Source organism: Thermoflavifilum thermophilum (assembly GCF_900116565.1).
Classification (GTDB): Bacteria; Bacteroidota; Bacteroidia; order Chitinophagales; family Chitinophagaceae; genus Thermoflavifilum; species Thermoflavifilum thermophilum.
This window is the reverse complement of record NZ_FPCJ01000001.1, coordinates 574,639-689,981: the sequence shown is the minus strand read 5'-3', so window position 1 is coordinate 689,981 and position 115,343 is coordinate 574,639. Positions and strand designations below refer to the sequence as shown.

The 115,343-nt window shown below is 46.4% G+C and carries 94 protein-coding genes and 2 tRNA genes (2 of these 96 only partly in view); 57 read left to right on the top strand and 39 right to left on the bottom strand.

Annotation, left to right across the window (positions count from 1 at the left end; translation table 11 throughout):
• A protein-coding gene (gene htpG, locus BM367_RS02975; protein ID WP_092457497.1) for a molecular chaperone HtpG crosses the window boundary here: on the top strand, positions 1–78 show its final stretch. It extends 1,773 nt beyond the left edge of the window; only the last 78 of its 1,851 coding nucleotides appear in the window; its start codon lies off the left edge, out of view; it ends in the stop codon at positions 76–78.
• Positions 79–91: 13 nt separating this feature from the next.
• Here htpG and BM367_RS02970 read toward each other — a convergent pair whose 3' ends face one another.
• The 4 genes from BM367_RS02970 to BM367_RS02955 form a co-directional block, all read right to left on the bottom strand.
• Positions 92–1,366 carry an ABC transporter permease gene (locus tag BM367_RS02970; protein WP_092457494.1) on the bottom strand — a complete coding sequence of 425 codons (1,275 nt, stop codon included), beginning with the start codon at positions 1,364–1,366 and terminating at the stop codon, positions 92–94.
• A 173-nt stretch (positions 1,367–1,539) separates the two neighbouring features.
• Positions 1,540–3,354, bottom strand: a complete 1,815-nt coding sequence (locus tag BM367_RS02965; RefSeq protein ID WP_092457491.1) for a tetratricopeptide repeat protein — start codon at positions 3,352–3,354, stop codon at positions 1,540–1,542.
• Positions 3,355–3,390: 36 nt separating this feature from the next.
• On the bottom strand, positions 3,391–4,302 hold the full coding sequence (locus tag BM367_RS02960) for a PstS family phosphate ABC transporter substrate-binding protein (protein WP_092457488.1): 912 nt from the start codon (positions 4,300–4,302) through the stop codon (positions 3,391–3,393).
• A 21-nt stretch (positions 4,303–4,323) separates the two neighbouring features.
• Positions 4,324–4,557: a hypothetical protein gene (locus tag BM367_RS02955; RefSeq protein ID WP_092457485.1), complete on the bottom strand. Its 234-nt coding sequence runs from the start codon at positions 4,555–4,557 to the stop codon at positions 4,324–4,326.
• 191 nt (positions 4,558–4,748) lie between these two features.
• On the opposite strand from BM367_RS02955, the gene BM367_RS02950 reads away from it, so the two are divergent.
• Together BM367_RS02950 and hisS are read left to right on the top strand one after the other, a co-directional pair.
• Positions 4,749–5,258, top strand: coding sequence for a low molecular weight protein-tyrosine-phosphatase (locus BM367_RS02950; protein ID WP_245759875.1), 510 nt, complete (start codon positions 4,749–4,751; stop codon positions 5,256–5,258).
• Positions 5,251–6,621 (top strand): histidine--tRNA ligase, encoded by a 1,371-nt coding sequence (hisS, locus tag BM367_RS02945; protein WP_092457482.1) that lies wholly within the window; start codon positions 5,251–5,253, stop codon positions 6,619–6,621. The genes BM367_RS02950 and hisS overlap by 8 nt, the downstream gene beginning before the upstream one ends.
• Here the strand turns inward: hisS and BM367_RS02940 are convergent.
• From BM367_RS02940 to BM367_RS02925, 4 genes are all read right to left on the bottom strand, one after another.
• On the bottom strand, positions 6,603–8,675 hold the full coding sequence (locus tag BM367_RS02940) for a protein-disulfide reductase DsbD family protein (RefSeq protein ID WP_092457479.1): 2,073 nt from the start codon (positions 8,673–8,675) through the stop codon (positions 6,603–6,605). The two genes, hisS and BM367_RS02940, sit on opposite strands and share 19 nt — an antisense overlap.
• A 125-nt stretch (positions 8,676–8,800) precedes the next feature.
• Positions 8,801–9,520 (bottom strand): phosphoribosylformylglycinamidine synthase subunit PurQ, encoded by a 720-nt coding sequence (purQ, locus tag BM367_RS02935; protein WP_092460885.1) that lies wholly within the window; start codon positions 9,518–9,520, stop codon positions 8,801–8,803.
• A gap of 82 nt (positions 9,521–9,602) precedes the next feature.
• The gene (locus BM367_RS02930) at positions 9,603–10,637 is read right to left on the bottom strand and encodes a hypothetical protein (protein ID WP_092457476.1); all 1,035 of its coding nucleotides are present in this window, start codon (positions 10,635–10,637) and stop codon (positions 9,603–9,605) included.
• Between the two features lies 1 nt (position 10,638).
• On the bottom strand, positions 10,639–12,174 hold the full coding sequence (locus BM367_RS02925; protein WP_143103932.1) for a hypothetical protein: 1,536 nt from the start codon (positions 12,172–12,174) through the stop codon (positions 10,639–10,641).
• Between the two features lie 215 nt (positions 12,175–12,389).
• Between BM367_RS02925 and BM367_RS02920 the strand changes: the two genes are divergently transcribed.
• Positions 12,390–13,301 (top strand): TIGR01777 family oxidoreductase, encoded by a 912-nt coding sequence (locus tag BM367_RS02920; protein WP_092457470.1) that lies wholly within the window; start codon positions 12,390–12,392, stop codon positions 13,299–13,301.
• A 39-nt stretch (positions 13,302–13,340) separates the two neighbouring features.
• The gene (locus tag BM367_RS02915; protein ID WP_092457468.1) at positions 13,341–13,793 is read left to right on the top strand and encodes a GNAT family N-acetyltransferase; all 453 of its coding nucleotides are present in this window, start codon (positions 13,341–13,343) and stop codon (positions 13,791–13,793) included.
• A gap of 3 nt (positions 13,794–13,796) precedes the next feature.
• Here BM367_RS02915 and fabD read toward each other — a convergent pair whose 3' ends face one another.
• The 3 genes from fabD to BM367_RS02900 form a co-directional block, all read right to left on the bottom strand.
• The gene (fabD, locus tag BM367_RS02910) at positions 13,797–14,681 is read right to left on the bottom strand and encodes an ACP S-malonyltransferase (protein WP_092457465.1); all 885 of its coding nucleotides are present in this window, start codon (positions 14,679–14,681) and stop codon (positions 13,797–13,799) included.
• 84 nt (positions 14,682–14,765) lie between these two features.
• Positions 14,766–15,368, bottom strand: a complete 603-nt coding sequence (gene folE, locus BM367_RS02905) for a GTP cyclohydrolase I FolE (protein WP_092457462.1) — start codon at positions 15,366–15,368, stop codon at positions 14,766–14,768.
• 31 nt (positions 15,369–15,399) lie between these two features.
• Positions 15,400–15,807 (bottom strand): 6-pyruvoyl trahydropterin synthase family protein, encoded by a 408-nt coding sequence (locus BM367_RS02900; RefSeq protein WP_092457459.1) that lies wholly within the window; start codon positions 15,805–15,807, stop codon positions 15,400–15,402.
• A gap of 103 nt (positions 15,808–15,910) precedes the next feature.
• Between BM367_RS02900 and mqnB the strand changes: the two genes are divergently transcribed.
• Together mqnB and BM367_RS02890 are read left to right on the top strand one after the other, a co-directional pair.
• Positions 15,911–16,606, top strand: coding sequence for a futalosine hydrolase (gene mqnB, locus BM367_RS02895; protein WP_092457456.1), 696 nt, complete (start codon positions 15,911–15,913; stop codon positions 16,604–16,606).
• A gap of 29 nt (positions 16,607–16,635) precedes the next feature.
• On the top strand, positions 16,636–17,469 hold the full coding sequence (locus tag BM367_RS02890) for a 1,4-dihydroxy-6-naphtoate synthase (protein WP_092457453.1): 834 nt from the start codon (positions 16,636–16,638) through the stop codon (positions 17,467–17,469).
• Position 17,470: 1 nt separating this feature from the next.
• Here the strand turns inward: BM367_RS02890 and BM367_RS02885 are convergent, their stop codons facing one another.
• The 7 genes from BM367_RS02885 to BM367_RS02855 are packed head-to-tail and all read right to left on the bottom strand — an operon-like array spanning position 17,471 to position 23,384.
• Positions 17,471–18,793: a cryptochrome/photolyase family protein gene (locus BM367_RS02885; RefSeq protein WP_092457450.1), complete on the bottom strand. Its 1,323-nt coding sequence runs from the start codon at positions 18,791–18,793 to the stop codon at positions 17,471–17,473.
• A gap of 16 nt (positions 18,794–18,809) precedes the next feature.
• Complete coding sequence (locus tag BM367_RS02880; RefSeq protein ID WP_092457446.1) at positions 18,810–19,652, bottom strand: aminotransferase class IV; 843 nt, start codon at positions 19,650–19,652, stop codon at positions 18,810–18,812.
• A 3-nt stretch (positions 19,653–19,655) separates the two neighbouring features.
• Positions 19,656–20,063, bottom strand: a complete 408-nt coding sequence (locus BM367_RS02875) for a DUF4296 domain-containing protein (RefSeq protein WP_092457443.1) — start codon at positions 20,061–20,063, stop codon at positions 19,656–19,658.
• Positions 20,064–20,065: 2 nt separating this feature from the next.
• Positions 20,066–20,977 carry a type IX secretion system protein PorD gene (gene porD / locus BM367_RS02870; protein ID WP_245759874.1) on the bottom strand — a complete coding sequence of 304 codons (912 nt, stop codon included), beginning with the start codon at positions 20,975–20,977 and terminating at the stop codon, positions 20,066–20,068.
• A 28-nt stretch (positions 20,978–21,005) separates the two neighbouring features.
• Positions 21,006–22,211 (bottom strand): bifunctional phosphopantothenoylcysteine decarboxylase/phosphopantothenate--cysteine ligase CoaBC, encoded by a 1,206-nt coding sequence (gene coaBC / locus BM367_RS02865; RefSeq protein ID WP_092457437.1) that lies wholly within the window; start codon positions 22,209–22,211, stop codon positions 21,006–21,008.
• Between the two features lie 20 nt (positions 22,212–22,231).
• Positions 22,232–22,576, bottom strand: coding sequence for a DNA-directed RNA polymerase subunit omega (locus BM367_RS02860; protein ID WP_092457434.1), 345 nt, complete (start codon positions 22,574–22,576; stop codon positions 22,232–22,234).
• The gene (locus BM367_RS02855; RefSeq protein ID WP_092457431.1) at positions 22,569–23,384 is read right to left on the bottom strand and encodes an outer membrane protein assembly factor BamD; all 816 of its coding nucleotides are present in this window, start codon (positions 23,382–23,384) and stop codon (positions 22,569–22,571) included. Before BM367_RS02855 ends, BM367_RS02860 begins: the two co-directional genes overlap by 8 nt.
• Positions 23,385–23,674: 290 nt before the next feature.
• On the opposite strand from BM367_RS02855, the gene mraZ reads away from it, so the two are divergent.
• From mraZ to BM367_RS02785, 14 genes are all read left to right on the top strand, one after another.
• Positions 23,675–24,130, top strand: a complete 456-nt coding sequence (mraZ, locus tag BM367_RS02850; protein ID WP_092457429.1) for a division/cell wall cluster transcriptional repressor MraZ — start codon at positions 23,675–23,677, stop codon at positions 24,128–24,130.
• Positions 24,127–25,038 (top strand): 16S rRNA (cytosine(1402)-N(4))-methyltransferase RsmH, encoded by a 912-nt coding sequence (rsmH, locus tag BM367_RS02845; protein WP_092457427.1) that lies wholly within the window; start codon positions 24,127–24,129, stop codon positions 25,036–25,038. Before mraZ ends, rsmH begins: the two co-directional genes overlap by 4 nt.
• A 52-nt stretch (positions 25,039–25,090) precedes the next feature.
• The gene (locus tag BM367_RS02840) at positions 25,091–25,465 is read left to right on the top strand and encodes an FtsL-like putative cell division protein (RefSeq protein WP_092457425.1); all 375 of its coding nucleotides are present in this window, start codon (positions 25,091–25,093) and stop codon (positions 25,463–25,465) included.
• 3 nt (positions 25,466–25,468) lie between these two features.
• Positions 25,469–27,541 carry a penicillin-binding protein gene (locus tag BM367_RS02835; RefSeq protein ID WP_092457422.1) on the top strand — a complete coding sequence of 691 codons (2,073 nt, stop codon included), beginning with the start codon at positions 25,469–25,471 and terminating at the stop codon, positions 27,539–27,541.
• 2 nt (positions 27,542–27,543) lie between these two features.
• On the top strand, positions 27,544–29,010 hold the full coding sequence (locus tag BM367_RS02830) for a UDP-N-acetylmuramoyl-L-alanyl-D-glutamate--2,6-diaminopimelate ligase (protein ID WP_092457419.1): 1,467 nt from the start codon (positions 27,544–27,546) through the stop codon (positions 29,008–29,010).
• Between the two features lie 6 nt (positions 29,011–29,016).
• Positions 29,017–30,273, top strand: a complete 1,257-nt coding sequence (mraY, locus tag BM367_RS02825) for a phospho-N-acetylmuramoyl-pentapeptide-transferase (RefSeq protein WP_092457416.1) — start codon at positions 29,017–29,019, stop codon at positions 30,271–30,273.
• Between the two features lie 7 nt (positions 30,274–30,280).
• On the top strand, positions 30,281–31,615 hold the full coding sequence (murD, locus tag BM367_RS02820) for a UDP-N-acetylmuramoyl-L-alanine--D-glutamate ligase (protein ID WP_092457413.1): 1,335 nt from the start codon (positions 30,281–30,283) through the stop codon (positions 31,613–31,615).
• A 17-nt stretch (positions 31,616–31,632) separates the two neighbouring features.
• Complete coding sequence (locus BM367_RS02815; RefSeq protein WP_092457411.1) at positions 31,633–32,952, top strand: FtsW/RodA/SpoVE family cell cycle protein; 1,320 nt, start codon at positions 31,633–31,635, stop codon at positions 32,950–32,952.
• 36 nt (positions 32,953–32,988) lie between these two features.
• On the top strand, positions 32,989–34,191 hold the full coding sequence (gene murG, locus BM367_RS02810; protein ID WP_092460884.1) for an undecaprenyldiphospho-muramoylpentapeptide beta-N-acetylglucosaminyltransferase: 1,203 nt from the start codon (positions 32,989–32,991) through the stop codon (positions 34,189–34,191).
• Positions 34,188–35,564 (top strand): UDP-N-acetylmuramate--L-alanine ligase, encoded by a 1,377-nt coding sequence (gene murC / locus BM367_RS02805; protein ID WP_092457408.1) that lies wholly within the window; start codon positions 34,188–34,190, stop codon positions 35,562–35,564. Before murG ends, murC begins: the two co-directional genes overlap by 4 nt.
• Complete coding sequence (locus tag BM367_RS02800) at positions 35,554–36,459, top strand: cell division protein FtsQ/DivIB (RefSeq protein ID WP_092457405.1); 906 nt, start codon at positions 35,554–35,556, stop codon at positions 36,457–36,459. The genes murC and BM367_RS02800 overlap by 11 nt, the downstream gene beginning before the upstream one ends.
• Complete coding sequence (gene ftsA, locus BM367_RS02795) at positions 36,456–37,829, top strand: cell division protein FtsA (protein ID WP_092457402.1); 1,374 nt, start codon at positions 36,456–36,458, stop codon at positions 37,827–37,829. The genes BM367_RS02800 and ftsA overlap by 4 nt, the downstream gene beginning before the upstream one ends.
• 63 nt (positions 37,830–37,892) lie before the next feature.
• Positions 37,893–39,560 (top strand): cell division protein FtsZ, encoded by a 1,668-nt coding sequence (gene ftsZ / locus BM367_RS02790; protein ID WP_092457399.1) that lies wholly within the window; start codon positions 37,893–37,895, stop codon positions 39,558–39,560.
• Positions 39,561–39,677: 117 nt separating this feature from the next.
• On the top strand, positions 39,678–41,633 hold the full coding sequence (locus BM367_RS02785) for a KUP/HAK/KT family potassium transporter (protein WP_092457396.1): 1,956 nt from the start codon (positions 39,678–39,680) through the stop codon (positions 41,631–41,633).
• A 24-nt stretch (positions 41,634–41,657) separates the two neighbouring features.
• Here BM367_RS02785 and BM367_RS02780 read toward each other — a convergent pair whose 3' ends face one another.
• The 4 genes from BM367_RS02780 to BM367_RS02765 all read right to left on the bottom strand — a co-directional run bounded on the left by BM367_RS02780 (position 41,658) and on the right by BM367_RS02765 (position 47,229).
• Positions 41,658–42,845 (bottom strand): chorismate-binding protein, encoded by a 1,188-nt coding sequence (locus BM367_RS02780; RefSeq protein WP_177224087.1) that lies wholly within the window; start codon positions 42,843–42,845, stop codon positions 41,658–41,660.
• A gap of 106 nt (positions 42,846–42,951) precedes the next feature.
• A complete protein-coding gene (locus BM367_RS02775) occupies positions 42,952–43,389 on the bottom strand; it encodes a hypothetical protein (protein WP_092457391.1) in 438 nt (145 codons plus the stop codon).
• Positions 43,390–43,643: 254 nt separating this feature from the next.
• On the bottom strand, positions 43,644–44,924 hold the full coding sequence (locus tag BM367_RS02770) for an adenylosuccinate synthase (protein WP_092457388.1): 1,281 nt from the start codon (positions 44,922–44,924) through the stop codon (positions 43,644–43,646).
• A 67-nt stretch (positions 44,925–44,991) separates the two neighbouring features.
• Entirely contained in the window at positions 44,992–47,229 is a 2,238-nt protein-coding gene (locus tag BM367_RS02765) for a RelA/SpoT family protein (protein WP_245759873.1), read from the bottom strand.
• Between the two features lie 110 nt (positions 47,230–47,339).
• Here BM367_RS02765 and BM367_RS02760 point away from each other — a divergent pair.
• The 5 genes from BM367_RS02760 to clpX all read left to right on the top strand — a co-directional run bounded on the left by BM367_RS02760 (position 47,340) and on the right by clpX (position 51,581).
• Positions 47,340–47,421 (top strand) — tRNA-Leu (locus BM367_RS02760).
• Positions 47,422–47,522: 101 nt separating this feature from the next.
• Positions 47,523–48,935 carry a trigger factor gene (locus tag BM367_RS02755; protein ID WP_092457382.1) on the top strand — a complete coding sequence of 471 codons (1,413 nt, stop codon included), beginning with the start codon at positions 47,523–47,525 and terminating at the stop codon, positions 48,933–48,935.
• Positions 48,916–49,671: an ATP-dependent Clp endopeptidase proteolytic subunit ClpP gene (clpP, locus tag BM367_RS02750; RefSeq protein ID WP_222842560.1), complete on the top strand. Its 756-nt coding sequence runs from the start codon at positions 48,916–48,918 to the stop codon at positions 49,669–49,671. Before BM367_RS02755 ends, clpP begins: the two co-directional genes overlap by 20 nt.
• A 12-nt stretch (positions 49,672–49,683) precedes the next feature.
• On the top strand, positions 49,684–50,316 hold the full coding sequence (locus BM367_RS02745; RefSeq protein WP_222842559.1) for a ClpP family protease: 633 nt from the start codon (positions 49,684–49,686) through the stop codon (positions 50,314–50,316).
• 5 nt (positions 50,317–50,321) lie between these two features.
• Complete coding sequence (gene clpX, locus BM367_RS02740) at positions 50,322–51,581, top strand: ATP-dependent Clp protease ATP-binding subunit ClpX (protein WP_092457376.1); 1,260 nt, start codon at positions 50,322–50,324, stop codon at positions 51,579–51,581.
• A 116-nt stretch (positions 51,582–51,697) separates the two neighbouring features.
• Here the strand turns inward: clpX and BM367_RS02735 are convergent, their stop codons facing one another.
• On the bottom strand, positions 51,698–52,918 hold the full coding sequence (locus BM367_RS02735; RefSeq protein WP_177224086.1) for a trans-sulfuration enzyme family protein: 1,221 nt from the start codon (positions 52,916–52,918) through the stop codon (positions 51,698–51,700).
• A 201-nt stretch (positions 52,919–53,119) separates the two neighbouring features.
• Between BM367_RS02735 and BM367_RS02725 the strand changes: the two genes are divergently transcribed.
• Genes BM367_RS02725 through BM367_RS02700 form a run of 6 tightly spaced genes read left to right on the top strand, consistent with a single transcriptional unit; the run spans position 53,120 to position 60,727 of the window.
• On the top strand, positions 53,120–54,268 hold the full coding sequence (locus BM367_RS02725) for a lipase family protein (protein ID WP_092457368.1): 1,149 nt from the start codon (positions 53,120–53,122) through the stop codon (positions 54,266–54,268).
• A gap of 18 nt (positions 54,269–54,286) precedes the next feature.
• Positions 54,287–54,547 (top strand): SemiSWEET transporter, encoded by a 261-nt coding sequence (locus BM367_RS02720; RefSeq protein WP_092457365.1) that lies wholly within the window; start codon positions 54,287–54,289, stop codon positions 54,545–54,547.
• Positions 54,548–54,599: 52 nt separating this feature from the next.
• Entirely contained in the window at positions 54,600–56,072 is a 1,473-nt protein-coding gene (gene guaB, locus BM367_RS02715; protein WP_092457362.1) for an IMP dehydrogenase, read from the top strand.
• A 24-nt stretch (positions 56,073–56,096) separates the two neighbouring features.
• Positions 56,097–57,314 carry an Lnb N-terminal periplasmic domain-containing protein gene (locus tag BM367_RS02710; protein WP_092457359.1) on the top strand — a complete coding sequence of 406 codons (1,218 nt, stop codon included), beginning with the start codon at positions 56,097–56,099 and terminating at the stop codon, positions 57,312–57,314.
• A 10-nt stretch (positions 57,315–57,324) separates the two neighbouring features.
• On the top strand, positions 57,325–58,140 hold the full coding sequence (locus BM367_RS02705; RefSeq protein ID WP_092457356.1) for an alpha/beta fold hydrolase: 816 nt from the start codon (positions 57,325–57,327) through the stop codon (positions 58,138–58,140).
• Positions 58,141–58,144: 4 nt separating this feature from the next.
• On the top strand, positions 58,145–60,727 hold the full coding sequence (locus BM367_RS02700; protein WP_092457353.1) for a PKD domain-containing protein: 2,583 nt from the start codon (positions 58,145–58,147) through the stop codon (positions 60,725–60,727).
• Here BM367_RS02700 and BM367_RS02695 read toward each other — a convergent pair.
• A complete protein-coding gene (locus BM367_RS02695) occupies positions 60,695–61,378 on the bottom strand; it encodes a helix-turn-helix transcriptional regulator (protein WP_177224085.1) in 684 nt (227 codons plus the stop codon). The two genes, BM367_RS02700 and BM367_RS02695, sit on opposite strands and share 33 nt — an antisense overlap.
• Before the next feature lie 125 nt (positions 61,379–61,503).
• Here BM367_RS02695 and BM367_RS02690 point away from each other — a divergent pair, with 125 nt between their 5' ends.
• On the top strand, positions 61,504–63,834 hold the full coding sequence (locus BM367_RS02690; protein ID WP_092457347.1) for a TonB-dependent receptor: 2,331 nt from the start codon (positions 61,504–61,506) through the stop codon (positions 63,832–63,834).
• Here the strand turns inward: BM367_RS02690 and BM367_RS02685 are convergent.
• The gene (locus BM367_RS02685; RefSeq protein WP_222842558.1) at positions 63,824–64,474 is read right to left on the bottom strand and encodes a class I SAM-dependent methyltransferase; all 651 of its coding nucleotides are present in this window, start codon (positions 64,472–64,474) and stop codon (positions 63,824–63,826) included. The two genes, BM367_RS02690 and BM367_RS02685, sit on opposite strands and share 11 nt — an antisense overlap.
• Before the next feature lie 87 nt (positions 64,475–64,561).
• Here BM367_RS02685 and BM367_RS02680 point away from each other — a divergent pair, with 87 nt between their 5' ends.
• Complete coding sequence (locus BM367_RS02680) at positions 64,562–65,323, top strand: SDR family NAD(P)-dependent oxidoreductase (protein WP_177224084.1); 762 nt, start codon at positions 64,562–64,564, stop codon at positions 65,321–65,323.
• A gap of 2 nt (positions 65,324–65,325) precedes the next feature.
• Here BM367_RS02680 and sov read toward each other — a convergent pair whose 3' ends face one another.
• Together sov and ruvA are read right to left on the bottom strand one after the other, a co-directional pair.
• Positions 65,326–72,498 (bottom strand): T9SS outer membrane translocon Sov/SprA, encoded by a 7,173-nt coding sequence (sov, locus tag BM367_RS02675; RefSeq protein ID WP_092457341.1) that lies wholly within the window; start codon positions 72,496–72,498, stop codon positions 65,326–65,328.
• Positions 72,499–72,663: 165 nt separating this feature from the next.
• Entirely contained in the window at positions 72,664–73,284 is a 621-nt protein-coding gene (ruvA, locus tag BM367_RS02670) for a Holliday junction branch migration protein RuvA (protein ID WP_092457339.1), read from the bottom strand.
• A 181-nt stretch (positions 73,285–73,465) separates the two neighbouring features.
• Between ruvA and BM367_RS02665 the strand changes: the two genes are divergently transcribed.
• A complete protein-coding gene (locus BM367_RS02665; protein ID WP_092457336.1) occupies positions 73,466–74,464 on the top strand; it encodes a beta-ketoacyl-ACP synthase III in 999 nt (332 codons plus the stop codon).
• 11 nt (positions 74,465–74,475) lie between these two features.
• On the opposite strand, the gene dprA is transcribed toward BM367_RS02665, so the two are convergent.
• Entirely contained in the window at positions 74,476–75,582 is a 1,107-nt protein-coding gene (dprA, locus tag BM367_RS02660) for a DNA-processing protein DprA (protein ID WP_177224083.1), read from the bottom strand.
• A 161-nt stretch (positions 75,583–75,743) separates the two neighbouring features.
• Between dprA and BM367_RS02655 the strand changes: the two genes are divergently transcribed.
• The 14 genes from BM367_RS02655 to BM367_RS02595 all read left to right on the top strand — a co-directional run bounded on the left by BM367_RS02655 (position 75,744) and on the right by BM367_RS02595 (position 97,319).
• Positions 75,744–76,694, top strand: a complete 951-nt coding sequence (locus BM367_RS02655; protein WP_092457330.1) for a ribose-phosphate pyrophosphokinase — start codon at positions 75,744–75,746, stop codon at positions 76,692–76,694.
• Positions 76,695–76,718: 24 nt separating this feature from the next.
• Positions 76,719–77,309, top strand: a complete 591-nt coding sequence (locus tag BM367_RS02650) for a 50S ribosomal protein L25 (RefSeq protein WP_092457327.1) — start codon at positions 76,719–76,721, stop codon at positions 77,307–77,309.
• Positions 77,310–77,382: 73 nt separating this feature from the next.
• Positions 77,383–78,783, top strand: coding sequence for an APC family permease (locus BM367_RS02645; protein ID WP_092460881.1), 1,401 nt, complete (start codon positions 77,383–77,385; stop codon positions 78,781–78,783).
• 149 nt (positions 78,784–78,932) lie between these two features.
• Positions 78,933–79,526, top strand: a complete 594-nt coding sequence (gene pth / locus BM367_RS02640; RefSeq protein WP_092457324.1) for an aminoacyl-tRNA hydrolase — start codon at positions 78,933–78,935, stop codon at positions 79,524–79,526.
• Between the two features lie 44 nt (positions 79,527–79,570).
• Entirely contained in the window at positions 79,571–80,182 is a 612-nt protein-coding gene (locus BM367_RS02635; RefSeq protein WP_092457321.1) for a fumarylacetoacetate hydrolase family protein, read from the top strand.
• Positions 80,183–80,229: 47 nt separating this feature from the next.
• A tRNA-Met gene (locus BM367_RS02630) sits at positions 80,230–80,303 on the top strand.
• A gap of 301 nt (positions 80,304–80,604) precedes the next feature.
• Complete coding sequence (locus BM367_RS02625; RefSeq protein ID WP_092460880.1) at positions 80,605–82,947, top strand: glycoside hydrolase family 2 TIM barrel-domain containing protein; 2,343 nt, start codon at positions 80,605–80,607, stop codon at positions 82,945–82,947.
• Between the two features lie 215 nt (positions 82,948–83,162).
• Positions 83,163–83,318 carry a hypothetical protein gene (locus BM367_RS12150; protein ID WP_177224082.1) on the top strand — a complete coding sequence of 52 codons (156 nt, stop codon included), beginning with the start codon at positions 83,163–83,165 and terminating at the stop codon, positions 83,316–83,318.
• Between the two features lie 359 nt (positions 83,319–83,677).
• A complete protein-coding gene (locus BM367_RS02620; protein WP_092457318.1) occupies positions 83,678–86,647 on the top strand; it encodes a SusC/RagA family TonB-linked outer membrane protein in 2,970 nt (989 codons plus the stop codon).
• Between the two features lie 18 nt (positions 86,648–86,665).
• Positions 86,666–88,258, top strand: a complete 1,593-nt coding sequence (locus BM367_RS02615) for a RagB/SusD family nutrient uptake outer membrane protein (RefSeq protein WP_092457315.1) — start codon at positions 86,666–86,668, stop codon at positions 88,256–88,258.
• 71 nt (positions 88,259–88,329) lie between these two features.
• The gene (locus BM367_RS02610) at positions 88,330–90,777 is read left to right on the top strand and encodes a glycoside hydrolase family 127 protein (RefSeq protein ID WP_092457312.1); all 2,448 of its coding nucleotides are present in this window, start codon (positions 88,330–88,332) and stop codon (positions 90,775–90,777) included.
• Positions 90,778–90,963: 186 nt separating this feature from the next.
• The gene (locus tag BM367_RS02605) at positions 90,964–92,592 is read left to right on the top strand and encodes a DUF885 family protein (protein WP_092460879.1); all 1,629 of its coding nucleotides are present in this window, start codon (positions 90,964–90,966) and stop codon (positions 92,590–92,592) included.
• A gap of 26 nt (positions 92,593–92,618) precedes the next feature.
• Positions 92,619–94,997, top strand: coding sequence for a glycoside hydrolase family 127 protein (locus BM367_RS02600; protein ID WP_092457309.1), 2,379 nt, complete (start codon positions 92,619–92,621; stop codon positions 94,995–94,997).
• 42 nt (positions 94,998–95,039) lie between these two features.
• Positions 95,040–97,319 (top strand): S9 family peptidase, encoded by a 2,280-nt coding sequence (locus BM367_RS02595; RefSeq protein ID WP_092457305.1) that lies wholly within the window; start codon positions 95,040–95,042, stop codon positions 97,317–97,319.
• Between the two features lie 14 nt (positions 97,320–97,333).
• Here the strand turns inward: BM367_RS02595 and BM367_RS02590 are convergent, their stop codons facing one another.
• The 4 genes from BM367_RS02590 to BM367_RS02575 form a co-directional block, all read right to left on the bottom strand.
• Positions 97,334–98,596 carry an NAD(P)/FAD-dependent oxidoreductase gene (locus BM367_RS02590; protein WP_092457302.1) on the bottom strand — a complete coding sequence of 421 codons (1,263 nt, stop codon included), beginning with the start codon at positions 98,594–98,596 and terminating at the stop codon, positions 97,334–97,336.
• A 23-nt stretch (positions 98,597–98,619) separates the two neighbouring features.
• Positions 98,620–99,621: a 4-hydroxyproline epimerase gene (locus BM367_RS02585; protein ID WP_092457299.1), complete on the bottom strand. Its 1,002-nt coding sequence runs from the start codon at positions 99,619–99,621 to the stop codon at positions 98,620–98,622.
• Between the two features lie 13 nt (positions 99,622–99,634).
• Positions 99,635–101,122: an aldehyde dehydrogenase (NADP(+)) gene (locus tag BM367_RS02580; protein WP_092460878.1), complete on the bottom strand. Its 1,488-nt coding sequence runs from the start codon at positions 101,120–101,122 to the stop codon at positions 99,635–99,637.
• Between the two features lie 86 nt (positions 101,123–101,208).
• On the bottom strand, positions 101,209–102,153 hold the full coding sequence (locus BM367_RS02575) for a dihydrodipicolinate synthase family protein (protein ID WP_092460877.1): 945 nt from the start codon (positions 102,151–102,153) through the stop codon (positions 101,209–101,211).
• Between the two features lie 159 nt (positions 102,154–102,312).
• Between BM367_RS02575 and BM367_RS02570 the strand changes: the two genes are divergently transcribed.
• Complete coding sequence (locus BM367_RS02570) at positions 102,313–103,182, top strand: AraC family transcriptional regulator (protein WP_177224081.1); 870 nt, start codon at positions 102,313–102,315, stop codon at positions 103,180–103,182.
• Positions 103,183–103,184: 2 nt separating this feature from the next.
• Here BM367_RS02570 and BM367_RS02565 read toward each other — a convergent pair whose 3' ends face one another.
• From BM367_RS02565 to BM367_RS02550, 4 genes are all read right to left on the bottom strand, one after another.
• The gene (locus BM367_RS02565; RefSeq protein ID WP_211277195.1) at positions 103,185–103,895 is read right to left on the bottom strand and encodes an NUDIX hydrolase; all 711 of its coding nucleotides are present in this window, start codon (positions 103,893–103,895) and stop codon (positions 103,185–103,187) included.
• A gap of 59 nt (positions 103,896–103,954) precedes the next feature.
• Positions 103,955–104,839, bottom strand: a complete 885-nt coding sequence (gene cysM, locus BM367_RS02560; RefSeq protein ID WP_092457293.1) for a cysteine synthase CysM — start codon at positions 104,837–104,839, stop codon at positions 103,955–103,957.
• A gap of 26 nt (positions 104,840–104,865) precedes the next feature.
• Positions 104,866–105,678 carry a serine O-acetyltransferase EpsC gene (epsC, locus tag BM367_RS02555; RefSeq protein WP_092460875.1) on the bottom strand — a complete coding sequence of 271 codons (813 nt, stop codon included), beginning with the start codon at positions 105,676–105,678 and terminating at the stop codon, positions 104,866–104,868.
• Positions 105,679–105,790: 112 nt separating this feature from the next.
• Positions 105,791–106,702, bottom strand: a complete 912-nt coding sequence (locus tag BM367_RS02550) for a sugar phosphate isomerase/epimerase family protein (protein WP_092457290.1) — start codon at positions 106,700–106,702, stop codon at positions 105,791–105,793.
• A gap of 48 nt (positions 106,703–106,750) precedes the next feature.
• Here BM367_RS02550 and BM367_RS02545 point away from each other — a divergent pair, with 48 nt between their 5' ends.
• The 3 genes from BM367_RS02545 to BM367_RS02535 all read left to right on the top strand — a co-directional run bounded on the left by BM367_RS02545 (position 106,751) and on the right by BM367_RS02535 (position 109,526).
• Complete coding sequence (locus BM367_RS02545; RefSeq protein WP_092457288.1) at positions 106,751–108,040, top strand: oligosaccharide flippase family protein; 1,290 nt, start codon at positions 106,751–106,753, stop codon at positions 108,038–108,040.
• 2 nt (positions 108,041–108,042) lie between these two features.
• Positions 108,043–109,230: a glycosyltransferase gene (locus tag BM367_RS02540; RefSeq protein WP_092457285.1), complete on the top strand. Its 1,188-nt coding sequence runs from the start codon at positions 108,043–108,045 to the stop codon at positions 109,228–109,230.
• A gap of 65 nt (positions 109,231–109,295) precedes the next feature.
• A complete protein-coding gene (locus tag BM367_RS02535; protein WP_143103930.1) occupies positions 109,296–109,526 on the top strand; it encodes a hypothetical protein in 231 nt (76 codons plus the stop codon).
• 10 nt (positions 109,527–109,536) lie between these two features.
• Here BM367_RS02535 and BM367_RS02530 read toward each other — a convergent pair whose 3' ends face one another.
• The 3 genes from BM367_RS02530 to BM367_RS02520 are packed head-to-tail and all read right to left on the bottom strand — an operon-like array spanning position 109,537 to position 111,071.
• Positions 109,537–110,007: an acyl-CoA thioesterase gene (locus tag BM367_RS02530; RefSeq protein ID WP_092457279.1), complete on the bottom strand. Its 471-nt coding sequence runs from the start codon at positions 110,005–110,007 to the stop codon at positions 109,537–109,539.
• Positions 110,004–110,603, bottom strand: coding sequence for an RdgB/HAM1 family non-canonical purine NTP pyrophosphatase (gene rdgB, locus BM367_RS02525; protein ID WP_092457276.1), 600 nt, complete (start codon positions 110,601–110,603; stop codon positions 110,004–110,006). Before rdgB ends, BM367_RS02530 begins: the two co-directional genes overlap by 4 nt.
• A 6-nt stretch (positions 110,604–110,609) precedes the next feature.
• Complete coding sequence (locus BM367_RS02520) at positions 110,610–111,071, bottom strand: hypothetical protein (protein ID WP_092457273.1); 462 nt, start codon at positions 111,069–111,071, stop codon at positions 110,610–110,612.
• Between the two features lie 83 nt (positions 111,072–111,154).
• Here BM367_RS02520 and BM367_RS02515 point away from each other — a divergent pair, with 83 nt between their 5' ends.
• The 4 genes from BM367_RS02515 to fusA form a co-directional block, all read left to right on the top strand.
• Entirely contained in the window at positions 111,155–112,228 is a 1,074-nt protein-coding gene (locus BM367_RS02515) for a branched-chain amino acid aminotransferase (protein WP_092457270.1), read from the top strand.
• A gap of 163 nt (positions 112,229–112,391) precedes the next feature.
• Positions 112,392–112,772: a 30S ribosomal protein S12 gene (rpsL, locus tag BM367_RS02510; protein WP_092457267.1), complete on the top strand. Its 381-nt coding sequence runs from the start codon at positions 112,392–112,394 to the stop codon at positions 112,770–112,772.
• A 31-nt stretch (positions 112,773–112,803) separates the two neighbouring features.
• Complete coding sequence (rpsG, locus tag BM367_RS02505; RefSeq protein ID WP_092457264.1) at positions 112,804–113,271, top strand: 30S ribosomal protein S7; 468 nt, start codon at positions 112,804–112,806, stop codon at positions 113,269–113,271.
• A 63-nt stretch (positions 113,272–113,334) separates the two neighbouring features.
• Positions 113,335–115,343, top strand: partial view of an elongation factor G gene (fusA, locus tag BM367_RS02500; protein ID WP_092457261.1) — the 5' portion only. Its footprint extends 139 nt past the window's final position; 2,009 of the gene's 2,148 nt are visible here — the first part of the coding sequence; the start codon lies at positions 113,335–113,337; its stop codon lies beyond the right edge, outside the window.

The following is a 115,343-nucleotide window of genomic DNA, read 5'->3' as shown; positions in this document are numbered from 1 at the left end:
GCTTTAAATCAATTCATTCAACGCAGTATCGAGTTGATGAGTGGCATAAAAAAATCATCCATCATTTTGCCTTCCTGAGCAGGATTGATATTTATTCATAACGCAGGGCCACAATGGGATCCAGGCGGGCTGCCTTCATAGCCGGATAAACACCAGCTACCAGGCCCACTGCTGCGCATAAGGCTATGGCTCCACCAATCCAGAGCCATGGCACGATGAAGCCAGCGTGCAACAACAACGATACCAGGTTGCCAATGGCAATACCTAATACAATGCCGAGCCCGCCTCCTAAAAGACTGATGAGAATCGATTCGTACAAAAATTGATTGCGAACCGTAATCGCTGTAGCCCCAATGGCTTTATTTACACCGATCTCCCGTGTACGTTCGGCTACGGCCACCAGCATGATATTCATCAGTCCAATGATGGAGCCCAGCAACGTAATCAATCCTACGCCGAATGTGAGAAAACGCACTTTTTTCAAACTGCCAAACAGCATATCGGCAAGTGTATCGCTGCGCGTGATATAGAAATTATCAGCTTCATTCAAAGCCAGATGCCTGACGAGGCGGAAGGTACCCGTAGCTTCATCAATAGCTGTATTCAGCAGGGCAATTTGCGGCACCATCACGCCAATCTGAAAAGAACTGTTGCTGCTGATTGGGTACACGCGGCGCACATTGTTGAGCGGAAGAATTACCAGATTGTCTGCACTGAAAATACCTGTATTCCCTACTGATTTCATGACGCCCACGACCCGATATTTTACCATGCCGATGCGGATATCTTTTCCGATCGCTTCCGAAGGTCTTGTGCCAAATAATTTCTGAGCGATATCATGCCCGATGATCGCCACATTTGAGCCGCTCTGCAATTCATCGGGATTCAGATTCCGGCCTGCATCAAAATCAAATCCGTTGATCTTGACATAATTTTCATCGGCACCCATGACCGTTACGTTGGGATTGGTTTTTTTATCTTCAAAATATACCGTAGCGGTGCCTGATGCCCGGTAGGAAATGCTTACAACAGCCGGAAAGCGAAAACGTTGCTTAAAAGCCATAGCCTGTTCGTAGGTGATGGGTTGGTTGCGGTTGGATGTTTTTACTTTTTGCTTGGTAGAGCCTTTCTGGACCTGCTGGCTTCCCCCGAAAAAAATGCGCATTTCCCAGCTGCGAATTACAAAGCCGTTGGCACCCATCCTTGCAAAATTGTTGTAAATGGATGTGCGGATACTTTCAATGGCTGTGATAATGCCCACTAAGGCAGTTATACCCAGGGCAATGATGGCAATGGTAAGTCCGGTACGCAGCCGGTTGCCTTTTACAGAACGAAACGCTAAGAACAGGTTATCTGAAAATTGCATAGGCTATGCGGCATTCACGTGAATAAAGTTAGGCAAAAATGCTTGAGTTAAAGACTGAAAAGATTTGAATGGTCAAACGCCTTGCTCAACGGCAATTCAGGCTGATGAATAAAAACAAACCCCTTCTTCGTAGCGAAGAAGGGGTTTGAATCTATATCGTGAGAATCAACCTGCTATCCGCCGCTTTGTTTTTTCTTTTTCTCGTATTCCCGCATTTTGGCATTGTATTCATCCAGCTGTTTGTAATAATCCAAAATTTGCTGGGAGGTGGAATCACCAGGGTTAATTTTCAGGGCTTTTTGGGCAAAGCTGGTAGCGCCTTCGCGGTTTTTGGCGTGGAGATAATTAACCGCAATCTGGGTATAAATCTGAGAAGCCAGCTGAGGATTGTAAGTAGCCAGTTTATCGGCATACGAACTGGCTTTATCGTAATCGTTTTTGGTGAGGTAGGAAGCAGCCAGATAGTAGTATACGCGTGTAACCTGGCTCTGATTTTCTGCATTCACAGTATCAACCAGGCTCAGGTATTTTTGCAAAGGCTCAATGGCCAGTCCCACAGGTCCGGTTGAAGCCGTATCTTTCATCATCAGGGCTTGCCCCCAGTAATAATAAGCGGTACGTTGATTCGGCTTTTCGGGGAATTTTTTCGCCATTTCCTGGAACACGGCCACTGCGCTGTCAGGCTCATCGCTGTACATGAGGGAAAATCCATACCAGAAATAATCCGCAACCTGTGCCTGACCGTCGGCAAGATTCAGAATTTTTTTGTAGTACAAGGCTGCTCCCCGGAAATTATCCTGTTTACGCAGGTCTTCTGCTATACCCCGCAGGGCATTCAGGTCGCGTGTGGTATCAGCGTCAATGGCTTTGGCAAAATACACATTGGCGAGTGAATCCTGATTGAGTTTCATCAGGATCTGGCCATAAGTCTGATAGTCAAATTTGGCATACCTGGGGTCTGGATGCCGGGAAAAATAGATATCCATATTCTTTTTGGCATCCAGGGAATCACCCAGCGCCAGGTCGCTGACGGCAATGAGTTTGTACAGACGGGTTTGGGTGACATCATTCACCTGATTCATGATTTCATTTGCCTTTTCGATAGCCTGGCGGTATTTGGATGTATCGTGCTGCAGCAGACCCTGGGTATAGAGCAGATCCACAAGGTTTACTTGTGCATTTACTTTATCATCGGCCAACCCCATGTATTGGTTCAGATATTGTTCGGCTGAATCCAGGTTGCGCAGCCGGTAGTATTCATACAGATGCAGATAGGCAGGGGGGTAGTTAGGATTGGCTTCAATAGCCTTATGATAATATTCAAGGGCATTGTCAAAGGCACGGGCGCTCATCAGCACTTCGGCATATTTATCGTAGGCCTGTGCGTCTTTGGGATCGGCATAGAATGCGTTCTGATAATTGGTTGCTGCATCGCCTGCACCGCCTGGCAGTTGCAGCTGGGCATCGGCCAGCGCAATGTAATCATCGGCCGTGAAATTGTACTTTTTGTTTTTGCGATCGTTTTTCATTTGCAGCAGCAGGTCAATCGCATAGCGGTTATCGGCATTGGGAGATAGAGCCGTAGCTTCCAGGATGGCCCGCATCACTTCAAAATCACGTCCTTTGGAGGCATCATAAGCCTGCTGGATTTTTGCTTTGGCGTCATCGTATTTACCGTTGAGAATATCGAGGCGAGCCATGCCCACCGTATTCAGGGGTGAATTAGGATCGACCTGCAGCCCCTGCTGAAAGTCCATTCGGGCAGAGTCGGCCAGATCCAGCCCCAGATCGGCAAGGCCCAGGTAATAATAAGCCCGGTCATCTTTGGGATGAGTGGATAGGTATTGTTGCAAGATCTGCTTGGCTGTCCGGAATTTCTGATACTTCAGATTCTGAATGGCATCATCTACACTTTGTGCATGAACAGCCGCACCTGTGGCCAGACAGGCCAGCACCATGACAAACTTCTTGATAAAGCGCATCTTCATTGTGTATTCATTTTTTAATGGACAATAATATACAATTTATTGAATGGTAGCATCCCGGAATACAATATTCATCAAAGCCGGAAACAGGCGGTATTTTGCAATAATCAGCTGTCCCTTATCACTGGCCAGAAAATTGACAAAACCCGTACCTAATCCGTAATAGGGTTCCCGCAAAATAAAATAAAATGCACGAGTCAATGGATAACTTTTTAAGGCAATGTAGTATTGATAGGGCTTAAAGTATCGGGTTTCGCTTGCAGTCTTTAATCCAACCACGCGCACCTTTTTCAGAAATGATAGCGCCAGGGTATCATACGGATCTGATACCCAGCTTACACCTATCAATCCAATAGCATTGGGTGTGGAAGCTACATAATCAACCACCTGAGAAGGCCCATTGGCTGCCATTGCGTAGCTGGGTAAGGGTTTCCCGTGATTGATGGAATCAATGATGAATCGCACCGTGCTGGAGTTTTCCTCATCAAAGACCAGTTGCACAGGCTTGCCGTGATACTCGCCGGTGGTAATCTTTGCCAGCTCATCTACCGTCATGTTGGTATCCGGATTGGAAGGATTCACAATCACGGCAATGGCATCCCAGGCCAGGATTTTGCTTACTATGGGTTCTTTGATGCTTTTGAAATAAGCCTGTTCTTGTTCATTCAAATCACGGGTAACGATAATCAGGCGGGCACTGTCGTTGAGCAAATCTTTAAAACAATCGGCTTCCGGCTTGTAGGAAGCAATGATATGTGCCTGCGGATGCTGGGTTTCAAAAACCTTGATTTCCGAATCCATCAGAGGCTCATAGGAAATATCCACGCTGATATGAATAGTGCCAGATGTGGTGGTATCTGTGGGATGTTTTGCCTGCTGATTGCAGGAAGTCCAGGAAAAACATGCCAGCCAGAGGCCCAAAAATCCGGTTATGAGTCTTTGTGTTTTCATCCCAAAATAATTAACAGTATCTTAACGGTCCTGACCTGAATAAGAAAAATATGATTTCCAGCTTTTGATGACTCTGTACATTCCGTAAATCAGCAAAATGGCACCGAACACGTAAGTAAAGGTGTTGTCCAGCGAAAACTGCAAATGCAATTGCTTATGGAAAAACAGCACCAGTCCCACACACACATAGCATACTCCTATCAATCCGCTGACCATGGCGCTTAACTTTTTGCTTTTTTGTCGATATGGTTCCATACAGAAGCTGGCAATTATACAAAAAGATTTTCACTCATCTGCCTGGCCTCTCGTTGAAAAGATGAGCAGGCAATATTTTTTCCACAGCCTGTTTTTCAAGCCTTATGACGGGAAAGAATGTAATTTTGCCGCCTGGAATGCATTTTTAGCGTGAGAAGATAAGTATCTGCAAATTTTTAACAAACTGTTGCATGCATAGGTTGCCTACGCGGGTGTTGATGGTCTGTTTGGGAAATATCTGCCGTTCGCCGATGGCAGAAGGTATTTTCCGGAAATTGGCTGAAGATTATGGTTTGGCTGTTGAGGTAGACTCAGCGGGAACCAGCGATTGGCATGCCGGTGAAAAACCTGATCGCAGGGCCATTGCTACGGCAAAGCGCCACGGAATTGACATCAGCCAGCATCGCGCAAGGCCATTTGGCAGGGCAGACTTTGACAGGTTTGATTATATTTTTGTGATGGATAGAGATAACCTGCATCAGGTGATGCAGCAGGCGCGCCATGAGGATGACCGCAAAAAAGTGTTTATGCTGACGGAAGCCCTTTCACCGCAGCATCCGGTATCTGTTCCCGATCCCTGGTTTGATGATGCGTTGTTTGAACCTGTCTTTCAGCAGATAAAAGCTGCCAGTGAAGCCTGGCTGACGAAATGGATTGCTCATCCTGAAATGAAGAATACGAATCGCTATCAACATGATTAAACCTGCTTTACCCAAAGGCACGCGCGATTTTGCTCCTGATGCGGTGCGCAAAAGGCAATATTTGTTTCAAACCATCCGGACCTGTTTTGAATTATTTGGCTTTGAGCCTATTGAAACGCCGGCCATGGAAAACCTCAGCACCTTGCTGGGCAAATATGGCGAAGAGGGCGATAAACTCATATTTCGCATTCTGAATAATGGCAATATTCTTCCTCTTGCGCAGCAGGCAAAGGATAATCGGGAGCTGGCCAATTTGCTTTGCGAAAAAGCGCTTCGCTATGATCTCACCATTCCTTTCGCCCGCTATGTGGTGATGAATCAGCATCAGGTGGTGTTTCCCTTTCGGCGGTATCAGATACAACCCGTCTGGCGGGCCGACAGGCCGCAAAAAGGGCGCTATCGGGAATTTTTTCAGTGTGATGCAGATATTGTTGGCAGTCATTCCCTGCTGAATGAGGTTGAACTCATCAGGCTTTACCAGCTTGTATTTTCCCGCCTATCACTTCGGGTAAGCATTCGCATCAATCACCGTAAGTTTTTGCAGGCTCTGGCCGAATGTTGTGGGAATCCATCCTGGATGCCTGTGATTACCACAGCCCTTGATAAGCTGGACAAAACTTCCATGCAACAGGTGGAAGCCGAATTGCAGGAGAAAGGCCTGCCGGAACATGCGTTGCATCTGATCCGGGAGTACATGGACCTTTCCACTCAACCGGCGGATAACCGGCTTCAGTCCGTGCTGGAGTTGCTGAAACATCATCCGGCTGCCGCGGAGGCGGTGAAGGATGTATCATTTGTCATCGAACAACTAAAAAATACACCTTCGGCCTGGGCATCCGTGGACGTGGATTTTACCCTTGCCCGGGGGCTGGATTATTACACAGGCCTGATTCTGGAAGTAAAATCGCTGGAAGCAGAGATGGGTAGCCTGGGTGGTGGAGGGCGGTATGATAACCTTACGGGGTTGTTTGGCCTGCCCGGTGTCCCCGGAGTGGGCATTTCCTTTGGTGTGGAGCGCATTTACGATGTGATGGAAAGCCTGCAGCGTTTCCCTGCATCAACGGGTATGGCAACCCAGGTGCTCTGGCTCCGGATGGATGATGCCCTGCTAACTCAGGTGCTGCAATACGCTATGGAATTGAGGCAGGAAGGTATTGCCACAGAAGTATATCCCGATGCGGTGAAAATGGATAAACAGCTGAAATATGCCGACAAAAAGGGTATTCCGCTGGTGCTGATGTTGGGCTCAAGAGAATATGCCCGGCAAATGGTTGCCATGAAAGACCTTCGCAGTGGTGTGCAAACAGAAGTGCCTCTGGATCGGCTGAAAGAGACTATCCAGCTTCAGCTTGCGGTGCGCTGATGAAACTTATCCAATGCTTTTTGAAGGAATTGCAAAAAATGGGCTGGATCCGGATCGTAGCCATAGCCCTGATCCGAAAGTAGATTGCCCTGAGGATCCAGGATCACATAATAAGGCTGGGCATTTCTGTTAAATCTGGCTGCTTCAAAATCTGCATTTTTCTGCCCCAGGGTTTTAATCTTAGTACCATCCACCCGAGAAATATATTGCAGGCTATCGGGCAGCGGCGTACGATCGTCCACGTACAGGGAAAGCAAAATAAAATGCTGGTTAATCATCTGCCGTACAGCAGGATCTGTCCACACGGCATTTTCCATTTTCCGGCAGTTGACACACGACCAGCCGGTGAAATCTACCATCACGGGTTTGTGTTGTTCCCGGGCCACCTGCAAGGCTTCGTCGTAATCGTAATATGCTGTATATCCCGGCGGCGTTGATTTGGCAAAGATGTCTGCATATTTTCTGGGTTGGGCAGAAGCAAGCGAAGGGCCTGTGGCTACATATTGTGCCTGCGAGGGGAAATACATCCCCGAGTAATTGGGTAGAAATCCGCTTACGATGCCACGAAGCTCGGCACCAAACAATCCTGGAATCAGGTAAATGGTAAAGGCCAGAAACATCATGGCAAAAAACAATCTTGGGATGGAAAGGGCCTGAGGCGGGGCATCACCAGCCAGGCGGAGCTTTCCCAGCAAGTACAGTCCCGTTAGCCCGAAGATGACAATCCAGATAGCCAGGAAAACTTCTTTATTCAGAATGTTCCAATGATAGGCCATATCCACGTTGGAAAGAAATTTGAAGGCCAATGCCAGCTCCACAAAGCCCAGTGTAACTTTCACGGCATTGAGCCAGCCGCCGGGCCGAGCTACTTTCTGCAGCCATTGCGGAAAAATGGCAAACACGGAGAACGGAATGGCCAGTGCCAATGAAAATCCGAACATGCCTACCAGCGGGCCACTCACGCCTCCATGCACGGCCAGCACCAACAGATTGCCAATGATGGGAGCCGTACAGGAAAAGGAAACAATAGCCAGCGTAAGCGCCATGAAAAAAATTCCCGCCAGATTCCCTATTCCTGCCCTTGCATCTGTTTGGGTAGCCAGAGCGCCAGGTAATCGGATTTCAAAGGCACCCAAAAAAGATAGAGCAAACAAAACAAACAACACGAAGAAAATCAGATTCACCCAGATGTTGCTGGCCAGGGTGTTTAAAGCTCCTACACCCAGCAGACGCGTGATGATAAATCCCAGCCCGGTATAAATCACGATGATGGAAAGGGAATACACAGCTGCATGCCGGATGGCTTTGCTTCGGGATGCACTTCGTTTGATAAAAAAGCTTACGGTAAGGGGTATCATGGAAAATACACAGGGGGTTATCAACGCCAGAAAACCTCCGCCCAGGCTGGCCCAGAATATCCACCAGAGCGATTTACCGGGAGCTTCATCTGATTGACTTACAGCAACCACGGGGTTTGGTTCCTGATTATCGGTTTTTGAAACCTGGTGTGCATCAGCCTGGCCAGACGGCAGATTCATCAAACCAGAATCCGCACCAGCAGGGGAAGCTATTTGCCGGGATGCATGGCCTATGAGCTGAAATGAAAAAGGGACTTCTTTGGGAGGCAGGCAATTTTTATCATTGCAAACCATGTATTCCAGGCTACCTTCAATTTTTCCGCTTCCAGGTCCAGCCTGTTTAACCGTTTGCACAAAATCAACCTCACGTTCAAAATATTTCAGCACGGTACCAAAGGCTCCGTCGAAATGGGAGATTTTTTTACCATGTTCCTGCACAGGTCCGACCAATCTCCAGCCCTGTAGCTGCTGAAAGTGAAAGGATGTGGGAATAGGCCCTTCACCGGCATCCTGCGCATAAATGTGCCATCCGGGGTCAATGCTTGCCCGGAAATGCAGCTCATAGGTCGAATCGTTGATTTTTTGGGTAGAAAAATTCCAGCGAACCGGGTTTAACAATTGAGCATGGACACCCGTAAAACACAATAAAAACGCGAGTATCCATCCGTACGAAGCATTCATTTTCTTGTGCATCATGATCTGTTCGAATCTAAAAGTTTACGCAAAAATGCGGATCAGGCAACGTGATAGCTGAAACCAAGGCAACAAAAACCACGAATTTAACACTCCATTAGTCTTTCGTCATGCGGATTCCTGACAGTTTATGACACAGCCGAATGAAGCTGGTGGGAAGAGGAGTAGGAAAGGATGGATTCGAAGATCGGCCGTCCATCTGTATTTCCCAGTTCAGCCAGCACAGCTCGTTCCGGATGAGGCATCATGCCAAATACGTTTTTTTCCCGATTGCAGATTCCTGCAATATGATGCAGGGAACCATTGGGATTGCTGGTTGCAGATACTTCCCCGTGCTCATTACAATACTGAAATATGACCTGGCCGTTGGCAAACAGGTTTTCGATGGTATCTTCATCTGCATAGTATCTGCCTTCTGCATGGGCAATGGGCACCAGCAGCGGGCGATGAGCTGCCTTGCGTGTGAGCAGGGTGTGTGGCTGCCTGCTGATGATATAGGTGTTTCGACAGATGAAATTACGCCCGGCATTGGGCAGCAAAACCCCCGGCAGCAAATGGGCTTCACAAAGAATTTGAAATCCGTTGCACACACCCAGCACTTTTCCACCCTGGCGAGCAAAAGCAATAATCGAAGACATGATAGGGCTGAAGCGAGCCAGGGCACCGCAACGCAGGTAATCCCCGTATGAAAATCCACCCGGGAGGATAATCATATCGTCAGTGGAAAAAGCCGAAAGATCTGTGTCTTTATGCCATAAACGGATGACCTGTTGCCCCATGGCATGCAGGGCATCTATCATGTCCTGATCGCAATTGGAACCGGGAAATGTGACAACGCCAAATTTCATGCTGTCTGGCATTTTATCGGAATAAGCGCACAAAGCTTATGTGCAAACATCTACAAAGGTACTATTCCTGTTGAAAATGCCATTAGAAATGCCTGTTCCAGGGGAAAAGGTTGATCTGGGGTTGATGAACAGGTAGGTAAATAACAGCCCATGCAAGCAAAATCAGGAAAACATGCAGCAGATTGATGCTCCATTTCAGGCGATGTACAGGCACATACCACCACAGATTGCTGGAAAACGCTGAAATGACGATTACCAGCGGAAGCCAATAAGCCATGGAAGAAAACCCATCCCACAACACAAGAGCAGTTGCAAGGATTCCAAAACAAAGCAACAAGATCCAGCTTTTCCGCACCTGAATCGTCATTCCTGACATATGATGCCAAACCAATCCCAATCCGATTACAAACATCAATCCTAACACAACCAAACTCACCGTTACCCATTGATTGAGCCAATCCGTATGCCATTGCCAGTTTATGGTAAACTTCCAGATTTGCCAGGAGAAATGATTAAGCAAAAAACTGCCTACTGCATAAAAATAAATCGGAGTAAGCCATCCCATCATTACCAGTAACCATTCGGCTATCCGAAAAGGTCTATTGACCATCATTACCAAACACAGCAATATCAAAAAGATGCTGAAAGAAACAGATATCAAACTGGCTATACCAAGCATAAGCCCTGCATTGTAAATCTGTGCACGCCCGATGGATGGCTGATCGGGATGAAAAACAATACCAAGCGACGGTAGCAAAAAGCAACAGGCCACCAAAGAAGCAGACATTTGATTCCATGCCGGATGAAAAGTGCTGAGCAACAAAAAACTCATGGCAGGATAGTAATTTCTTCCCGGCAGAAGATGATAGCGAATCAACAGCTGATTGAGCTCCAATGCCAGAATAAAAAGCAACAATATTGCAATCCATTGGAAATGTCCATTTCCCCACTGCAAATCATGATGCAAAGCCGAGACCAGATAATTGTATAGAAAGCCCGCATGTGGATCGGGCATAACCGGTAAAGGGTGAATCAGAAAAATAATTTTCACTCCCAATGCATACAGCATCAGCCATATCAGTGTGGATGGATTGCCCGACCGAAACAAATGCGTCACGTCAGAATTGAATTTTTGCAAAGCAAACGAAATTCCGGTATATGCAGGGAATCACGGTTTCATTTGCACTGATTTGTTTCCCATAACGAGGCATAAACACATATCCCCGGTCAAGGCTGCGCATGGTGGGTTGCATGTTTAATTTCCCGTCAGGCGTAATGGTTACATCCCGAAGAATATAGGAACGTCTGTAAGGCTCATTATACAGAAAATGCAACGCCAGCCCGGTGTTCATCAACTGATAGGAAAGAAAGTCATCGGTTTGGTCATCATACTGATCTTTTCTTACAAAATTGCTCCACTCCAGCTTGCCTGTTCCGTCATATGATAGGACTGCAATATCGTTGTAATGAAATCGGCTGTAGCCCATGCTCCGGTAAAAAGGACTGTAAAACCACGGCGAAAAGGGCGTGTAATAAAAATCATAATATGGATACAATGTGTAAGGGCCATAGAGATAATCCCATCGATTCCATGGATTATAGCCTGAGCTTGAATAAAATGATTCAGCAGTGATTAGAAATCCTCCATCACTTTTCAGTATCAATTGCCGTAAAAAATATTCATCAAATGCATCATCGCGGGCAGCACCATTGCGTGCAGCTGCTTTCAGATTATCATCAAACGGTATAAACCGCACAATGTCCACGCTATCATCCAGATAACGATAACGCACATAACAAAGTCCAGTTACATCATTTTTTCGGCCATCATAATAAAATGAAACAGCGTAACCCAGGTGATGATCGTTATCCAGTTTCAGTTTAAACTCATCAACATATCGGCGGTTTAAAGAAATGGGTGCAGTGTAAAACGTATCCTCATACGCCGGCTTGCACACCATCCATGCATCTGACGCGAGGTCTTTGTTATTGGCTTTGCCTACCTTTACAAATACAAAATTGCCTTCATTATCCAGGTTAAAGCCGGTTAAATAATCTTTTCTGTTTTCCATAGGAAGCGAAACACGGCTGTTGTTGAGCAACTGCAGCTGATCGTTTAGTAAAAAGGTATAAAAAATATTGGTGAGCTCCTTGTTTTGATTGATTTTGTAAACCAGGATGCGTTGTTTATCATCACTGTATGTAACGGAATATAATTTATGTTTCAAGTTGCCAAAACCTACGTCTGTAGAATCAATCAGTACGGGCTGACCCTTGATGCTGGCATTTTCATCCATGATCATACCATAACAATACACATAACGGCGATATTGATATTGGTAGATGAGTATGAATTGGTTCGGATAATTGATAAAATCAACATTCAGCAGGTTATACCTGAACCTTAACGGAACCCGGTTTACAGGATTCATTTCATCATCATAAATGGAGATAGCTTCATCACCATTATTGTCTTTGTAAACCAGAATGTGCTGGCCTACTTTCCCGATAATTTCAAATGCGGTGTTGCGGGAATCATCCCGTTCAGGCTGGGAGTAAAATATTTTTTGTGCATAGCTGTTGATATGCAGCAGCAATATTGCGGCCAGACAGCCCTTCAGCAGGATATTGATACCATTGAATCTGCCAGACATATGCGTTTTATTTTTACAGATTATGTGTGGAATTGGGTAAACAAACATAATTCATCTGGTAGATTTTCCTTGCAAAAATTAAACTGATTTTTATGGTTGAGGAAATTTTTTTCCGGATTTTAAATCTCTCTTAACGATGCAGGTGATGCACGGGTTGTCTGTTGCGTTGTTAAACGTTTGTTTCGGTTTTTGCGTATAAATCCTAATTTGGTGGTATGCCAACTGTTTTAATGACCGGTGGTACCGGATTAATTGGGCAATCGCTGGTGAACATCCTGCAGCAGAGGGGATATCATATCAAGTTGCTCACCCGCAGCATGCGCGGGGATAAGCCCGGTGTCCAATACCTGTTGTGGAATCCTCAGCGTGGAGAGTTGCCGGTGAATGATTTGCTGGATGCGGATTACCTGATTCATCTGGCCGGGGCGAATGTTGCAGAAAAAAGATGGACGGCCGCACGCAAGCAGGAATTGCTGCTCAGCCGCACGCATACACTTGATTTGCTGTTTGATGTTTTTTCACATCATCCACACCGGCTGAAAGCCCTGATCAGTGCGTCTGCCATTGGATATTATAATGCTTCGCAGGATCGCTGGTTTGAGGAAACAGATGCACCGGGGCATGATTTTCTGGCAAAGACTTGCATGGAATGGGAAGCACATGCACAAAGATTTGAAAGCCTTTCTGTTCGGGTAGTCATGTTGCGCACGGGAATCGTCTTAAGCAGGCAGGGAGGCTTTCTTGCACCTTTTTTAAAGGCACTTCGCTGGGGAGTGGCTCCTATTTTAGGCAGTGGTACACAATGGATTAGCTGGATTCATATTCATGATCTTTGCCGGCTCTACGCCAATGCATTGATTACTGAACAGATGAAAGGTCCGTACAATGCCGTAGCCCCCGAGCCGGTGATGCAAAAAGACCTGATGCTCACTTTGGCCCGTATGCTTAAAAAACAATATTTCGTGCCCTTTCACGTGCCGGCCTTTATGCTTCGTTTGCTGCTGGGCGAGATGAGTACGGAAGTGTTGAAGAGCGTGCGGGTATCCGCACAGAAGCTGCAGCGCGAAGGTTTTCAGTATTCTTTTCCCGATATCTATACTGCGTTATCAGAGCTATTGCATACCTAACGTTCCGGAATAGGGCACAATCTGTATTTTTACAAGCCTATGTCAGTAAGGATTCGCAAGGCCGTAAAGGCCGATTGTCCGCAGATGATAGCTCTTGTAAAGGAATTAGCCGCTTTTGAGCGAGCACCTCATGAAGTTACCATCACCCTGGAGCATTTCACGGAAAGCGGATTTGGAGCAAATCCCGTTTGGTGGGCCTTTGTAGCAGAAGATGATTCAGGCCGGATCGTGGGAATGGCGCTTTATTACATTCGGTTTTCCACCTGGAAAGGGCAGCGCCTGTATCTGGAAGATATTATTGTTACGCAAGATATGCGGGGCAAGGGCATTGGGAAACAATTGTTTGAACGGTGTATTCAGGAAGCCAAAGCCAGGGGGTTGAGCGGCATGACCTGGCAGGTGCTCGACTGGAATGAGCCGGCTATCCGTTTCTACGAAAAATATGGCGCCCGCATCAGCAGCGAATGGCTTACCTGCCAGCTCGATTGGTAATGTTTATTCCTGGACCTGATGGGTCTGTACAGAGGAGTCAATTTTTTGAATTAACCCCGATAACACCTTTCCGGGTCCAACCTCTGTGAAGTCGCGTGCACCGTCGGCAATCATCATGCGGATGGTTTGGGTCCATTTCACCGGGCTGGTAAGTTGGGCAATAAGTTGTTCGCGGATCAAGGCGGGATCGGTGGTTGCGGATGCATTCACGTTTTGATAGATAGGGCAGGAGGGCGTATGAAATTCCACGGCTGCAATAGCTTTCTGCAATTTTTCGCGGGCAGGCTCCATCAACGGAGAATGAAAAGCTCCGCTTACCGGCAAAGGCAGGGCCCGGCGGGCACCGGCAGCTTTCAGCTTTTCACAGGCCATGGCAATACCCTGTTGGGTACCGGAGATTACCAGCTGTCCGGGGCAATTGTAATTTGCTGCCACTACGGTTTCTCCTTCAATGGATGCACAAATTCGTTCCACCTGTTCGTCGTCCATGCCCAGCACGGCTGCCATGCCCGAGGGCTGGAGGCTGCAGGCTTCCTGCATGGCCTGAGCCCGGGCTGCCACGAGCTGCAATCCATCTTCAAAACTCAATACACCGGCAGCCACCAGGGCTGTGAATTCGCCCAGTGAATGGCCAGCTACCATATCCATCTTTATTTCCGGATGCATCAGAAAGGCCACAATGGAATGCAGAAATATGGCAGGCTGAGTCACACGGGTTTGCTTCAATTCTTCCTCACTGCCTTCAAACATCAGATCAGATATCCTGAAACCCAATATCTCATTGGCATTTTCAAACAAATCCCTTGCGGCAGCATAGCGTTCATACAATGCTTTACCCATTCCCCTGAACTGGGATCCCTGTCCCGGAAAAACAACAGCATGCTTCATGTGTACAGATCATTGTGTGGCAAAAATGAACAGAATTTTTGCCACGCAAAAATCAGATGAAATCACGCAACATCCAAATGTATTTTATCGGTGCATCAGATCGGCACTGATCAGCCTGATGAATTCTGAGCGGGTGCGTTCATCCTCAAACTGTCCGGAAAAAGCAGAAGTGGTGGTTACCGAGTTTTGCTTCTGCACACCCCGCATCATCATGCAAAGATGCTGGGCTTCAATGACAACTGCCACCCCCAGAGGATGAAGCACATCCTGAATGGCATCCAGAATCTGATGGGTAAGTCTTTCCTGTACCTGCAGCCTTCTGGAAAAACAATCAACCACCCTTGCAATTTTACTCAGGCCAACGATATATCCATTTGGAATGTAGGCTACGTGAGCTTTCCCAAAGAAAGGCAACAAATGATGTTCACACAAGGAATACAATTCAATATCTTTCACCAGCACCATTTCACTGAACGACTCCTTAAATTTTGCGGATTCCAGAATCGCTTTTGGATCCATGTGATATCCCTGTGTAAGATATTGCATGGCTTTAGCTACACGATGCGGTGTTTTTTTTAATCCTTCCCGATCGGGATTTTCACCCAGCAGTGTCAGGGTTTCCCTGTAATTTTCTACCAGATGAGAGGTAATTTTTTCTTCGTACTGTTCGATTTTTTTGTATGACATGTGATGCAATTAAGAACATGAACAAATGCAGTTAATCGCCAAAATATTCTACATAAATATTTTCCGTTTCATAGAGCTTCACACAATGCAGTTTGCCTTGCCTGATTTCCGGTGCCAGTTGTTCCCAGATGGCTTTTGCAAAATTTTCCGTTGAACAGATTTTACCTTTCATAAAGGGCACATCCAGATTTAAATTCCTGTGATCGACCTGATCTAATATTTTTCGTTGGATGAGTTCATGTAATGCTTTGGCATCTGTCACATAACCTGTTTCAGGATCTATTTCACCTTTTACGGTTACATACAATACGTAATTATGTCCATGCCAGTTTTCATTTGCACATTTTCCAAACACTTCTTCATTCTTTTCCTTACTCCATGCAGGGTTATAAAGCTTGTGTGCTGCATTGAAATGTACTCTTCTGGTAATATACATCATGATACATACCTTTGTTCAAAATTAGGCAAACTTCATTGCTGAAAAAAGCATCGATTGATTAACAAAGGTTCAATCAAATTGTTCAAACAACTAAGAGTATATCATGCACATCTGGGTTACAGCACCAACGGCAATGGAAATACAACCTTTGATTTCCTGGCTCGAGTCGGATTCACAACAGACAGGCCAACAAAAATATAGGTTTCGGGGTCATGATATTGTAATAAAAATCACCGGAGTAGGCGCAGTGGCTACTGTTTTTCATCTTACGCGGGAGCTGGAGAAAGAAAAGCCTGATTGGATTTTACAGATCGGGCTGGCGGGTAGTTATGATGTGAAGCTGGCGCCGGGTTCTGTAGTGGCGGTGGAACGTGAGCGGCTGGCTGATCTGGGAGCTGAAGATCACGATTGTTTTTTGGATATTTTTTCACTGGGTCTGGAGTCACCGGATGCATTTCCCTTTGAGCAGGGATGGCTGGTAAACCCTTATCTGAAAAGGTTCCGGAATCTGGCGGTTCCTGTCGTCAAAGGTGTTACCGTACAGACCGTATCCGGATCGGCTGCAACCATTGCCAGGCGGGTGGCTTTGTATCAACCCCAGATTGAAACCATGGAAGGCGCTGCTTTTCATTATGTATGCCTGCACATGCAGGTGCCATTTATGCAGCTACGGGCGATTTCCAATTACGTGGAGCCCCGTGATAAAAGCAAATGGAAGATAGCAGAAGCCCTGGCCAGTTTGCATCAGACGTTGCAGCACTGGCTGCTCGCCTGGCCGGAACAACTGCAAATGCTTTAATTTTGGTTTGGATATAAAACCAGCATAAGATGAAACTAAGTCTTGGCTTTTCTCCCTGTCCGAATGATACATTCATTTTTGATGCATTGGTTAATCACAAAATCGATACAGGAAATGTGGAGTTTGAAGTATATCTGGAGGATGTGGAAACGTTGAATCAATGGGCGAAACAGGGCAAACTTGATATTACGAAACTCAGTTGCCTGGCCTATCTGCAGGTAGCTGACCAATATGTGATGCTGGATGCAGGAAGTGCGCTGGGCAAGGGCTGTGGTCCTTTGCTCATAGCTGCTCGGCAACTGCCGTTGGAGCAAATACCATTGTTGCGGATTGCTATTCCAGGCGTGCATACCACAGCCAATATGTTGTTGCATTTTGCTTTTCCGAATGTAGCTCAGCTCCGGCCTATGTTGTTTTCCGAAATTGAAGATGCTATTCTGCGGGGCGATGTGGATGCGGGTGTTATTATTCATGAAAATCGTTTTACCTATCAGCAGAAAGGGCTTGTGAAGCTGCTGGATCTGGGCGATTATTGGGAACAACATACGGGTGCACCGATTCCACTGGGTTGCATTGCTATGAAACGCAGTTTTCCGCCTGCGCTGATGCACGAAGTGAATGGATGGATACGCAAGAGCCTGGAGCATGCGTATGCTCAATATCCGCAGGTTTCTGCATTTGTCAGGCAACATGCCCAGGCTATGGACGAACAGGTCATGCGCCAGCATATTGATTTATATGTGAATGAATACAGCCTTTCTCTGCAGGATGAAGGTAAAAAAGCTATAGCAGCATTGCAACGCGAAGCCATCCGCAATGGCATGCTGGCAGCAGCGCCATCGCTTTCCTTATTTGCAGCCTGATTCAGTGTGCGGGTTTCATCTTATCCTGCAAAGCCCGAGCGTAAGCATCCAGGCAGCGCTTGCGGGCTTCCTGATGGGAAATTAGCGGAGCCGGATATTCCGGTGATCCGTATTCCGGCACCCATTGTTTGATGAACTGATAATCCGGGTCAAAACGTTGCGCCTGAAGGTCGGGATTAAACAGCCGGAAATAAGGAGCCGCATCACATCCACAGCCGGCCGACCATTGCCAGCCTCCATTATTGGAAGCCAGATCGTAATCCAGCAGTTGTTTGGCAAAATACGCCTCGCCCCATCGCCAGTCAATCAGCAGGTTTTTCGTCAGATAGCTTGCAGTGATCATGCGCAGGCGGTTGTGCATGTAACCAGTAGCATTCAGTTGTCGCATGCCGGCATCTACCATCGGGCAACCTGTGCGTCCTTCGCACCAGCGCCGAAAAGCTTCTTCATCATTCAGCCATTCTATCCGATCGTATTCCGGCTTGAAGCATTGATGTACGACGTGTGGGAAATGCCAGAGGATCATCTGGTAGAACTCGCGCCAGATGAGTTCATTAAGATATTTTTCATTTAATGCCCGTGCTTTTCTCACCAGCTCACGAATGCTTATGGTTCCAAACCGCAGATGTACACTCATTTTTGTGGTACCATTCATAGCTGGATAGTCGCGCCATTCATGATAATGCCTGATGATGTTTTCATCTGGTTCCTCAGGCGGAAATGCTATTTGCAGGCGCTGAAATCCCATGCTTTCCAAAGGCGGCAAAGGCTGAGCCGGCATCTGAAATAAATTTCCCAGATATTGTTCAACAGGATATGATTGTAAATAAAACGTATTCAGTTTTTGCTTCCATTGTTTGCTATAAGGCGTGTACACCGTATAGGGCGTGCCATCGGATTTCAGGATTTCATCCCGGTCAAAAATCACCTGATCTTTGAAATCGTAAAATGCCATTCCTTTTTCCTGCAAAAAAGTTGCAATCTGTTCATCACGTTTGCGTGCATAAGGTTCATAATCCCGGTTAGTATAAACTTCCTGCACATGAAATTGCTGAATCAGTTTCTGGAAAGCATCCAGCGGCGTGTCGTAAAAAGTTATCAAGCTGGATCCTAAGGCTATGAGTTGCTGATTGATTTTTTCCAGTTGTGTGTAAATGAATGTCATTCTCCGGTCTTGCGGATCATCGAGCTCGTCCAGGATGTGTCGGTCGAAGATAAAAATCACGATGACGGGTATGCCTTTGCGCAGGGCATGGTAAAGTGCAGCCTGATCGTGCAGACGCAAATCCCGGCGTAGCCAGCATATATTTACTCGAGGCCTCATACATTTTCATAACAAATTAAAGTTCGGCAGGTTCATTTTCCTGGGTGCTGAGCCATTCGGCCAGGGCAGCAGCTATGCGAGGCGGGCCGTAGATATGGTCATTGATTTTTTTAAAATATTGAATACCCTGAATGGTGTTTGTACAAAATACTTCATCTGCATTCCATAATTGTTTCGGGTCAATAGGCTGTTCATAGATAGGCCATGGCAATGCAGTACAGATCAATACTTTGCGAATGATACCATCTACGCATCCTTCGGAAAGAGGCGGAGTAAATATCTGCTGATGATGTACACAAAAGATATTGGCAATATGAGTTTCCGCAATTCTTCCGGCGGTATTTTGCAAAATTGCCTGGTGCCATCCCTGCTGGCGGGCTTCCATGCCGGCCAGGATATAAGGCAGGCATTGCAGGGATTTCAACGAAGCAAGTGAAGATAAAGGTTTTTCTACTTGTGCGATTCCCCCGATAATACCTGTTGCCAAGAATGTGTGTGAAACAAGCGGTTCAGCTTCTATCAAAACATGCAATTGGTTAGATTCGGGCGTGTATTTACCTCCATCATGACGAAAAAAACTCATGCGCACGCGTGCAGCATCCTGGCAATGATTGATCTCACAAAGCCGTAGCACATCATTTTTCAACTTTGCATATGCTGCAGTGGACAGGGTTTGCATCTGCAGCACTTGCAGGCTTTTCTGTATGCGTAATTCGTGATATTTCCACCATAAGATTTTTCCCTTCACGCATTTGATGGTTTCAAAAAAACCATCGCCATAACGAAATGCTCTGTTCCGGAAAGTGAATAAATAACTATCCGTGGAGAAAATATTTCCGTCGAGCATCAGTTTCGGCATGGACTATTTTTCAATCGGATGCTGAAAACGTTTTTTTATCAGTAAGGAATCCACTATAACCTGCCTTCTTTTCACATCGGCCAGCAAGCTATCGTACACCATTTTCATGATTACCGGATGCATCACATAATATTCGTAGCTTCTCATGAACTGCTGATGATTCAGGTGATACAATTCCAGAATTTGCTGGTAATAGTATTTTAGTTTTTCTTGACGCGGATGCAGGGAATCATAAGGCATGTTATCCACATAAGCTTGTGCAGCTTGCATATCGAGCAATATATTTTTCATTTCTTCAGGCTGAATGTATGATTTGGGAACCCGCTCATGATGTTTGCATCCCGCAATCATGATCAGACATGCAACTGCATAAATCCAATGCATGATTCGTTGTCGGATCCTATTTTTCATATTCACTGCAGCTTCTGGGTGTACAAGGAGGTGTGTTCCGGATCAAGCTGGGTAAGGATTTGAAGAGCCCGTTGTTTATCATTCAACGGGGCATCGGAAAACAGATTAGCCAGCTCATCGGCTTTTGCCAGCATAAACAACTGAAGAATCATGGTATTGGGATTGTCTTGATTCATGGTATAAAGTGAAGATAGCGATGTAAGGATACTCATGCGCGCATTGACAGGATCATCATACATCCTGTCGAGCCCCAGCCGGTAATATTGATACATCACGCTATGAAAAATCTGCAGCCGGTTATTGAGCAGGTTATCTACCAGCCAGTATCGGTTCCGATTGCCTTCAAAAGGTTTCCATCCGCTGATGTAGCGACTGTCTTCCGGTGCATTGTTTACGATATACTGTGCTTTCTGGAAATAAGGTACGCCCCCGCGCGGGGAGAATGAATCGGCATCAAGGCCCAGGATAATGTACACATAATAAGCCAATACGGCCGTAAGATTGGCCTGAAGTGCATCATTCCCAGAAATGCGGTTTTCATTGAATTCAAGAGGTTGATTGATGATATACCGGAAGCTTACATTCTGATCGAGATAATTGAACACAGGCGATTGATAGTTGGTATTGTAAATAGGGCGAGATGATTGAACGGTTAGCTGAACAGAAAAAATATTATCCCCGGCATATTGTGTGAAATTGAAAACAAAATTGCATTGGATTCGTTCATAAGGCAGGTAATTATCACTTGTCCATTTGCGATCATTCAGGAAGCTTGATACATCAGCCTGAAAGCGCTGAAAAGTAGCATCGTCCACGCCTTTGATGCGGTCGTGGATAACACGCACCTGAGCCTGTAATTCCTGTGCTTTTAATGAATGAAATGCAACAACGGGAAATAAAATGCCAAACAGCAAGCAAAGGAGTCTCCGGCAGAAGAGCTGCTTATGCCGGATGCATGATGCTGAGCAGAGCCTGTATGATATCGTGGGCGACACCATGCTTGTGTTTTAACGGGTAATGCATTTCATGGCCAAAGCGATCAAAAATACTGATTTTATTGGTGTCGCCGCTAAAGCCAGCACCGGCATCATCGAGGCTGTTCAGTACGATCATGTCAAGATTTTTCTGTTGCATTTTTTCCCGGGCCAGCGATGCATCATGGCGGCTTTCCAGTGCAAAGCCCACCAGCCACTGATGAGGCTGTTTGCGTTTTCCCAGTTCTGCAAGGATATCGGTGGTTTTTTCCAGCTGCAGCTCCAGATGGGAATCCTGTTTTTTTATTTTTTGCGAAGCTATTTGTTGGGGACGATAATCGGCTACGGCAGCAGCCATTACGGTGATATCCATCTCCGGGAAAATGGCTTCACACGCTTGCTGAAGTTGTGCTGCGGTTTCGATGCGAGTAAGCCGGATGCGAGGATGCTGAGGCGGTGGTACAGGTGTAGGGCCTGCAATCAGATGTACTTGGGCTCCCATCCAGGCAAAAACCTTAGCCAGAGCAAATCCCATTTTGCCGGAAGAATGATTGCTGATATAACGTACCGGATCGATGGGTTCACGGGTCGGTCCTGCCGTAACCAGTACTTTTTTATTTTTCAGTAGTTGGGTGGGTTTTATCCATCGTTCCAGAATGGATTGAACGATTTGCTGGGGTTCCAGCATGCGTCCCCATCCCTGCAGGCCGCTGGCCAGATCGCCATGATCCACTTCCAGCACATCCACCCCGAAACTTTGTAATTTATTTAGGGCATCGCGGGTAGCCGGATGCCACCACATATCTTCATCCATAGCGGGTGCTGCCATTACTGGACAAGTAGCGGATAAATAAGTGGCCAGCAGCAGATTATCGCATAAGCCGGTAGCCATTTTGGCAAGGGTATGAGCTGTTGCCGGCGCAATCAATAGCAAATCGGCTTCCCTCCCCAGCATCACATGGTTATGCCATTCATCATCGGTAGCCACTTCAGTATAAACCGGGTGACGGGAAAGCGTGGACAAGGTGAGTGGAGTAATAAACTGTCGGGCCTCGGGTGTCATGACCACCTTTACACGCGCACCTTCCTTAACCAGCAATCGCACCAGCTCAGCAGATTTATAAGCTGCAATACTGCCGGTTACGCCGAGTACGATGGTCTGACCCTCCAGCATGAAGATAAAACATCAACTCATTAACTGAATAAATCCTGATCTTCTTCTTTGCGATAATAAATCTTGTCTTCCAAAAATTCCTGAGTAGCCTGAAGAGCCGGATTGGGCAACCTTTCGTAATATCTGGAAATCTCAATTTGTTCCTTGTTTTCATGCACTTCCTCCAGGCTGTCGCTGTGACTGGCAAACTCTTCCAGCTTGGCATGCAGCTCTTCCTTCAGAGCTACATTTATCTGATTGGCCCTTTTGGCAATAATGGCAATGGATTCATAGATATTGCCGGTTTTTTCTTTGATCTGATTCACATTCCTGGTTTCAATTGAAGGGCTGATGTGGTGAACCAGGCTTTTTTTACTCTTACTCATGGGAAAGTGATTTTAAGTTTTGTTGAGCTAAATGATAATAGGTTGCAGCTTCCTTGGCATATTTGCTGTTAGCGTAATATTGCATGAAATCCAGGTAATCGGTTATCACCTGGTTAAAGCGTTCTTCCTGCTTGGATGGCACACTGTTCAAGGCATACATGTATTCTGATTTGATTGCCAGATATTTATACTCATCACTTCTGGATGAAGTGGGATAATCAAGCAATACATTGTTGAAGGTAATGGCGGCTGCCTGGTAATACCCTAAGTTGTAATATAGCATGGCGGCGCGATATTCTTTTTCTTCCAATTTTGCCCTGCAAGCATCAATGATTTTATTGGCCTCTTCTACCTTGTCAGACTCAGGATAGGTGTCAATAAACTGTTGCATTAGTCCAATGGCTTTCTCCGTATTGCTTTGATCAAGCTCCACCCGGGGAGATAGCTTGTAAAAACAGTAAGCTTGCATGAAAGCCATTTCGGCAGCATGTGGGCTGTTGGGAAAATAATCCACAAAATTTTTGAAATGAAAGGCGGCCTGTATGTAATCTTTCATGTAGTAGGTGGAATAGGCATAACGGTAATAGAGATTCTCGAACTGGGTGGTACCCTTGTAAACCGTTAACAGGGATTCATACAAATCATGAGCCTGGGTATATTTTTTCCGGGCATACAATTCATTGGCATAAGCGAGCTTTTTCTGATAGTCCCCGCTTTTTTCAATTTTAGCCAGGGGGGAGCAACCGACTATCAGCGTAGCTGCTATCAGCATGCTTATAGCTGTACGTATGATCATGCGATGCTTCATGAAGCCTGCAAATATACAGATTCCCTGCAATCGGTGCGGAATCCCACAATTAATCCATTGAGCTAAGGAAAAACCTTGATTTTACCGTACTTTTATAGTTATTCACCTTTCATGCACTTCAATTCACAGCTTATGCACGGGCTATTCTGAACATTTTTCGCCAAGATTTATCAAATCCTCACCAGATAAGGATCTTCCGGGACATTACATTGTGGAAAAATTCATTGAACAAATTTTTGGAAAAAAAGTGGGAAAAAGTGTTATTTTGTGGGTAAAATTTAAAATTAGCATTGACAGGCTTTTTGGGAGAATATGAGGCCACGCTCGATGCAAAGGGGCGTTTTCTGCTGCCTACCGGTTTTCGCAAGCAACTGGGGGAGGCGGATAGCCACCAGTTTGTGCTGAACCGGGGTTTTGAAAAATGCCTGTCGCTATACCCTATGTCGGAATGGATGCCGCTGTTTGAGCAGCTGAAGAAGCTGAATGATTTTGATCCGCAGGTGCGGGCTTTTAAACGGTATTTCCTGGCCGGGGCAACTCTGGTAGAGCTCGACAGTGCTTCGCGGATTTTATTGCCCAAACACCTGATGGAATATGCGGGTTTGTCGCGGGATATTGTCCTGGCAGCCAATACCAACAAAATTGAGATCTGGGATAAACAAAAATACCAAGCGCTCTTTGATAATTTCTCAGCCGAAGCTTTTAGCCAGCTGGCCAGCAAGGTGATGGGGGGAGATCAGCCATGAACACTGAAAAAGCTCATCACGAGCCGGTGATGGTACAGGAAGTACTGGAAGGATTGAATATCCGGGAAGATGGCATTTATGTGGATGCAACTTATGGAGGCGGAGGCCATACCCGTGCCATTTTAAGCAAACTGGGAAAAGGCGGAAGGTTGATTGCTTTTGATCAGGATGAATCCGTCCGTGCCCATGTGTTGCAGGATCAGAGGCTTGTATTCGTGCCGGAAAGTTTTATTTACCTCAAGCAGTTTTTGCGATACTATCACGCTGTTCCGGTAGATGGCATTCTGGCTGATCTGGGGGTATCGTCGTTTCAGCTTGATACGCCAGAACGCGGGTTTTCCCTGCGGTATGATGCGCCTCTGGATATGCGCATGGACAGGCGCATGGAACAGACAGCGGCTGATTTGTTGCGTGAGGTTTCAGAAGCCGAACTGCATCGCATCCTGGAGATGTATGGCGAAGTAAGAAATGCACGCACGGTAGCCCGCGTCATTGTGCAGGCGCGTGCTCAGAAGCCCATACAGACCACAGGAGAACTGGTGCAGCTGCTGGAGCCACTGGTGCGGGGCCACAGGCATCAATATCTGGCAAGGGTATTTCAGGCTTTGCGTATCGCCGTCAACGATGAACTCCATGCGCTTGAAAGCTTTCTGCAACAAGCTGCAGAAGTGCTTCGACCGGGTGGAAGGTTGGTAGTCATCAGTTTTCATTCTCTGGAAGACCGCATCGTGAAGCAGTTTATGAAAGGGGAGTTACTTGGACAAGAATCTGTGATGACTGAACGCCAAACGATGTTTCGCCTGATTACCCGAAAGCCCTTGCAGCCCACACCGGCTGAAGTGGAACGCAATCCCAGATCATCGAGTGCCCGATTGCGCGTGGCAGAAAAATTACCCCTACCATCCTGAATGACAAACCCTTTGGCTTGAACATAAATCTTTTTTCATAAATGTTTTCCTGATGGCAAACAGGCAACAGCAATCACAATCTGTTACAAACACAGCGGGCTCCGGGAATCAACCGAAAAGAAATGTGCCGGCTTACCGGCGAATATTGTTCCGGCACGAATGGATTATCCAGCATCTGCCTTATGTGTTTTACCTGTCGTGCCTGGCATTGATTTATATCGCCAACGGCCATCAGGCAGAAAAGAAAATCAGAACCCTGAACCAATTGCAAAAGGAAGTGAAAGCCCTGCATTGGAAATACCTGGAAGCCAAAAGCGATGTGATGTTTCAAAGCAAATACAGCGAAGTGGCCCGCCAGGTAGCTCCCTGGGGCTGGAGTGCATCACTGCAACCTCCATTTGTGCTGGTAGTAGATACAACAAACTGAAACATGGATATCAAACAGGATATTCTATGGCGGGTTTATTTGAGCTTCCTGGGAATGGTGGTTTTGGGTGTAATCATTTTGGGAAAAATATTCATTATCCAACATATTCAAGGCAATTATTGGAGAAGTATGGCCGATAGCTTGCAGGAACGATATGTGACGATGGATGCCGAACGGGGCACCATTTATTCAGATGATGGAGAAATGCTTTCCACATCAGTCCCGTTTTTTGATATTCATCTCGACATGATGGCCGATGGGTTGCGGGCTGATCAGGGAAAGTTATTTCGGGAAAATGTTGATTCGCTGTCTATCGGTTTGGCTGAATTGTTCCGCGATCATTCAGCTTCCTGGTACCGGGCATTTTTATGGAAAGCCTACCGAAGCCGAGAAAGATATCTTTTGTTTAAAAAAGATGTGGATCTGAAAACCTATCAGCAATTGCAGCAGCTTCCTCTTTTCCGGATGGGCCGTTATCGCAGTGGCATGATTGCCGAAATGCATGAAAAACGCATCAACCCTTATGGTCTACTGGCCAATCGTACCATTGGGCTGTGGCGGCCCAATGCACCCAATGTGGGCCTGGAAGCTACCTACGATAGCGTGTTGCGTGGCAAGGATGGACGGCAATTGGTTCGGAAAGTGGCCGCAGGCACGTATGCACCTGTGGATGGTTATACGCTGGAACCTGAAAACGGAAAAGATATTGTGACCACCATCGATGTATATATCCAGGATATTGCCGAACAGGCTTTGTATCAAATGCTGGATTCGGTGCAGGGGCAATACGGTACCTGTGTGGTGATGGAAGTCAAAACCGGGCAAATCAAAGCCATAGCCAATCTGGGGCGTCAACCCGATGGCTCTTACTGGGAAGATTACAATTACGCATTGATGAATACAGAACCCGGTTCCATCTTTAAACTGGCTACTTTAATTTCTGTGCTTGAAGACCATCTTGTCACACCGCAGACCCGGGTCAACCTATATCGTGGCGAATTGAAATTCGGAAACCGTACGGTCTATGATGCGGAAAAACATAACGAAACCTGGGTTACCATTACCAGAGCTTTGGATCTGAGTTCCAACGTGGGATTCTCCCAGCTGGCCTACCTCTATAAAGATCATCCCATGAAGTTTATCCGGCATCTGCAGGCATTGCGGCTCGATCGCCAAACCGGAATTGATTTGATAGGTGAACAGCAACCCCTGATCAAAACACCACAATCGCGTACCTGGAGTGCCACCACATTACCCTGGATGGGTTTTGGATATGAAGTACTTGTAAGTCCCCTGCAAATGCTCACCTTGTATAATGCCGTAGCCAATGATGGCTGGATGATGAAGCCTTATCTGGTAAAATCCATCGAGGAATATGGCACACCCGTGCAAACCTTTGCACCGGAAAAAGTAGAAAAAATTTGTTCCGATACCGTTCTGCATCAGGTACAACAGATGTTGCGAACCGTAGTTACAGATGGTACGGCCCGGAAGCCGTTTCAGGGAGCACCTTATCCTGTTGCAGGGAAAACGGGTACGGCTTTGGTTGCCGATGGCCGCGCCGGATACAGCAATAAGGTATATCAATCCAGTTTTGTAGGTTATTTCCCGGCGGATGATCCGCAGTATTCCTGTATTGTAGTGGTTCGTAGCCAACCGCATCCGCGAATTTATTATGGTGCTGATGTGGCTGCGCCGGTATTCCGCAAGATTGCCGATCAGCTGTATGCGCTGCACCAGGAGCCCAACGCCACACCCCGCATGCCTGAGCCCCGGGTTGACAGCATTCGTTGGGGCGTACGCACGCTTTCCACGCGTGCCCGGCTGCTGACGGCCAACTGGCCAGCAGTTCCGGTTTATGTGCTCGACAAGCAAACTACCACATCTGGAGGCGACAAACCGGCCGATGACCAGATGCCTGATCTTACTGGCGTTGGCCTCAGGGATGCTGTGCGGTTGCTGGAAAATAAAGGATTGAAAGTCTATTTCACGGGCACAGGACGGGTGGTGAAACAATCGCTGCCTGCCGGTACACCCATACGCCCCGGGCAGCAAATTCAACTGATATTGAACTGAACATGGTGTTATTGCGCGACATACTAACAGACGTGCCTCTGGTCAGGCTTAGCGGAACAGCCGATGTGCCGGTTGAAGAAATCACGGCTGATTCGCGGCAGGTGAAGCCGGGCACGCTGTTCTTTGCCATTCGCGGCTTGCATGCCGATGGGCATCAATTCATCAGCCAGGCGGTTGAAAGTGGCGCCGTGGCCGTTGTATGCGAAGATATGCCCCTGCAGCCTTCCCCTCATATTACCTATGTGCAGGTGAGCGATAGTGCCCTGGCATGCGGCCTGATGGCATCACATTTTTATGGCGATCCGTCAAAACACATGCAGGTAGTAGGCGTAACCGGCACCAATGGTAAAACCACCGTGGTTACCTTGCTTTATCAGTTGTTTTCCCGCCTGGGTTTCCGTGCAGGCCTGATTTCTACCGTGCAAAACATGATTGTAGATAAAACGGAACCTGCAACCCATACCACGCCCGATGCCATTCTACTTCATCGGTTGCTGGCGCGCATGCATCAGCAAGGATGTACGCATGTGTTTATGGAAGCCAGTTCACATGCCATTCATCAAAAGCGCATTGCAGGCGTGCATTATACGGGTGGTATTTTTACCAACATCACCCATGATCATCTCGATTATCATAAAACTTTTGAGAATTATTTAAAAGCTAAAAAATCTTTCTTTGATCAACTTCCCGCATCCGCATTTGCATTGACCAATATTGATGATCGCAATGGCAAGGTGATGGTACAAAATACACGCGCCAAAATCGTAACCTATGCATTGCGGAAGAAAGCCGACTTCAAGGCCAGGATCATTGAAAACCATCTCACCGGCTTGCAGCTCGAAATTGATCAACAGCTTGTACATACCCGGCTCATCGGTGCATTCAATGCATACAACCTGCTTGCTGCATATGCGGCTGCGAGATTGCTGGGGCAGGAAAAACAGGAAGTCCTGCGAATTTTAAGTGATCTGAAAGGAGCCGAAGGTAGATTTGATTACCTGATTTCGCCCAACCAGCACATCATAGCCATTGTGGATTATGCGCATACGCCCGACGCGTTGAAGAATGTACTGCAAACTATTCTCGGCTTCAAACAATCATCGCAGCGGATCATCACGGTTATAGGTTGCGGCGGTGATCGAGACCGCTCAAAACGCCCAGAAATGGCACTCATCGCCACTCATTTCAGCGATCAGGTGATTTTTACTTCTGATAATCCCCGAAGCGAAGATCCGCAGGCAATTATTGAAGAAATGAAAAATGGATTATCAGCATCCATGCTGGCCAAAACCCTATCCATCGTAGATCGTAAAGAAGCTATCCGTACGGCATGTATGCTGGCACAGTCCAACGATATTGTGCTGATTGCAGGTAAAGGACATGAAAAATATCAGGAAATCAAAGGTGTGAAATATCCTTTTGATGACAAAGAAGTGGTCAAAGAAATGTTTGCACTATTGGGTAAATGAAAAAGCATGTTGTACTATTTGTTCACATACCTGAAAACACATTTTGATCTACCCGGAGCTGGTGTATTTCAGTACATCACATTTCGGGCTACCATGGCCATTTTGCTTTCGCTGGTTATCTCCCTGTTTGCCGGCAAACGCATATTGCTTTTTCTGCAACGTAAACAAATTGGTGAAACTGTTCGCCAGCTGGGACTTTCGGGTGAGAATCAAAAAGCCGGTACGCCTACGATGGGCGGACTGATCATTCTATCATCCATTATCATACCCACTTTATTATTCGCCCGGCTTGAAAACGTGTATATCATCCTTATGCTGATATGCACATTGTGGCTTGGCTTCATTGGTTTTTTGGATGATTATATCAAAGTATTTAAGAAAAATAAAGAAGGCCTTGCAGGTAAATTTAAAATTTTAGGTCAGGTGGGTCTGGGGCTCATTGTAGGATGTACGCTTTATTTCAATGATCAAGTGGTTATTATGCGTGAAATCATCGGCAAACCCAGGGTTGCACAATATGAAAAAGTGGTGGGCGATACAACTGCCATAAAAGAAGGCAAGCGCCAACGTTTTGTAGAAGTAAAAACACCTATTACCACCATTCCGTTCGTAAAAAGCCATGAATTTAATTATGCCCGTTTGATTTCATGGATAGGGAAAAATGCTGAACAATACACATTTATTGTTTACATTCTTATTGTAGTATTTATCATCACAGCCGTATCAAATGGTGCAAACATTACCGACGGGCTTGATGGGCTGGCTACAGGTGTTTCAGCCATTATTGGTGCTTGTCTGGGCATATTTGCGTATGTATCAGGCAATATCAATTTTGCTTCCTATCTCAATATCATGTACATTCCCAATCTGGGTGAACTTTCCATTTTCATTGGCACTTTCGTAGGAGCTTGCATTGGTTTTCTGTGGTACAATGCTTATCCCGCACAAGTATTTATGGGTGATACCGGAAGCCTGGCTCTGGGCGGTATTATTGCTTCATTGGCTTTCATTGTTCGGAAAGAATTGCTGATTCCGATTTTCTGCGGAATCTTTCTGGTTGAAAATATTTCTGTTTTGATTCAGGTGGCATATTTCAAATACACCAAACGAAAATATGGCGAGGGCAGGAGGATATTCAAAATGGCTCCCCTGCATCATCATTATCAGAAGCTGGGATATCATGAAAGCAAGATTGTGGTGCGTTTCTGGATAGTAGCCATTTTTTGTGCGGTGTTTTCCATTGCCACATTAAAACTCAGATAAGCAACACATGGCAGAAAAAGTGGTCATATTAGGTGCAGGCGAAAGCGGTGTAGGTGCAGCTCTTCTGGCTGTGAAGCAAGGCTATGAGGTATGGGTATCAGATGCCGGAGCCATTGCTGATCATTACAGGCAAGAGCTGCAAGCAGCACATATCCCATTTGAAGAACATAAGCACAGCTATGATAAAATATTTGAAGCAGATTGGATTATCAAAAGTCCAGGCATTGCAGAAGCCGCACCGGTAATGCAAGCCGTAAGATCAAAATCGAAACGTGTGATTAGTGAAATAGAGTGGGCTTATCGTTTCTGCAATCAGGCAACCATTATTGCCATAACAGGTACCAATGGTAAGACCACTACAACCGCATTGATCCATTATCTTTTGAAAAACTCCGGCATACAGGCAGCCTGCGTTGGCAACATAGGTAATAGTTTTGCCAGGCAGGTTGCTACCTCACCGGAACCTTGTTATGTGGTGGAGGTAAGTAGTTTTCAGCTGGATGATATTGAAACCTTCCATCCGCATGTAGCCGTGTTGCTAAATATTACAGAAGATCATCTCGATCGCTATGGCAGCATGGAAGCGTATGCAGCTGCTAAGTTCCGCATCACGGAAAACCAGACAGCAGAAGATTATTTTATTTATTGCCTGGATGATCCTTACACAAGGAAATTCTTTAAAAAAAATATTCATTCACAACTTTTACCTTTTAGCATTATGGAACAGGTTAAACAAGGAGCTTACATGCAAGACCAGCAAATTCACATTCGCATCCATGATGATGAATGCATTTTATCGGCTGACGAATTATCACTCAGGGGCAAACACAACATCTACAACTCTATGGCTGCAGGAATTGCGGGTAAAACCATGAACATCCGGAATGAAAAGATCAGAGAAAGCCTGGCAACTTTCAAAGGCATTGAGCACAGGCTGGAATACGTAGCTACCGTGCGTGGAGTGGAGTTTATCAATGACAGCAAAGCCACCAATGTAAACTCTGTATGGTATGCACTGGAATGCATGAAAAAACCCGTTATCCTCATCATGGGTGGTATTGATAAGGGTAATGATTATGAAATTATCCGCGGGCTGGTAAAAGAAAAGGTAAAAGCTATCGTGTGTCTGGGAAAAGATAACCGGAAAATTAATGAGGCATTTAAGGATGATGTGCAACTGATGGTCAATACAACATCCATGAAAGAAGCGGTAGAAGCGGCATTCCACTTTGCCAGCCCGGGTGATGTGGTATTGCTTTCACCCGGATGTGCAAGTTTTGATTTGTTTAAGAATTATGAAGATAGAGGAAGGCAGTTCAAGCAGGCGGTGAAGGACTTATAAACAAAAAGCATTTGCTTATGAAGCAGCTGATGCAGCAGATAAGGGGTGATAAGGTAATATGGGGTGTGGTGATCATGCTTTCGTTGATCAGTATGCTGGCCGTGTATAGTTCCACGGGCATGCTGGCATATCGCATGCAGCATGGCCATAATGAATATTATTTGTTTAAGCAAGTATCGGTGTTATTGTTTGGATTATTGATTATTTATCTTTCTCATCGCGTACATTATATGATATATGCTAGGGTGGCAAAAATCGGAGTGATCATTGCTGTTCCGCTGCTTATTTATACTTTGTTGTTTGGTTCACACGTCAATGATGCCAGTAGATGGATACGCTTGCCGGTGATTAATCTGACTTTTCAGACATCTGATTTTGCAAGGCTGGCACTTTTCATGTACGTATCTCTTCAACTGGCAAGACATCAGGAAGAAATAAAAGATTTTCATAAAGGATACAAACCGGTGCTGGTAGCGATGCTGGTAATATGCGGATTGATTGCTCCGGCTAATTTATCTACTGCTTTGCTGCTGGGTGCAAGTTGTTTCTTGCTGTGCTTTATTGGAAGAGTTGCTTTGAAACATCTGATGATTACCTTGCTGGTTGTAGCTCTACCTTTGCTGATACTGATGGGTATAGCAGCATTGACTTATCATCCGGATGATCAGCTGCATACATTCGATAGGCGTCAAAGGGCTTGGTATGAAAGAGTGATTGAACGCGTGGAAGGCAAAGGTCGTATAGCCACCTGGATTCATCGTGTTCAGGATTTCATGTTTGCTTCACATGAAGATGTACCTTATCAGGTAGAACAGGCCAAGATTGCCATTGCAAGGGGAGGCCTGCTGGGCAAAGGCCCGGGCAACAGCATCCAGCGTAATTTTTTACCGTATCCGTATTCAGATTTCATTTTTGCTATCATTATTGAAGAGTATGGACTTGTGGGTGCGGCTTTGTTGATAATGTTGTATCTCATTCTGTTGTTCAGATGCATTCGTTTGTTCAGGCGATGTCCGTATGCTTTTGGTTCATTTTTATGTATTGGATTGAGTTTTACATTGGTTATTCAGGCTTTTGCCAATATGGGTGTGGCAGTGAATTTACTTCCTGTAACGGGAGTTACCCTTCCCCTGGTAAGTATGGGTGGATCTTCCATTTGGTTCACCAGTCTTTCCATCGGCATCATTTTAAGTGTTGCACGTTATATGGAAAAGGAAGAATTGGAAAAACAACAACTGTCTGAAGTTGAAGAAAGCTGGATGGATTCATTGGAATCTGGCAATGTCGCAAGTATGGATGATAGTAAAATCGCAAAACCATTGGCGTATGAAAGTTAATCATTCGTTGATGAGGAGTTATTAATGCTTCAAGCCATGGGTGAGCAACAGCAGTCATATACGCAAACACCACAAGCAGGTCGCATCATCATCAGCGGCGGCGGCACGGGAGGGCATATTTTCCCGGCCATTGCCATAGCTCGTGCATTGCAGCAACTGCAACCCGATATACAAATTTTGTTTGTGGGTGCAAAAGGTAAAATGGAAATGGAAAAAGTGCCGCAGGCTGGATATCCGATTCGCTCCCTGGATATCAAAGGCATGGATCGCAGCAATTGGTGGAAAAATATCACCCTGCCTTATTTTATTCTGAAAAGCATTTTACAAGCCCGTCATATTTTACATGATTTCAAACCTCATGCCGTGGTGGGTGTGGGAGGTTATGCCAGTTTCCCAATGTTGTTTGCTGCCCAGCAGGTAGGCATAGATACCTATATTCAGGAGCAGAATTCATTTGCAGGCAAAGCAAATCAATGGCTCGCAAAAAAAGCTACACGCATTTTTGTAGCGTTTGATGGAATGGAAAAATTCTTCCCGAAAGAAAAAATGATGGTTACAGGCAACCCGGTCAGGCAGGATATTTTAGCTGAAAATATTTCCAAGGCTGAGGCATGTCGTTTTTTTGAACTGGATCCGCAACGCCCTGTGGTATTGGTTGTGGGTGGCAGCCAGGGTGCGCGTTCCATCAACCGGGCTGTGCAGCAAAATATAGAATTTTTGATTTCGCATCAGATTCAGTTGATCTGGCAAACGGGCAAGCTGGATTATGAAAACATACAGCAATTTATTGACTCGAAAGCTGAACAAATCCAATATCGTGCTCAGATTAAGGTAATGCCTTTTATCCAGGATATGGCAAGGGCTTATGCAGCTGCTGATGTGGTGGTATCAAGAGCAGGAGCTATTGCCATCGCTGAATTGTGTGTGATGCAAAAGCCGGCTATTCTGGTGCCTTTCCCATTTGCTGCAGAAGACCATCAAACACATAATGCACGCATGCTGGCTGAAAAACAGGCAGCCTGGATGATTGCAGATGCAGAAGTACAGGAAAAACTGGTTCATGCCATTATTGATTTGTGTACAGATGAAGAAAAAAGAAAAAATTTAAGTGAACATATTGGAAAGCTGGCCATAAGAAATGCGGATAAACGGATTGCAGAAACAATTCTGCAGGATTTAAAACGAAGATATCATGAGCTATCATGCTCAGTAAGCACAAACGTAAATCATCATTCATGAAAATCAACAGCGCAGATATTAAGCGAGTGTATTTCATTGGTATTGGTGGCATTGGCATGAGTGCCCTGGCTCGTTATTTTCATGAACAGGGTGTTGTGGTGAGTGGATATGATCGCACACCATCCACACTATGCCGACAGCTGGAACAGGAAGGCATATCCATTCATTATGATGAAGATATTGATGCCATCGATCGGGAAGCTGATGTAGTGGTATATACACCTGCTGTTCCGCCTGATCATGCCGAATTGCTGTATTACAGAAATCATGGTTATCCATTATTCAAACGCAGTGAAATGCTGGGCATGATCTGTAAAAACATGACTGCCATCGCTATTGCCGGTACACACGGGAAAACCACTACCACTACATTGATTGCACATATACTCAGGCATTGCGGGCGTACGTCTTATACTTTTTTGGGCGGTATTTCTGTCAATTATCAAACCAATTACTGGAAAGGAACAGAGCCTTTGGTAGTGGTAGAAGCTGATGAATACGACCGATCCTTTTTGCATTTGCATCCTTATATAGCTGTAGTAACGTCCATGGATCCGGATCATCTGGATATTTATGGTACGAAAGAAGCTATGCAGGATGCATATTTTCAGTTTGCCCAACAGCTGAAGCCGGGCGGATGTCTGATTTATCATAAGGGTATTGCACGTGAAGAGGAATGGCAAAAGATAGCTACGTATAGTTATCATCTCCATGATCCGAAAGCTGATTTTTATGCAACAAATGTTCGCATTCAGGATGGTCATTATCGTTTTGATGTGCAGGCTCAGCATATGGTGATTGAAGATTTATGTATGCAGACAGGCGGGCTTTACAATGTGGAGAATGCAGTAGCAGCCATTGCTGTAGTCAGGCAGCTGGGTTTGGATTCCAAACAAATCAAAGATGCAATTCAGCATTTCAAGGGCGTAAAACGTCGCTTTGAATATATCTTAAAGCGAGCCGATATTGTTTTTATAGATGATTATGCACATCATCCGCAGGAATTAAAAGCCTTGCTCAGCAGTGCTAAGGAGTTTTATCCTGATCAGCGTTTGCATGTTGTTTTTCAACCTCATTTGTATTCGCGCACACGTGATCTGGCCAGGGAGTTTGCTGCCAGTCTGGATCTGGCCGATCGGGTATGGCTTTTGCCCATTTATCCCGCAAGGGAATTACCTATACCGGGTGTAAGCAGTGAACTGATTCGTGATTTCATGAAAAAAGCAGAAGTGAGTTGTGTGGATAAAAAGGAGTTGATTGTAGAGCTTTCTGAAAAAAAACCAAAGCTATTAATTACCGCTGGTGCGGGTGATATTGATCAACTTATTCCGGAGATTGTGCAGATTTATCAATCTACCTCCTATGCGGCATAACGGGGTTTCATATCGGATGCAAATCGGTTGGCTGATCGCAAGCATATTGTTGTCAGCTGCGCTGATCGTGTTGTTTGTGTTTGCCGCACATCAGAATCAGCAACTCGTCTGCAAAGGAATTGTGGTAGAGCATGCACGTACAGATGCATATCCGAAATTTATTTCTGTGAATGATATACTGAAAATCATTCGCACATTTCATCCGGAAGGGAAACCGCTGCATCAAATTGATCTCCATGCAATAGAGCAGGCGTTACAGCAGAATCCGTGGATGCAGCATGTGACATTGTTTTTCGATACCCACGGTAAACTGCATGTACGCTATGCACAAAAAACACCTATGCTATTGGTGTACACAAAAAATGGAGCATCTTTTTACCTCGATACACAAGGACATAAGATTCCTGTTTCAGACAGGTATCAACCTGATGTGCCTGTTGTAACCGGTTGGTTTTCGTTGGATCATCAGCACGACAGTGTGTTGAATAAAAGGCTTATGCAAATAGGACTTTTGCTGATGAATGATAGTTTCTGGAATGCGCAGGTACAGCAGATTGACATTCAGCCTGATGGCAGGATGCTGATGATCCCCACTGTTGGTCCCGTCATTCAACTCGGGAATGCTGAACGATTTGATTTGCAGTGCAGGGTTTTGCAGGCATTTTATCAACAGGTATTGTTGAAAGGATATATGCAGGTATATGATACCGTCGATGTATCTGTGCCTTCGCAGATTATGGCCATCCGGAAATCCACACCTGCAGATGCTCACGTGCGTCTTATGCAATTCGCTGATCAGGTTACAGACAGCCAGCAGTTACAGGTAGCTATGATGCCTGAAAAAGAACAGAAAGCTGTATTTATTCATCATATTCAAAAACCTTTTGAACCATGAGCAAACCATCGCCTATCATTGTTGGACTTGATATAGGCACTACAAAAATTGCAGTGATTGCCGGCAGAAAAAATGAATTCGGAAAACTGGAAATCCTCGGATTTGGAAGAGCCGATTCCTTTGGTGTGCAACACGGTATGGTGCTCAATATTGAACAAACCATACGGGCTATTCAGGAAGCCCTTCAGCGTTGCTATGCTTCCAATCCGGATCTGATCATTGAAGAAGTATATGTGGGCATTGCGGGTCAGCATATCCAAAGTCTGCAGACACGCGGAGAAATGATTCGAACCGATATTGAATCTGAAATTTCCAAACAGGAAATTGAACAACTCATCAATGACCAGTATAAAACCTATATTCCCACGGGAGATCAGATTATTGACGTAATTCCGCAAGAATTCTCGGTTGATCAGTTTCAGAATATTACCAATCCCGTAGGTTATTCAGGTATCAAAATCGGAGCAAGTTTTCACATCATTACCGGAAACAAGCTTGCTATCCGCAACATTTACAGAAGTGTGGAAAAGGCTGGCCTGCACGTAAAAGATCTGGTACTGCAGCCACTTGCTTCTGCAGCAGCTGTCATGTGTGATCAGGATCTGGAAGCAGGCGTGGCTATTGTGGATATTGGTGGGGGCACTACGGATATGGCTGTGTTTTATGAAGGGGTGTTGCGGCAAACGGTGGTGATTCCTTACGGGGGTGAGAACATTACCAATGATATCAAAAATGGGTTGGGGGTATTGCGTACACAGGCTGAGCAGATGAAGGTGCAATTTGGTTCTGCGCTTGCTGATGAAGCCAAAAGCAATGCCTATATTACCATTCCTGGTTTGCGCGGACAACAGCCGAGGGAAATTTCTGTTAAAAACCTGGCGCACATCATCCAGGCACGCATGCAGGAAATCCTGGATTTCGTCATGTATCATTTGCGGCAGATCGGACTGGACAGCAAATATTTAAACGGCGGCATCATCCTCACGGGTGGCGGATCGCAGCTCAAGCATCTTATTCAGCTTACCGAATACGTAACCGGCCTCAGCGCCAGAATTGGGTATCCAAATGAACATCTGGCAAGTGGCCATCCTGAAGAACTGGCGCGACCCATGTATGCAACCTGCATCGGTCTTATCCTGAAAGGATTGAATGACTATGAAAATCATCCGGAAGCCTTTGAAGCCCATTTCAAGCGCATCAATGGAATGAATGAAGAACAATCTGTGCAAGCCTCATCCGAAAAGGCTCAGCCAACCGATCAGCAAGAAAGGCAGGCCTCTGTCCGGAACAATCGCCTGCGAGCATTTCTGGATAACATTAAATCAGGTATCATCGAATTGTTCCGGGATGAAGAAGATAAAACAATATAAACCTACGCATATAAACGCACCATGATTACATTCAATAGCGCAAACCTTAAAAAAAGAAATAGTATGATCTACTTTGATCTTCCCAAGGAAAAGTCCTCCATCATTAAAGTGATAGGTATCGGCGGAGGGGGTAGTAATGCCGTGAATTATATGTACAGCCTGGGTATTGAAGGAGTTGATTTTATTGTATGCAATACAGACGCACAGGCATTGGCCAACAGCCCGGTTCCCAACAAGGTACAACTGGGCCCTTCTTTGACACAGGGTCTGGGTGCAGGGGCCAATCCTGAAATCGGCAAACAGGCTACAGAAGAATCGCTCGAAGAAATCCGGCGTATCCTTGAAGTGAATACCAAAATGGTGTTTATTACCGCAGGTATGGGCGGAGGTACCGGTACAGGTGGAGCCCCCATTGTGGCCAGAATCTGCCGGGAACTGGGCATCCTCACGGTGGGCATAGTTACCACGCCTTTCTCCTATGAAGGTCGCCGGCGCATGCAGCAGGCTGAAATGGGCATTCAAAACCTGAAGGAATATACAGATACCCTGTTGATTATTTCAAACGACAAGCTGCGTCACCAATTCGGAAATCTGCCATTTAAGGCCGCTTTTGCCAAAGCCGATAATATCCTGGCTATTGCAGCCAAATGTATCACCGATGTCATTAACCAGCATGGCCATATCAATGTTGACTTTGCAGATGTTTGCACAGCCATGCGAAACGGCGGTGTTGCCATTCTGGGATCGGCCACAGCGGGCGGTGAAAACCGTGCCCAGAAAGCCATTGAAATGGCGCTTAGTTCACCGTTGTTGAATGATAATGACATACACGGTGCAAAATGGGTATTGCTCAACATCACTTCATCAGAAGGGCAGTATGAGCATACCATCGATGAAATGGATATTATTCAATCCTACATTCAGGCACAGGCCGGTGATGCATGCGATGTGATTCTGGGTGTGGGCTATGATCAGTCGTTGGGCGAACAGATTGGAGTAACCATCATCGCTACAGGATTTGAACAAAAACCCCTCCGTCAGCTCCGGGAAAAAGAGCATACCAAAGCACCTGAGGAAAAAATTACAGTGGTACTGGGAAAGGAAAACGAAGAAAAAAAACTTTGGAAAACGCAGTCATCTGAGAAGCCGGAGACCGAGGATAAGCCCGAAACAGATGCACTTGCACCCAAACTGGTTGATCCCGAAGAACAGCCTGTGCCCCGCAAATCCTCTTCAGCCGGCATGCTTAGCCTTTTCAACGAACCGGCCGAACAAAAAAGCCAGGATTACTCAAGGTCGGTTACCGATCAAGCAGGCCATTCGCGTATTTATGCACAAGCACCTGCAGCGAAATCCAGACCGGCATCTCCTCCCCAGCAGCTATCCGAGGATCAGCCGGGTGAGATGAAGCTGATATATAAAGATGAACCACCATCGGCTCCTGCAGCCTCAAACACAAAACCACAGGAAAGTCTGGAGGATCCCGACATCCGTTCCAAACATATAGAACGCATCACCAAACTAAAACAGCTGAGTATTCCGCTTTCTCCCTCTGAAGAAATGGAGGAAATTCCAGCTTTTATTCGTCAGGGATTGTCTATCAGCCAGGATTTGCCGCCTGCTGATCCGCATCAGCTGTCCGGAATTCGTGTGCAACCCGATCCCCAGGGGCAGGGCAAATCGTCTATCAGCACATTGAATACTTTTTTAAATGGGAAAAAGCCCGACTGAACAATGGCAAGCAGGTCTTTTCCGCCTCCATCCCGGGATTACCCCGGGATTTTCTTTTATTCCATATCCATCACCTAATTTTGCGTATGGTTTCATAAAACTCGGGATTTACTGCACGTGAGCAAACCAACTTCTCATCTTCAGAAAGCCACTTGGGGTGGCTTGCTTGTTGCGCTTGGCATTGTATACGGAGACATTGGCACATCTCCCCTGTACACTTTCGCAGCCATTGTAAGAGGTCAGCCTATACAGGAATTGCTGGTGGTTGGAGGGGCTTCTCTTATCATCTGGACATTAACCATGCAAACCACCATCAAGTATGTGATTCTCACGCTTCGGGCTGATAACAAGGGCGAAGGTGGTATATTTTCACTCTATGCCCTCATCAGGCGGCATGCCAAATGGGCGGTGATTTTTGCCATGATTGGTGGGGCGGGATTGCTGGCCGATGGATTAATTACACCTCCTATTTCTGTCACTTCTGCTATTGAAGGACTTGGCCTGCCACAGGACGATACAGTAAAAATTGTATTGTTTATCCTCACCCTTTTGTTTTTAGTGCAGCAATTTGGCACCGAATGGATTGGCCGTTTTTTTGGCCCGATTATGCTTGTGTGGTTTTTGATGATGGCCGTGGTGGGTTTACCTCATTTGCTGCAGAACCCGTCGGTATTAAAGGCATTTAATCCTTATTACGGATTGAAATTATTGTATGAATATCCCAAAGGATTTTTAATACTGGGCGCCGTGTTTTTGTGTACAACCGGTGCTGAAGCTCTCTATTCAGACCTGGGTCATTGTGGAAGAAACAATATTCGCTTTAGCTGGATATATGTGAAAACCTGTCTTATCCTGAGTTATTTAGGACAAAGTGCATGGTTACTGTCGCATAAAGGTGAAGTCATTTCTGAAAATATCAGTCCATTTTACGCCATCATGCCAGCCTGGTTTTTGCCTTTTGGAATTGTGATTGCAACGGCGGCAACCATCATTGCCAGCCAGGCCTTGATTTCGGGTTCTTATACATTGGTAAGTGAGGCCATGCGTTTAAATCTGTGGCCAAAACTTAAAATCAATTATCCCACAGAAGAAAAAGGGCAGCTGTACGTACCTGGTATCAACCTGTTGTTATTTATCGGTTGCATATCTGCCGTATTGTTGTTTCAGCGCTCATCGGCCATGGAAGCGGCTTACGGCATTACCATTACGGTATGTATGCTTATGACTTCCTTTCTTTTCGCTGTATATTTATATACCCATCGTGTAAAATCTGTGTGGATTGTAGCTTATCTGGTGGTTTATCTGACCATAGAATTTTCTTTTCTGTTTTCCAACCTGGTGAAATTTGTACATGGCGGTTATTTCTCCATTTTCGTAGGCGGGCTGCTGTTTATGGTCATGTATGTGTGGTATAAATCCCGGAAAATCCGCAATCGATACGTGGAATTTGTCAGGCTGGAAGATTATTTGCCTCTGCTGCAGGAATTGAGCAATGACCAAAGCATTCCCAAATATGCTACGCATCTGGTGTACCTGACCAGCGCCAATCATCCGCGCGAAATTGAACATAAAATCATCTATTCCATCTTCAACAAAAAACCCAAGCGTGCCGATATTTACTGGTTTGTGCATGTGGACGTACTGGATGATCCTTATACTTGTGAGTATGTAGTGGATACAATTATTCCCAATGAAGTCATCCGCATTGAATTCAGGCTTGGCTTCAGGGTTGAGCAACGCATCAATCTTATGTTCCGCAAGGTAGTGGAAGACATGGTGCAAAACAGAGAAGTAAACATTACCAGTCGTTACGAATCTCTTAGCAAAAACAATGTAGTAGGGGATTTTCGCTTTATTGTGATTGAAAAATTTCTTTCTCATGAAAATGATTTGCCCATTTATGAGCGTTTGATGATGCGTGGTTATTTCCTGTTGAAAAAAATCAGTCTCTCTGAGGAACGTGGATTTGGGTTGGACCCCAGTTATGTGACAGTAGAAAAATTTCCGTTGGTGATTGCTCCTGTAACCAATCTCAGGTTAAAGCGAGTGTATGAGACGGAAAAGGGTTCTTGAAAGTTTTTAATCCATTTCAATTAATTAAATCCGGATATCTGCGAGCTGTCTGGTTTTTATGAGGCATTCTTCCCATTCATCTTCTGGATTGCAATAACAGGTAATACCTGATCCTGCATGGTAATATACCCGTTGGGCCTCCGGGGTATAGAGCAATGATCGGATCATGACATTCATTTCCATATCGCCTTCAGGCGTGATATAGCCAGCAGCACCGGAATATATGCCTCTGGGCCAGGATTCGTAATGATCGATTAGTTCCAGTACTTTTTTCTTGGGTGCACCGGTCATAGAACCCATGGGAAATGTAGTTGCCAGCAAGTCGCCGATCTGATAAGGCGTATCCATTTCGCTGCAAATAGTTGAAATCATTTGATGCACGGTGGGATAGGAATAAATTTTCAGCCATTCGGTTACCTTCACTGAGCCGGGCACGGCTGTGCGGGAAAGATCATTTCGTATCAGATCTACCACAATGGTGTTTTCAGCCCGTTCTTTTGGCGATTGCTGCAGGAAAAGCCGCAATTGAGCATCTTCCTGTGTATTGCTGCCTCTTCGGATGGTGCCTTTCATAGGTTGCATGAGGATTTGCCGGTCGCGTTTCAGCAAATACCGTTCGGGACTGGCACACAGCAAATAGGCATCGTGCAGCCGATAACACAGGGAAAACGGGGCGGGAGGAAGCTGCATGAAGGTTTCAACGGGCGAAATCTTTACCGGATCGCTGGTAAACAACTGGCAGAAATTCAGCTCATAGCAATCACCTCGTTGAATATGATGCAGGATGGCATGAACGGTATCCAGATATTGTTTCCGCGTTAAGACCGGGTGAATGGATAGCGGATGGCGAAGCTGAGGGAGATCGACTCTGCTTTTGCTGATTTCTTCAAAGATCCGCCTGGCTTCTGTTTCGGAACCATGGATGCCTATCTGTACCTGATCGGGATATACCCACACCAGGATTTCGGGTATAAAAAAATAAATGTCCGGAAATCCGCAAAGACAAGGCTTTGCAGAAATGCCGGGCCACACGTAGGCTGTCATGGGATAGGCTACATGCCCCACCATCCAATCGCGATGGGTGGCATGGAAAGGTGCCAGCTGCTCCAGGGCTCTTTCGGGCTGAGGTTTCCATTCATAGCGAACTCCTGCAGCCAGCATCCACGGGGCTTGCTGCCATCCATGTGGATAAGGATGATTTTTGAAATACATAAACACCCGGAACATCCTGCTCCAGGTGAGCAGCTGCGTGGCAAAGGAAAACGAATCTGGAGGACGGAAAGTATAAAATAAACGCGCTATGGCAGAAGTTTAAAGATTAAAAATCATCCTCTTCGTCCTCGTCAAAACCAGGCTCGGTAAAGAATCCAAGATCTTTGAAGTCTTCATCATACAATTCATCATCGTCTTTGCTTCTCCGGCCTGGCTTTTTTGAACGGGAAGGAGGTAGGTCAAACTCTTCGAAGTCGGGATCATAATCATCCTCATCCACATCTTCCCATTCGTCGTCAAGCCGTTCATCCCATTCATCTTCCTCTTCTTCCACGCTGGCCTTTCGGGACTTTTTACCCTGAGGGTTGCCCGATTTCTTTCGGGCAGACTTGCCCCGGGAGCTTACAACCTCATCTTCCTCTTCTTCATTCAGTTCTTCCTCTTCCTGTTTGGATTTGGAAGAAGCTTTCCGGGTGCTGGTCTTTGGCTTTGACTGACGCTTTTCGGATTTCTGTTTCTTTTCCTTGTCAGACCTGGCTTTCATGTGTATGAAATTTTAGGTTCATAACTAATGTATAACAGGCTGCTATATGAGTTGTTCAGTTATTTCTGCCATCCTATGGTTATGCTATAAGGTTTCTGGGTTCAGGTTTTTCATCCTGTGATGTTTCAAGGGTAAAATTATGGGAATTTCTTTTATGCCATATATGTTGAAAGTAAAGCGCAATCAGGATATCGGGCATTCATTTGTAAAGTTTTGACTTGTTTTTTAAACGACCAAATTTTTTTTCAAAAATTTCAGTCGCTCAAAGTCTTTTCTTCCCTTTTCAGGAGCTGATTTCGTTCAGGCCCATTTGATAGGCTGGTGATGGGTATTTGCAGGTAGTTTTCAATAAAATTCAGGTAATTTTTCAATTCAGGCGGAAGCTCATGGTATTGCTGTACTTCAGCCACCGGACGCTGCCATCCTGAGAAGCTCTGGTAAACAGGGGTGATGGTTTCATCAAGATAAAATGGCATTTCGCGGATTTCCTGTCCGTTCATGCGGTAAGCTATGGCTGCCTGAATAGTAGTGAAATGGTCCAGCACATCGGTTTTGGTCATGACCAGTTGGGTAACGCCGTTGAGCATGCAGGTATACCGCAGGGCCACCAAGTCAATCCATCCGCAACGGCGGGGGCGGCCGGTGGTAGCACCGTATTCATGTCCGGCCTGGCGCAGTTGTTCTCCCGTTTCGTTGAGCAGTTCGGTTGGGAAGGGGCCGCCACCCACGCGTGTACAATAAGCTTTGGTAACGCCAATGACTTCTCCGATTTGCCTGGGTGAAAGGCCCAGGCCCGTGCAGACACCTGCAGCAAGGGTGGTGGAAGAAGTTACATAGGGATAGGTACCAAAGTCAATATCGAGCATGCTTCCCTGAGCTCCTTCGGCCAGGATGCGTTTGCCTTGCTGGTACCAATCCTGCAGCCGGTATTCTGCCCGGATGATTTGCAATTGACGCAGGTAAGCTATGGCATCCATAAATGCAGCTTCCTCCTCGCCGATATTTTCTTCAAAAGCATAATGGCTGAGCAGTTCCAGATGTTTTTTTCGCAATGCCTGGTAAGCCTTGTCGAAGTGCGCAAGTTGTACATCGCCCACCCGCAGGCCATTGCGGCCTGTTTTATCCATATAGGCAGGTCCAATACCCCGCAATGTGGATCCGATGCGAGCCTTGCCCTTGGCTTGTTCTGAAGCTTTATCGAGTGCCCGGTGTGTGGGCAATATGAGATGGGCTTTTTGGGAGATAAAAAGACGCGACTTTACATCCACTCCCCGTGCTTCGAGAGACTGGATTTCGTTTTTCAGGATAACCGGGTCAATCACCACACCATTGCCAATCAGATTGAGGGTGTGCGGATGGCAGATGCCCGAGGGAATGGTGTGCAGCACAATTTTTTCCCCATTGATGTAAAGAGTATGACCGGCATTGGGGCCGCCTTGAAACCGCGCTACCACATCATAATGATGGGCAAAATAGTCAACAATCTTGCCTTTGCCTTCATCGCCCCATTGCAAACCCAGGATAACATCTACCATCTGGAAAAGTTTTTGAAAAGCGGGAGCAAAAATAGGAGTTGCTTTTCAGGCATACAAAAGAAAATCATCAGGGTGTCTCCAGGCGTGTGACGGATTCAATTCCGTCGAGTTTTTTGAGTCGCTCCACCAACTCGTCCAGCTCCTCTTTGTCGTGTACAAACACTTTGATGATGCCTTCGAAAACTCCGCCCTGCGATTCAATGGTGAGAGCCGAAATATTGATTTTCATTTCACCGGAAATCACGTTGGTGATTTTATGGATGACACCCACATCGTCCATACCCACAATGCGCAGGCCGGTGAGGAAAGAAATCTCTTTGTTCTTTGCCCATTTGGTTTTGACGATGCGATGGGCGTAATTGGCCAGCAATTGTGGGGCATTGGGACAGTTAGTGCGGTGTATTTTTAAGCCCTCTGTAGCAGTGATAATCCCAAACACGTCATCACCCGGAATGGGTTTGCAGCAGTTGGCCAGTTTGTAAGCGATTTTATCGGAGCTTTCACCGAAGATGATCAGCTCGGCTTCATTTTTCCGGGGCAGATGTTTGGAAATATCGCCGTGCGATTCCTTTTCCTGGATTTCAGGAGCGGGCGGTCTGGGCAATTCCAGGCGCTCGCCATTTACCGTAAAATGTTTCAGTTCTTTCAGGTCAATGGCTTTGATAGCGATCTGGTAATAGAAATCCAGCAAAGCCGTCTGGTGGAAATACTGCATCAATTCGTTGAGGTTTTCCTGGGAGGCAGGAACACCCATGGCGGCCAGCTTTTTTTCCAGCATAGCCTTTCCATCCATGGCCACCTTGCGTTTTTCTTCCTTAAGGGCGTCCTTGATGGCCGATTTGGCTTTTGCCGTAACCACAAAGTTCAGCCAGTCTTCGGTAGGCTTTTGTTTCTGAGAGGTGATAATTTCCACCTGATCGCCGCTGCGCAGCTTATGGCTGATGGGCACCAGTTTGTAGTTCACTTTGGCACCAATACATCGGTTCCCGATATCGGTGTGGATGGTGTAGGCAAAATCCAGAGCTGTGGCGCCTGCGGGTAGCACCTTCACATCCCCCTTGGGGGTATAGACATAAATTTCTTCGGAGAACAGGTTCAGCTTGAAATCCTGCAGGAAGTCGAGTGTATTGCTATTCGTTTGGTTCAGCAGCTCGCGGATTTGCCGCAGCCATTCATCGAAGCGGCTTTCGGAAGAGGTTCCTTCCTTGTATTTCCAGTGAGCGGCGAGTCCTTTTTCTGCGATTTCATTCATGCGACGGGAGCGGATCTGCACTTCCACCCAGCGGCCACCCGGCCCCATCACGGTGATATGCAGGGCTTCATAGCCGTTGGATTTAGGATTGCTGATCCAGTCGCGCAGCCGTTCGGTATTGGGCATGTAAAAATCGGTGATGATGGAATATACCCGCCAGCAGTCAGCTTTTTCCCGTTCCGGTGGTGAATTCAGGATAATGCGGATGGCAAACAGATCATACACTTCCTCAAAAGACACGTTTTTTTTGCGCATCTTTTGCCAGATGGAGTGGATGGTTTTGGGCCGACCAAAGATTTCAAAATCGAATCCTTCCTGTTGCAGTTTCTCCCGGATGGGTTTGATAAATTCGTTGATATAACGGGTACGTTCGCGGCGGGTTTCCTGGAGTTTTTGAGCAATAGAAAAATAAGCCTCCGGCTCGGTGTACTTCATGGCCAGGTCTTCCATTTCCAGCTTGATGTTGTACAAACCCAGTCGGTGGGCCAGTGGAGCATAGATGAATGTGGTTTCGGAGGCGATTTTTAATTGCTTTTCCCGACTCATGCTGTCGAGTGTCCGCATGTTATGCAGCCGGTCGGCCAGTTTAATGAGAATCACGCGGGGATCCTCAGCCAGGGTGAGCAGAATTTTGCGAAAGTTTTCGGCTTGTTTGGTGGTATTGCCTGATTCCTCAATATTGCTCAATTTGGTGAGCCCATCGATGATACGTGCGCATTGGCTGCCAAATTCTCGTTCGATATCCTGCAGGGTGATTTCAGTATCTTCAACCGTATCGTGAAGCAATGCGCAGATAGCAGACGTCACGCCCAGTCCGATCTCCTCCACGGTAATGAGCGCCACGGCAAGGGGATGCAGGATATAGGGTTCACCCGATTTGCGGCGCATATCGCGATGGGCTTCGGCTGCCATCTCAAAGGCTCTCCGCACCAGTTCCTTATCGCCCTTTTTTAACTTTGTTTTCAAAGCCCTTAGCAGGGCGCGGTATTGGCGGACAATTTCTTTTTTCTCCTTCTCCTCGTCCGGCACATAAGGCCTTTTGGTCATCATCATGTCCATATCTCAAATTTACGAAGCTTTCGGCTGCTATTCACCGTCCCACCCACAGCTTTTCCATTCTCCCCAAAATGCAATACCTTTGCCAGCTCCGGAGGTGAAAAAGCGCGGACGTGGTGGAACTGGCAGACACACCAGACTTAGGATCTGGAGCCGAAAGGCGTGGGGGTTCGAATCCCCCCGTCCGCACGTCAACCGCAGACCGCCAAATTTACCGGAGATGCTGACGTTGCGGCAGCAACTCACATGCAGGAATCATTCTTGTTTATAAACTGTATTTTTAAAACTTTATGGCAACCATTCAACGTGAAACACTGGCCCCTCTGCATGAAAAAATCGTCGTGCAGGTTGAAGAGCAGGATTATATGCCGGCTTTCGAAAAGACACTGAAAGAGTACCGGAAAAAAGCCCAGATTCCGGGCTTCAGAAAGGGCATGGTACCGGCCAGCCTGATTCGAAAAATGTATGGGCAGGCTCTTTTTACGGAAGAGGTGATTCGTACGGCCGAACAACAGCTGAATCGCTACCTGGAAGAAGAAAAGCTGGATATTTTTTCCCAGCCTTTATGGTTGGAAAATGAGGCTCCCCAGCTGGATCTGAATGCGCCCGGCAACTATGCTTTTGCATTTGAAATTGGCCTCAGACCGCAATTTGAGCTTAAGCTGCTGCAACCCACAACCGAATTGCAGCAATACGTGGTGCAGGTAACGGATCAGATGGTGGATGATGAAATGGAATACTTGCTCCGCCGGTACGCTACTCGCGAGAAAATTGAGAAATTTGAACAGGAAGATGATTTTGTACAGGCCAGTTTTGAGCAGGTGGACGATGAGGGTGAAGTGATGCCGGATGGGCGCAAACAACAGCTGAGCTTTTTATTCAGGGAAATTGATCAAGCACACAGAGCTGCTTGGGCTGGCAAGCAGGAAAAAGAATCCGTAACTGCTGCGCTCCATGAAATATTCTCCGGTGATAGCCTGTCCTACATGATGAATCGCTTGGGACTGGATAAAAATGATCCGTCGGCGGCATCAACCCGTTTCCGTATCACCATCGAAGAGATCGGACGGCTCAAAAAACCAGCACTGGAGCCCGAATTCTTCAACCGCGTATTCCCGGAAGAAAATATCCAGACAGCTGAGCAATTCCGCCAGCGCGTGCGGGAAGAAGTAGAATATTACTATCAGGAAATTGCCCGGGAAAGATTGCGGAATGAATGGATGGAAAAGCTGATTCATGAAACGGAGATCCCCCTGCCTGAAGCATTTCTGCGTCATTTGATTGCCCGCAATCAATCCCAGCCGGCCGAATCGGTAGATGACCAGACCCTACATGCTTTTCTGCATCAGCTCAGGTGGACGCTGATTGCGCAGAAGCTGGAGCAGCAGTCGGGCCTGGAACTTACGCAGGAAGATATCTTGCAGAAAGCAAAAGCTGATTTTATTCAGTATTTTGATGTATATAGCCAGAAACATACCCCGGAATATATCAATCGTTTTACCCTGCAGCTTTTGCAAAACGAAAAGACATTCGATAAATATGCAACGGAAGCAAAAAACCAGAAATTGCTTGACTGGGCTCTTCAGCAGATAACCGTAAAGGAAGTTCCTGTTAGCCTGGATGAATTCAAGGCAATGCTGGAAAAAACATCTTCTCATCATACCCATCAACACAGCCATGAACATGAGCACGAACATGCATGATGAATTTCGCAGATACGCGGTGCATCACCGGCGTATCAACAGCCTGGCATTGGATCAGTACACCAGGCATACCATAAAAGCGCTTACGCCTTACATCATTGAAGAGCGGCCATTGAATGTGGCTTCCATGGACGTATTTTCCCGGTTGATGATGGATCGGATCATATTTTTAGGTGAGCCTATTGACGATTATGTAGCCAATATTGTCACAGCACAGCTGCTTTTCCTGGAATCTACTGACAGGGGCCGCGATATTCAGATGTATATCAACAGTCCTGGCGGTAGTGCCTATGCCGGTTTGGGCATTTATGATACCATGCAGGTGATTCAGCCCGATGTGGCTACTATCTGCACCGGCATAGCAGCATCTATGGCGGCCGTGCTGATGTGTGCGGGGGTAAAGGGCAAACGTACGGCGCTTAAACATTCACGTATTCTGATTCATCAGCCCAGTGGCGGTATTTCCGGGCAGGCATCGGATGTGGAAATTACGGCACGCGAAATTTCCAGAGTGAAACGGGAACTGTATGAAATCATCGCCTATCATTCGGGACAAAGTGTAGAAAAGATTGAACGTGATGGCGACCGAGATTTCTGGATGTCGGCCGAAGAAGCGGTTGCCTACGGGCTGATAGATGAAGTATTGCAAACACATCCGCGCAAAAAACCAACTGAAATTTCTTCCAATTCGAAATCAAACGGACAGGAAACACAGGATAAAAAGAACAAATCCTAAACCTTAATACACATGGCCAATATACATCCATCCTCATACATGCAATTGCTTGCTTTTCAGCAGGAACCTGATACAGAAGCACCTCCCAAACTGGAAGAACTTATCAGCAGCCGGGAATTTGATAAAACGTTTTTGGAGCAACGACGCGTGTTTCTGTGGGGCGTGGTAGATGATCATTCAGCCCGGGAAGTAGTGAATCGCCTGTTATACCTGGAAGCCAAGGCACCAGGCAAGGAAATTACCTTATTCATCAACAGCCCGGGCGGCATCGTATCATCGGGTATGGTAATTCACGACACCATGCAACTCATTAGTTCGCCTGTAGCTACCGTGTGCATGGGCCTGGCGGCTTCCATGGGCTCCATCATCCTTTCAGCCGGTAAAAAAGGCAGGCGCTTTATTTTTCCGCATGGAGAAGTGATGATCCATCAGCCCAGCATTGGCGGCTATCAGGGCACATCGGCCGATCTGGAAATTCAGGCCCGGCAGATCCGCAAAACCAAGGAATTAGGTGCCCGTATCCTCGCTGAAAACTGCGGACAACCTATTGAAAAAATTCTGAAGGATTTTGACCGGGACTATTGGATGGATGCGCAGGAGGCTGTTGAGTACGGTATTGTGGATAAGGTTATTGAAAAACTTTGAGCAGTATGAAAGAGCAGGATGGTAATCATCATACGCAAGGTTCGAGAAATCGCCCGCGTTGTTCGTTTTGCGGACGTTCGCAGGATGAAGTGCGCATTCTGATTTCCTCTGAAAAAGCCAATATCTGTGATATTTGTGTAGCACAGGCGCAGGAGCTGATAGCCGAAGAGTTTGGTACAGGCTCCCGCCCTTCCCAGCCCTTTTCCCTGAAGATTGCCAAGCCCGTTGAGATCAAAAAATTCCTCGATGAATATGTCATAGGCCAGGACGAAGCTAAGAAAGTATTGGCTGTGGCTGTGTATAATCATTATAAACGTTTGAAATATCAATCCCGCCAGGAAGATGTGGAGATTGAAAAATCAAACATCATCATGGTGGGTGAAACCGGTACCGGAAAAACATTGCTGGCTCGTTCCATTGCCAGGCTTTTGCGTGTACCTTTTACCATTGTAGATGCCACGGTATTTACCGAAGCCGGCTATGTGGGCGAAGATGTGGAAAGCATTCTCACCCGGTTGCTGCAGGTATGTGATTATGATGTATCAGCAGCTGAAAAAGGCATCGTGTATATTGATGAGATTGATAAGATTGCACGCAAGGGTGATAATCCTTCCATTACGCGTGATGTGAGCGGAGAAGGGGTGCAACAGGCGCTGCTGAAATTGCTGGAAGGTACCGAAGTGCTGGTACCGCCGCAGGGAGGTCGTAAGCATCCCGAACAAAAAATGATCAAGGTGAATACCCAAAATATTCTGTTCATCTGTGGAGGTGCTTTTGAAGGAATAGATAAAATTATCGCCCGCCGTATCCAGACTCATACCATAGGTTTCAAAACCGAGCACGAAAACAGGTTTGAACGGGATCAGATTTTGCGACATGTAAATGCGCAGGATTTGCGTGCATTTGGGCTCATTCCCGAACTGATTGGCCGTCTGCCGGTCATCACTTATCTCAATACACTCGACCGGAAAGCTTTACGCGCTATTCTCACCGAACCCAAAAATGCTTTGATCAAACAGTATCAAAAATTATTTGCATTGGAAGGCATTGAATTGCATGTGGATGATGAAGTGCTCGATTTTATTGTGGACAAGGCATTGGAATTCAGGCTGGGCGCGCGTGGATTGCGTTCTATTTGCGAGATTATCATGACGGATGCCATGTTTGAATTGCCTTCTACCAACCAGAAAGAGTTTCATCTTACCCTGGAATATGCCCGTCAGAAGCTAAATGCAGATGCTGCTTCACGCTTGAAAGTAGCATAAATTATCTTCTACATGAAATAATACATAACGATCATTGTGGATGATAAAAAGATGCATGCCTGAATGAAACGATTGGTGGCATGCATTTATACATCTGCAGAAATTGTTTCTCAGATTCAGGATAATGCCTGATCCAGATCTGCCAGCAGATCTTCTATGTTTTCAATTCCCACGCTCATGCGGATAAGCCCATCCGTAATCCCACTTTTTTCACGTTGTTCGCGTGGTATTCCGTAATGCGTCATCGAAGCCGGATGGCTCACCAAAGTATCACAAGTACCCAGCGATACAGCCCGTATACATAATTGCAAACGATCAATAAATTTTTTTCCGGCAGATAATCCCTCTTTCAATTCAAAACTTAAAATAGCTCCCGGATGTTTCATTTGTTTTTGCGCAATGGCATAATCAGGATGGGAGGTCAGACCGGGATAATTGACTTTAGATACTGCCTGATGATTGTCCAGAAAGTTGGCTATCTGTACGGCGTTTTCACAATGCCGCTGCATGCGAAGCTCAAGTGTTTTCATGCCTAAAGTGAGCAGGTATGCATCAAATGCATTGCTATTACCACCTAACAAACGCGCAACTTTGGTTACATGCTGTTCCATTTTTTCTACATCTCTTCCCACCAGTACGCCACCTACGGCCGTTCCATGTCCGTTCAGAAATTTGGTAGTGGAATGAAACACATAATCGGCACCATACCGGAAGGGTTGTTGCAAATAAGGTGATGCAAAGGTGTTATCGACAGCCGTAACCAGATGATACTGCTGAGCCAGCCGGATGCAGGCTTCCAGATCCACACAGCGCAATGTAGGATTGGCAGGCGTTTCAAGATACATCATGCGGATATGTTTTTCTTTTTTCAACACATCTTCCACCCGTTGCAGATCGTGCATATCCATGATGATGGGTTCAACGCCCAGGCCCGGAAGAATTTTCTGCAGCAATTCATCCGTTCCACCGTAAAGCGATAAATGGGTGATGATTTTATCACCTGCATGCAATTCACTGAGAAATAAAGTGGTGAGCGCTGCCATGCCCGAAGCATGCAGAATAGCTTTTGCCTGCAAAGGATTTCCCTGGCTGTCGTGCAACTGATGGGTTTCCAGGGCTGCAATTTTTTGTTCAGCTTCGGTGAAATTGGGATTTCCCCAGCGTGTATAGATATAACCTTTTTCCTTACCGGTAAAGCGATTCATGCCTTGCTCAGCCGTATCAAACACGAAAGTGGAACTGGCATATATGGGTGTCAGATGCGCATAATTGGGATCAGGAACATGACCGGCATGTACACAATATGTTCCAAATCCCTGATGGGATTGTTTTTTCATAATCATACCATGAAGTAAATACCAGGATAATGAGGATCAAAATTACGCAACTTATGGTATGACTGATCATTGTGCAACGTATAAACTGAGTTATTACCTTGATTTTGACAAACTTTGGATATGCGATGATATTGCAAATGTTTAAACCTGAAGAGAGCAGATAATAATTTCGTTTTATCTTGCTGATAAATCGAATATATCATGATGCGCCATATTTCAACCACATGGAAAACAATGATGATTTTGCTTGCGGTATTGTTTACATTGAGTAGTTCGGCGCAAACATCATTTCAGCCTGCAGAATATTTGATTTTATTGGGTATTTATCATCAGCAAAGTCTTGCCGCATATCCTGCAGCAGATCATCGTGCTGCCAACCAGGCTGATCGCAGAGCTACCATTGCCGATAGTGTGTGGCTGCATCCGGATTTGCGATTGATATATCGTTCACCCGATGTCGGATTAAGCAACAGTTGGGATTTATGGATACAGGGCGATAGCCTGGCAATTGTGAGTGTGCGGGGAACGGTCAACCGTCCCGATTCCTGGCTGGAAAATTTCTGGGCGGCCATGGTACCCGCCCAGGGCGAATGGCAAATCAACGACAGCACGCGATTTGTTTACCGGCTGGCCGATGATCCCCGTGCAGCCGTGCATGCAGGTTGGCTGTTGGGAGTGGCTTCTATGGCGCCGGATGTAGTGAGGCATTTGCATCAGGTATATCAGCAGGGCATCAGGCAGGTCATCATCACAGGGCACAGCCAGGGTGGGGTGATCAGTTATCTACTGGCAGCTTATTTGCATTACCTGCCGGACCCGGTTGTGGCTGACAGCCTGCAGTATCAAGTTTATGCCAGTGCAGCGCCCCGCCCCGGCAATCTGTATTTTGCTTATGATTTTGATGAAGCTTTCCGGGGCAGAGCGTTTCATATTGTCAATCCGGAAGATTGGGTGCCGCAAACACCCCTAACGGTGCAAACCCTGCATGATATGGCAGCGGTTAATCCGTTTGCGGATGTGAGCAGCCTGTTTCAGGGCAGCAATTGGCTGGTCAGGTGGTATCTGCGCAGCCAGTTCAATAAGTTGAAACGTCGTACTGACAAAGCCACCCGGGTGATGACCCGCTTGTTTGGAAGCAAAATGCAGCAAGCTGTCAGACATTATTTGCCTCAGATGCATTTTCCTGTGTATGCACGTTCTGTGGAATATACAGCAGCCGGCATGCCGGTGGTATTGAAGCCCGATAGTGCGTATTTTCAAAAAGCCGTATTCAACGGGAAAAATTATTTTGTGCATCATGCCCTCAGTGCTTATGCCTATCTGGTGAAAACGAATTTTCATATTCATTAACCAGCTAATTATTCTGACATGCTTCCTCAAATCGTTGAAGCCATTGGGTTAGTGGCAGCTTTTTGCACTACGGTTTCCTTTATTCCGCAGGCAGTAAAAACCATTCGTACACGCAACACATCAGGCATTTCGCTGGGGATGTATGTGTTATTCACTACCGGCACCCTGTGCTGGTTCATTTACGGATTGCTCAGCCACAGCTTGCCGGTTACATTTGCCAATGGTGTGACATTGATTTTTGCAGGCATTGTTTTGTTTTACAAAATCAGATATCATTGAATGGTGAAATCGGCTTACATTTGCTTGCAATTATTTGAAAAAATAATTGCATATGCCTGCCTCACATTCCCGGATCTGGAAAGAAGGCCTCACCTTCGATGATGTTTTGCTGGTTCCAGCTTATTCTGAAGTATTGCCCAGAGAGGTTGATATCACGACCCGGCTTACCCGGAGCATTCCCCTGAATATTCCTATGGTTTCTGCGGCCATGGATACGGTCACCGAAGCTGAGCTGGCCATAGCACTGGCCCGACAGGGAGGGATTGGGATTTTGCATAAAAATATGACCATTGAGCGGCAGGCCGAGCAGGTGCGCCGGGTGAAACGCAGTGAAAGCGGAATGATTATCGATCCGATTACCCTGCCGGAAACGGCTACCATTGCCGAAGCACTGCGTATCATGAAGGAAAATAAAATCGGAGGCATTCCGATTGTGGATCAACGGAAAAAACTGGTTGGAATCCTAACCAATCGGGATCTGCGGTTTGAAAAGAATGGCAAACGCCTGGTGAGTGAAGTGATGACAAAAGAAAATCTGATTACAGCTCCCGAGGGCACAGACCTGAAGAAGGCCGAGCGCATTTTGCAGCAGCATAAAATTGAAAAACTGCCGGTGGTCAATAAAAAAGGTGAGCTGGTGGGATTAATCACCTATCGGGATATTCTGCAGTTGCAGAGCTATCCGCATGCAGTAAAGGATCATTTAGGTCGTCTGCTGGTAGGTGCGGCAGTGGGTATAACGGCCGATATGCTGGATCGGGTGTATGCACTGGTGCAGGTGGGTGTGGACGTGGTAACGCTGGATAGTGCACATGGCCATTCCAAAGGAGTCATAGAAGCATTGAAAAAAATCAAGAAGAATTTCCCCAAACTGCAGGTCATTGCAGGCAATGTGGCTACGGGAGAGGGTGCAAAGGCACTGGCAGAAGCCGGTGCAGATGCCGTAAAAGTGGGTGTAGGACCGGGTTCCATTTGTACGACCCGGGTGGTAACCGGAGCCGGCATGCCCCAGCTGACAGCCATCATGGAAGCCGCTGCAGCATTGGAAGGTACAGATATTCCTTTGATTGCCGATGGCGGTATCCGTTATACCGGAGATATGGTAAAAGCATTGGCTGCAGGTGCCTCAAGCATCATGGCCGGATCCATTTTTGCCGGGACAGAAGAAAGCCCCGGCGAGACGATCATTTTCGAAGGCCGAAAATTTAAATCCTATCGTGGCATGGGTTCTTTGGAAGCCATGGCCGAAGGCAGCAAGGATCGCTATTTTCAGGATGTGGAAGATGATATCAAAAAGCTGGTACCAGAGGGTATTGCGGGCAGGGTACCTTACAAAGGTATGGTGCATGAGGTGGTGCAGCAGTTTGTAGGAGGATTGCGAGCCGGCATGGGGTACTGCGGATGCCGCAATATTCAGGAGCTCCAAAAGGCTAAAATGGTGAAAATCACGCCAGCCACCGTGGTTGAAAATCATCCACACGATATCGTGATTACCAATGAGGCCCCAAATTACTGGCGCCGGTAGCAGCCAAAACCAATAGCTATATTGATGCAGGCAGGCTTTAGATCGGGCATTGTATTCAGTCTGTTGTTCAGCATTGTGGGGCTGGGTACGCATGCTGCGTCTGGCAATATTCCGCTTTCTCTGTCATCCACAAATTCTTTTTCTGATGGATTACGCATCAGCGTGTTGACCTGCGGTACCGGTAGCGAATTGTATACACTTTTCGGACACAGTGCTATCCGGGTAGTGGACAGCAGCCGGGGGCTTGATCTGGTGTTTAATTATGGCACCTTCGATTTCAGCGATCCGCATTTTTACTGGAAATTCCTGCGCGGCAAACTGCTCTATTTTCTTTCTGTGGAAGATTTTCCATCCTTTTACCAGGAATACGCATGGGATCAGCGCTCGGTAAGAGAGCAGGTACTGGATTTGCCTCCGTCCGTAAAACAAAGGATCGAGGAAGCGCTTTTTATCAATGCCCAGCCTGAGAATCGGTTTTATCGCTATGATTTTATTTTTGATAATTGCACCACACGCGTACGGGATTTACTGAAACGCGCTATTGATGACCATTTCCAGTGGCATTTGCGTGCGCATGAATCCATTAGTTTCCGGCAGGCCCTGCATCCCTATTTGAAAAGAGTTCCCTGGGTGGAATTGGGCATCAACCTGTTATTGGGTTCCCGGGCCGACCGGTTGATAAGCGGTGAAGAAATCATGTTTTTGCCTGATTCACTGGAATGGGCCATTTCGCAGGCCAGCTTTAGCGGACATCCGCTGGTGCAACAACAGGTAGTTATTTATCAACCCCCCCGGCAAGCCAACGATGATGCGCTGGTAAAACCCTGGATGGTGATGATGTTGATTGGTTTGTGGCTCGTATTTTATACCTGGCGAGCGAACCTCTTTAAACCTTCCGTCGTTATATGGATGGATCAGGTTTGTTTTTTTCTGATCGGATGTGTGGGTATATTCCTGGCTTTTATGTGGTGGGGTACCAATCATAGCATGACGAAAGATAATGCTCAGCTCATCTGGGCATCACCATTGTATGTGCCTTTTGCGTTATGGCTGAATAGGCACAAGCGATGGGTAAAAATCTTTGCCGGAATCATGGCTTTGCTTACGGCAGCATATTTGGGTGCGGGCTGGTTGTTTGCACAAAAACCCATACTTGCCCTGATCCCGTTTTTAATTGGTATCTTTATCAGGTTGATGGCCATTTATCGCGAACAGGCACCTTATCGCATCATTCATCCTTAAGCTGTTGCACATGCAGAAATTGTTGATGCATCCACGCTTTGGGCAGATCAGCTACGAAGATGCCGGTACAGGTCCTGCAGTTGTATTGCTTCATGGTTTCCCTTTCAGCAGCGGCATTTTTCAGGGACTCCTGGAGCGTTTATCCGATAAGTACCGCATGATTGCGCCCGATTTTCCCGGAGCAGGGAGTACCTCTGCTTTGTTACATCCGGAAGATGCCAGCATGGAATTACTGGCAGAGCTGGTAAAGGTTATCCTGGATCAGGAAAATGTGGAACAATGCGTGCTCGTAGGACATTCTATGGGTGGTTATGTAGCCATGGCTTTTGCTGATGCCTACGCCGATCAAATGAAGGGTTTATGTCTGCTCCATTCCACCGCTTATGATGACACCGAAGAGAAACGCCAGGCCCGTGTGCGCTCCATTCAATTCATCCAGACGCATGGCAGTGAATTGTTTTTAAAACAGATGATACCCGGATTGTTTGCTTCACATTATGTGCATGCCCATTTGGATGAAGTGAACCAGATCGTGAAGCAAAGCCAGCGTATTCCGGCAGAAATGCTGATAGCGTATTACAGAGCTATGATGAAAAGACCTGACCGGAGCTATTTGTTGCGTACGCTTAAGATTCCCATTGCGTTTGTATTTGGAAAAGAAGATACCAGCTTGTTACTCGATCAGGCACTCGCACAAATCAGCTTCCCTGCCGATAGCCGGGTCCATATCCTGGACCAAACGGGTCATATGAGCATGCTGGAACAACCAATGAAACTTTCTATGTACCTGCAACAATTCATGGATTATTGTCAAGCAATAAGCTGATCCCATGGGCCTGAGATGGATATGGGTTGTTGGGCTGATGATGCTGATACGGCCTGCTATTGCCCATCACATCATCGGGGGAGTCCTATATTATGATAATGCAGGAACTGATGCAAACGGCAATCATCGCTATATCATCCATCTGCGATTATACAGGGGTTGTGAGCCAGTAGATAATAATCATGCAGACCTGGACAGTTTTGCTCATTTAACCATATATGATAACGATAATCCGGGCAAATATTACATGTTACTAGACGTGCCCATGAATAAACGGGATTTTCGCAATGATCAACATGTAGATCCCTGCATTGTCAATCCACCCACACCCTGTTATCAAATCGGATATTATGATGCGGTGGTTTCCCTGCCGGTAAACGACAAAGGATATACAGTGGTATATCAACGCTGTTGTCGGAATGATTTGATTGTGAATGCCTATTTGCCGCGCAACGGTGCTACTTATTTTGTGCAGCTGCCGGGCCGTGAAACGGGGGCGATTGGCGACAACAGTCCGCGCTTCGACCGGGAAGAAGCCATCCTGATATGTGCCAACGGCAAGTTCAGCTACGATTATTCGGCCGTGGATCCGGATGGTGATTCGCTTTCTTACAGTTTTGCACCTGCTTATGATGAAACCTCTACGGGGGATGTTGCTCCGGTAGTGGCTTCTCCACCGCCATACACGATGCTTCCCTATGTGGCACCTTACAGCCCTGCGTTTCCTATGGGTTCTCAGGTAACCATTGATCCCAAAACGGGCATCATCTCAGGGATTGCTCCTCCTGCGGGTACTTATGTGATTGCTGTGCAGGTCAATGAATATCGCAATGGGAAATTGATTGGATTTATCTTTAAAGATTTTCATCTGGATGTGACCAATTGCCATCGCATTGTAACAGCCAGTATTCCCACTGCATTTAACAAGTGCGAAAGTTTCACCATTCCTTTTACCAACAACAGCACGCCCGGGCGTACGTATCTCTGGGATTTTGGGGATGGGAGCACTTCAACGGCCTATATACCCACCCATACCTATGCGGATACCGGTACTTATGTCGTGAAATTAAAAGTCGATCCCGGTTCGGCTTGCGGAGACAGCGCCAGCAGTGTAGCCAGGGTGTATCCTGTGCTGAAACCCCGGTTCAGTTTCTCCGGGCAATGCACCTCGGCGCCCACACAATTTACCGATCTATCTACCTCTACTTCCGGGGCTATTAATTACTGGCGGTGGGATTTTGGAACGGGCGATACGTCGGCGCTGGCCAATCCGCAGTATCAGTTTAAGCAAGCCAACACCTATCCCGTTGTGCTGACGGTTGGGAACGATAAGGGTTGCATGAATGCTGATACCCAGCAGGTGCTGATCTATCAGGCCCCTCCCATCAGCCTCACGCCCGACACCGATCTTTGCTATCGCGATACCATTGCTCTTCCGGCCAGCACGCTCACGCCCGGCAGCTTCAGCTGGACTCCTGTGTATAATTTATTGAATCCCCTTTCATCTGCCCCGCTGAGCTATGCCCGGAAAGACACTACCTATTATGTGCGCTTTACGGATGCCAATGGCTGCTGGAATGTAGATTCCATCCGGGTTCGGGTAAGAGATTCCATCCAGGTAATGGCTGCTCCGGATACCACTATTTGCACGGGTGATCCAGTAAACCTGTCGGCCGTAAGCGACGGACGGTATGTGTTTACCTGGGAAATTCCTCCCGGCCAGATCATTGCCCATCAGCAAGATACCAGCTATGTGCCGGCAGCATCATCTCCATTTGTGATTCACGCCCGGCTGCAAAGCTGTACGGCTCAGGATACCATGCAGGTGCGGCTGGTCAATTATCCCGTGCATGCACCATTCCGCGAATTCAGCATTTGTTCCGGCGATTCGGCTACCTTAACCGCGGCCAATGGCGTGTATTATGCCTGGAATCCAGCCAGCAATGTAGATCAGCCCAATCAGCCCGTTACCACGGCACACCCGGCAGATACTACGTTGTATGTGGTGAGCAAGATCGATACCCTGGGTTGTCCGAAGCCTACGTTCGACAGCATCCAGGTGGATGTGATTCCTCCGGTGAAAGTATTTGCCGGCAACGATACCCTGATCACACTTGGAGAAAGCTTCATGCTGCATGGCACCAGCAATGTGCCCGGCACCTACACCTGGTCGCCAGCCGACGGATTGAGTGATGTACACGTGCCTAACCCCATCGCCTCCGGCACACGCGATATCACCTATACCCTCAAAGTATCTACGCCTGTTGGTTGCTATGGAGTTGACAGCATTCGCGTGCGCTATCTGAAAGGCCCAGCCATTTATGTGCCTACAGCCTTTACACCCAATGGAGACGGACATAATGATGTGTTGCGACCCTTTCCGGTGGGCATCGTGAAACTCGATTATTTCCGGGTGTACAACCGCTGGGGTGAGCTGGTATTTGAGACTTCGCAATATTTACAGGGTTGGGATGGCTATTACAAGGGCAAGCCTGCCGATCCTGGCGGATATGTATGGGTGGTGAAAGGCGAAGATGAACGGGGCCGAACAGTTTTAAAAAAAGGTGTAGCCGTTCTGATCCGATAAATATTGGTTCCCGGATGTGTCTTCACTGATACCCATGCGATGTGCCAGCGCAATGAGTTGCGAGGTATGATGCAGCTGAAATTTTTCTTTGATATGTGCCACATGTGTACGAATGGTGTGCAAACTCCGATGCAGCTGATGAGCAATTTCCACATGCGTCATGCCTTTGGCCAGCAAACAAAGAACCAGCAATTCAGTCCGCGTGAGCCGATGTATTTCAGGAACAGGATGGCTTCCCTTTATGTGATGAATCCATGTTTGCAACTGCTCGGGCGTGTTCACAATCAAACACGATTCAAACAATCGAATAAACAAGTATGAATCAGTCAGATCGGCTACATGATAAAATAACCCACACACCCAATGTTCATGCAAACCAGTGCAACGTAACCTGAAGACCCCTGCACACATATCACGACCATTTCTGATGCATTTGCAGATATGCAAAATAAGCGGCCAGTCATCTGCATGTATCCTGTGTCTCCAGAAATACAGACTTGTTTTTGTCTTTTGTGGCTCTGCATATCCCATGCTGTGCTTGAAAGCATCGTTGCACCATACCATGTCTTTTGTGTTCAGATCAAATAAGCAGGCCATGACATGAGTGGAGGCGAAATAGCCGGAAAATAGGGCAGGAACAGGGATTTTCATATTCATTGTTTTCATAAAAACAAGGAAAACGAATATAATCAAAAAATCATCAGATGTGAGTATTTTTTTTTAGTTGCGTGGTGCTAAAATTGGGTTCGTATCCGTAAATCTTATTGTTATCGAACATGAAAAAAAGTGTACTGTTCTTTTTGTGTATCCTGGGTTTTGGTTTCGGCACAGTTGCTCAGACAAAGCTTTATGGCATTGTGGTTGATTCTGCAAACCAGCATCCGCTTGCTTATGCTTCTGTGGCTGTACATGCTTTGTATCCGGTTGACCATCTGCTGGCCTCTGTTACGACAGATAGTTCGGGATATTTCCGTTTGCAGGTAGATACGGGCACGTATCGTTTGGAAGTGTCTTTTGTGGGTTATCGTCCTCAACAACATCGGCTGATTGTTTTACCCGGCCAGCACAACCTGGATCTGCATGTGATCTCGCTTGTTCCTGCACCTGCTCAGCTGCCATCCCTGCAGGTCGAAGCCAGCCGGCCTGTGCTACAGTTTGCACCCGGTGCAATTTTATATGAAGTACAGCGTGACCCACGCACCATCGGGCGAAATGGACTGGAAATTCTCAGCATGGCTCCGCTGGTAAGCGTAAGCGGAGGGAATGGCATTCAGCTCAAAGGAAGTTCTAATTTTTTGCTGCAGATCAATGGCAAAGATGCCAAAGCCATGGCCGGCAATATTACCCAGTATCTGGAAAGCCTCAGGCAGGATCAGATTGAACGCATTGAAATCATCACCAATCCCTCTGCGCGCTATTCAGCAGAAGGCACTGCAGGTATTATCAACATTGTACTGAAAAAGCCCCGGCAAGGCAGTTTTGGCACGGCTTCAACCGGAGTAGATACGTATGCTACTTCTTACTATAGCCTGAATTTGAATGGAAAAATCGGAAAGATCGGTTATGCGGTAAACGGAATAGAAAATTTCTGGCGTAATGGCACGTATGACGACTATCTGCAGCAAACTATCCAGCATCGTGCTACTGTAATTTCCGGACACACCACGCCCAAACGAAACAATTTTTATGGTACCGCTATGTTGAGCGATGAGCTCACGCAAAAAGATATCCTGAATCTGAATGTGCAGACTTTCTTAGGCAACGGAAATATTCAACATGCCTTCTATACACAAACCGACACGATGGAAACCAGCGATGCTATTTTATATCACACGTTAACCCTATCGGCCGACTGGCAACATCAGATGGATTCCCTCCATTCATGGGTGTTTTCCTATCAATGGGATCAGTTGCAGGACAATAATGATATTCTGCAAAACTTCATTTCTTCTTTCAGCAAAGGCCATTCAGATGAACATGCATTTCAACTTGATTTGAAGGGCAAACGTTTTGAATATGGTATAAAAGTAGATCTCAGAAAACTTCATACGCATTTTTATTCTTTAAGTCTAACGGATCAGCAAATTGTATTTACACAAAATATTTATGCTGCTTATGTTTCCTATCAGCAAACATTTGGTGCTTATCATCTGCAGGCAGGCCTTCGCGAAGAATATGCTTACAATAAAGGTTTGCAGCAACAGCACGATATCTTGTTTTCCCAACATCAGCCTGATTTATTCCCGTCTGTATCGATTGACAGAAGCTGGCAGCAAGAAAAATATAATCTTTCATTCGGATACAACAGGCGCATTGATCGCCCGCAATTGTATTATCTCAATCCGTTTGTGAATACATCCAATCCTTATCAGCTCAGCAGCGGCAATGCTTCGTTGCTGCCCGAACTCACCGATAATGCAGAATTGCGTTTGACCCTTCAGGATCAGAAAGGCCATTATCAGATTTTTTCTTTTAGCTATGCGCGCACCCGTCACAGCATTGAAAATGTATATTATCCGCTCAATGATTCGGTGTTGCGCAGCGTATATCTTAATGTGGATGTGGCAAACCTTTGGGGCTTATCGTGGTATGCCAGCCTCACGCTTTTTAAGCATATCCAGAGCACCGTATCGGCCAATTTCTATTATCTGGACTATCCGTCGTCTGATGTACAGGCCGATGCTACGGTGATACCTTTGAACCAGCAGGGATATTTCGGCTCCGTGCGGCTTGACCTGCGCGGGATGTGGCTGAAAAAATACAGATGGTCGGTTTCTACTACCTACAATTTGCCAGATGTTTATGTGCAGGGAAAAGGTTCCGGGTTTTTCTATGCCGACGGGATGTTGATTTTTCCATTCCTGAAAAATAAGTTTATGGCTTTCCTGGCTGTCAGGCAGCCATTCTTTCATGCATATACCGCAAGCACACATTTAAAAACCACAAACCTGTTCGACGAAACAACCCGCCTCACCACGCCGCAACGCAGGTTGTTTTTGGGATTGCAATATAGTTTTGGCAAGCCATATCAAACCCGTCGGGAAACCCGCGAAAAAATGCAGCTGGAGGATAAGAAAACCAAATCGCTGCAGGAAATCATTCATTGATTGGCGAATGATTTTTTTCAAAAAGCAGGCTAAGGATTCGGGGTAGAGTTGTGCGATCTGCATCATCGAACCACTCTCGAAGGTCCACCGTTTGCCATCCGTTTTGGTGTGCGGCGGTGATGAAATCGGACACGTGATGCGTGAAAGCAGGAACTTCATAACTGCCTTGGGGTGTATCAAATTGCGCTTTCCCACCCAGATATTGCCTGAACGGATGGAGCTCACCCACATAAAGCCGGGCATGTGGAGCCGCTACGGCAGCTGCTTTGCGGAAAATGTCTGTCACATCTTCCACGTGCTCAAGCACCAGGCTGAAGCTAATCCAATCGTAGGGCTCACGCGCAAATGTCCATTCCTGCAGGATATCTGCCTGAACAAATTCTACATGCGGAACCTGAATTTTGGCCCGGGCAGCCTGAAGCATGTGATCCGAAAAATCTACAGCTGTTACGTGCTGTGCCAGCTTAAGCAAATGCAGGGTGTTTTTGCCGGTTCCGCAGCCCATTTCCAGGGCACGGGCTATTTTTTTGTTGCCAGCCATTGCCCGGAATGCTACGGCCTCCAGGTCTCTGGTTTCATTGATCTGGGTATCGTATTGCGTTGCCCAGAGATTGTAAGCCTGTTTTACATTCAACTCCATGAGATCAAATATGAATGTTTTTGCAAAGTAGTGGATTTCAGAAGAAAAATAACCGGGTAAATTGCGAAAAATTTAATCTGGTTTATTATGTCACGAATCGTTTGCATTACTGGGGCCACGTCGGGCATCGGGAAGGCCTGTGCAGCGCGTTATGCACAGGCAGGGGATGATCTGATCATTACGGGTCGCCGGGCAGATAGGTTGCAGCAGTTGCAACAGCAGCTTCAGGATCAGCATGGTGTGCGGGTATATGTGCTTCATCTGGATGTGCGCGATCGTACCTCGGTGGAAAAAGCTGTTCAGGCCTTGCCAGCCGAATGGCAGGCTGTGGATGTGCTAATCAACAATGCCGGGCTCGCCCTGGGCTTACAGTCGTTGCATGAAGGCAATCCGGCCGACTGGGATGTGATGATCGACACCAATATCAAAGGCCTGCTGTATGTAACCCGCGCGATAGCTCCCGGCATGATTGCCCGACGCCAGGGGCATATCGTGAATATCGGGTCCACGGCAGCCAAAGATACCTACCCGAATGGCAATGTGTACTGTGCTACCAAACGAGCCGTGGAAGCGCTTTCTGAAGCCATGCGCATCGATTTTCTGCCTTATGGCATCAAAGTCACGGCCGTGCATCCCGGAGCCGTGGAAACCGAGTTTTCTGTGGTGCGGTTTAAAGGCGATACCCAGCGTGCTGCTCAGGTGTATCAGGGCTTTCAGCCGCTCACTGCTGCCGATGTGGCCGACGTGATTTTCTATTGCACCAGCCTGCCGCCCCATGTATGCATCAACGACCTGGTGATTACGCCCACGGCCCAGGCCAATGCGCATTTTATCCATAAAAACGGTTGAGCTTATTGCAGGATAAAACGCAGGGTGAGTCCGGCCTGGGTGTTAGTGATGGGATAGGCAGTGGAAATCACCGGAATGGTTTGCTGGCGGTCGTAGAAGAAATGCAGGTTGAGCCGATTGTTCACCACATAGTCGATAGATGGTGAAATGCGTACCACTTTTTGTCCACTGGTGGGAATGACCTGATTGGCATCGAGCAGGTTATTGGCTGTTTTATCGTTTCGGAAAGCCAGGTCAATCCGGAAGTTCAGGTCGTTGGTAATCTTTTCTCCGTTTTTATCTACCAGCCCGGGAATAGAAAATTTGCGGATGCGGAAGCTGCTGCTGAAATCTACTTCGCTTGACCGCATTTCGGTAAGCTGGTAGTCAATCAGGCTCAGGCTCAGGGTGCGGCTTTTTTTCCATTGGACATTCACATTGACCCCATTGGTGAAAGTCATATCCACACCAATCAATGGAGATAACTGTTCTTGTATCGTGATGTTAGGTACGGCAAAATAGGGAATATAATTGCCGGAAACTGTATCAATAAAGCCTGGATAGCCGATGTGTAGCGGGTCTTCGTAAAACAGGTTAGAAGTAAAGCTGTTCATGCTCAACAGGCCGGAATAGGCGTGGGTGATGATCACATTGCTGAAGATGTCTTTCAGGAAAGGCAGACGGCTCAAACCCGTATAGCTCACCTGCCAATTGGGTTTCGGGAAGTAGCGGCTGAAGGGGTTAGACCGGATGCTGGCATTGCCGGTTTTAAGCAGACCAATGCTGTTGGGGTCTTTGCCGGTATAAGCAGCCAGGAAAGCCGGGATTAGCACGTCCTGGGCATAGCGGCCATATCCAAGCGTATAACCCGGATCCTGGGGGTTGATTTGCCCGTTGGTGTAAGGATTGAGCTTGCCGAGTCGCTGGGAGATGATGGAGCGGTATTGCTCAAATTTCAGGAAGGTTTGGCTGATACCGGTAACATTGTTGATAGGAGCAAACAGGGTTTTCAAAGCAACGAAACTAATCTGAAAACCACCGGCATCGTAGGGATTCAGGTGTACAAACGGGGTGTTGGATGTGGTGTCTTTAAACAGTTCTGTATGGGTTTTGGAAAAGGATTGGGTCATGCTCAGGTCAATGCGCAGGTCGCGATAGGGTTCCAGAGAAGCCTGTACGTTGAGTTGCTGGGTAAAGTTTTGCTGGTACTGGATGTTGAAAGTGGTATCGCGGCTCAGCAAGCCTCGGGCTGCAAAGCGGTTGAGCCAGTTGGAATCGGGCTGATAGCCAAAGGCGAAGGGCAAGCCGGGCACAAGCGGATTCAGATTCTGGCCTAAAATCTTAGTACTATCCAAGTATCCGGGCAGGCTGGTGGCACCCGTCTCGTTATAGTTGATGGCGATGCGTTTCACCATCATCAAAGGTTTGAGCAGGGCTTTGATGAAGGGCGAAAGAGCTGGGCTTTCGTTGCTGTCGCGTGCAGGCGGTGGGGGTTGATTGATGTTGCGCAGGAATTTCCATTTGTTGTACAGCCGGTTGAAATCCATTTCCATATTGAGTTGTCGCTGCATGCTGTTGCTGATGTTGTTGCCGTAGCTCATAGCCAGGCGCGAAGCGGCCACCCATTGGTAAGAAGCCGAGTAGCCCGCCCGGGCATTGATCCAGTCGAGGATGGGGAATTTGCTGAAGGGCAGGGTATAGCTCAGGGTGGCAGTATGCACATATTGGGTGGTGCGGCCCAGGCGAAGGAAGTTTTGCCATACGGTATCTTGCTTGGCTTTGGTGTCGAGAGCGCCGGCCGGCTCATCGATGCGGGCGTTGTTGACGGCATTGAAATTCAGGTTCAGCGAATGCGTCAGGTCCCATTGCAGGTTGTAATAGCGGTCGAACGTGAAATATTTGTTGTAAATCGGCGGGATGCCATACGGGTCGCCGCCGATATTGCGAATGCGAATTACCTCGTATTGGCGGTTGATGTCGGCCCTGAAACCTATCAATGCCGGAATCGGGTTGAAGTTCAGGTCGCGCAGCCAGCTCAGGTAGCGCGATTTGCCATGCAGCAAGTTATGGAATGGGGTGAAAAAGCGTTCCTGGCCATTGTAGGTATATCCCAGGCCGAAGCGGTGGCGGTTGAGCAGGTCGCCCTGAATGAGGGGGCTGTGGTTGAGGGTTTGGTTGAATGAATAGCTCACATCGAAGTTCTGGATATCCCAGGGGAAGCGCACCTGATGCCCCTGTCGCTGGATGCGGACATTGGTAAAGTTGATGGTTTTGATGGAAGTAAACGTCTGCGCCTGGGCCAGGATAGAATCGCGGGCAGCCCGGGTGGGTGCGGTTTTGAGTTTGTCTTTTAGTTTGATATCCAGATCATACGGATCGTACTCTGGATTGCTTACTTCCTGGGAATAGCCGGCGTACACGGGCAGAACCAGTCCCCAGTGCTGGGGCAGTAGCTTGCCCAATTGCAGGGAGGTGGCGGCATTGAACTGGTGATAATTGTCAATAAACCGTTCATTCACGCTCTGATCCACGCTTCCAAAGCCTGCGGTATGCATGCTGCCTGAAACCGACAATGTGCCCAGGTCGGCCAGCTGAAGGTCAACCCGGCCTACGGCAGCATATCCACCGTGCTCGTCCAGATCGCTCAGGCGCATTTCATCACACCACACTTCCACGCTTTTCGGGAGTCCATCATCGTTGCTGTTCAGGGAGTCTTTTTTCGGATTCAGGATGCCGATCATAGCCTCGGTAACCTGGCCCAGATTGGGGTTTCCCACCACGGCCATCACGCGGCCATAGCTGTCGGTAGCAGTAAAAGGCACATTCACGGGTGCACCCGTTTGGTTGCGCTGCTGCTTCAATCGGGTAAGGCTGGCCAGGTCGAGGGCCACGTCGTTGGAATCGGGCCAGATGGTGAGCGGGGATGTAGAGCCCCAGGGGGTGATTTGCAGCGGGATGCGGTACTCATAATAATTGCTCACAAAATCGCTGCCCAGCCGGATGATGAGCTGCACATCGCCGTTGTGCAGGCCGTTGGGATTGTCGGCCGCTTCGGCATGGACGAACATGCGCAGGGTTTTGTACCGGCGCATATCCATTCCACCCAAATCTTTAAACACTGCACGGGCATCGCCATCCTGCAAGTTCATGACTTTCAGGGAAAGCGATTGTTCGTTGCTCAGCAGGTTTACGTTGTTGGTACTGATGAGCTGCTGGCGTTGTACGCCGGGAGGCGATACATAGGGGATGGGATAGCGGCTGGCGTTTTCTTCAATGTTGACGGCGGAAATGGTGAACTGAGTAGCACTGTTGAGGGTATCAATCGGCACATTGGGATATTGCAGGGAATAATTGTATTGCCGCCACTGGTCGCGCACCAGCTGCAGGGTAGCAAAACGAAGCACCACACTATCGGTAAATCCGGTTAAAAACATGCGCATGAAGCGGATGGAGCGGAAATCCGAAATATTACCTACCTTATGATCATACTGGCGGATGGGAATGCGGAATTCATACCAGGTTTCAGTGGCCTGTTTACCGTTGTACAGTTGCACCGTACTCACCTGTTTGTCCACAATAAAGTTCTGCCCCACCTGCATATTAGGTTTCAGGTGGATGCGATACTGGTAGTACTGCTCAGTCTCATTCAAGGTATTATCGTGGTTCAGGTCTTCTGTTTCCGGGTAGTTGGTAGCCGCCGTGCTATAGGGGTTGTTCCCAGAGGAAATGGGTGAGTTGCCGTCAGGATTATTGAAGTCTTTGTACCGATCAATCACGCTAAGTTTTTCTGCATCATAGTCAGCCCCCCTGTAGTAATGATAGTCGTCATTGGACGGATCTTTTAGGGCGTGTTGATAAACGGCAGAGTTGGGTCCGAAATTGGCCAGCAACTGATTCAGGTAAGCCTGGTAATATCTTCTTTCATCATTATCGGAAAGTCCGTCGTAACCCACATCCTGGTAGGGGCGCGAGGCCGGATCGTTGTCAAACGCATTGGTGATTTGCACCGGGTAACGTGGCACGTAACCCCAGACGGAAGAATCCACCTTCGATAGGTCAGGCGGGTAAGGCAATCCATTTTCGAAAAACAGTTTTCCGTCTTTTTGGATATCTTCCGACACATCGCCCAGATCAATATACAGGTCGCCGCCATTGCTTGCAGGATTATTTAGGAAAGGATCGAGCACCCAGAACTCGATATAGGCGATATTGGCGGCTTCGAAGTCGGTGATATCCAGTGCGCGCATGATGCCGCCCCAGCGGCTGGCCGGATTCAGCAGATGGCCATCGGGGGTCAACTGCGAGGGGCTGGTCACATAGTTGTAAGGGCCCCGTTCAGTAGGGAAATAAGCCAGGTCGAACGTGTTGATATAGCTCTGGCCGAAGTCGGTAGTTCGGTTGGGAAATACTTCTTTTTGAAACACGGGCCGGATGTAGAGATCCGAAAGCAGGTCTTTGTTTTCCTTCAGATAGGCAGGCGTGCCGGTGCCTCCGTCCACAAGCGATTGTTCGATGGTGTACCAGGCCAGCTTGGCGCGGTTGTAACCATAAGGCAGTGAATCGGTGAGGGTAGCTTCCGGGAAAAGTATCCGCCCGCTGGAGTCGGTGGCATCTACAGGGGTCGAAGCCAGTGCCCAGCTGTTGTAAGGGAATTTGAGATCATAGCCCGATACGGCTCCTTCGAAGTCATCGATAAATACGGTGCCCTGGCCGTTGTAATTGATCAGTTTGGAATGGCCCGGAAAAAGGCGGGCTACCTCGCCGGTGGCATTGATATAAGACGGCGTGGTGGTGGCATAGTTGGGTAGGCGGTCAAGCCAGTGGGTGAGGCCGGGTAGATCTGATCGGTAGTTGGCATCCAGGCCCACGATGGTGTTGCTGATGGGGTCTTCGCCATAGCTTACGTTGGTGAAATAAGGTCTTTCGCCCATGTGCACAATGGTCGAGCCCAGCGTGAGCTTATCGTTCACATAATAATCGAATCGAGCGCCCACGTAATTGCGCGATTGTTGGCCGTAGAGCGTATTGTTTTCAAATTGCACGTTGATGGGCACTCCCGAATTCAGGATAGCCTGGTTGATGATTTTCAGGCGGCCGAGCGAATAATCAATCGTGTAATCTACATTCTCCGTGAGGATTTGTCCACCCGCAGTAACCGTGACTGATCCCGGGGGGATATTGAAAGCTCCCAGGAAAATATCAGACGAAGAATTGCTCTGGTAGGTGCCCCGCATGATGTAGCGGTTGTATTGCGGAAATTGCTCGGCAATGGTTTTGGTGGAATCATAGAGCTGTTGATAGAGGTATTTTGAGGCAACGGATGGATCATTGGGAAAAGCTTTGAGCAAGTCCTTCCCGAAGGGTTCCAGCTCGGGGAAAATGATCCAGCCTTTTTGCGGATCGATGGTATAGCCGGGCAGGAAGTCGAATTGACCGTCGGGCTGGGGGTCGTTCTGGTTATTCAGCCTGTCCAGATTCAAGATGCTCAGCAGGGGAGCGCCTTGATAGGCACCCTGGGCGTCGGGCAGGTAGCGTTTTTCGCCACCTCCCGGATCCTGATAATAAATGTTCAGCACAAAATTGTCCTTGCTGATCTGATAATCACCAATCGAGTAAATGTTTTTCATCATCAGCTGCCAGATGGGCAGGCGGGGTTGAGCAGAAGTGGCTTTGAGCAGTTTCAGAAACAGTACTTTGGGATTGGTGGTGTTCGGATCGGGCGGCACATCCTGCGAGAATTCGCCTACCTGATACACTTTGCCGTTGTAGGTGTATTGATAAGCTACGGCCAGCACTTCATCGGGTTGGAGGGGGCGGTTCAGGGAAATATAGCCAAGCTGGCGATTCACGGTGTATTCGGTGGAATCGAGTTTGCGGGCATAGGTTTTTTCAAAATCCTGCACAGGCTGCAGCCCCAGCGCCTGCAGGGTTGAAACCACCGTGGTGGAATTGCGGGCAGCAGGATTATTCGCCAGATTGGCATATTCGTCGTTGGCGTCATTCTGAGGCAGGGGCAGGCTTGTGAGTGCGTGCACATTGGGATTGTAAGGCTGGTATTCACCCAGATCCATCAGTCCCACCACTTCGCGGGCATTGGTGGTAGCGCCCGATTTGTTGGTCACCCACACTTCGATGCGAGTAATATAGATCTGCGATTTCACCACAGGCAGGTCGGCCATGCCTTCGGCAAAATGATCATGGAAATATTGCGCCAGCAGAAAATGCTGATTTTCCAGATATTGATCGGCCTGAATGGCAAAGGTGCGGGTCTGGGAACCATTCTGGATGGTAATGCTTTGTTTTTGGGACCGTTGGTTGGACAGGATGGTGGTGACAGACAATCGGCCGAACTGCAGTTGTGTTTTCACTCCAAACAACGATTGAACGCCGGTAATCAGTGAACTGCGAAGGGGAAAACTCACATTGCCTGCTTCAATTTTGCGGATGATTTGATCTTCATCGCCCGTATATTCCAGCCTTACTTGCTTTTCAAAATCATAGACTGACTGTGTGTTGTAGTTGGTGGTAATCTTGAGTTTGCTGCCAATTTGCCCCACCACATTCATATTGATGTTCATGTTAAAATCAAATCCACCGGTTTTTCTTGCCCTTTCCGGGAGCGTGAGGTTCTGATAATTTTGTCCCTGATAGCCAAAGGTGAGGTCAATATTCCCCTGCGGGCGGATGTTGGCCTGGGTACCGCCGAATATGCGGTTAAACAGCTTGGCTCCGTGGTACAGGGAGGGCAGGCTATCACTTCTATTCAGCTGATCCAGCAGCAGGGAATGCTGCAGCCAGTAATGGTTTTCCTGATTCTGGCCTTCCAGTTGGTAAAACTGATCAAAACTCAGGGTGGTAGGGAAGCGATAATACTGATCACCGATTTTTTCGATCAATACATATTGTTGGGTAAGAGGATCATATTCCACAACCTTCTGGATGTTGGACGGATCCCTTAGGTCCAGCGTAGGCTGGCTGGCATCGGGCAAACCGGCCATCCGGCTATCCTGCAGCCGGCTCCAGGGTGGCAGGGAATCTGCAGGCAAGCTATCAGCCTGCGCAAAAGGCCTGTTAAGTGCTGGGAGTTGGATAGCAGTGTGGTTCCGGGCAACGGGGAAAGCATGGCTTATAGGGCCGGCAAGAAGTTGAAGAACCGTCCAGCAAGCAAAAAAAACTATGGGGTTACGGATCTTCATGTTAAGGATTGCATAAACATCATGTCACAATACTGGCTATACGGCGTCCATGAAGATTGGAATATCTGCTGGATGGACAGACATACCTGCCTGTCGGCAGACAGGAATGCGTCATTGCTTTCGAAAAAAATCTGGGGTGGATTCACAATCATTTTTCATCCGGAATCAGGCATATTTCAGCGAACGCTTAATCAAATCTTCCAGGCTTTGAGGTGTAGCTTCCTTCAAGGCTTTGCTTACTGCAGCTTCGGCCGTTTGTTTAGCTATACCCAGAGCTATCAATGCATTTAACGCATCCCGTGCAAAGCTATTGTGTGAAGGAATGGCAAACGCGTCAGCCGGGCTGGTGGGTGCATCAGTTGGGGTGGTTATTCTGGATGATGTGAGCTGCAGCATTTTGTCTTTCAGCTCCAATATCAGGCGTTTAGCTGTTTTCGGGCCTATCCCTTTCACGCTCGACAACATCTGTTCATCTTCCGACAGAATAGCCCGGTGAACCTCTTCCGGAGTGAGGCGGGAAAGAATCATCCGCGCAGTAGCAGCACCTATACCCGAGACGCCTATAAGTAAACAAAATATTTCTTTTTCTTCCGGATGATAAAATCCATACAAGGTATGTGCATCTTCCTGTACATGCAGATAGGTATAAAGCCGGCATTCTTCCAGACCTGCAATTTGGGAAAACGTATTGAGGCTGATTTGGATTTCATAACCCACACCTTGCACATCGAGGTGAATCACGGCTGGTGAACGATAGGTGATTTTGCCGGTAAGGTATGCGAACATGCGGAAGGATTTAATTCTGAAATAGCAAAATACAGAGGTTTATGCATTTGTGGATCGAAAGGTGAAAAATACTTGAACAGATAAATAGGGCTGCAATCCGATCAATGTTTCCTGCTTTGCGGATTCGCGATTATTCAATTAACTTTGCCGACATTCAAAAAACTTCATTCCGCCGTCGCACATGCAATCTGTAAAAGCTGCTATTACCGCTGTTGGAGGTTATGTCCCCGACTATGTACTTACCAATCAGGAGCTTGAACAAATCGTTGATACCACGGATGAATGGATTACTACCCGCACGGGCATCAAGGAAAGGCGTATTTTGAAAGAACCTGGTAAGGCCACTTCTGATATGGGTGCGGAAGCAGTGAAGCGCCTGTGTGCCAGGCAAGGCATTTCGCCGGAAGAAATTGAACTGCTTATTTGTTGTACAACCACACCCGATATGGTTTTTCCGGCCACAGCCAACCTGATTTGCCATAAAGTGGGGGCTTCCCGTGCATGGGGATTTGATCTGGCTGCAGCCTGTTCCGGGTTTTTATACGGGCTGGCTACGGGCGCTCAGTTTATTGAGTCGGGGCGTTACAAAAAGGTGGTGGTGGTAGGTGCGGATAAAATGAGCAGCATAGTGGATTATCAGGACCGAACCACCTGTATCCTGTTTGGCGATGGGGCTGGTGCGGTGCTGCTGGAGCCAGCGGAAGAAGGCTATGGGGTGATTGATTTTTTACTGAAAAGCGATGGCAAAGGATGCCAGTATCTGCATATGAAAGCAGGAGGTTCTTTGAGGCCGGCAAGCATGGAAACCGTGATGAACCGTGAGCATTTCGTATATCAGGAAGGGAAGGCGGTGTTTAAGTTTGCCGTGGTGGATATGGCCGAAGTAGCTTACGAAGTAATGCAACGGAATCAGCTGAAGGGCGAAGATATTGCCTGGCTGGTGCCGCATCAGGCCAATAAACGCATTATTGATGCCACAGCGCATCGCATGAACTTGCCCGAAGAAAAAGTAATGCTCAATATTCAGCGTTATGGTAACACCACCGCAGCCACCATTCCGCTTTGCCTCTGGGATTATGAATCCCAATTGAAAAAAGGTGATAACCTGATTCTGGCTGCTTTTGGAGGAGGGTTTACCTGGGGTGCTCTGTACTTAAAATGGGCTTACGATTCCCGCTAAATGTGTTTGATTCAGCCTATCCACTCATACATTTTGCCCGGTATGCTTCGCAAGTAGCCTTGCAATTCGAGCTGCAGCAGCACAGAAGCCGCTTCCGTACTGCTCAGGCCGCTATAAAGATAAATTTCTTCCACGTGGCGTGGGTTTTTTTCTGCAAACAAATCCACAATAGCTTGTTCCGCTGGGCTCCATGCATGAAACAGCGAAGGTGGTTTTACAGGGGCAGGTTTAGGCGCTTGTTTCCAACCCAATTCCTCTGCAATATCTTCGGCTGTTGTGATGGGCACGGCTACCTGATTTCGAATCAGCGATAGACAGCCAGCTGACCGCACATCCGTTACTCGACCTGGCAATGCCATGACTACACGCTGGTAGCTCGCCGCGAGATGCGCGGTAATCATGGATCCTCCGCTGATGCCTGTTTCCACGATCAGCGTGCCTGCGCTTATGCCCGCAATGATGCGGTTACGCTGGGGAAAATGTTCCTTTTCTGGCTGGGTGCCAGGAGCAAATTCGCTGATCCATCCGCCATGTTCCAGCATTTGCCGGGCAATAGCCTGATGTTGGGGAGGGTAAATCCGGTCCAGGCCGTGAGCCAAAACTGCCAGGGTTGTCAGCCCGTTTTCCAGAGCTGCCCGGTGTGCGGTAATGTCAATACCCAGAGCCAATCCGCTCACAATAATCGGATCATAACTTTTCAGATTTTGTATCAATTGGGTACAAAGCTCGCGGCCATACGGTGTTTGATGGCGAGTGCCCACGATGCTGAGTACTTTTTTGTTGTTGCAATCAATCTGTCCGCGATAATACAGCAGCACAGGTGCATCCGGACAATCCCTGAGCAGGGGTGGGTATAGGGCATCTGTGATGAAGCAGGTTTGGATATGATATTTTTCCAATAAACGAATTTCTTTTTCCACACCTTGGAAATCACGGAATTCCCGAATAGCCTTCGCCCGCAAAGGGCCAATACCCGGAATGCGTTCCAGATCCATTTGCCGGGCCCTAAAAATAGCTTCCGGATTTCCGTCAAAATGTTTCAGCAATTCCCGCGCTAATCCATAGCCGATCATCGGGATGCGGGTAAGTGCGATTTGATATACCAGGGTAGATTCCATGAAATACAATAGACAAGGGTTTGAATCCATTCAGGCCATCCCAAAAATAATTGATCGGGTCAATACCTGCAATGCAATTCAAATTATTCTTCTCGATATTCTTTCCGGATCATTGAGCAATTCCGGGGGTTTGTTAATTTTGCCGCTCACTGCTTCCTTCCATGCAACCCAACGTAAAAATTTTTTCAGGCACACGCTCCCGTTACCTGGCGGAAAAAATTGCTGCTCATTACGGAAATGGCCTGGGCAAAATCAAAATTGAGCAATTCAGTGACGGAGAAATCCAGCCTGTTTTTCTCGAAAGCATACGGGGCGATTATGTGTTTCTGGTGCAAAGCACCTGTGCGCCTGCCGATAATCTGATGGAATTGCTGCTGATGATTGATGCCGCTCGCAGGGCTTCCGCCGGGTATATCACGGCTGTCATCCCATATTTTGGCTATGCCCGCCAGGATCGGAAAGATAAGCCCAGGGTGGCCATAGGTTCCAAGCTGGTAGCCAACATGCTGGTGGCTGCAGGGGCTAACCGCATCATCACGATGGATCTACATGCGCCCCAGATTCAGGGATTCTTCGATATTCCGGTTGACCATCTGGATAGCTCCGCTATTTTCATCCCGTACATTGAAAGCCTTAATCTGGAAAATCTTACCTTTGCATCCCCCGATGTGGGAAGTACCAACCGGGTTCGGGAAGTAGCTTCCTATTTCAATGCTGAAATGGTGATTTGCGACAAACATCGCAAACGCGCCAATGAGATTGCCAGCATGGTGGTGATTGGGGATGTGAAAGATCGGGACATTGTGATCATTGACGATATTGTGGATACAGCCGGTACGCTCTGCAAGTCGGCAGCCTTGCTGAAAGAAAAAGGAGCTCGTTCCGTTCGGGCTTTTTGTACGCATCCGGTGCTAAGCGGCAATGCGTATGAAAACCTTGAAAACTCAGCATTGGAACAACTGGTGGTATGCGATACCATTCCGTTGAAGAAACAATGTTCCAAGATTGAAGTGGTAAGCGTGTCAGAGCTGTTTGCAGTAGCCATCCGCAATGCTTATGAAAACAAATCGATTACCAGCCTGTTTATCCACAGCCAGCGCAGAAATCTGTAAGTGCTATAAAATAAAAACAACCATATGAAAACAATTGTCATTGAAGGTCAGCTCAGGGCTCAGGAAACGTTGGGTAGCAAAAGTGCCCTGCATCAGCTGCGGAAGTCGGGGCAGGTGCCGGGAGTAATATATGGAGGTGCTGAAAATATTCATTTCCATGCGCCAGCCAAGGCTTTCAAACCCTTGATTCACACTGCTGAATTTCAACTTGCCGAATTGCAGATCAATGGGAAATCATACCGTTGTGTATTGAAAGATCGCCAGTTTGATCCTCTTACCGACGAACTGATACATGTGGATTTTCTGGAGCTGGTGGAAGATCGGAAAGTGACGGTTACCCTGCCGATTCTGTTTACCGGAACCCCGGAAGGAGTAAAACAGGGCGGTAAACTGGTAGTGAAGATGAAATCCCTGAAAGTACGCACCTATCCACGTTATCTGAAAGAACATATTGAAGTAAATCTGGATCATCTGGGCATCAACCAGAATATCCGGGTGGAGGATGTGCATGTGGAGAATTTTGAAATTCTACATGCTCCGCGCATTCCACTGGCTTCTGTGGTGGCTACAAGAGCTCTTCGTCAGGAAGAAGCCGCAGCAGCCCAGAAATCCTGAAGTTATTTGGTAAAAAGCAGAGGGCTGATGAATGTTGCATTTTCATCAGCCTTTATTTTTTGATCTTAATGGCATGTCTCAGCCCCACCCATCATCTGTTTCATCCGCATCCCACCAGCCATCTTCTTCCTCGTCTCCCGGGCTGCACCGGGCGGTAACCCTCTGGCAGGCTACCAGCATCAATATGATTGAGATGATAGGCATAGGTCCTTTCATCGTGATTCCATTGATTATGCAACAGCTGGGCCCGGGATGGTTCCTGATTCCCTGGCTGGCAGGAGCATTGATTGCCGCCCTTGATGGTTTGATCTGGTCAGAATTGGGTGCGGCTTTTCCTTTAGCCGGTGGCAGTTATCAGTTTTTAAAAGCAGCCTATGGTACATATTCCTGGGGCAGGCTTATGCCTTTCCTGTTTGTTTGGCAAACCATGGTGCAGGCTCCGCTGGTAGCCGCTTCGGCGTCTATTGGCTTTGCTCAGTATGCTCGCTATCTCTTCCCGCTGGGCTTTTGGGGGCAAAAACTGCTTTCAGCCAGCATCATTGTTTGTATCACCATACTTTTATTTCGTCGCATAGAAACAATCGGGAAAATATCCGTCTGGCTGTGGGCTGGCGTCATGCTCACCATGATCTGGATAATTGCCGGTGGAGCCTGGAGCATACACATCCACCATTCAGTACAGGGGCTGCATTTCAGGAATAACTTCTGGCAGGCCAGCATCATGGCGGTAATGGGGCATGCTACCGTGCAGGCCATGTATTCCTATCTGGGGTATTACAATGTTTGCCATCTGGGGGCAGAAATCAAAAATCCTGCGCGCAATATTCCCCGCAGCATGCAATTCTCCATAGCCGGCGTTGCATTGCTTTACCTGTTGATGAACATCAGCCTGGCGCAGGGGATACAACCGGGAGCTCAGCACAATGGCCTGGCGGTGAGTATATTTATCGAACAATTATTTGGCACATCATGGGCCAAAGTGGCCACCCTGCTGATTCTGTGGATTGCCTTTTCCTCTTTGTTTTCGCTGATGCTGGGCTATTCGCGGGTGCCCTATGCAGCCGCATCGGATGGATATTTTTTCCCCATATTTTCCAAAACACATCCTACCCGGCATTTTCCGCATATTTCTCTGCTTGCTTTAAGTGCCCTGGCTTTTATTTTCAGTCTGTTGTTCAGGATAGAGCAGGTGATTAGCGCTATTCTGGCCATGCGCATCCTGGTGCAGTTTATCGGGCAGGCAGTGGGGCTTTGGCTCCTGCATCGCCGGCTCGATCGCAGCCATTTTCCGTTTCGCATGATTGCATATCCCATTCCGCTTTTCCTGTCAATCCTGGCCTGGCTGGCCATATTCATTTCAACGGGATGGAAATTTGTGCTATCAGGTTTGATTATGATCGGAGCAGGCGTAGGGGTGTTTTATCTCATTACACCCTGGCGAAACAAATGGCTAAAACCACAAGAAACCGCATGAACGCAGATGCTCGAATAAAAGAAAAGAAAGTCACAGCTGCATAGGCAGCAATTGGCAAATCGAAATCTGGATTTTTTATTTTTGTTAGCTCATTATCAGGATGAAAGAAAGAATGGAGCAGGCTGCAGGGGATTCAAAATTCAGCATGCATGAAATATTTACTCGTGGGTATTGGAAATGTGGGTGAAGCATACGTGCATACGCGGCATAACATAGGCTTTGATGTGCTGGATGCATTTGCTGCCCGACATGATATGGTGTTTCAACCCGACCGCTATGCCCATCGGGCTGAGGGTCGCTGGAAAGGGAAACAGCTGATTTTAATTAAACCTACCACCTATGTAAATTTGAGTGGCAAGGCTGTCAAGTACTGGATGGATAAAGAAAAAATTCCCCTGGAGCAGCTGTTGGTCGTGGTAGATGATATAGCGCTTCCGCTGGATACGGTGCGATTGAGGCCTGGTGGTAGCGATGGGGGGCACAACGGATTGAAGCATATTGAAGAAATGCTGGGCACCCGGCAGTTTGCCCGTTTGCGGTTTGGTATCGGACAGCATTTTCCAAAGGGACAACAAGTGGAATATGTGCTGGGGAAATGGAAGCCTGAAGAGTGGGAAATGGTTCAAAAAAAAATTTCGCTTTGTGTAGAAATCCTGGAAAGTTTCATCAGCAGAGGAATTGAGGCTACCATGAATGAGTTCAATGCCCGTAAAATCAAACTGGAAAATGGATCAACTTCCTGAACAAAATATCATGTTTATTTGGATAACCCTAAATTTCAAAAAGTATGAAGATCATCTGCGTAGGGCGTAATTATGCTGAGCATGCCCAAGAACTAAAACATGAAGTACCCAAAGAGCCCATCATCTTTTTGAAACCCAAAACAGCCTTGCTCCAGAACAACCAGCCTTTTTATTATCCCGATTTTACGGAAGAATTGCATTACGAATGCGAGCTGGTGCTGCGGGTTTCAAAAAACGGCAAACACATCCAGGAAAAATTTGCCAACCGGTATTATGATCGCATTACAGTGGGCATTGACTTTACGGCTCGCGATCTGCAACGCAAACTCATGGAAAAAGGCCTGCCCTGGGAAATTTCCAAGGCTTTTGATAATTCAACGGTTGTGGGCGATTTTATTCCCATCACTCCGCAAATGGATCTGCAGAACCTGAGTTTTCGCCTGCTGAAAAACGAACAGGTAGTGCAGGAAGGAAACACCCGCGATATGCTGTTCAGCTTTGATAAAATCATCAGTTACGCATCGCGGTTTTTTACTTTGAACATTGGCGACCTCATTTTCACCGGTACGCCTGCCGGCGTAGGTCCCGTGGAAGTGGGCGATTATCTGGAAGCTTACCTGGGCGACCAGAATCTGCTTTCTTTTCAGGTGCTGTGAAGTTTGGACTCAACCCGGAAAACATGTAGCTTTGCAGCCGATTCTTTGGCGAGGTAGCTCAGTTGGTAAGAGCGCAGGATTCATAACCCTGAGGTCATGGGTTCAACTCCCATCCTCGCTACCGGGAAGGCAATTGCGATGATGAAATCGTGATTGCCTTTTTCTTTGCATCCCCATTCCTCACACGCCCGTACATCATCATCCCTTGGCGTCCTCATAGTTTGTCGTTTTTCACTTGCTAAAGAGAATCAGAACAACTTTTTTGTTTCCTGAAATAAAAATGTTATTTTGACACTCCATTTGGTATGAACTTATAGAATCAAGTATCTATGCATGCACGTGGTAACTCCTTCTTCAGGTTATTTGCCTTGATGGGGATATACTTGTTTTTCACAAATCTTCTTCCAGCCCAGCAAAAAATCATGGTTAATCCTAACCAGGCAAGGGTGCGCTTATTGTTTGATGAGGGATGGAAATTTCATCGGGGCGGTGCACAGGGAGCGCAGGAACCCGATTTTGATGATCACAACTGGCGCACAGTAGATTTACCACACGATTGGAGCATAGAAGATTTGCCAGGTACACGTTCTCCTTTCGACAGCAATGCCAACACACAAGCCAGTGGAGGATTTACAACAGGAGGCACAGGTTGGTACCGGAAGACTTTCCGTTTGCCCGAGAATACAAAAGGCAAGCAGGTGTGGATATTGTTTGAAGGTGTGTACATGAATGCTGATGTGTGGATCAACGGCCATCACCTGGGCAATCATCCCTATGGATATACCAGCTTCTGGTATGATATCAGTCCTTATCTGCAATGGAACCAAAACAATGTATTGGCTGTGGAAGTGAAAAATGAAGGATGGAACAGTCGCTGGTATGCAGGGTCAGGTATTTATCGGCATGTATGGCTCATGCTTGTGGATTCGCTTCACATCAATCTTTGGGGAGTGCATGTCAACACCACAAATGTGGCACATCATCAAGCCACGATATCTGTTCGCACACAAATTACCAATACCCATTCCGATGTGGCTAATGTCAGGCTCATTACCCATATTTTAAACCCTCTCCATCAGGAAGTGGCGCGAATAGATACGTTGTGTACCTTGCCGGCCCATCAGGCTGCCGCCATATCGCAGCAAGTTTCCGTTCCAGATCCAGCCCTTTGGTCGTTAGATACCCCTCAGCTTTATAAAGCCAGGATTGAAATCTATCAAAACAACCAACTTGCCGATGAAGAAGCAGTTAAGTTTGGAATCCGAACCATTTCATTTGATCCCGAACATGGATTTCAGCTCAACGGGAAACCTTTAAAGTTACACGGCGGTTGCGTGCATCATGATAACGGTCCGCTTGGGGCGCGTGCCTATGACCGAGCAGAAGAAAGAAGGGTGGCCATTTTAAAAGCCAATGGATTCAACGCCATCCGATGTGCACATAATCCGCCATCGCCCTCATTTCTAAATGCCTGCGATAGCCTGGGCATGCTGGTGATTGACGAAGCCTTCGATATGTGGGAAGATCCCAAAACGCCGTTTGATTATCATCTGTATTTCGATCGCTGGTGGAAGAAAGATTTGCAGAGCACGATTGATCGCGACTATAATCATCCTTCCGTGATCATCTGGAGCATTGGCAATGAAATTCCCAATATGGACAGCCCGCGTGTAGCAGCCATGGCCCATCGGCTGGCCGCTGAAGTGCATCAGCTCGATTCAACAAGGCCGGTAACCGCAGCAGTAAACAATGTGAATGAAAGAAAAGATTCGTTTTTTTCGGCGCTGGATATATGCGGATACAATTACGCTTTTGATCATTATGATATCGATCATCAGCGCCACCCCAATCGCATCATGATGGCTACGGAATCTTTCCCGCTGATGGCATTTGATTTTTGGAATGCAGCCGTACATCGCCCCTGGGTGATTGGCGATTTTGTGTGGACAGCCTGGGATTATATAGGCGAAGCCAGCATTGGCTGGCTGGAATATCCTCAATCCCAGCAATTCTATCCCTGGACGCTGGCTTATTGTGGAGATATCGATATATGCGGCTGGAAGCGCCCCCAGTCTTATTATCGGGATGTGTTGTGGAAGAAAAACCAGATCAGTGTATTTGTGAAACCGCCTCATTCTTCTTTTCCCGGCCATCCCAAATACCAAACCATGAGCTATTGGGGTTGGGAAGATGTGGTGGCCGATTGGACCTGGCCGGGTGAGGAGGGTAGGTCACTGGAAGTGCATGTATATTCATCTTGTGATTCGGTGGAATTGTTGTTGAATGGAAAATCATTGGGCAAAAAGAAAACCGATAGCAGCAATCGCTATATTGCCGTCTGGCAGGTGCCCTATCAAGCCGGGCGGTTGGAAGCTGTGGGTTATACACAAGGTCAGCGCGTGCATGAGGCCGTGTTGCAGACAGCACAGGCCCCTGCGCGCATCAGGCTGATTCCCGACCGGAATATAATCCATGCCGATGGAGAGGATTTATGTTATGTGACGGTGGAAATCGTGGATCGTAATGGGGTGCGCAATCCCAAGGCTACCAATGAAGTCCATTTTCAGATTAAAGGTCCGGGTGAGATTGTAGGTGTAGGAAATGCCAATCCCATGAGCACGGAAAGCTACCAGCAGCCCTATCGCAAAGCCTGGCATGGCCGATGCCTGGTGGTGATTCGATCCGTAAGGCAACCCGGAACTATTGTGTTGACCGCTACGGCAGCGGGTTTACCTACATCGGAAGTGGCGGTGAGGGTGGAGTGAAAAAATTTTTTCGATAAGTGTTGCTTTTACGTTTTTTTTCTTATATTTGTTTTGAAATTTTGTTGGGTAAAGGTTATTCATCCGAAAGGCAATTAGTCAGATAGGAAAGTGGTCGCTGTAAGAAGCGACTTTTTCTGTGGGTTGCTTTATAAATGTATAAAATACAATTAAAAACATATTGATGAATTGATTATTCACGATTAAAACCAGATATCATGAAGCGAAACTCCACCCACTGCCAGAGCGGTCGAATTTTATCTGTTGCCTTTTCTGCTCTGTTGCTTTTCTTTGGCGGGCCGGTATTAGCCCAGCAATCGCATCTCATTCGCGGACAAGTTTTTGAATCCAATGGTCGCACACCGCTTCTTTAAAATGTAGCCCGCACTTTCTTTTATGAAATACTACTAATAGTTAAATTTCCTAGATAAAGTCTGAAACTGTAGTAATTTGATGAAAATCAATGTATTAATTGTATAAATAACATATGTCAAAATTGTACAAAATTTCATCAAAATTCTTAAAAAGTTTTTCGACTATCTGATTTAGATTTGTTTAAGTAATTTTATTATTAAAGCAATAAATTACCATTTAGAAGCAATTGATACATAAACTGGTTGAAGTCGTAACAAGTTGTAAAGTATTGATTAAACGCCTTTGGCGTTTTTTATATAAATAGTTAAATAAATGTACTAAATACAATTTATTTATTAACACTTAAAATTTTTAACTTATGGGCTCCTTTGTTACCCTTGGAAAGAAATGCTCTTCTTTGTTCTTCGTTCTGTTGCTACTTTTACTTGCACATTTAAATGTTTATTCTCAAAATAGAGTGCAAGGGAGAGTGGTTGCATCGGATACGCATAACCCATTGAGTGGAGTTACAGTATTAATTGCAGGAAAGAATATCGGAACTATAACCGATGCAAATGGTAGGTATGCTATTAATGCACAGCCGGGTGATAGTTTGATTTTTAGATTTGTGGGATATGCGGAACAAAGAATTTCTGTAGGTAACAGGTCAACAATAAATATAGAATTGACTCCTTCTTCTAGTGTACTAAATGAGTTAGTTGTTATTGGATATGGTACGCAGAGGAGGGAAGATGTAACCGGGGCAGTAGGAAGTGTAAAGTCTAAAGACTTTCTAAAAGGATCCGTTCGGGATATAGGTCAGTTAATTACAGGGAAAGTAGCCGGATTGACAGTTGAAGAGCCAAGTGGAGATCCAACTGCAAGTTCAGTAATCAGCCTGAGAGGAATTTCTACTTTGATGTCTTCGACTGCTCCGTTAGTGTTAATTGATGGAATACCTGGTGATCTAAATACGGTGGCTCCGGAAGATGTTGCTTCAATAGACGTATTAAAGGATGGATCTGCAGCAGCAATTTATGGAACAAGGGCAACAAATGGTGTGATTTTAATTACCACTAAGCAAGGACAGGGGGTAAAAGAACCAACATTAGAATATGATGGTTATGTAAGTCTTCAAACAATTGCCAGGAGGCCTCAATTTTTGACTGCAGATGATTACCGAAGATTAATAAAAGAGGGTATTCCCTTTCAGGATTATGGTACCTCTACTGATTGGTTTAAGGCGATATCAAGAAATCCAATTAGCCACACTCATAATTTTTTGTTTCAGGGAGGAGATCATCAAACTAACTATACCATTGATATTAATTATAGAAATTGGGAAGGTTTGTTAAAAAGATCTAATGATCATCAATTAAGAGGAAATATTGATTTGAATCAGAATATGTTGAATAACAAGCTGCAATTTCATTTTAATGGAATATTTACTAAGCGCGAATATTGGACGGGAGGTGATGGATATAGTTTTGATACTTATATATACAGGCAAGCATTGATCCGAAATCCGACAGATAGTATTTACCATGCAGATGGTACATATGTGACACGGGATGGATATTTTTATGATAACCCTGTTGCATTACTGTGGGGAGTTGATGGAATGAATAAAGAAAGGGAGATAAGACTTAACGGAACAGTTTTATATAAACCAATAAATGGGCTTAATTTGAAATTACTATTATCCGACAATAACTGGACGCAAGTAAGAGGTTATGCTACTAACAAAAATTATCCAGCAAATGCACGAAATGGATGGGGTAATTCTTATGCATCTCGTGGTACATCAGCAACAGAAGATAGATTGTTGGAATTTACGACTGATTATACACACCAGTTTGGCAAACATAATTTCACTTTGCTTGGAGGGTATAGCTACCAAGATGCTACAGATGAGGGATACTGGATGCAAAACTGGTATTTTCCAACTGATATATATGGATACAATAACATGGGTGCCGGATCAGCTCTTACGCAAGGAAGTGCAGTAATGAGTAGTGGGAAAAGTGCATGGAAACTTATAGGATTTTTTGGGAGATTAAATTATAGTTACGCAGATAAATATCTTTTAATGGCAAGTTTACGCAGGGAAGGATCTTCTAAATTTGGATCTAATTATCGTTGGGGGATGTTTCCTGGAATTTCTGTGGGATGGCGGATCAGCCAGGAACCTTTTCTTCAATCTAATCACGTAATAAGTGATTTAAAGATTCGTGCAGGATATGGAATTACAGGAACTGCACCATCAGATGATTATGATGCATTAACTACCATAAATTATGGTGACTGGTTTTTATATAATGGGCAGTGGATACAAGGACTTTCTCCAACAAGAAATCCTAATCCTAACCTAAGGTGGGAACAAAAAGAAGAATACAATATAGGACTTGACTTTGGATTATTTCACGAGCGTATTAACGGAAGTATAGATGTATATCGGCGTGATACTAAGGATATGCTTTATAATTATCCAGTTCCAGTACCGCCGTACTTGTATGGTTCAATTCTTGCAAATGTGGGTAGAATGAGAAACGAGGGAATAGAACTTTTAGTAAATTTTACACCTGTACATAATCAGATTTTGCAATGGAATTCTAGTTTAACGTTTTCAACTAATAGAAATAAACTGGTATCCATAAATAACAGTCAATTTAAATTAAATCAGGATTATTTTAATACTGGCTATACGGGAGAACCTATTCAAACTTATACACATAGGGTAGAGGTAGGGAAGCCCATTGGTGAGTTTTATGGATGGGAGTCTGTTGATATAGATAGTACGGGTGCGTGGATAATACTTAGCAAGGATAATAAAAGGATTTCAATTCGAAATGCTTCTGAAGATGATAAGAGATATTTAGGAAATGGTATTCCAAAATATCATTTATCATGGAATAACAGTTTTCAGTACAAAAATTTTGATTTAAGCATAAACATGCATGGCGCTTTTGGATTTCAGATTTTAGACTTTATTCGCATGTTTTATGAGGACCCGAGGAATACTCAGTATAACATGTTGAAGTCAGCTTTTGATAAGGTATACGGAAAATATAGACTTAATTATGACCTGGCGTATGTGAGCTATTATCTGGAGAATGGTAACTTTTGGAAGATCGATAATGTTACTCTAGGATATAGTTTCCAAATTCATAATCATAATAATTTAAAATCTGCAAGAATTTATGTATCGACTTTAAATCTTTGGACTATAACCAGATATAAAGGAATTGATCCTGAAGTATATTGGGGTGGTCTCGCACCAGGTGACGATAATAGGGATAAATACCCAACAACTCGGACTTTTACCTTAGGCTTAAACCTTAATTTTTAATATTTAAAATTTTTGACTATGAAACGGATAAAATTATATTTCCTTTTTATATCACTATTTATCCTTTTCTGTATTGGCGCATGTACCAATCTAAATGTTCCTGATTATTCCGAAATTGTAACAGATAATTTTCATCCTACTGAAGATGATATTGCTTCGTTAATTGCACCGGTATATACAGTCATGAGGCCCATGTGGGCTGGTTGGGATGGAAACTTTGATTTGCAAGAAGAAAGTTCAGACGAAATAACAACACCCGTGCGTCCGAATGGGTGGTATGATGGAGGTACATACATTCGTATGCATAAACATTTATGGACCCCGAATGAATGGCAACCAGAAAATCTTTGGCTGAACTGTTATTCAGGAATTAATGCAGCAAATAGAGTTCTATACCAGATTCAGTCTGGTGCTGTTCCGATGTCAGATTCCAATCAAAAAAGAGCATTAATTGCAGAACTGAAAGTTGCCAGAGCATTTTATTATTATGAGTTATTAGATAACTTTGGAAATGTTCCCATTTCTACTGATTATACTGCTACTGAGCCTCCCAAGCAAAGTACACGTCAGGAAGTTTATAATTTTGTTGTTAATGAATTATTGGAGAACATTCCTTACTTGAGTGAAGATGTAAGTCCTAAAACTTATGGCCGTTTTAATAAATGGGCCGCTGAAACCTTGTTAGCTAAAGTATATTTAAATGCACAAGTATATACAGGTACTCCAGAATGGGATAAATGCATTCAAGTTTGTGATGATATAATAAATAGTGGTAAATACATTCTGGAGCCAAATTATAGAAATAATTTTGTAACAAATAATGAGAATTCCAGGGAGAATATTTTTGTTGTTCCGTATGACGAAACACTTGCGCCAGGGTTCATTATCCACATGAAAACATTGAGACCAGTAATGCAAAAGGTATTTAATTTACAGGCCCAACCTTGGGGTGGTAGCTGTGCTACTCCACAATTTATTAAAACCTATGATCCAGACGATGAGCGTTTAAAGGATACCTGGCTAATGGGCCCACAAGTTTCTCCCCAAGGGGATACTGTTATCACATTATTGGATACTTTAATTAACATAGATCAGCCGAACGGCAATCCATTTAGCTATGGGTATTGTATTGGAAAGTATGAAATCAAAATGGGTGCTAAGAGCAATTTAAGTAATGATTTTGTAATCTTTCGTTATGCTGATGTTCTTATGATGAAAGCTGAATGCTTGTTACGTACAGGACAGGCTGATGAAGCGGCTGCTATTGTGACTCAAGTAAGAGAAAGAGCATTTAAATCTAATCCATCAAAAGCAGTTGTTACTGGCGCAGAACTAATGCAGGGGAGTAGTTATCCTTATGGTTACGTTGAAAATGGAAGTATAGTACATTATGAAGGAGGATCGGATGTACAATATGGTAGATTTTTAGATGAATTAGGATGGGAATTTGCTGCTGAGGCTCATCGTAGACAGGATATGATACGATTTGGAGTTTATTCTACCAAAGAATGGTTTCAGCATGAACCCGTAGGAAACTATGACCAATTGTTCCCTATAGCAGAAGATGTATTGAACTCAAATCCTAATTTGAAACAAAACCCAGGTTATTAGTAGTGAAAAGATTTTTGAATTAGTTTCAATCTAAGTTCAATGATGATTTTGCATGTCTTAATGATCGAATTATGATAAGAATAATTCTTTGTATCTTTATTTTAGTCATAGGAACATCTTATTATTCATCCTATAATGTTGCACGTTCGCATTCTTCTGCTTCTTCTATCGATTCCCTCCCGCATGATTATCCGATTCATCCGGTGCTTTTCTCGGATGTGCGGCTTACGGATCGGTTCTGGAAACCCAGAATTGACCGGATGTACACGGTTACTTTGCCGCATGAATTAGATGAATTGCGGGTTACGGGCAGAGATCGCAATTTTCAGCTGGCAGCGCTTGCCCTGGAAACGCATGTCGATACCGCTCATTTCTGTACGCAATATCCTTTTGATGATACCGATTTGTATAAAGTCATAGAAGGCATCAGTTATGCCTTGATGATGCATCCCGATCCGCTCTTGAAAAAGCGTATGGATAGCCTGATTAACCTGATTGCGGCTGCTCAGGAACCCGATGGCTATTTGTACACGGCGCGCACCATCAATCCTCTGCATCCGCATCCGTGGTCGGGCTTGCAGCGCTGGGAGAATGTAGAAAAGCTCAGTCATGAGCTCTATAATTCCGGTCATTTGTTTCAGGCAGCAGCGGCTAACTTTATAGCTACGGGTGATAGTACGTTGCTGAAAGTAGCAATTAAAAATGCCGATTTACTCTGCCGCACTTTTGGCTGGGGTAAACTGGAAAAATACCCCGGTCATCCGGAAGTGGAACTTGGATTGGTGAGTTTATACCGGGTTACCCATAATCCGAAATATTTGCAACTGGCAAAATTCTTTCTGGATGTGCGGGGCCCCGGTGGCAGTACATACGAACAAGCGCAGCAAAAGGTAGTGGATCAGCGCAAGGCCGTAGGCCATGCCGTGCGGGCGGGTTATCTCTACTCCGCTATGGCCGATGTGAGTGCGCTTACCGGTGATACGGCTTATGTACATGCTGATCGCTACATCTGGCAAGATATTGTTTCAACCCAACTGTATGTAACCGGAGGGGTAGGTGCCACCAGCAATGGCGAAGCTTTTGGTCAACCTTATGAATTGCCCAACCTCACGGCTTACAATGAAACCTGTGCGTCGATTGCCAATGTGTATTTCAACCAGCGCATGTTTCTTACCACAGGCGATGCCGCATATTATGATGTGCTGGAACGAACGCTGTACAATGCCTTGCTCGATGGCTTATCGTTGAGAGGAGACGCATTTTTTTATCCCAATCCATTGGCTTCAATGGGAGGATACACGCGGAGTCCCTGGTTTGGCTGTTCGTGTTGCCCCACCAATCTGGCTCGTTTCATCCCGATTGTAAGTGGTTATTTTTATGCGACCCGCGGAAACGAGATTTACGTGAATCTGTATGGTGCCAATCAGGCTAAGATTCAATTACCCAAACAAATTGTTTATCTGAACGAACAAACCGATTATCCCTGGTCGGGAACTATTCGCATAGATATACAACCCGAACAGACAGGTGTCTTTACACTCAAACTGCGCATACCGGGATGGGCGCGAAACAAGCCTGTGCCCAGTGATTTGTACAAGTTTGTCAATACTTCATCAGCATCATATACAATTCAGTTAAATGGCCAAACCCTTCATCCTGCGCTGGAAAATGGCTATGCGGTGATTACCCGAACCTGGAAGAAAGGCGATGAGATTGTGTTGCATTTGCCCATGGATGTACATGTAATGGAAGCCAATCCACAAGTGAAAGCAGATGTGGGAAAGATTGCTTTGCAGCGTGGGCCACTGGTGTATTGTCTGGAATGGCCGGATAACCCCGATCATCATGTGTTGAACCTGATTGTCAATCCGCATCAAACCTTTACAACTGCATTCAAGCCTAACCTGTTAGATGGGGTAGAAGTGATTCAGGGCAATGCATTAGCGGCCAGGCGTACGTTAAGCGGGCGTATAGAAACCACGCCTGTGCATTTTACCGCCATTCCGTATTATGCTTGGGCCAATCGCGGGCCGGGTGAGATGACGGTGTGGATGGCCACCGACGAAAAATCGGTGCAGCCTTTGCCGGCTCCCACTCTTGCCTACACCAGCACCATTCGTGCATCCCGTCCATCCAGAAGTTTGATGGCCATTCATGATCAAATCCTGCCCGATAGTTCCAACGATCATTCGGTGCTGTATTTTCACTGGTGGCCTGAAAAAGATACAACGGTTTGGGTAGAATATGATTTCAAGCAACCCGCCACTATTTCATCGAGCAGCGTGTACTGGTATGATGATCATCTCACCGGTGGCGGATGCAGCGTGCCCATTAGCTGGCAACTGTTGTATCCACACAATGGCCAATGGATACCTGTAGAAAATATCACGCCCTATACCACTGATAAAGATCGGATGAACATCGTGAAATTCAAACCTGTTCATACATCAGCTTTGCGCATGATCATTCGGTTAAGCCCAGATTATTCTACCGGTATCTACGAATGGGAAGTAGAATAATCATGGCAAAAGGATTAATTTAGTAGAGCTGCATCCTATCATCACAGGTTTATTGCTTTTTTATTTCATGTAAATGTTTGAATTATGCCTGCTTTTTTCAAACACTTCTTCATTCTTTTTGTAAGTCTTTATTTATCGCATATACCGCAAGTTTTTGCACAATCATGCAACACTGATTTCAGTGAAATGGCAGGTGATATTGTGCGCTTCGAAGCCGGTTGGCGCGACCTGAACCGATCTTTGCAGGATATCCCGCCTGATTGGATATATGCCAGAGATACATACTTACATGAGTGGGAAGATAGCCTGGAGTCTGTTCATTTTGATCGGCTAAGTCAGGAAGGCAAGGCAGATTACATTTTGCTGAAATATGCCGTTCAACACTATATGGATGAAAACAATCAACAACAACAGGTGTGGGCAGTGGTACGCAAGCTAATTCCTTTAACCGACAGCATTTTTGAACTATCGCGCAAACGACATGTGGGGGATCGCCTGCAAGCGCAACATGTGGCAGCCATCGTTGATGAACTGGGCAAAACCCTGCAACAACAAGCCAGGCACATAGATCTGACCGGATTATCTGATATGCGACTGGCCTTTCAGGTATTGCAAGCGGTTCATCATCTGCAGGATATCCTGAAAGGCATGTATGATTTCTACATGGGCTATGATCCAGCATTTACCTGGTGGATGCAAACAACTTATCATTTTACGGATTCTGTATTTTCTGTTTATACCGATAGTTTACGTGCAGTTGTTTTGCGAAAGGAAAATAGGCATGATCAGAGTGGTATTCATGGTGTACCGATTGGCAGGGAAGAGCTGATGAAATTGCTGCATGATGAAATGATTCCCTACACGCCTGAAGAATTGATTGATATTGCCAACCGGGAATACAACTGGTGTTTACAACAAATCAAAAAAGCATCTGCAGCCATGGGTTATGGAGAGGATTGGAAAAAAGCGTTGGAAAAAGTAAAAGAAAGCTATGTGCCACCGGGTGAGCAACCTCAGTTGATTCGTAAGCTGGAAGATGAAGCCATTCGTTTCGTGCAAGCGCATCATTTGGTCACGATTCCGCAGCTGGCCATGCAAACATGGACTATGGAAATGATGTCGCCCCAGCGGCAGCTGGTGAATCCGTTTTTTACCGGAGGAGATGTATTGAGTATTTCTTATCCTACCAACACCATGTCGTATGCAGATAAGATGATGAGCATGCGGGGCAACAATCCGTATTTTTCACGTGCCACGGTGTTTCATGAAATCATTCCCGGTCATTATTTGCAGGAATATATGAACGAACGCTATCGGAGTTATCGTTGGCCTTTTCATACGGCATTCTGGACGGAAGGCTGGGCTTTTTACTGGGAAATGTTGATGTGGGACAAAGGATATGATCAAACACCGGAACAACAAATTGGGGCATTATTCTGGCGCATGCATCGTTGTGCGCGTATTGTGTTTTCCATCAATTTTCATTTGGGAAAATGGACACCCGAACAATGTGTGGAATATTTAATTGATAAGGTAGGTCATGAACGAGCCAATGCAGAAGGCGAAGTACGTCGTTCATTTGAAGGCGGATATGGGCCACTTTATCAACTGGCATACATGATAGGTGCCCTGCAATTTTATGCCCTCCATCATGAGCTGGTTGATTCCGGAAAAATGACCGATCAGGCTTTTCATGATGCAATTTTAAAAGAAGGCAATATGCCCATTGAAATGGTGCGTGCGATATTGGAGCACACACCGCTGAAAAAAGATTATCAGCCGCAATGGCGATTTTATCAGGAAATAAGCAAATAGTCGAACACTTAAAATTTTTTTTCACGATGCGTAATCCATCTCCTTTAAAAGTAATCGTCGTGTGTGTGATATGGCTGTCGAACATGCCTTTTCTGAAAAATGCAGCAGCTCAATCTTTTTATCCCGAACAGAATGAATCGGGTGTGATGGTTGTGAAGCCAGCCATTTCCATTCAGGCGTATCCGTTTGATTTGGCGGATGTCAGATTATTGAATAGTCCGTTTAAAGAAGCCATGGAAGCTGATTTGAGATATCTGCTGGAATTGAGTCCCGATCGGTTGCTGGCGCATTTTCGCACGCATGCAGGCTTGCCGGCTAAAGATTCTGTGTATGGAGGATGGGAGTCGGAAGGCCTGGCTGGACATAGTTTGGGTCATTATCTCTCGGCTTGTTCTATGGCTTATGCAGCTACTGGCGATACGGCATTTTTGCATCGGGTACAGTACATCGTGCGTGAATTAGCCCTCTGTCAGGAAAAGCGTGGAACTGGATATGTGGGGGCTATACCCAATGAAGATAGCATATTCGGGAAAGTATCCCGGGGCATCATTGAATCCAAAGGATTTGATTTAAACGGCGGCTGGTCGCCCTGGTACACGGTACATAAAATCATGGCCGGATTGCTCGATGCTTACATGTATTGCCATGATCAGCAGGCACTGGAGGTGGAAAAGGGCATGGCCGACTGGACAGCCCGAACAGTAAAGAATCTGAGTGAAGCACAAATGCAGCAAATGTTGATTTGCGAATATGGTGGCATGAATGAAGTATTGGCCAATACCTATGCAGTAACGGGCGATCCGAAATATCTGCAGCTGGCTTATCGGTTTTATGATCATCGGATTCTCGATTCGCTGGCCATGCAAAAAGATATTCTGCCTGGCAAGCATTCCAATACCCAGATTCCGAAAATCATTGGCTGTGCCCGCATCTATGAACTCACAGGCGACCAGCACATGGATTCCATTGCTGAATTCTTCTGGAAAGATGTGGTGTATCATCACACTTATGCTCCTGGCGGAAACGGCAACTATGAATACTTTGGCATGCCCGACACGTTTCCTCTTTCAGATAATACCATGGAAACCTGTCCTACCTACAACATGCTGAAGCTGACCACACATCTTTTCTCCTGGCATCCGTCTGCCAGGCTGATGGATTATTATGAACGGGCGTTGTATAACCATATGCTGGCAACGCAAAATCATCAAACAGGCATGATGTGTTATTTCACGCCATTGCGCATGGGAAGCCGAAAAACCTATAGCACCCCATTCAACTCATTCTGGTGTTGCGTGGGAACGGGTATGGAAAATCATGTCAAATACGGCCAGGATATTTATGATCGCGGAGCCGATGGCAGTCTATATGTGAATTTGTTTATTCCTTCGGTGCTTCACTGGAAGCAGCGGCAGATCATCGTGAAGCAGGAAACCGGTTTGCCGCAAACCGATACCGTTCATATTTCCTTGCAGATGCAGCACCCACAAACGTTTTCCATTCGCATACGCAAGCCGTCATGGGCTCATCAGGGCGTGATGATATATGTGAACGGAGTGAAAGAAGCCACACACGTGGATCAGGATGGATACATAGTGATACACAGAACATGGCACAATGGTGATCGTATTGATTATGTGTTGCGTGAGGATATATATGCTGTAGCGATGCCACACGATTCCAGCCGAATAGCCATTTTTTATGGGCCTATTTTGCTGGCTGGCGATTTTGGCCATCAGGAACCCGATCCGGTGCAGGGAGTTCCGGTATTTGTAACTTCCGATCCGCATGTAGCGCATGGGATCAGGCGCGATGGCGATAGCCTGGTTTTTCATTCCGTGCATCTGGGCCAGCCCGTGGATGTGAAGCTTATTCCATTTTATGAAACCAACGATTTGTTTTATTCGGTTTACTGGGATGTGTTTACACCCGCGCAATGGGCCGTCAAACAAAAAGAATATGAAGCAGCAAAAAGAGCTCAGCAAGAATTGGAAAAACGAACAGTAGATGTATTACGCATGGGTGAAATGCAGCCAGAACGCGATCATCAGTTCAGGGGAGAAAAAACCTTCACCTGGGAGGCTCATCGCCGCAGCTGGCGTGCAGCCGATCAGGAGGGTTATTTCAGCTTTGTGATGAAAGTAGATGCGACCCATCCCAATCAACTGATCTGTACATATTGGGGTGGGGACAACAGGGGCAGGAAGTTTGATATTCTGGTAGATGGAAAGAAAATTGCTGCAGAAGATTTGAATCGGTATCGCGAATCGAAGTTTTATTCCATTCCGTATTCGATTCCGGAAGCACTTACGCAAAATAAAAAGCAGGTTACTATTACTTTTCAACCCGAGCCCGGACAAATGGCCGGACCGGTATGTGAGGTGCGGGTAGTGAGAGTGGAATAAAGAATAAAATATTTCTGAGCCTTAAATGATATGTAAATTACCATGAATATATCTCACTCTTTCTCACGAATGTACTGGTATAGTATGCTAGTGATGTGTGGGATGACTGCTATAAACTTTTCTTGTACATCTACGCGATACTTAAGTAAGTCCACTTATCAACGTGCAGAACAATTTGAACGAGATAGCATAGCCAGGAAGGTTTATCATTTGCAAGTGGTCCCCCATTGGTATCAGCATGATAGTGCTTTCTGGTTTGTTACAAATACACGGAGCGGGGAAAGATTTTTTAAAGTACTCATAAAAGATACATCGGTTAGTCCATTGTTTGATCAATCAAGATTATCTGATTCGTTATCGAGTGTACTGCATAAACATGTTGATTCTGCGCATTTACCTATCCAGATTGTGCAAATAACATCGGATCATGGGGTGTTTTTTCGGATGGATAGCTCTTTGTTTCACCTGAACCTGTCTGACTATTCGTTGAGCAAGGTTTTGACAAGAAATCATTCTGATCCATACATTGCTTATTCACCAGATAGTAACTGGATTGCTTTTCATAAAGAAGGAAATCTTTTCTTGGTGAGTACTGTAACACACGATACCATTCAATTGAGTTTTGATGGAAACGATCAATATACATATGCCAGTTATTATGGATGGAGCGATATTATGTATGGTGAAAATGGTAAACGTCCCGATCATTTTACTGTGAAATGGTCTCCTGATTCAAGATATTTATTTACACAGATTTGTGATACTCGATCGGCTAAAAAAATGTATTTATTAAACTGGTCAGTTGATAGTTTGTATCGTGCACAGTTGATGTCGTATTACAGAGGATCTCCCGGAGATACGGATGTGGTAAAATATATTCCCGTGATTTTTGATATTGATCATCGAAAATTGATTCACGTAAAATTACCTCCAATACCTCATTTCATTGGTATTGACCTTACATGGACAAGAAATGGGGATCATTTATATGGAACATATTATCATAGGGGCTATAAAAAGCTTGATTTCATTGATGTGAATGCTTCCACAGGAGATGTTAGAGTAGTATGCTCGGATAGCAGCGATACGTATGTTGAGAATAATTTTATATTTCGCTACTTAGAAAACAAACAAATTGCTTTTTTTAGTTCAGAAAGAACAGGATGGAAGCAACTATATGAGGTTCAGTGGAATACAGGAAAAATTATCCCAGTTACTCGAGGAAATTTTGTGGTAAAAGAATTATTAAGGATTGATACTGTACATGAGATATTATATTTCACAGCATCGGGAAGGGAAAAGGGGGTAAATCCTTATGATGATTTTCTGTACAGTATACATTTTGATGGAACACAGATGAAATGTTTGACACCGGAGTCAGCACATCATGAGATATATATTCCATCAAGGGGAGATTATTTTGTAGACAATTATTCCACGCCCACGCAGCCTACTATTTCGGTATTACGGCGATTGGAAGATGGGGCAATTATTATGCCGCTGGGCAAGGCGGATATCAGTGATTTGCTGGCTATGGGTTGGCATTTCCCGCAAATTTTCACGACAATAGCCAGGGATGGTAAAACCATTTTGTATGGAGCGCTATGGAAGCCTACCCATTTCAATCCACATCACAAATATCCGATAATTGACGATAGCTATACTGGTCCACAGACTTTTGTTTTTCCACGGTCTTTTACTCAAGCCATTTTTAATCCCGATCAATCACTGGCAGAATGCGGATTTATCGTCATGAAAGTAGATGGTCTGGGAACAGCAGGCCGATCAAAAGCTTTTCACAATTGGTCATATCGCCATATGGGAGATAATTTGCTTGATCATGTTTTATCTATTCGTCAGCTTGCCGATCGTTATCATTGGATTGATACAACTCGCATTGGGATTTTTGGTCATTCTGCCGGAGGTTATGATGCTGCGCATGCTTTGATGCGCTTTCCTGGTTTTTACAAAGTTGCAGTGGCGGAATCTGGCGACCATGATTGGAGGATGGAAAAAGCCTGGTGGCCGGAGATGTATGTAGGCTGGCCCGTAGATTCAATTTATGCACAACAATCTAATATTACACTCGCTTCACATATGGAGGGTAAATTGTTATTGATCCATGGCGGTATTGATGAGAATGTAAATCCTGCGTCTACATTCAAACTGGCTCATGCTTTAATCAAAGCGGGAAAGTATTTTGATATGTTGATTATTCCGGATGTTCGACATGGTTATCCTCCTCCGTTTTATCAATATGTTGAGAAGAAAATGTGGAACTACTTTATTGAAAATTTACTTAAGAGAGAGCCTCTTGAATAGCTTCGAACTGGTTTTTAATGTGATTTCTTCCTAAACCGCATCGGATCAAAAGCGTGTATATCAATATCCGGCTTGTCGCCGCTTATCAGTTGTGTGATCAAATAACCCGTAGCAGGCGCCAGGCTTAGGCCCAGCATACCATGTCCGGTGGCCACATAAAGGTTATGAAAAGGTTGAACCCGGCCAATAAAAGGCAATCCATCCGGCGAACAGGGCCTGGCTCCTGTCCAGATTTGTGGCTGAAATAGGGTTTCAGCTTTTAAATCAGGATAAAAGGCATGTAAAGTCTTTAGCATTCCCCTGATTTTGGCCTGATTGATTGTATGTAGGTTTGCACCGATTTCCATTGTCCCACTTATCCGCAACAAATTTCCCCAGGGACTAACCGCAACACGCCCTTCCATGAGCAAGGCCGGAATATGGATAAGTCTTTTGTTCAGCTGCAGGTCGAAGCTATATCCCTTTCCTGGTTGCAAAGGAATGTGGATATCCATCTTTTTTAACAGTAATGCGGTTTTCACACCGGCTGCCACAACGATGTGATCAAAATATAATGTTTCCTGATTCGTAATGATGTGATGTATTTTATGTTGTTGTATTTGCAGATCGATGATGGCATGGTGCGGATAAAATTTTACGCCGGCTTGCTTCAACTGTTGGGTCAACCATTGCATCCATTTTCTCGGATGGATATGGGCATCGCCCGGATAATAAATGCCACCAAGTGTACGCACACGCGTATCAGGTTCCATAAGCTGAATTTCCTGATCGCTGAGTATTTCCGCAGGAATACCATTTGCTTGGGCCAGCTCTGCAGCTTTGATTTCTTCTTCTTGTAATTTCTTTGTTTGAAACAACATCAATATACCCTTCGTTTCGAAGGATAATTCATTCTTTTGCGGTAAAGCAAGATGTTCATACAATCTTCTGCTCAGCAGGCTGATATCGCGAAGATGAGGAATGGCATAGTGTACATGTTGCGCGTTGCTATGTTGATGAAATAATTTCACCCATTGCCACAAGGATTTGTTGAATGAAACATGAAAAGCAAAAGGACTTTCTGCCCGAAACATCCATTTCAATCCCTGCCAGACAACACCTGGTGCGGCCAGAGGAATCACATGACTGGGCACAATCATGCCTGCATTTCCCCATGAACAACTGTTGTCGAATGCATATTCATCCAAGATATGCACTTCATATCCCTTTTGATGAAGGTAATAAGCTGTACATAAACCCACGATGCCGCCACCAATAATGCCCACGGTTTCTGCCATATCCTGAACTTTGTATAGCGCTTTTACATTACCTGAAATCCGAAAGCAAAGGGATCATCTTCATCTACCGTGATGATGTTATAACCATATACTTTTGCCCATCCTTCAATGGATGGGATGATAGCTGGTTTGTTGCCCACTGTGGTTTCATCTTCAATCATGCCCGTGAAGGTGGATCCAATAATACTTTCGTGAATAAAAGGTTCGGATTTTTTCAATTTTCCTTTGGCATACCATTGCGCCATGCGGGCAGATGTACCAGTGCCGCATGGGGAACGATCGATGGCTTTATCCCCGTAAAACACGGCGTTGCGAGCTGTAGCATGCGCACCAGAAGGTTTGCCGGTCCACATCACGTGCGTTAAGCCGCGGATACGCTCATTTTCCGGATGCACGCAGCTGATTTGCTGGTTGAGCCGTTCCCGAATTACCCGACTCCAGCCAATAAGCTGTTCTGCACGAAAATATTCCATTCCCGGAAAGTTGGGCTGAGGATCAATGATGGCATAGAAATTTCCGCCATAGGCAATATCGCAGGTCAACACGCCCAGATCCGGACAATCCACCTGGATGTTTTCGGCATACAAAAAGGAAGGAATATTGATCAGTTTTACTGATTTTACTTTTTTGCCTTCCTGCTGATAATAGGCTTTTACCAGGCCGGCTGGGGTATCGAGCAGCAGCAAGCCTGGTTGATGGGGGTTGATGAGCTGTTGCTCAATGGCCACTGTCACTGTGCCAATGGTGCCATGTCCGCACATGGGCAGGCAGCCGCTGGTTTCAATGAACAGAATCGAGGCATCATGATCCGGATGATCGGGCGGATAAATCATGCTGCCACTCATCATGTCGTGCCCGCGGGGTTCAAACATCAGTGCCCTGCGTATCCAGTCGAATTCCTGCATGAAATACAATCGTTTTTCCATGATGTTATTGCCGCGGAGCATGGGCTGGCCGCCGGCTACCACCCGCACAGGATTTCCACAGGTATGGGCATCAATGCAAAAAAAGGTTTTATGCGTCATGAGGGTTGAACATTTATACAATTTTGGATGAACTCAGCCGCTGATTGATGATTCGCCCAATCAGCAACGGATTTTCATTTTGCAATTCCGGTGGAAGAAAAGCATCCGGAAAATTTTGAAAGCATATAGGTCGAACAAACCGTTTGATAGCATCGGCACCTACGGAAGTAAACCGGCTATCGGTGGTAGCCGGAAAAGGACCTCCATGGTGCATGGCCATGCATACCCGCACGCCGGTAGGGACGCCGTTAAAGATCATTCTTCCACATTTCAGGATCAATACATCCAGCAAGGCAGCATGCTTTTGCAAATCCTGTTCGGTAGCCATAAGCGTGCAGGTTAACTGTCCTTCCAGCTGTCCGGCCACTTCCAACATTTCTTCAAAATTTTTGCAGCCAATGATCAGGGCATAAGGCCCAAATATTTCTTCATGCAAAACAGCATTGGCCATGAAGGCCGATGCCGATGTGATAGATAAAACAGGCTTAGCTTCGAGTGGATGGGTGGATGATGAAAAGGGTATCAATTCCCGGATCTGTTGCTGATGCCGGGCTAACTGTACTTTTTCCCGGAATGCATGGGCAATGCCTTCGTGCAGCATATCCTGGGCTTGTGTGTGTTTTAGTTTTTCTGTGAGCAATGTGGTAAAACGTTCCAGTGCTTCACTTTGGATGCCAAATATCAATCCGGGCTTTGTACAAAATTGACCTGCACTGAGGGTAATGGATCCGGCAAGCATATCGGCCACTGTTGCGGTGTCGCGTGATAATTTTTCCGGTAATAAAAACACCGGATTCACGCTGCCCATTTCGGCAAATACAGGAATAGGTTCTTTTCTTTGTCGGGCAATATCAAACAAAGCCTTTCCGGCTGCATAGGAGCCCGTGAAGCCAACGGCTTTGATACAGGGATGTTTCACCAACATTTCGCTCACAGTGGGAGACGCGCCATGGATGTGTTGAAAAATGGCGTCTGGTAAATTGCATTGTCGAACGGCTTGCTGGATGAGGGCCGCCACCATTTCGGAAGTATGCGGATGGGCTGGATGGGCTTTTACAATCACTGTGCAGCCGGCAGCCAGGGCACTGGCCGTATCGCCGCCCGCTGTGGAAAAAGCAAAGGGAAAGTTGCTCGCTCCAAATACGGCTACAGGTCCCAATGGCACATACGTCTTGCGTACATCGGCCTGGGGTGAGACCGGGTCTGGCACGGCGGTGTCGATGCTAAAGCTGCCCCAGATGCCGGTTTCCAATGCATGTCCATATTGTTGAAGCTGAAAAAGAGTTCGGGCAAATTCATTTTTCAGGCGGGCCTCCGGCAAATGGGTTTCAGACATGGCCAAAGCAATCAATTCCGTTTCCCGGGCACGTAAAGCCTCGGCTATCTGGCTAAGCAAGCCAGCTCTTTGTTTCCAGGAAGTTTTTCGGTAAACAACAAATGCTTCCCATGCACGTTGGGCTGTTTGTTCAATTTCTGCTGGAGTAGCATCCGGGAACGACATGTTCATTGGTTTTTAAACTGGCTTAATTGTAAGACAGGCAAGTCTTTAACAACAGAATGATAAATCAAATCCATGAATCACTCCGATCAGGAATGAAGAGCAGCGGCTGTTTCCTGCAACACCTGCAGATCGCGCATCCATGCAGGTTCCGCGGTCATAGCTTTTTGTATGAGCGAAAGGATCTGTTGCCTTTCTTCGCCCACGAGCGGCAAGCGAGGAGGCCGCACATACTCTGCCCCAATACCCGTGATACTGGCTGCCAACTTGATGTATTGTACCAGTTTAGGACTCAAATCCAGCTCCAGCAGGGGCAGAAACCACCGATGTACTTGCAGGGCCTTATCAATCTGTCGGGATTGCACCAGGTGGTATAGCAGCACGGTTTCTCTGGGAAAAGCATTGACCAGTCCGCCCACCCAGCCACTGGCGCCCATCAGCAGGCTTTCCATAGCAATGGGATCCACACCACAGAGAATGCGATACCGGTTACCAAAGCGGTTGATCATGCGCGTTACATTCGACACATCGCGGGTGGAATCTTTTACTGCCTGGATGTTTGCACAATCTGTAAGCTGAGCAAACATGTCTGGCGTAACCATAATCCGGTAATCCACCGGGTTGTTGTAAATCAGGATAGGCAGGCTTACTGAGCGGGCCACTGTGCTGAAGAACTGAACCGTTTCCCGGTCATCGGCTTTGTAGCGCATCGGTGGCAGCAACATCAATCCATCCACTCCCAGTTGTTCGGCCCATTGCGCTTCATTCACAGCGGCTTTTGTGGCTCCTTCCGCAATATTGAGGATCACGGGGATCCGACCTGCTACTTTTTCTTTTGTAAAGCGAATCAGGATTTCTTTTTCTTCCCGGGTCAGCGTGCTCGACTCACCCAGTGTGCCGCCCAGTATCACGCCGTGAATGCCGGCTTCAAGCTGAGCATACAAGTTTTTCTCAAACATTTGCAGGTCGAGTTGGTCATCGGCCGTAAACTGAGTGGTAATGGCCGGAAATACACCTTTCCATTCAAATTGCATGATCGTGAAATGATTTAACCGTTGAAACAAAATTAGCAAGCTGTAAGGTGCAAACTTTTCAGAAAATTGACCATCTTTTGTACAATATTGATATTGCCTGTTTTTACTCATGCCCGCTGATTAACTTTGTATATCTCCGGTAAAAATGTTGGCATGCGTATGAGCATCATCCCTTTCAAGATTCCCAAAACCCGTACGGAGTTTTATCATTATCAGATTGATCGGTTGAATCATTTTTATGATAAACTGCATCAGCATCCGGAAATACAGATTACTTATATCGAAAAAGGCCATGGTAATCTCATTGTAGGTGATTATACGGGTTGTTTTTCACCGGGTGATGTGTACATCATTGGCTCCTCGTTGCCTCATGTATTCAAAAGTGATGCAGTGTATTATCAGCAAAAAAAGAAAAGGTCGGTAGGTTATTCGCTATACATTGATATGAAGGCATGGGAGCAGGAATTCTGGAAATGCAATGATACCCTTTCGGTTGCACGATTTTATCATCAGTGTTATCAGGCTTACCAGCTGCAGGGTGCACTGGCAAAAGAAGTGGCCACACGCTTGCTGCGGTTGCGCAGGTTGACTGGTTTCCGAAGGGTACTGTGGGTGTTGGATTTATTGTATCTGATTTATGAACGCAGGCAGGAGTTGCTGTTGGTTGCCGATGGAGGATGGCTGAAGATGATTGGTGAAACAGGAGATGTGCGGATGAGCCATATCATTCGTTTTACACTGGAAGAATATCATCGTCCGATATCGCTGCAGGAAGTGGCAGGTCTGGCAAACCTTTCGGTGGAAGCCTTTTGCAGGTATTTCAAAAATCGCACCCGCAAAACGTACATCAGTTTTTTGAATGAGGTCAGAATTCATCATGCCTGTCGCCTGCTGGCCGAAAAAGAATTCAGCTTCAGTGAAATTGCCTATCAGGTGGGCTTCAGCAATCTTTCTTACTTCAACCGCATATTCAAACGCATCACGCAGAAGTCACCCGGCGAATATGTGATGATGCTGAAGAAAAAATAAAATCAGTGAATCAATTTATCGGGGTTGGGTACGAAGCGCAGGAAGGCCTGGAAGTTGGCCCGGTATTTTTTGCGATCCAGCTTGTAGTAAAAGGCTCCTTTTTTTGAGTTGGATTTATCCTTGTCGGGTTGTTTAATAAGCAGGCCGGTGGAGAGCACTTTGCGGCTGAAGTTGCGCTTGTCGAATGTGGTATCGTAAATGCCTTCGTATAGGTTTTGGAGCTGGGGAATGGTGAATTTAGGGGGAAGCAATTCAAATAAGATGGGGTGCAGGGAAGCTTTGTAGCGCAGCTGGCGGCGGGCCAGTTTCACCATTTCCATGTGGTCGAAGATGAGTTCAGGAATATGGTTCAGCGGAAACCATTCGGCATGATATTCTTCGCTGATTTGCTTTTGGTATTTATGGATATCAATCAAGGCAAAATAGGCGATGCTGATGGTGCGCTCCACCGGGTCGCGGTGTGGATCACCAAAGGCATGCAATTGCTCCAGGTACACACCTTCCAGTCCGGTGAGTTTTTTGAGGATGCGGTTGGCTGCTTCATCCAGGCTTTCTTCAGGTTTTACGAAACCACCCATCAGGCTCCATTTGCCTCTTTCCGGTTCAAAGCCGCGCTGGATGAGCAGAATTTTCAATGTTTCGCCGTCGAAGCCAAAGATGATGCAATCTACAGCTACCAGGTAGTGGGTTTCGCCTTTGTACCGATGAATCATAGCCGCCCGTTTTTTGGCGGATAAAGTTAAAAAGGATTATGACAGATATGCTGTTTTCTTTAAGAAGCAGCCGCATCGAACAGGGGGCTGGACAGGTAGCGATCGCCCCGATCACAGGCAATAAACACAATGAGGCCCCGATTTATTTCCTGTGCCACGCGCAAGGCAGCTGCAGCGGCTCCGCCCGTGCTCATGCCAGCAAAGAGGCCTTCTTCGGCAGCCAGGCGACGAGCCATACGGGTAGCTTCAGCTTCAGAAATTTCAATTAATCGGTCAACCCTTGTAGGGTCATAGATTTTGGGCAAATAAGCTTCGGGCCACTTGCGGATGCCCGGAATGCAGGATCCTTCGGCGGGCTGGCAGCCAATGATTTGGATAGCTGGATTTTGTTGTTTCAGAAACCTGGAGCAACCCATGATGGTGCCGGTTGTGCCCATGGCGCTTACGAAATGTGTGATTTGATGCTGGGTATCGCGCCAGATTTCCGGGCCGGTGGTTTCATAATGGGCAAGTGCATTGTCGGGATTGGCGAATTGGTTCAGCTGGAAATATTGACCGGTAGCGGCTTTCTCAGCTGCATAGTCGCGGGCGGCTTCCATGCTTTCTACCAATGTTACTTTTGCTCCAAACGCTTGCATGGTCAGCACCCGCTCACGGGTGGAGCTGGCCGGCATCACCAGTTCAATTTGCAGGTCGAACAGGCGGGCAATCATAGCCAGGGCAATGCCGGTATTGCCGCTGGTGGCCTCGATGAGCGACATGCCAGGTCGGATATCCCCGCGGGCCAGCGCATTTTTGATCATATAAAAGGCAGGCCTGTCTTTCACGCTGCCGCCCGGATTATGGCCTTCCAGCTTCGCATAGATGCGCACTTCGGGTCGGGGAGAAAGATGTCGGAGCTCAACCAGGGGTGTATTTCCGATCGTATCCAGTAAAGTTGCCATGATCAATGCTTCCGGATCTCAGGAATTTAGAGTTGAATGGTACCTTCTTCTACCGTGATTTCGGGTGTATGATATACAATGGAGCCCGGAGGCACGCTGCGGGTAAGCCACACATTGCCACCGATGATGCTGTGATGGCCAATTACGGTTTCGCCACCTAAAATCGTAGCACCGGAATAAATCACGACATGATCTTCCACCGTGGGATGACGCTTCATGGAAGCCATGCTTTTATCTACACTAAGGGCTCCCAATGTGGCACCCTGGTAAAGTTTCACATATTTGCCGATGCGGGCCGTTTCGCCGATCACGATACCGGTGCCGTGGTCAATGAAAAAGTATTCATCAATTTCAGCACCGGGATGAATATCAATGCCTGTTTGCGAATGAGCATGTTCTGTGAGGATGCGGGGTATAAGCGGCACATCAAGTTTCAACAAAGCATGCGCAATCCGATAAAAGGCAATAGCCTGAAAGCCGGGATAGGCACGAATCACCTCGAAATGACTTTTAGCTGCCGGGTCGCCCATCACAATCGCTTCCACATCCGTATTCAGGGTTTCGTACAGGGCTGGCACCTGCGCAAAGAATGCCTCGGCAATATCCAGGTTATCCTTTTTGTGACAAGCCTGGGTGGCGTTTAAAATATGGATGAGCCGGTCTTTCAGCCGGTAAAAATTTTCTTCGATTTCCTGCAGGGAGCGAAACAGGCAGCGCGAATGTTCCGGGTACAGCAAGCAGATGAGATCATTGGCCCAGCCAGCAATTTCTTCATTGGGTGGCACAATGTCCATTCGCTGCTGTTTTTCCCATATTTTTTGAAAAAATGCTTTTTCCATCGGAATCATTTAAATAAAATGCACTCAAACAGTCAACTCATCAAATATGTTGCAAGTTTAGCGAAAAATGAGCAGCTCATCTGTCATAGAAATGACATCTGATGATCGGGTCTCAATATCCCCATTGTTTCATTACCGCATAATCGGCAGCTGCACAGCTAAGCGGGGTTTGACCCTGGTAGGATTCCTGTTCCACGATGAAATAGCGGGTACCGCCTATGGTGCGGCCTTCATCCACGATTTGATGTACCGGAATGACTCCTTTTCCCAGGATGCAACTTTCATAACCCTCGCCCATTTCTCCCTGTTTGCTTGAGCGTATTTCATCTTTGACGTGCATCAGCAGAAAGCGCCCGGGGTATTCTTTCAAGATTTGCTGGGCGCGTCCGCCGGCACCATACATGTTGCCGATATCAATCTGTTGCACCACCAGTTTGGGATCGGTGTGCTGCAGGATTAGGTCATACATGCGTTTGCCCTGCAGGGTGGTGTTGAATTCAAAATCATGATTATGATAGCCAAACTGCAGATGATACGTATGGCATAATTCTCCGCAGCGGTTCATGATATCGAGGAAATGCATAAATCGGTCGTAGTCTGTCCGCAGGCTTTCGTCCATCCAGGGGCTGATGACGAATTGCTGACCCACGGCGGCTGCATCTTCAAGGGTGTATTTCCAGTTATCCGTAAAATCTTTTCGAGCTTCATCCCAGTCGGTCGGTTTCAATACCACATGGCCGCTGGGCATGTGCAGGCCCAATTGATGAAGCAGGTTTTTAAAGTCCTGAGCCGTGTAACCATAAAATTTGCGATTGGCATATCCGGCATGTTCTACATATCGGTAGCCAATTCTGGCCAGTTGTTGCAGAGTGGCAGCAGGATCTTTCTGCATATCATCCCGTACGGAATACAGCTGGATGCCTAAAATGCAGCCGGGGAATGAGTTTGGAGATAAGGCTTCAGGCCATAAGGCCATGCTGGCCAACCCTAAGGAGCTGGTTTTCAGAAAATCACGTCGGTTCATAAAGGGCAGGTTTTAGGAGGTAAGATACGGATTTCTTATTTTGGGAGCATGCCTTTTCACACTCATCTCCTGCACAATCTCATGGGCAGAATGCTGTTTCTGGGCGCGCAATTGCTTTTCAATATTTTGTTTATTCGGCTGCTTGGGCCGCATGGCAATGGCCAGTTAGCCCTGCTTACTACTAATGCGGCCTTGCTGGTGCTGATTGTAGGGCAGGGAATGGATGCTGCTCTGGTATATGATATTGCCAGGCAACGACAAACCAGGGCATCGCGTATGCGTTATCTGTATAGCTTGTTTTGGATGCAGGCGCTGATCATCTGTGTGTTTAGCTTGCTGTTTCAATACTTCACCGGATATTCCTATTTCGGATTTACCAATTCATGGGGCTTGGTGTATGCTGTTACCTTGCTGTTGAATAATTATGGCGTGGCATTGTGGAATGGGGAAAAACGCTTTCGGGTGGTGTATGAGGTGTTGATTCTGATTTATGTATGTGCCTTTTTGCTGTTAGGTGTGATGTATCTGTTGGGAAAACATCTTTCAGAAACTGCGTTACTGAAATTTTATGTGGGAATGAGTATCAGCAGTGGTGTAGGGCTTGTGGGCAAATATCTGTATTCCTATCGCACGGATCTGCATTTTACTCTGATACCTGTTTCTGTGTTTCAAAAAGAATGGCTTCGATTTGGTCAGCTTGTATTCTGGGCCAATTTGTTTCAATATCTGGCTTATCGGATGGATATCTGGATGGTTGCAGCATTTCTCGATAAAAATCAGTTGGGTGTGTATGCACTTGCAGAAAAAATCATCCAGACCCTATGGATGGTTCCTTCCTCCCTGGCAACAGTGGTATTTGCTTATGCTGACAGGACAGAGGATCCATCCTGGTTAGCGCAATTTCAAACACTGCTTCGGATTGTAATAGGATGTTTTGTGGTTGCAGATGGCTTGCTGTTTTTATCAGGCCATTATCTGATTACGAGGTTTTGGGGTAAAGCCTTTCAGGATTCCGTGATACCATTATGGATTTTGTTGCCGGGTGCGAGTTTGTTTGTGTTGAATATCTTGCTGGCTGCCTACTTTGCTGCGCGCAATAAATTGCAATTCAATCTTGTTAATGCTGCTTTATGCTGTATTGTTATTCTGTTGTGTGATTTATGGTGGATTCCGAAAAATGGTATCACGGGTGCAGCCTGGGCCTCATCATTGGGATATGGTATCAGCGGTGTGTGTGCTTGCATGTTATTTTTGAGGATGCATCACTTGTCATGGCGAACCTTGTTTAGGGGACATCCCGGCGAAGTAAGGCGGTTGTTTCAATATTTACTGCGTTAAACATGCCCGATCGCAAGCATATACTTTGGCTGGTAAGTTGGTATCCTGACCGCATACAGCACACAAATGGTGATTTTATTGAACGGCATGCACGTGCTGCCAGTGAGGTTGCCAATATCATTGTGTTGCATCTGGCATGGGATCCTCGGGCTACTCAGGCTTGCTTGGAAAAAGATGAAAGACATGCGCCTCATCTTGTGGTATATCGCTGGTATGATGTGCCATCTGCATGCCGCATTGGCTGGCTGAGAAAATTGTTTCATTTCTGGAAATATGTACAGGCCTTTATTCATTCTTATCGAAAGATTCAGGCAATGCATGGCCCTTTTGATTTCATACATGTACATGTGTGCTGGAAAGCAGGACTTATGGCCTTATGCTTGAAATGGTTATCCGGGCAGGAATATTTTTTATCCGAACATGCCAGTTATTTTCAGCCTGCATCGCCCCGATCATACTGGAAAGATCATTTATGGAAACGTGTGCTGGTTAAACTCATTTTGCGTGGCGCCAAGCTATGGTTGCCTGTTTCAGAAGATCTGGGCCGGAAGCTTCAGTCTGTTGCCGGCAGCAAACCCATCTATGTGTTGCCAAATGCAGTCGATACCTCGTTGTTTAGCTATCAGCGCAAAATGACGCCCGATGCACACCCATCTGCTATGTCGATGCGCAAATTCATCCATGTATCTGATTTGCGGCCACACAAGCGTCCTGAAGCCATTATAGCTGCTTTTGAACAGATAGCCCAACAGTTGCCGGGATGGCAGTTGTATTTGGTGGGACCTATCAGGGATGATGTCAAAAAAAGAATGCTCACAAGTGTCTTTTCTGATCGCATTTACATGACCGGCTGGCTGACGTCTTCAGAAGTGGCTGTGCATCTGCAGCAGGCCGATGTGTTTGTCTTGTATAGCAGTTATGAAAATCAACCCTGTGTTATTCTTGAAGCTTTATGTTGCGGTCTGCCGGTAATTGCTCCCCGGGTAGGTGGTATTCCCGAACTGATCAATAACCGGAACGGATGGCTGATAGCACCTGAAGATACGCAGGCCTTATCCCGGGCTATGCTGGAGATAGCCAACAGGTTGGAAGATTTTAATCGGGAAACCATATCCTATGAAGCGAGCCTGCATTATGGATTCCCTGCTATTGTGGAGCATTTCAGGCACATATATGCCTGTTATGAATAAGCTTGTTTTTTCCGATAAAAAAATTATACCTTTACTGTGATAAGTTAACCATAAAGCTGTTTCCTATGGAACCAAACAAGCCACAGGTGGGTCAGTCACGCCCCTTAGATTTGTTGGGTAAACGTGCCTTGATTGCCGAACAACAGAAGTTAGCCTCAGAAATCAGCCGATTGAAATTAGTCCTTCAAGCCCATGCCCACGACCCGCTCCGCGATTATATTTTAACAGAATTGTGCGTGCTGGAAGAAGAACTGGTACAGATTGAATATGCCTTGCAGCAGGGAGATCCCAGCTAATCCCATTTTGCTAAGAAAAATCTAGCTTGGATTGATTTCCCGCGATCAGATAGGGCTGTAGTCTATTCCGAAGGGTTGATGGCACAGCCTGCACTTTACGCCTTGCATAATCAAAACACACCAGTCCTGTGATGGCTTCTGCAAGCGGTACATGATTCCCGGAGCGGGTCACAGAAACCGCATAGCATAATTCTACAGTTGATCGCTGTATTTCGCTGACGCCTATGCCGATTCGCAACTGATCACCGTAATGTCCTTCCTGCAGATACACCACAGACAGATATCCCATAATCAATCCAGTGCCACAAGCATCCAATTCGCTGCAATCTAATTTTTGAAGGAAATGAAGTCGAGCTTCCTGTAAAATGCTTACCAATGCATCATGCCCCAGATGGCCGCCGTAATTGATATCCTCGATGCGTACCGGAATTTGTGTGTAGAATGGCAAATCTGCCGGGATATGTAGTTTAACTCTGCTCATTTTGTATTGGATTCAGCAGCAAGCTGGTGAACAAGATCACAAAAAGCACGGATGGCTTTTGCCCGATGGCTGTATTGATTTTTTTCTTCAAGACTCATCTCTGCAAAAGTTTTCTGGCTGCCTTCCGGAATAAACACCGGATCATAACCAAAACCATTTTTACCTCGGGGAGTAGTGACAATGGTCCCTTCGCAGGTTCCTGCCACCTGATGGAGTTTTCCCTTCCAGATCAGGGTAATCACGGTGCGAAATCGTGCTTTCCGTCGGCTGGTTCCTTCCATACGGGAAAGAAGCAAAGTTATGTTTTCGGCATCAGTAGCATGTTCGCCTGCAAATCTGGATGATCGGGCACCAGGTGCGCCATTCAACGCTTCTACCTCCAGTCCGCTGTCTTCGGCAAAGCAATCGTGTTGCAAGGCTTCGTAGATGGTGATGGCCTTTATCCTGGAATTTTCTTCCAGGCTATCGTAGGGCTCAGGTATGGCTTGCTTGTAACCTACATCTTGTAAACTCAGCAGCCGGATGGATGCCGGCAACAGGGATTGAACTTCCTGCAATTTATGTGGGTTGTGCGTAGCAAATATCAGCACAGGCATATTGTTTCATGGGTTGTTTTGGAAGAAAATGTGCTTAAGCGCCTGCCAGAGCAATTTTTTACGCGACTTATCTTCATGCAGCAAAGCAAGAGTATCGGCATGCAGCAAAGGTGTTTGATCGAATATGATGGGATGGTATAGTGGCAAATCAGCTTGTGGTATATCGGCGAATATGACCCCAAATGACAGCACCACAGCAGGATTCCACTCTTGTTGGATGCGTTTCCAACTGGGAGTTATTCCGGAATCTTGTGCCAGTACAATAGCATCCTGACTGGGATCAAGTTTACATGATTGAAGGATATCGTGCAACAATTTTTGCAGCGGAGGAATTTGTTCGATGGCTTGTATGAGCACCACTGTTTTCCCGGAACGCATATCCGTAACCACCGAAGATTCCGGATCTGCGATAAATAATGGATGTGGAAAAAGCTGAGCCAGAAAATATGCATCCATAGGATAAGACATCAACCCCTTTCATTCGGTTCGGTGAAAAAATCCTAAATTGCAAAGGTCATAAAAAACAATCTACAATTAAATCAAAATTTAACATGGAATCAACTTCAATACTGCATGAAATCAAAGTGACGCCTGTAACGAGGAGCCGTGTGAAGGAAGTGGATTTTACCAAACTTGGATTCGGTAAGGTTTTCTCGGACCATATGCTGGTTGCAGATTATGTGAACGGCCAATGGCAGCAGCCTGAAATCATTCCTTTTCAGCCGATATCCATCAGCCCATCCAATTCCACACTGCATTATGGACAGGCCATTTTTGAAGGGCTGAAAGCTTATCGCACTCAACAGGGAGATGTGGTTATTTTCAGGCCCTATGACAATTTCAAACGTTTCAATCTTTCGGCCGATCGGATGGATATGCCTGCCGTGCCGGAGGAAATTTTTATTGAAGGGATGAAAAAGCTGGTGGATCTGGATCGGGCGTGGGTTCCCGGGCAGCCCGATAGTTCCTTGTACATTCGTCCCTTTATGATTGCCATGGATGAATATATTGGTGTGCGTTCTTCCCTTCGGTATCGTTTCATGATTATTACTTCGCCTGCAGGTGCTTATTACAACAAGCCCGTGAAGTTGTATGTGCAGGATAAGTATGTACGGGCTTTTCCAGGTGGTACCGGTTTTGCCAAGACAGCCGGTAATTACGCAGCATCCCTGAAGCCCACACGGGAAGTGCAGGAAATGGGCTATGATCAGATTCTATGGACAGATGGCATTCATCACCGCTATTTGCAGGAATGCGGTACCATGAATGTATTTGTGGTGATTGGCGATACGGCCATTACACCTGATCTGACGGAAGGCACCATTCTGGCGGGCGTTACCCGCAGCAGCGTGATTACCCTGCTGCATGACGAAGGTATTCAGGTAGAGGAACGACCCATCAGCATTGATGAAGTGATTCGCGCTCACCAGGAAGGCCAGCTGAAAGAAATATTCGGCACCGGTACGGCTGCCAGCATCAGCTATGTGAGCGAGCTTACCTACCGCGATCATCATATTGTGTTTGATATTTCCCAATGGAAAATTTCACCTGCTATTCTGCAGAAACTCAACGACATTAAAGTGGGTAAATTACCCGACCGCTACGGCTGGAATGTGAGGGTCTGAATGCCGGATTGAACGGATTTCCTTTCGTATTCCTCCCGTTCCGAATGGTAAATATCTTCACGTGGGCAGCCCGGCTGCATCCGGGTTTTGTTTATTTTGGAAGATAATCATACCTTTGCCATCCCAAAAAATATTTCAGACGAAGCAACCTTAAACTCTGAACATGCCAACGATACAGCAACTTGTAAGAAAAGGCAGGGAAATTGTTCGTGCCAAATCCAAATCCAGAGCGCTGGATGGTTGTCCGCAACGCAGGGGCGTATGTACCCGTGTATACACGACCACACCCAAAAAGCCGAACTCTGCTCTGCGCAAGGTAGCAAAAGTGAGGCTCACCAATAAGGTAGAAGTCATTGCCTATATCCCTGGTGAAGGGCACAATTTGCAGGAGCACTCCATCGTGCTGGTGAGAGGAGGACGTGTGAAGGATCTTCCTGGTGTGCGTTATCATATCGTACGGGGAGCCCTGGATACGGCCGGCGTGAAAGACCGGAAGAAAGGCCGTTCGAAATATGGTACCAAAAAGGAAAAGGCTAAAAAATAATTCAAATTTAACATCATAGAAACTTCAATCCATGAGAAAGCAAGCTGCTAAAAAGCGTCCCTTGCAGCCTGATCCCCGGTTTCAGGACGAAATGGTTACCCGGTTTATCAACAATATTCTGCGCCGGGGCAAGAAAAGCCTGGCTTCCAAAATCTTTTACCAGGCTATTGACCTGGTTACCCAGCAAACCGGAGAAGATGGGTACGAAGTATGGAAACGCGCCCTGAGCAATGTGATGCCAGCCATCGAGGTGAGAAGCCGCAGGATTGGGGGGGCTACTTTCCAGATTCCTACGGAAGTCAGGCCCGATCGCAAGATTTCGCTGAGCATGAAATGGCTCATCAGCTATGCGAAGGAGCGCCACGGGAAAAGCATGGCTGAAAAACTTGCTGCCGAAATCATAGCAGCCAGCAAGGGCGAAGGAGGGGCTTTCAAGAAAAAGGAAGATACCCATCGCATGGCAGAAGCCAATAAAGCCTTCTCCCATTTCCGAATTTAAAAAGTGTAGGCGTGTATTTAACAGCTTCAGCTATCATTTATCATATTTTATAGTTCATCACTTATGGCAGATTTAGCTTTTCAACGAAACTTCGGAATTGCTGCCCACATTGATGCCGGCAAAACAACTACCACAGAACGCATACTTTATTATACCGGCATGACCCACAAAATTGGTGAAGTGCATGAAGGGGCAGCCATTACCGACTGGATGGAACAGGAAAAAGAGCGGGGCATTACCATTACTTCCGCATCGGTAACCTGTTACTGGAAATTTCCTACCGTTCAGGGTCAGGCCATTCCGGAAACCAAGCAATACAAATTCAATATCATTGATACTCCTGGTCACGTGGACTTTACCGTGGAGGTTGAGCGTTCCATGCGGGTACTCGATGGGCTGGTGGCTTTGTTTTCGGCTGTTGATGGTGTGGAACCGCAAAGTGAAACCGTGTGGCGCCAGGCTAACCGCTATCATGTGCCCCGTATTGGTTTTGTAAATAAAATGGATCGCGCAGGGGCCGATTTTCTGAATGTGGTACGTCAGGTACGTGAAATGCTGGGCGCCAAGTCTGTCCCCCTGCAATTGCCTATCGGCGCCGAGGATCATTTCAAGGGCGTTGTGGATCTGGTGGAAATGAAGGGTATCATCTGGGATGAGGCCACGCTGGGCATGACCTATCAGGAAGTGCCCATTCCGGATGATATGAAAGAGGAAGTCGAGGAATGGCGCAATCATCTTATCGAAACAGTGGCTGAATATGATGAAAAACTGATGGAAAAGTATTTTGAAGATCCGCATTCCATCACCAACGATGAAATCTATGCGGTGCTTCGCAAAGCCACCATTGATATGAGCATTGTGCCCATGCTTTGCGGTAGCGCATTCAAAAACAAAGGTGTGCAGACCCTGTTGGACGCAGTGGTGAGATATTTGCCCAGTCCTATTGACATTGCAGCTGTAAAAGGCGTGGATCCAAGAACCGGTGAAGAGGTAACTCGCAAAACGGATCCTAAAGAGCCCTTTGCTGCACTGGCTTTCAAAATCATGACCGATCCTTTTGTAGGTCGCCTGGCTTATTTCCGTTGCTATTCCGGTCATCTGGATGCCGGCTCTTATGTGCTGAACAATCGTACCGGCCGCAATGAACGCATCAGCCGCATCCTGCAGATGTTTGCCAATAAACAAAATCCCATCGATTTTATTGAAGCTGGCGATATCGGCGCAGCTGTGGGCTTCAAGGATATCAAAACAGGCGATACGCTGAGCGATCCTAACCATCCCATTGTGCTGGAAAGCATGTTTATCCCCGAACCTGTGATTGCTGTGGCTATCGAGCCCAAGGCACAGGCCGATGTGGATAAAATGAGTATGGCCCTTGCCAAACTCATGGAAGAAGATCCTACCCTGCGTGTCAAAACCGATGAAGAAACCGGTCAAACCATTCTCCAGGGTATGGGTGAATTGCATCTGGAAATTATCCTGGATCGCATGCGCCGGGAATTTAAGGTTGAGGTCAACCAGGGTGCACCACAGGTGGCTTACAAGGAAGCATTTACAACCACTGTGCAGCACCGAGAAATTCTGAAGAAACAAACCGGTGGACGCGGAAAATATGCAGATATCGTTTTTGAACTGGGTCCTGCTGATGAAGAATGGCTGAAAAACAATCCCGGCCAGCATTTCCAGTTTGTCAATGATATCTTTGGTGGTGCTATTCCGAAAGAATACATCCCGGCTATTCAAAAAGGATTTGAATCGGCCATGGAAACCGGTGTACTGGCAGGTTATCCGGTAGATAACATGAAAGTAAGGGTATATGATGGTAGCTACCACGAAGTGGACTCTGACTCCATGTCGTTTGAACTCTGCGCCCGCAGCGGTTTCCGTGAAGCCGGCAAAAAAGCCAAGCCTATTCTGCTGGAGCCTATTATGAAAGTGGAAGTGATCACACCCGATCAATACATGGGTGATGTAACAGGCGATCTAAACCGGCGCAGAGGTATTCTCGAAGGCATGGATAGCCGCAACAATGCCCAGGTTATTAAGGCTAAAGTTCCTCTCAGTGAAATGTT

Bases quoted from the DNA above. Each gene is read 5' to 3' on its own strand.
- BM367_RS02695 (WP_177224085.1), bottom strand. From the start codon at position 61,378: ATGAAAATCCCTGTTCCTGCCCTATTTTCCGGCTATTTCGCCTCCACT.
- BM367_RS02770 (WP_092457388.1), bottom strand. From the start codon at position 44,924: ATGGTAGATGTTATCCTGGGTTTGCAATGGGGCGATGAAGGCAAAGGC.
- BM367_RS02755 (WP_092457382.1), top strand. From the start codon at position 47,523: ATGGCAACCATTCAACGTGAAACACTGGCCCCTCTGCATGAAAAAATC.
- BM367_RS02530 (WP_092457279.1), bottom strand. From the start codon at position 110,007: ATGAGCAGAGTTAAACTACATATCCCGGCAGATTTGCCATTCTACACA.
- BM367_RS02840 (WP_092457425.1), top strand. From the start codon at position 25,091: ATGGCAAACAGGCAACAGCAATCACAATCTGTTACAAACACAGCGGGC.
- ruvA (WP_092457339.1), bottom strand. From the start codon at position 73,284: ATGTTCGCATACCTTACCGGCAAAATCACCTATCGTTCACCAGCCGTG.
- clpX (WP_092457376.1), top strand. From the start codon at position 50,322: ATGAAAGAGCAGGATGGTAATCATCATACGCAAGGTTCGAGAAATCGC.
- BM367_RS02605 (WP_092460879.1), top strand. From the start codon at position 90,964: ATGGCAGGTGATATTGTGCGCTTCGAAGCCGGTTGGCGCGACCTGAAC.
- BM367_RS02950 (WP_245759875.1), top strand. From the start codon at position 4,749: ATGCATAGGTTGCCTACGCGGGTGTTGATGGTCTGTTTGGGAAATATC.
- BM367_RS02745 (WP_222842559.1), top strand. From the start codon at position 49,684: ATGGCCAATATACATCCATCCTCATACATGCAATTGCTTGCTTTTCAG.
- BM367_RS02710 (WP_092457359.1), top strand. From the start codon at position 56,097: ATGCAGGCAGGCTTTAGATCGGGCATTGTATTCAGTCTGTTGTTCAGC.
- BM367_RS02780 (WP_177224087.1), bottom strand. From the start codon at position 42,845: ATGTATTTCAAAAATCATCCTTATCCACATGGATGGCAGCAAGCCCCG.
- rsmH (WP_092457427.1), top strand. From the start codon at position 24,127: ATGAACACTGAAAAAGCTCATCACGAGCCGGTGATGGTACAGGAAGTA.
- clpP (WP_222842560.1), top strand. From the start codon at position 48,916: ATGAGCACGAACATGCATGATGAATTTCGCAGATACGCGGTGCATCAC.
- dprA (WP_177224083.1), bottom strand. From the start codon at position 75,582: ATGGAATCTACCCTGGTATATCAAATCGCACTTACCCGCATCCCGATG.
- BM367_RS02830 (WP_092457419.1), top strand. From the start codon at position 27,544: ATGGTGTTATTGCGCGACATACTAACAGACGTGCCTCTGGTCAGGCTT.
- rdgB (WP_092457276.1), bottom strand. From the start codon at position 110,603: ATGCCTGTGCTGATATTTGCTACGCACAACCCACATAAATTGCAGGAA.
- ftsZ (WP_092457399.1), top strand. From the start codon at position 37,893: ATGATCTACTTTGATCTTCCCAAGGAAAAGTCCTCCATCATTAAAGTG.
- BM367_RS02970 (WP_092457494.1), bottom strand. From the start codon at position 1,366: ATGCAATTTTCAGATAACCTGTTCTTAGCGTTTCGTTCTGTAAAAGGC.
- BM367_RS02645 (WP_092460881.1), top strand. From the start codon at position 77,383: ATGTCTCAGCCCCACCCATCATCTGTTTCATCCGCATCCCACCAGCCA.
- mqnB (WP_092457456.1), top strand. From the start codon at position 15,911: ATGCACATCTGGGTTACAGCACCAACGGCAATGGAAATACAACCTTTG.
- BM367_RS02705 (WP_092457356.1), top strand. From the start codon at position 57,325: ATGCAGAAATTGTTGATGCATCCACGCTTTGGGCAGATCAGCTACGAA.
- mraY (WP_092457416.1), top strand. From the start codon at position 29,017: ATGTTGTACTATTTGTTCACATACCTGAAAACACATTTTGATCTACCC.
- BM367_RS02920 (WP_092457470.1), top strand. From the start codon at position 12,390: ATGCCAACTGTTTTAATGACCGGTGGTACCGGATTAATTGGGCAATCG.
- BM367_RS02875 (WP_092457443.1), bottom strand. From the start codon at position 20,063: ATGAAAAATAGGATCCGACAACGAATCATGCATTGGATTTATGCAGTT.
- BM367_RS02765 (WP_245759873.1), bottom strand. From the start codon at position 47,229: ATGATGATGACCAAAAGGCCTTATGTGCCGGACGAGGAGAAGGAGAAA.
- BM367_RS02515 (WP_092457270.1), top strand. From the start codon at position 111,155: ATGGAATCAACTTCAATACTGCATGAAATCAAAGTGACGCCTGTAACG.
- BM367_RS02585 (WP_092457299.1), bottom strand. From the start codon at position 99,621: ATGACGCATAAAACCTTTTTTTGCATTGATGCCCATACCTGTGGAAAT.
- rpsG (WP_092457264.1), top strand. From the start codon at position 112,804: ATGAGAAAGCAAGCTGCTAAAAAGCGTCCCTTGCAGCCTGATCCCCGG.
- BM367_RS02665 (WP_092457336.1), top strand. From the start codon at position 73,466: ATGCAATCTGTAAAAGCTGCTATTACCGCTGTTGGAGGTTATGTCCCC.
- BM367_RS02800 (WP_092457405.1), top strand. From the start codon at position 35,554: ATGCGGCATAACGGGGTTTCATATCGGATGCAAATCGGTTGGCTGATC.
- fabD (WP_092457465.1), bottom strand. From the start codon at position 14,681: ATGAAGCATGCTGTTGTTTTTCCGGGACAGGGATCCCAGTTCAGGGGA.
- purQ (WP_092460885.1), bottom strand. From the start codon at position 9,520: ATGAAATTTGGCGTTGTCACATTTCCCGGTTCCAATTGCGATCAGGAC.
- BM367_RS02575 (WP_092460877.1), bottom strand. From the start codon at position 102,153: ATGCAATTTGAATGGAAAGGTGTATTTCCGGCCATTACCACTCAGTTT.
- BM367_RS02595 (WP_092457305.1), top strand. From the start codon at position 95,040: ATGAATATATCTCACTCTTTCTCACGAATGTACTGGTATAGTATGCTA.
- folE (WP_092457462.1), bottom strand. From the start codon at position 15,368: ATGTCATACAAAAAAATCGAACAGTACGAAGAAAAAATTACCTCTCAT.
- BM367_RS12150 (WP_177224082.1), top strand. From the start codon at position 83,163: ATGAAGCGAAACTCCACCCACTGCCAGAGCGGTCGAATTTTATCTGTT.
- BM367_RS02880 (WP_092457446.1), bottom strand. From the start codon at position 19,652: ATGCCGAAACTGATGCTCGACGGAAATATTTTCTCCACGGATAGTTAT.
- BM367_RS02885 (WP_092457450.1), bottom strand. From the start codon at position 18,793: ATGAGGCCTCGAGTAAATATATGCTGGCTACGCCGGGATTTGCGTCTG.
- BM367_RS02590 (WP_092457302.1), bottom strand. From the start codon at position 98,596: ATGGCAGAAACCGTGGGCATTATTGGTGGCGGCATCGTGGGTTTATGT.
- murD (WP_092457413.1), top strand. From the start codon at position 30,281: ATGGCAGAAAAAGTGGTCATATTAGGTGCAGGCGAAAGCGGTGTAGGT.
- hisS (WP_092457482.1), top strand. From the start codon at position 5,251: ATGATTAAACCTGCTTTACCCAAAGGCACGCGCGATTTTGCTCCTGAT.
- BM367_RS02615 (WP_092457315.1), top strand. From the start codon at position 86,666: ATGAAACGGATAAAATTATATTTCCTTTTTATATCACTATTTATCCTT.
- BM367_RS02635 (WP_092457321.1), top strand. From the start codon at position 79,571: ATGAAGATCATCTGCGTAGGGCGTAATTATGCTGAGCATGCCCAAGAA.
- cysM (WP_092457293.1), bottom strand. From the start codon at position 104,839: ATGGCAACTTTACTGGATACGATCGGAAATACACCCCTGGTTGAGCTC.
- murC (WP_092457408.1), top strand. From the start codon at position 34,188: ATGAAAATCAACAGCGCAGATATTAAGCGAGTGTATTTCATTGGTATT.
- BM367_RS02650 (WP_092457327.1), top strand. From the start codon at position 76,719: ATGAAAACAATTGTCATTGAAGGTCAGCTCAGGGCTCAGGAAACGTTG.
- pth (WP_092457324.1), top strand. From the start codon at position 78,933: ATGAAATATTTACTCGTGGGTATTGGAAATGTGGGTGAAGCATACGTG.
- BM367_RS02925 (WP_143103932.1), bottom strand. From the start codon at position 12,174: ATGTCTGGCAGATTCAATGGTATCAATATCCTGCTGAAGGGCTGTCTG.
- murG (WP_092460884.1), top strand. From the start codon at position 32,989: ATGGGTGAGCAACAGCAGTCATATACGCAAACACCACAAGCAGGTCGC.
- coaBC (WP_092457437.1), bottom strand. From the start codon at position 22,211: ATGCTGGAGGGTCAGACCATCGTACTCGGCGTAACCGGCAGTATTGCA.
- BM367_RS02565 (WP_211277195.1), bottom strand. From the start codon at position 103,895: ATGATTCATCGGTACAAAGGCGAAACCCACTACCTGGTAGCTGTAGAT.
- BM367_RS02600 (WP_092457309.1), top strand. From the start codon at position 92,619: ATGCGTAATCCATCTCCTTTAAAAGTAATCGTCGTGTGTGTGATATGG.
- BM367_RS02550 (WP_092457290.1), bottom strand. From the start codon at position 106,702: ATGAACCGACGTGATTTTCTGAAAACCAGCTCCTTAGGGTTGGCCAGC.
- BM367_RS02775 (WP_092457391.1), bottom strand. From the start codon at position 43,389: ATGAAAGCCAGGTCTGACAAGGAAAAGAAACAGAAATCCGAAAAGCGT.
- BM367_RS02940 (WP_092457479.1), bottom strand. From the start codon at position 8,675: ATGATGCACAAGAAAATGAATGCTTCGTACGGATGGATACTCGCGTTT.
- guaB (WP_092457362.1), top strand. From the start codon at position 54,600: ATGCCTGCCTCACATTCCCGGATCTGGAAAGAAGGCCTCACCTTCGAT.
- epsC (WP_092460875.1), bottom strand. From the start codon at position 105,678: ATGGAAAAAGCATTTTTTCAAAAAATATGGGAAAAACAGCAGCGAATG.
- BM367_RS02535 (WP_143103930.1), top strand. From the start codon at position 109,296: ATGGAACCAAACAAGCCACAGGTGGGTCAGTCACGCCCCTTAGATTTG.
- BM367_RS02580 (WP_092460878.1), bottom strand. From the start codon at position 101,122: ATGTCGTTCCCGGATGCTACTCCAGCAGAAATTGAACAAACAGCCCAA.
- BM367_RS02620 (WP_092457318.1), top strand. From the start codon at position 83,678: ATGGGCTCCTTTGTTACCCTTGGAAAGAAATGCTCTTCTTTGTTCTTC.
- BM367_RS02700 (WP_092457353.1), top strand. From the start codon at position 58,145: ATGGGCCTGAGATGGATATGGGTTGTTGGGCTGATGATGCTGATACGG.
- BM367_RS02955 (WP_092457485.1), bottom strand. From the start codon at position 4,557: ATGGAACCATATCGACAAAAAAGCAAAAAGTTAAGCGCCATGGTCAGC.
- BM367_RS02735 (WP_177224086.1), bottom strand. From the start codon at position 52,918: ATGAAAAAACAATCCCATCAGGGATTTGGAACATATTGTGTACATGCC.
- BM367_RS02915 (WP_092457468.1), top strand. From the start codon at position 13,341: ATGTCAGTAAGGATTCGCAAGGCCGTAAAGGCCGATTGTCCGCAGATG.
- ftsA (WP_092457402.1), top strand. From the start codon at position 36,456: ATGAGCAAACCATCGCCTATCATTGTTGGACTTGATATAGGCACTACA.
- BM367_RS02520 (WP_092457273.1), bottom strand. From the start codon at position 111,071: ATGTCTTATCCTATGGATGCATATTTTCTGGCTCAGCTTTTTCCACAT.
- BM367_RS02610 (WP_092457312.1), top strand. From the start codon at position 88,330: ATGATAAGAATAATTCTTTGTATCTTTATTTTAGTCATAGGAACATCT.
- BM367_RS02725 (WP_092457368.1), top strand. From the start codon at position 53,120: ATGATGCGCCATATTTCAACCACATGGAAAACAATGATGATTTTGCTT.
- BM367_RS02720 (WP_092457365.1), top strand. From the start codon at position 54,287: ATGCTTCCTCAAATCGTTGAAGCCATTGGGTTAGTGGCAGCTTTTTGC.
- BM367_RS02685 (WP_222842558.1), bottom strand. From the start codon at position 64,474: ATGGAGTTGAATGTAAAACAGGCTTACAATCTCTGGGCAACGCAATAC.
- rpsL (WP_092457267.1), top strand. From the start codon at position 112,392: ATGCCAACGATACAGCAACTTGTAAGAAAAGGCAGGGAAATTGTTCGT.
- BM367_RS02855 (WP_092457431.1), bottom strand. From the start codon at position 23,384: ATGAAGCATCGCATGATCATACGTACAGCTATAAGCATGCTGATAGCA.
- BM367_RS02680 (WP_177224084.1), top strand. From the start codon at position 64,562: ATGTCACGAATCGTTTGCATTACTGGGGCCACGTCGGGCATCGGGAAG.
- BM367_RS02655 (WP_092457330.1), top strand. From the start codon at position 75,744: ATGCAACCCAACGTAAAAATTTTTTCAGGCACACGCTCCCGTTACCTG.
- BM367_RS02835 (WP_092457422.1), top strand. From the start codon at position 25,469: ATGGATATCAAACAGGATATTCTATGGCGGGTTTATTTGAGCTTCCTG.
- BM367_RS02690 (WP_092457347.1), top strand. From the start codon at position 61,504: ATGAAAAAAAGTGTACTGTTCTTTTTGTGTATCCTGGGTTTTGGTTTC.
- BM367_RS02540 (WP_092457285.1), top strand. From the start codon at position 108,043: ATGCCCGATCGCAAGCATATACTTTGGCTGGTAAGTTGGTATCCTGAC.
- BM367_RS02965 (WP_092457491.1), bottom strand. From the start codon at position 3,354: ATGAAGATGCGCTTTATCAAGAAGTTTGTCATGGTGCTGGCCTGTCTG.
- BM367_RS02860 (WP_092457434.1), bottom strand. From the start codon at position 22,576: ATGAGTAAGAGTAAAAAAAGCCTGGTTCACCACATCAGCCCTTCAATT.
- BM367_RS02625 (WP_092460880.1), top strand. From the start codon at position 80,605: ATGGTTAATCCTAACCAGGCAAGGGTGCGCTTATTGTTTGATGAGGGA.
- BM367_RS02960 (WP_092457488.1), bottom strand. From the start codon at position 4,302: ATGAAAACACAAAGACTCATAACCGGATTTTTGGGCCTCTGGCTGGCA.
- BM367_RS02815 (WP_092457411.1), top strand. From the start codon at position 31,633: ATGAAGCAGCTGATGCAGCAGATAAGGGGTGATAAGGTAATATGGGGT.
- BM367_RS02890 (WP_092457453.1), top strand. From the start codon at position 16,636: ATGAAACTAAGTCTTGGCTTTTCTCCCTGTCCGAATGATACATTCATT.
- BM367_RS02900 (WP_092457459.1), bottom strand. From the start codon at position 15,807: ATGATGTATATTACCAGAAGAGTACATTTCAATGCAGCACACAAGCTT.
- BM367_RS02545 (WP_092457288.1), top strand. From the start codon at position 106,751: ATGCCTTTTCACACTCATCTCCTGCACAATCTCATGGGCAGAATGCTG.
- BM367_RS02570 (WP_177224081.1), top strand. From the start codon at position 102,313: ATGAGCATCATCCCTTTCAAGATTCCCAAAACCCGTACGGAGTTTTAT.
- sov (WP_092457341.1), bottom strand. From the start codon at position 72,498: ATGAAGATCCGTAACCCCATAGTTTTTTTTGCTTGCTGGACGGTTCTT.